The following is a 111,171-nucleotide window of genomic DNA, read 5'->3' as shown; positions in this document are numbered from 1 at the left end:
GCCCTCCGCAAAACTCTTGCTCGGTTCACCCGCCGTGCAGCTGGTGCGCTGGTCCCAATCTGCCTTTCCGGCGCTTCTGCCGGGGGGCGTGATCGACTCTCACCCCCTCATGAAACCCGTCAAACCTGACGTGAACGGAAAGGTTCAACATGACGGATAACATCCTCAAAATAGAAGGTCTGTGCAAAGACCGCGGCAAAACCCGCGTCCTGCACGACGTCTCGCTGACCGTTTCCCCGGGCGAGCGCGTGGCCCTTCTGGGCCACAATGGCGCGGGGAAATCCACTCTTATCAAGATCGTGCTGGGACTGACGCCCGCAAATGGCGGTCAGATTGCTGTCGCAGGCCACAAACCCGGAACCGGTGCGGCGCGCAGCGCAACGGCCTTTCTGCCAGAAGCCGTCAGCTTTCACCCGGCCTTGACGGGCCGCGAGCAGCTCAACCTCTTTGCCCGCCTCTCTGGCGAAAAGGCCGACATTCCCGGCCTGCTGGACCGCGTTGGCCTTGCCGACGCTCTGGACCGCCGCATCGGCACTTATTCCAAAGGCATGCGCCAACGCCTCGGCCTCGCGCAGGTACTGCTGGGCAAACCCAGGGTCGCGCTTCTCGACGAGCCCACCAGCGGCCTTGACCCGATTTCGCGGCAAGACCTCTACGCCATCATCGACGAACTGGCCGCCAGCGGCTGTGCCGTGCTGATCGCCAGCCACGCCCTGACCGAGGTCGAAGCCCGCACCGACCGCATCGCCATCATGCGCAAAGGTCATCTGGTCGCGAACAACACGCTCGAAGGTCTCAGCGCTCAGGCCGGTCTCAAGACCCGCCTGCGCATCCGTGCCACCCAGAACGCCGATGACATCGCCAGCCAGATTGGCGGCACCCGCATCAACGGCGCGTCCGTCGAAATCCTCTGCAGCGCTGATCAGAAAATGGCCGAGCTGCGTCGCATCACCGCGCTGGGCGAGGCCGTGGCCGACCTTGAGATCACCCCACCACGGTTGGATGATCTCTATCGCCACTACGCGAAGGAGGTGAAACAATGACCCGCTTTCTCGCCATCGCTCGCGCCGAAATGCGCATTCTCCAGCGCAATCGCTGGCTCTTTATGGCCACGCTCATCATGGTGCTTTTTGCGCTCGCCCTGACATTTGCAGGCAGCGCGCCCACCGGATCGCTGGGCGTTGACATGCTCACTGTCTCGGTTGCCTCGATGACCACGCTGTCGGTTTACCTCGCACCGCTGTTGGCTCTGATGATCTCGTTTGACGCCGTGGCCGGCGAGACCGACCGGGGCAGCCTGGGCCTGCTTTTGTCCTATCCGGCAGGCCGGGGCGAAATCCTTCTTGGAAAATTCGCGGCCCACCTTGCGGCATTGGCCTTTGCCATGCTGATCGGCTTTGGCTGTGCCGGGGCCGTGGCCGCATGGTTCGGCGGCGCAGGCCCCGAGAGCCTTGTTGCGCTCGCCCGCCTGATCGCCACCTCGATCCTGTTGGGGGCGGTCTTTCTGACCCTTGGCTACCTTGTCTCATCGCTTGCCCGCTCCACCACGGCTGCGGCGGGCATGAGCGCCGGTCTCTGGCTGATCTTTGTTGTGCTCTATGACCTTGGCCTTCTTGGCGCTGTTGTCGTGGATGCAGGCGGCACCTTTACCCGCCACGTGTTCCCATGGGTCATGGTGGCCAACCCGGCGGATGCCTTCCGTCTCTGGAACATCGCCGCCTCGGAAAGCGTTGCGCTCACCTCGGGCATGACCGGCGCTGCGCAAGCCCTGCCGGTGTGGGCCGCGCCCTTGTCGCTGGCGATCTGGCCGCTGATCGGCTTTGCCGCCGCCCGCATGGCCTTTCGGAGGGTCGAACCATGAGAGCCCTCCTGATCGCAGCCCTCGCGCTGGGTCTTGCCGCCTGCAAGGAAGAGGTGGCCGAGGCCCCACCCGCGCCTGTGGACCTGACCGAAGAGGCGCTCAGCTACTTCTGCCAGATGAACATCGCGGACCATGGCGGCCCCAAAGGTCAGATCCATCTCCAGGGCATGCCCACTCCGATCTTTTTTGCCCAGGTGCGCGACATGGTGGCCTATCTCAAAAGCCCCGAGCGTGATGCCGAAATCACCGCCATCTACGTGAGTGACATGGGCGCAGCCCAAAGCTGGGAAACGCCCGGCATCTCCAACTGGATTCTCGCCAATGACGCGCAATTTGTCGTCGGCGCTCCGGTGGCGGGCGGCATGGGCGCGCCCGAGATCGTGCCCTTTGCCGCGCCTTCAGACGCCGACAGCTTCATTGCGCAATACGGCGGGCAGGCCATGACATTGAATGACATTCCCGATGACGCCGCAATCGGTGCCGTCGATCTCGAATTGAAACTGGAGACACCTTCATGACCACTCTGACCCGGCGCCGTTTTCTCAGCATCTCTGCGGCCTGCGTTGCAACGCCCACGCTGGCGGCGTCCTTGCCCATGGCGACATGGCGTGGCCGGGCGATGGGGGCGGTCGTGTCGATGCAGCTGGCGGGTCTTGACGCCGAGGCCGCAGCGCCGGTCTTTGCCGCTGTCGAGGATGAGCTTCTTCGCCTCGAAAACATCTTCTCGCTCTACCGCACGGACTCACAGATCAGCCGTCTCAACCGTGATGGTCGCCTCACCGCGCCCGCCCCGGAATTGCTGCAGGTCCTGTCCCTTTCGGATCGTCTACACAATGCCAGCGCAGGCGCCTTTGATCCCACGGTGCAACCGCTCTGGATGGCCTTGGCCCAAGGCAAGGACAGCGCCGCCGTTGACGCCGCGCGTGGGCTGGTTGGCTGGGACGATGTTCACTTTGACACCGCTACGGTCCGCCTGCGTCATCCGGGGCAGGCGCTCACGCTCAATGGCATCGCCCAAGGCTACATCACCGACCGCATCGCGGCGCTGCTCAAGAGCCACGGGCTTCGGGATGTGCTGCTGGACATGGGCGAAATCGCCGCCCTTGGCAAACGTGACCATAGCACCGATTGGTCGGTTGGAGTTGCCGATACCGACGGCTCCGTCGTCAAACGTCTGCGCCTCAGGAACCGCGCCCTGGCCACATCGGCCCCGCTTGGCACGCCCATGACCGGAACCGGTCACATTCTGGGCCCCAAAGGGCAGGGGACAACACAAAACCTCGTCTCTGTTTCGGCCCCACAGGCTGCCATCGCCGATGGCCTCTCAACCGCACTTTGCCTGATGTCCCCCGAGGCAGGTCAGCAGCTGGTCGCAGGGTTCCCCGACGCAAGCATCGAGGTTCTCGCCTAAGAGATTCGCAGGCACCGCATTCACCCAAACCACTCACGGCTGAACCCGCACCCCAACCAATGGGGTGCGGGTTTTTGAATGTTATCAAATGCCTGTCCCGGATCTTCTGCACCTGCACGGCATGGCGTTGACAGGAGGGTCTTACCGTTCCTAATCTTGACTGGTCGATCAATCAGTTTCTTGGATTCCATGCCCAAACGCACCTCCTCCGCCCGGCAGGCTCCCGCCGAAAGCCGCTTTGACGCGATCCTTGACGCGGCCGAGCGGGTGTTCGCAGCCTCCGGCTATGATGGCGCGTCCATGCGGGAAATCTCGCTTCAGGCAGGCGTGGCGCAGGGGTTGATCCACTACCATTTCCAAAACAAGGCGCAGCTTTTCGAGAGCATGGTCAAACGCCGCTCCAGCCACATCAACGGAGCGCGCGCCGATAGCCTTGATGCGCTTTTTGCGGCTGAAACGCCCCCCGCGCTGGAAGACATCGTTGAGTCCCTCTTTCGCCCCCCGCTTGCGTTTGGCCGTGACGAGGGCACCGATACCGGACCCTATGCGCGCCTTCTTGCCTCGGTGGCAAACTCTGCTGATGAGCGCGACAAGGCACTTACCTCGAAATACTACGACCCCATTGCCCTCAAATACATCGACGCACTGCAACAGGTACAGCCCGGGCTCAGTCGTGCAGACGCGGTCTGGGCCTACATGTTCGCCATCGGGGTTGGGATCTCGATGATGGCGCAGACCGGGCGTACCAACCGCCTGTCTGACGGCGCATGTGATGATGGAAATACCGAGACAATGCTCGCGCGCATCGTCCCGTTTGTCTGTGGAGGAATACGGGCGCTGAAAGCGTGAGCGCCGATCAAGAAACCCTAGGGAGGAAAACAATGAAACATGTAGTAACCAAAGGCCTCATGGCCGCCGCCATCGCGGTCAGCGGCTTTGTCGCGGCACCGGTCAGGGCCGACGACATGACCGTCACCATCGTCGCCGGCCACCCGCCGGTCTTTCGCTGGGTGAAACACGCCAGCCAGACCTTTATCCCGGCGGTCAACGCTGCGCTCGAGGGCACCGGCCACAGCATCACCTGGTCCGAGCAATACGGCGGCTCGCTTGCCAAGGTCGGCGAAGAACTGGAAGCCGTGGAAGAGGGCCTGGCCGAGATCGGCCTTGTCTCATCGCTGTTTGACCCGGCCAAGCTCGCGCCGCAGAACGTCACCTATTTCACACCTTTCGTGATCTCGGATTCCACGGTTGTCAGCGAATGGATGGACAAGCTGCAAAGCTCCAACGCCGATATGAAAGCCGCCTGGGAGGCCAATGGGCTGGAATACCTCGGCGGCGCCATCGGCATTGACGACTACCTCTTGATGACCAACTTCCCGGTGAATTCCATCGCCGACCTCGAGGGCCGCAAGATCGGCGCGCCGGGACCGGCGGTGAACTGGCTCAAAGGCACCGGCGCGGTGGGTGTCTCGGGCAACCTCACCACCTATTACAACGAGATCAAGACCGGCGTGTATGACGGCGTGATCGTCTTTGCCAGCGCGGCACTGCCCGGCAAACTGCACGAAGTTGCCCCCTATATCACCAAGGTCGGCTTCGGCGCGCAATATGCCGGTGGCTTCGCCGCCAACAAGGATTGGTTCGACGGGCTCGACCCCGCCGTGCAACAGGCTCTGCGTGACGCAGCCGCGGCAGATCGCGTGGCCTACCACGCCGATCTGGATGCCTCCGTCGCCAAGTTCCTTGGGATCATGACCTCGCAAGGGGCCACCGTGACCGAGGTTGATGATGCCTTCCGTCAACAGTGGGCGTCGGGCATGGACAACGTCGCCAGGGTCTGGGCCGACAAGCTGGACGCCTCGGGCGTCAACGGCAGCGCTGTGCTCAAGGATTATATGGACACCATGCGCGCCGCCGGTGCGACCCCGGTCCGCAACTGGGATCAGGAATGATCTTCTCGGGGCGCGCTTCGGCATGAAACGCGCCCCGAGCTTCAAGGAAACACAAGAGCAGAGCCCATGGCGCATTCCCAAGACACCGGCCCAGCCCCGGCACTTCCCGGCTGGTTTCTGCTCTTGCAGCAGGGGGTCGACGGCATCACCGTCGCGCTGAACGTTGCAGGCACGATCCTGATCTTTCTGGTGATGCTGCTGGTGAACTTTGACGTCATTGGCCGCAACTTCTTTGCCAGTCCCATCTCCGGCGTGCCCGAAATGGTCTCAATGTCCATCGTTGCCATTGTCTTCCTGCAAATCGCCCAGGCCTTTCGCAAGGGCCGCCTGACCCGGACCGAGGCGGTTCTGGGCTTTGTCGAAAAACGCGCGCCCCGTCTGCGTCTGGTGATGGACATCATCTTTGCACTGGGTTCGGCCCTGCTGATCTGGCAACTCTACGCTGCCTCGCAACCGCTTTTCGTCAAGGCCTGGGTGCGCGGCACGTTCGAGGGCACCGTGGGCGATTTCACAGCACCTGTCTGGCCCGTGAAGCTCATCATCCTGATCGGCTGTATCGCGCTCCTCGTGCAACTTGTCATGTTCGCCGCCTCCGCTGCCTTGCGGCTTGTCGCAGGGCAGGGGGCACGCCCATGACCCCGTTCGAGATCGGCCTGACGTCCTTTGGCGTGATGATCCTCATGGTCTACATGGGCTTTTGGGTGCCTTTCGCGCTGATGCTGTCGTCCTTTGGTGGCGTCTGGCTCATCAAAGGCTCACCAATCCTTGCCGGGAAACTGCTCGCACTCGCCGCCAGCAAGACCATCTCAAGCTACTTCTTTGGTGTCGTGCCGCTGTTTGTGCTGATGGGGTACATCGTGTCCGTCTCTGGCATGGGGCGCGACGCGTTCGATGTCGCCAACCACCTGTTCCGACGGCTCAAAGGCGGCTTGGGCATCGGCACGGTCGGGGCCAATGCCATCTTTGCCGCAATCACCGGCATTTCGATTGCCTCCGCCGCCGTCTTCACCCGGATCGCCGTGCCCGAGATGATGCGCCACGGCTATTCGGCGCGGTTTTCCGTGGGGGTTGTGGCCGGCTCTTCTGTGCTGGGCATGCTGATCCCACCGTCACTTTTGCTGATCCTCTACGGCCTGCTGACCGAACAATCCGTCGGTGACCTCTTCATCGCCGGGGTGCTGCCCGGTCTGACCCTCGCGTTCCTCTTCGGCGGAGGCATCTGGCTCACGGCGCACCTCAACCCCGGCGCCTTGGGCTCGGCGCAGGATGCCGACGACATTCCCCCCCTCACGGGCCGTGAACTGGCGCAAAAGGGCCTGCCACTCGGGCTGTTGATCGGGCTTGTGCTTGGCGGCCTCTATGCCGGGTTCTTTACCCCCATCGAAGCGGGCGCCGTCGGCTGCCTGGGTGCCATCCTCATCGGTCTTGCCCGCCGCTCCCTGTCGCTCCGGGACTTCTGGGAGGTGCTGAACGACACCGGCCTCGTCACCGCCTCGATCTGCTTCCTGATCATCGCGGCGCAGATGTATTCGCGCATGTTGGCGCTCTCCGGTGTGCCCGCCGAATTCGGCAGCTTTGTCGCCACGGCGGACATCGGCTATTGGGGGGTGATCCTCGCCTATGTCGCGCTGGTCATCGTGATGGGCACCATCCTCGATTCCTCGTCGATCATGCTGATCCTCGTGCCGCTGATGCTGCCGGTGCTTGCCACCATGCAGGTCGACCTGATCTGGTTCGGCATCGTCACCATTATCGCTGTCGAGATCGGCCTGCTCACACCGCCCTTCGGCATTTCCGTCTTTGTCATCAAATCCGCGCTGGATGACCCCGAGATCACTCTCGGAGACATCTTCCGGGGTGCTGCCCCCTTTGCGCTCTTGATGCTTGTCCTACTCGGCCTTGTCCTGGCCTTCCCGCAACTCGCCACCGCGCTCATCTAGAATAAAGGAGCCCGCCCATGCCCCGCCGCTATGTCGATCTCTCGGTCCCACTGGAATCCGGCATCGTCAGCGATCCACCGATCATGCTGCCCCAGATCACCTATATGACCCACGAGCAGACCGCCGAACAGGTCATGTCCTTCTTTCCGGGCCTCCAGAAAGAGGACCTCCCCGGCGGCGAAGGCTGGGCCGTGGAGATGATGCAAATCGCCACCCACAACGGCACCCACCTGGACGCGCCCTATCACCACCATTCCACGATGAGCAACGGCGAACGCGCGATCACCATCGACGAGGTGCCGCTCGAGTGGTGCTTTAACCCCGGGGTCAAGCTGGATTTCCGCCACTTCGACGATGGCTATATCGTGACCCCCGGGGATGTCGAAGCGGAACTCAAACGCATCGGACATGACCTGCAACCGCTTGATATCGTTGTGGTCAACACATCCGCCGGTGAGCGGTATGGCGAGGCTGATTATCTTATCAAGGGCTGCGGCATGGGACGCGACGCCACCATGTACCTCTTAGAGCGCGGCGTGCGTGTGACCGGCACCGACGCCTGGAGCTGGGATGCCCCGTTTCCGCTCACTGCGCAGGCCTATGCCAAATCCGGCGATGCGTCGATCATCTGGGAGGGCCACCGTGCGTCCATGGAGATCGGCTATTGCCACATGGAGAAGCTGACCGCGCTGGAAACCCTGCCGGCCAGCGGCTTCGAGATTTCCTGCTTTCCCTACAAGATCAAGGGCGCCAGTGCCGGGTTCACCCGCGCCGTCGCCATATTCGAGGAGTAACCCCATGCGTCTTGGAACCGTTGAACATCAGGGCCGCGTCCGTGTTGTTGTCGCCAGCGATGATGGTCTGATCCCCATTGATGCCTTTGCCGACATGCTGGCCCTGATCGAGGCCGACCAACGCGGCCTGGACGAAACCTCCGCCGCCCTTCAGGCCCGCGCCGAGGTGCTGGCGATGGATCAGGTGACCTTTCTGCCACCCATCATGCCGGTGCAATACCGCGATTGTCTGGTGTTCGAAACGCACCTCAAGAACAGCTTTGCCGCGGCCGAGCGCATGACCGGCAGGACATATGAAATTCCACCCGTCTGGTACAACCAGCCGATCTATTACAAGGGCAACCGCATGTCCTTTGTCGGACACGAGGCGGATGTCCTCTGGCCAGATTACGCCAATTTCCTCGACATCGAACTCGAGCTGGCGATCGTCCTGGGCAAAAAGGGCAAGAACATCCGCGCCGAGGACGGGACGGACTATATCTTTGGCTATACCATTCTCAACGACGTGTCTGCCCGCGACGCCCAGATGGTGGAAATGGCTGGTCAGCTCGGCCCGGCCAAGGGCAAGGATTTCGACACCGGCAATATCCTCGGCCCCTTTATCCTCACCGCGGATGAGGTCGCGCATCCTGTCGCGCTCGACATGGAGGCACGCATCAACGGCGAACGCTGGGGCGGCGGCAATTCCGGCCAGATGCACCATGATTTTGGCGCCATTCTCGCCCATATCTCCGCCTCGGAAACACTTTATCCCGGCGAGGTGATCGGCTCGGGCACGGTGGGCACCGGCTGTGGGCTTGAGATCGGCAAACAACTGCAACCGGGCGACCGCTTTGAACTGGAGATCGAGAAAATCGGCATCCTTGCCAACCGCATCATCAAGGACACGGCATGAGCATGACCCCCGACCAGATGCCCCAGCGCGCCGTGGTGCAGTTCAACTGCACCGGTCAGGCGGTGGGCAAGATGCGCAATGAACTGGACGTGCGCATGGTGAAACCCTTCGAGGAACGTTTCACGCTGGCCAGCGACGAGGGCGCCTTTCATGGTGGTGACGCCACTGCACCGCCACCTCTCGCGCTGTTCGTGGGTGGGCTGACCGGCTGCATCATGACCCAGCTCCGGGCCTTTGCAAAACGTATGAAGGTCACGATCAGCGACCTGCAGGTCGATGTGCGCGTGCAATGGGACTGGGCCGCCAAGGACCGCGTCTACGAGACCGCGCCCAAGTCGTTTGAGATCGACATCCTGCTCGACAGCGACGATCCGCTCGAAGATCAGCTGCGCCTTGTCGAAGCGGCCAAAAAAGGCTGTTTCATCGAACAGACATTGGGCCAGCAGAACACCATCACCCACCGGCTAAAGCAGGGCGATACATGGGTGGCCGTCGACTGACCTTGCGCTTGGGGCGCATTGGCGGCACCCTTGGCCCATGAGCACCCCTGACACCAACCCGCGCTTTCGCCTGCGCCTTGTCTTTGGCCCCGAAGAATGGATGGGACCGGGCAAGGCCGAGCTTTTGGAGCATATCGAGACCACCGGCTCGATCTCGGCGGCTGGGCGCGAAATGGGCATGAGTTACAAACGTGCCTGGCAACTGGTCGACACCATGAATGCCATGTTCCGCGCGCCGCTTGTGCACAGCTCGCGGGGCGGGGCCAAGGGCGGAGGCGCGGTGCTGACCGACCTAGGCCAAGCGGTGCTTGCCGAGTACCGCGCGCTCGAAGACAAGGCCCGCGCAGCCGGAGCCGACAATATCGCGCGGCTTCAGGCCATGCTGGTCGATATTTCCGACGGGGAATAACGCTTGATTTCACCCAAAGCAAAGCGTTATATCCGGTGGGGTATTTCGACCAAAGGGCAGGGCATGATCCGCAGATGGGCCATCAAAACGGGCAGGGGCGCGGCGCTGGCGATCCTGATGCTTCTGCCTTCGGGGGGCTTTGCCGACACGCTCACCGTGTTCGCCGCCGCCAGCCTGAAAACCGCCCTCGACGCCATTGCTCCCGGCTTCACCGCCCAGACCGGCCATGACCTGCGCCTGTCGCTCGCCGGGTCCTCGACACTGGCCCGCCAGATCCAGCTCGGCGCACCTGCGGATGTGTTCATCTCGGCCAACCCCGGCTGGATGGATGCGCTGCAAAACGACGGCCTGCTGGCCCCCAACAGCCGCCGCGACCTCATCGGCAACCGCCTCGTGGTGATTGCCCCCGCCAACCGGGCCACGCCCCTCGACCTCATGCAACCGGACGTCTTTGCCGACCACCTCGAAAGCGGCCCCCTTGCCATGGCGCTGGTCACCGCCGTGCCCGCCGGTATCTACGGCAAAGAGGCGCTGCAAACCCTCGGCCACTGGCCACATATCGCTGCCAGCGTCGCCCAGACCGACAACGTCCGCGCCGCTCTCGCGCTGGTCTCGGTGGGCGAGGCGCCGCTTGGCATCGTCTATGCCTCTGACACAATCGCAGACCCTGACGTGGCCGTCGTTGCCGACATTCCACCCGAAACACACGCGCCGATCATCTACCCTGCTGCCGCCATCGCTGGCGGCAATGAACAGGCCGCTGCCGACCTGCTCAGCTACCTGCAAGCGCCGGACGCCCAGGCCATCTTTGCCGCGCAGGGTTTCCTGCCGCTTGGGAACTAACCGATGGACTGGCTCGGCCCCGAAGAATGGCAGGCAGTGGCGCTCTCGCTCAAGGTGGCGCTCTGGGCCACCCTCGCAGGCCTGCCGCTTGGCCTCTTTACCGCCTACGCACTGGCCCGGTGGGAGTTTCCCGGCAAGCAACTCGTCAACGGTCTCGTGCACCTGCCTCTGATCCTGCCGCCTGTGGTCACCGGTTATCTGCTCCTGATGACCTTTGGCACCCGCGCACCCGTGGGCGCCTTTCTGCAGGACATTGGCATCACCTTTGCCTTCCGCTGGACCGGGGCCGCGCTGGCCGCCGGTGTCATGGCCTTTCCGCTCATGGTGCGCGCCATGCGCCTGTCGATCGAGGCGGTTGACATAAAACTTGAACAGGCCGCCGCCACCCTCGGTGCCTCGCGCCTCTGGGTCTTTCTCACCGTGACCCTGCCGCTGATCCTGCCCGGCATCATCGCGGGCGGCATTCTCGCCTTTGCCAAGGCCATGGGCGAGTTCGGCGCGACGATCACCTTTGTCTCCAACATTCCCGGCCAGACCCAGACATTGCCCTCGGCGATCTACGCCTTCCTGCAGGTCCCCGGCGGCGAAAGCGCGGCGATGAAGCTGGTGCTGATCTCGGTTGCCGTCGCCATGACCGCGCTCCTGCTCTCCGAGATCTTCGCCCGCCGTCTCACCAAACGCATGGAGGGGCGCTGATGCTGTCTGTCGACCTCCACCATCCCATGCAGGGCTTTGACCTCGACGTCACCTTTGACGCGCCGCCGGGCCTCACCGTGCTGTTTGGCCGCTCCGGGTCGGGCAAGACCACGGTCATCAACGCGGTGGCGGGGCTGTTGCGTGCCAAACAGGCGCAGATCATCGTCAACGGCCAGACCCTCAGCGACACGGAAACAGGCCTCTGGCTGCCCCCGCATAAGCGCCGCCTTGGCTATGTCTTCCAAGAGGGCCGCCTGTTCCCGCACCTCACCGTGAAACAGAACCTGCGTTTCGGCCAGTGGTTTGCCCCCAAGGATGCCCCGCGCGAAGACATGGCCCGCGTGGTCGAAATGCTCGGCATCGGCCCCTTGCTGCACCGCCGTCCGGCGTCACTCTCGGGGGGCGAAAAACAACGGGCCGCTATCGGCCGTGCTCTGCTTGCCAGCCCCCGTCTGATCCTCGCTGATGAACCGCTTGCCGCGCTGGACGAGGCCCGCAAGGCCGAGATCCTGCCCTATTTCGAGCGCCTGCGCGACGAAACCGACATCCCCATCCTCTACGTCAGCCATTCCCCCGCCGAGGTCGCCCGCCTCGCGACCACACTGATCGCGCTCGACGGGGGCAGGGTGGCGCGACAGGGCCCCGCGGTCCAGGTGCTGGGGGATCCGATGTTCACCCCCGACGGCGTGCGTTCGGTCGGCGCGGTGATCGAGGCACAGGTTGCCCGCCACCACGACGACGGCCTCAGCGAACTCAGCGCAGGCGATGACAGGCTTTTCCTGCCGAACGTGGGATTGGCCTCGGGCACTCCTTTGCGGGTCCGCATCGCGGCGCAGGACGTGATGTTGTCGCTCGAAAAACCAAGCGGCATCTCTGCCCTCAACGTCCTCGCAGGCCGCATCGACCAGGTCCGCAGCGGCGAGGGTCCGGGGGCTATCGTGTCGCTGGACACCTCCGCAGGTCGCGTCCTTGCCCGCGTCACCCGCCGCTCGGTCGACGCCATGGGGCTGCAACCGGGCCTGACGGTCTATGCCGTGGTCAAAACCGTCTCGATCGCGCCGCAGGACGTGGGGGGATAGACGGCCTGTCGGGCGACGTGATTCATAAAGCCGGACCAAGCCGATGAGGTCTCGGGTATGGCCGCAGGTGCTGCCTCTGGCTCGGGTAAGATTGCAGTGACGCGAATGCCGGGGTCAGGAAGTTACCGCTTTCGGATCAGGTAGATATCCATGATCCAGCCGTGCCGCTCACGGGCCTCGGCGCGGGTCTCGACAATTCTGTCGCCCATATCCTCCAAGGGCCCTGCCATCAGTATCTGGTCGGGCATGCCGACATAGGCACCCCACCAGATGTCATAGCCCTCTCCCGGCAAACTCTGGAACGAGCATTCCCCGTCCAGCATCACCGCAACCGTGTCGACGCCCTCGGGCCAGCCATGCTCGCGCAGCCGCCGCCCGGTGGTGATCTGCACCGGTGCCCCGAGGGTATTGAGCGGGATCGCATGGGCCGCCGTCAGCATCTGCAACGACGTGATCCCCGGCACCACCCGCACGTCCACCGCGATGCCCTGCGCCTTGACCCGCTCGGCGATCCTGAGCGTGCTGTCATAAAGCGACGGATCACCCCAGACCATCAGCGCCACGTGGCCGTTCTCGGGGGCTTCTTCACGGATCAAACGCCCCCAGATCGCCCCCAGCGCGTCATGCCAGGTGTTCACCCCATCCAGATACTTCGGCGTCCCCGCATCCCGCACCGGATAGTCGAATTCGACAATCTTCGGAGTGGTCTTCAGCACATCCCGCGCGATCATCCGGCGCAGGTCGGCCAGCTCGGTCTTGTCATCCCCCTTGCGCGGCAACAGGATCACATCCGCAGCTTCAAGCACGCGGATCGCCTCGAGCGTCAGATGCTCGGGATTGCCAGAGCCGATACCAACAAGGGAAAGCCGGATCATGTTATCTCTCCGTGAAACGCTCAGGGTGCCTCGGCCAATTCGCCAAACAGGATGATGCCCGGCGCGGTGGTGATCTCTTTTGACAGCTGATCGGCAAGCGCTTCCATGGTCGTGCGTGTCAGCGTCTGGTCCGGATGGCTGACATTCTCGGCCAACAGCGCCGGGCAATCCCGCCGCAACCCCGTTTCAAACAACTTCTCCGCCAGCGCCGGAAAGGTTCTCTTGGGCATGAACAAAACCGTCGTAGCACCCGGATCAGCCAGCGATTGCAGGTGCAGATCGCCGGGCAGCGCGCCTGCCACATCATGCCCCGTCACAAACTGCACACGCCGCGCCATCAGCCTGCGGGTCAACGGAATCTGCGCCGCCGCCGCCGCCGCACTGGCCGAGGTCACACCGGGGATGATCTCGAAATCAATGCCCGCCGCGCGCAGCGCCGTGATCTCTTCTTCCAAGCGCCCAAAGATGCCGCTGTCGCCGGATTTCAACCGCACCACATGGCCGCCCTCCTGGGCATAGTCCACCAACAGGCGGCTCACATGGTCCTGCTTGGGCGACGGCCGACCGGCGCGTTTGCCCACGCCCACCAGATCGGCGTCCTTCTTGGCATGTTCCAAAATCGGCCCCGAGGACAGATCGTCAAACAGCACCGCATCGGCCTTTTTCAACCGGTCCACCGCCTTCAGCGTCAACAACTCCGGATCGCCCGGCCCGGAACTCACGAAACTGACAAAACCGCTCATGTGCTTGCCTCTGCGATCAGGTGAAAGAAGGTGCCGGTTGTGTTGCCCCGGCGCGATCCGGTTTCCGGAACCGGGTTGCCATCCGCGTCGCCGACATTGGCAAGAGGCGCGTCCGGCTCTTCCAGGATGGTGGTGTAGTGGAACTCATGACCCCGAAGCCGCGCGCGCGCCTCAAACCCCGGCATCGGCGCCAAAAGCGTCGCCTGCCGATAGCCCAGGTGGAATTTGCGTTTTTCATACGAGGTCACCAATCCCAAGAGACCGGCCATCTGGTGCTTGGTGCCATCCTTGTCGATCAGCACGTCGCCCAACGCCATGTACCCGCCGCACTCGCCATGCACGGGCCGGGTCTCGGCGTGTGTGCGCAGCCCCGCCAGATAGGTCGATGCCGCTGCCAATGTGCCCGCGTGCAACTCAGGGTATCCCCCCGGCAACCACACGAGGTCCGCATCCGCCGCCGGGGCCTCATCGGCCAGCGGAGAGAACGGCAGAATTTCCGCGCCCGCATTGCGCCAGCCGGTCAGAACATGCGGATAAGTAAAGGAAAACGCGGCATCCTGCGCCAGCGCGATACGCTGAGCAGGGGGCTTGGGCAGAGTGCCGGTCGCCGCCGGACCAGCCTTGGCCGCCGCCTTGATCGCCGCGAGATCAACATTGTCCCGCAAGAAGGTCGCGTAGCCCCAGATGGCCTCTTCCAGATCGGGGTGTTCCACCGCCTGAATAAGCCCCAGATGCCGCTCGGGCAGGGCCAGATCGCCGCGCCGGGGCAGGACGCCCAGCACCGTGATGCCAGCCTGATCCATGCCCAGCCGCGCCAGCCGCTCGTGCCGGGGCGAGGCACAGCGGTTCAGGATCACCCCCGCAAACGGCAGGTCGGGATTGTAAGAGCGGAACCCCAACGCCGTCGCCGCCGCCGATTGCGCCTGCCCGCCCACGTCGATCACCAGCACCACCGGCCAGCCCATTTTCAGGGCGGTTTCCGCCGAAGAGCCAAAGCCGCTTTCGCCCCGCGTGGCCACGCCATCAAACAGTCCCATTGACCCTTCGGCCACGATGATGTCCGCGCCTGCCGATTGCTCGGAAATGCCGCTGATCAGCCCCTCGCGCATCGCCCATGTGTCGATGTTGAACGAAGGCCGCCCTGCGGCCGCCCGGTGAAAGGCCGGATCGATGTAATCGGGGCCGGATTTGAAAGGCTGCACGTTCAGCCCATCCTCGGCCAGCGCCCGCAACAGGCCCAGCATGACCGTGGTCTTGCCGGTGCCGGACGAGGGCGCGGAAATCAGGATGCCAGGGGCTGCGGTCATGTCAACATCTCCATATTCGGGTCCAAGGCGTTTCGAAACGCCTTGCAAGCGGTTTCGAAACCGCTTGGCACCTGCCGATCAGTCATCGCCATGTCTCCAACTGGACCATGGGCTTTCGGCGGATTGCGGGCGATAGCGGCGGTCATATTCGCTTGCATAGAGGCTGCTTTCGTCGAACCCTTCGCCCGCCAGCGCAGGCCCGACGAGGATTAGCGCCGTGCGGGTGATATTCTCGGTCACATCCGTTTTCAGATGCGCCAGTGTGGTGCGAATGATCTGCTGATCCGGCCAGCTGGCGCGATAGACCACGGCCACAGGGCACTCTGCGCCATAGGCCGGGGTGAGGTCTGCGATTACGTTGTCCAGATTGCCGATCGACAGATGGATCGCCAGCGTCGCGCCGGTGGCCGCGAAATTCTTCAGCGTTTCGCCCTCGGGCATGGTCGAGGCCCGCCCCGGCGTGCGCGTCAACACCACCGATTGCGCCAGCCCCGGCAGGGTCAGCTCAGTCTCCAGCGCCGCTGCCGCCGCGGCAAAGCTCGGCACGCCGGGCGTCACGCTCACCGGGATGCCTTCGGCGCGCAGGCGCCTGATCTGTTCGCCCATGGCGGACCAGACCGACAGGTCCCCCGAATGCAGCCGCGCCACATCCTGTCCCGCCGCATGGGCCGCCTTGCATTCTGCCACGATCGCGTTGAGATCCAGAGGCGCGGTGTTGATCATCCGCGCGCCCTCTGGGCAGTGCGCCAGAATGCCTTCGGGCACCAGCGACCCGGCAAAAAGACACACCGGGCAGGACGCGATCAGGTCGCGCCCCCGCAGGGTAATCAGGTCGGCGGCACCCGGTCCGGCGCCGATGAAATGCACGGTCATACGTGTGTTCCGATAGCAATGGCACAGGTCGCCAGACGATCTGGCGACACTTGCCTGTGAGTGACAAGTTCGGCTTGTGGCCCAGCCGCCGCCAGAGCGCAAGCCTCGGCCACGCTGCCGGTGCCACGATGGGTCAGGCTGGGGCCGGATTGGGTGAAAGTATCCGTCGCCTGCATCATGTCCGCAGAGACTTCCAGCACCGGTAAGGACAACTCCTTGGCAAATCGCTGAAATGGACGGGCAAGCGCTTTGTCTGCGGGCGCGGCCAGCATTTCGATGTGATTCTGATCGGTCGCAGCGAGGGCCGCACGCAAAGACTCAACCGTGACCGCGCCGCGAAATCCGAACCCTGCGACGATCATCTCTGAACACTCCACTGCACAATGGGATAGGCCGCTTTCCAGCCCCGCTTGCGCCCCAGAGCGTTGGCCTGCGCCAGTTCGATGCGCATGAGATCGCCGCCCTTGGCCGCCTGCCAGTTGGCCAGCAGCACCTCGGCCTCCAGCGTCACCGCATTGGCCACCAGCCGTGCGCCCTTGGGCATGGCCGCCCAAACGCTCTGCAACATCTCTTCGCTGATGCCTCCGCCGATGAACACCGCATCTGGCGCATCCAGCCCTGCCAAGGCGTCCGGCGCGGCCCCGGTGACCACCTGCAACCGCTCCACGCCCAATCGCGCGGCGTTCTCGGCAATCCGGGCCGCGCGCTCAGGGTTGATTTCCACCGCTGTCGCCGCGCAAGTCGGATGCGCAAGGAGCCATTCGATGCCAATCGACCCCGAGCCCCCGCCAATATCCCATAGGTGTTCGCCGGGGCAAGGCGCCAGGGCCGACAACGTCAGCGCCCGCACAGGCCGTTTGGTGATCTGCCCGTCATTGTCAAACAGGGTGTCAGGTCGCCCCGAGGCCAACGGCAGCACCGCGCCATGCCCCGCAACCTCAAGCCCCACACAGACCGGATGCTGCACATCTTGCAACGCGTAACGCTCGGCCTGCACCCCGCGCACCCGCTCCCGTGGGCCGCCAAGCGCCTCCATCACGTGCAGCGTGGTTTCGCCAAAGCCTTCTGCAGTCAGCCAGGCGGCCAACTCGCCCACGGCGTCGCCGTCGCGCAGCGTCGCCAACAGGCGTTGCCCGGAAAACAAATGCGGCCGCAGCCGTGCCAAAGGTGCCGCGTGCAGGCCAAAGCACCGGGTCCGCTCCAACGGCCAGCCCAACACCGCCGCCGCCAGCGACATCGTCGACGGCGCAGGCAGCGCCCGCCACTCCCCCGGTTCCAGATGCCGTGCAATCACCGCGCCTGCGCCAAACCAGAACGGATCGCCCGAGGCCAGCATCACCACGCGATTGCCGCGATGGGACAACAGAACCGGAACCCCGTCCGCAAACGGCACCGGCCAGGTCACGGCCTCGGCGGTCAGACCCGGCAGCAACGCCAGATGCCGTGCCGCGCCCATGACGATTTCCGCCCGCGCCAGCGCGTCTTGGCTTGCAGGCGACAGCCCATCCGGTCCATCTTCGCCCAAACCGACAACGGTGAGCCACGGAGTTTCAGACATGGGTGCCAACCTCCTTGTTCTTGGCGGCACGACCGAAGCCAGCGCCCTTGCGCGGGCCCTCGCAGAACGCGAGGTTCAGGCCACGTTTTCCTACGCGGGCCGTGTCGATACCCCGCGCCCGCAACCGATCCCGCATCGGGTTGGCGGCTTTGGCGGTGTCGACGGGCTGGCCCGCTACTTTGCGGACCATAACATCAGCCATGTCATTGATGCCACACACCCCTTTGCCGCGCAGATGAGCTGGAATGCCTTTCATGCCTGCGCGCAGGGCGGTGTACCTCTTCTGGCCCTGACCCGCCCGCCCTGGGCGGCGCAATCTGGCGACCGCTGGCACCACGTGCCTGACATAAAGGGCGCGGTTGCCGCTCTGGATGGCCCGGCAGAGCGGATCATGCTCGCCCTTGGTCGATTGCATATGGAGGCTTTCGCCGCCCAACCCCAGCACCACTACATCCTGCGCCTCGTTGATGCGCCCAAAACGCCGCCCGCCTTGCCGCATCACACCGTGATCGTCGCGCGTGGGCCGTTCACCGTCGACGGGGACACAACGCTTTTCACCGAGCACGCCATCGACCGGGTGGTCTGCAAGAACGCCGGTGGCGCCGGGGCCGAGGCCAAGCTGCACGCCGCCCGCGCATTGCGCCTGCCGGTGGTGATGATCGACCGCCCCGAGCTGCCGGACCGGGACACCGTGGCCACGGTTGAGGGCGTGTTCGACTGGCTGTCCAAGTAACAGAGGGATGCGCCTGCCCGAGGGGGGTGCGAATGCACCCGCCTGGGGGGCGGGCGGGTGCATCCCGGATCGCAGGCGATCCGGCAGCATTTAGTCCACCACCGAGCGCGGCGTATAGACCAGCGGCGCGCCGTCGCGTTCGATGATCCGCGTCTTGGATGACCCCAGCAGAACCACCGTCCGCATGTCCGCCATATCCTCCTGCACCTCGTCCAGCGGCACGATCCGAATGCTCTGATCGGGCCGCGAGACATTGCGGGCAAAGATCATCGGACGGTTGTCGCCACAGGCCTCCTGAAGCGTTTTCAACGCCTTGCCGAACCCCTCGGGGCGCGATTTCGAGCGTGGATTGTAAAACGCCATGGCGAAATCCGCCTCGGCCGCCAGCCGCAGGCGCTTTTCGATCAGCGTCCAGGGCTTCATGTTGTCGCTCAGGTTGATGGCGCAGAAATCATGGCCCAGGGGCGCGCCACAGGCCGCCGCTGCCGCCAGCATCGCCGTGATCCCCGGCAACACGCGAATGTCCAGATTGCGCCATGCGCGCTCACCAAGCTCCACCGCTTCCAGCACCGCTGCGGCCATGGCAAAGACCCCGGGATCTCCTGATGAGACCACCACCACCCGCTTGCCCTCTGCGGCCATCTCCAGCGCATGACGCGAGCGGTCAATCTCCACGCGGTTGTCGCTGGGGTGCAGCGTCAGACCCGGGCGCTCGGCCACCCGCGCCACATAAGGAATGTAGCCGACAATATCCGTAGCCTCGGCCAGCGCATCCTGCACCTCGGGCGTCACCAGCGCGTCATCGCCCGGCCCGAGACCGGCTATGACCACCCATCCGCTCACGGGCGCCGTCCCTGACCATGCACCACGATGATCGAAAAATAGGGCGTGACCTTTTCCGTCATCTCCGACAGCTTCGTAACCGTCTGGTTGGGCATCGTGGCAAACTGCACGATCCAGGCGTCGTCATATTTCTCCGCCACCTTCAGCGCCCGCACCACCTTGTCGAAATTGCGCCCGATCTTCATCACCACCAGCGCGTCCGTGTCATCCATATGCCGCACGAGGTCTTTTTCTTCGAGCGTGCCCATCAGCACGGTCAGCACATCATCACCCCATGTGATCGGCGCGCCGGTCGCTGTCCAGGCTCCGCTCATGCCGGTGATCGCGGGCACCACCTCGACGTCAACCAAGTGGTTCAGCCGCGTGTAAAGATGCATGAACGAGCCATAGAAAAACGGATCGCCCTCGCACAGCACCACCACATCTTCGCCCGCTTCCGCCAGCGACCGCAGGTGCACCGAGACCTCGGCATAAAACGCCGACAAAAGCTGGTTGTACCGCGGATCGGTGACCGGGATTTCCGTCGTCACCGGGTATTCCATGGCGAATTCCACGGCGCCTTCGGGGATCAGCCCATCGACCATCTTGCGCGCCTGTCCGGTGCGGCCTTTCTTGCGAAAGAACGCCACGTGTTTGGCATTGGTCAGCAACCGGTGCGTCTTGACGCTCATCAGGTCCGGGTCGCCGGGGCCAAGGCCAAGCCCGTAAATTGTTCCAGTGCTCATGTCGGGCTTATTCCTTACGGCTTGCGATGGCGTTGATGGCGGCCACGGTCATGGCCGAACCACCCAGACGGCCCTCGACGATCATGCAGGGCACGGGCTGATCCGCCCACAGCGCGTCCTTGCTTTCGCGCGCGCCGACAAAACCCACCGGACAGCCGATGATCGCGGCAGGGCGCGGGCAGTCGGGGTCTTCCAGCATGTTCAGCAGGTGAAACAGCGCCGTCGGCGCATTGCCGATCGCCACGATCGCGCCGCCCAAGCGGTCGCGCCAGTGTTCCAGCGCCGCCGCCGAGCGGGTGTTGCCGATCTTGGCCGCCAGCTCATGGATACCGTCCGCGTGCAGGGTGCAGATCACCTCGTTGTCCGCAGGCAGGCGCGGGCGTGTCACGCCTTCGCTGACCATGCGCGCGTCGCAGAAAATCGGGGCCCCGTCTTCCATCGCCTTGCGCGCCGCGGCAACCATGCCGGGCGAGAACTTTACATGCTCTTCCAACCCAACCATGCCCGCCGCATGGATCATCCGCACCACCACCTGCTCTTCGTCGGTGTCAAAGGCCCAGAGGTCCGCCTCGCGGCGAATGGTGGCAAAGCTCTCGTCATAGATCGCCTGGCCGTTCTTTTCGTACTCATACGGCATCAATTCTCTCCGATGCGGTCTTTTAGGGTGTCGGGCGCGAGGCCGGTTAGCCGCGGTTCATCCCACGGCAGGCCATCGCGAACAAGATCGAAAGCACCACCCCGACCCACCAGGGTCGTGCGGCACCTGCGGGGGCGGGCGCAGCCCTTGGCGCAGCCCGAAACATGCAAAGGCCCGGTGATCACATGCGCCAACTCACGGGCAACGCTGCGCGTGTCGACGCTGGCCGCCTCGCAGAGCGGTGCACCGGGGCAGGCATCCACCCGCAACAAGGGGTCATCGGCGCGGGTGATGAAATCCGAGGTCTCGAACAGCTCTGCACCCTCCAGCAGGATCAGCCGCCAGGGCGTCACCCGCATCGCCTCTGCGCCCGTCGCGTCCATCAGCGCCGCCAGCCGTCGCGCGTCCATCTGGCCAAAGCCCACGCCATAGATCGCGCCGCCTTCAGTGGTGCCGGGCGTCAGCGCCGGGGCAGGGGCCGCGCGCAGGGTGCCCTGCCAGTCGGCGGGCAATTGCGTCTTCAGCATCAGTGGTGCCATGCGACGGGTATCGCCGCGCCGGGCCGCAAACCAATCCGCCATCTCAATCAGCGCGTCCACCGCCGCGTCCCGTGCAACGACACGACCCCGAGTCATGCCATCCGCCAGAACGATCAACTCACCGCTTGGCGTGCGCTCCAGCCGGAAATCGGCCGAGTTCTCGTGGAACATCGGCGCCACCCCGGTGTCGATGGCAAACCCCACCTTGGCAGGCATCTCCGGCAACTCGGCCAGCCGCTCGGTCAAGTCCTGCGCCAAGGCGTGTGTTTCATCCCCCGCCTGCCAGAACGGCGTGATCAGGATGTTGCGCCGCCCCTCCAGCACCGGGTCATCCGGCAACAGGTCCAGCCCGGCCAGTCTTTGCAGCAAGGCCTCGTGATCGTCTTCTCTGACGCCCCTGATCTGCAGATTTGCCCGGCTCGTCAGGTCAATCACGCCCGAGCCAAATTCCTGCGCCGCCGCGCACAGGCCCAGAACCTGCTCACGGGTCACCCGTGCCAGCATAGGGCGCACCCGCACCACCAACCCGTCGCCCGACATCATCGGGCGATAGGCGCCGGGGCACCATCCCTTGGCCTCGGGGCGGCTCATGACAAGCCCTCCAGTTCGGCCAAAATCGAGTTGCGCCGCGACTGCCACAGCCCCGCCCGGTGCAACGCCGCAAACCGCTCGCGCATCGCCGCCAGCGCCTGCGGGTTCTGGTGTTCCAGAAACGCCAGAACATCCTCATTGCCCAGCGTCGCGTCGTGATAGGCGTCAAACAGCTGCGGTGGCACAGCACCCGCCAGATGCGCGAATGAGGCCATGTGATCCAGCGTCGCGGCAATCTCGGCCCCGCCCCGGAACCCGTGCCGCATCATGCCCGCCAGCCAATCCGGGTTGGTTGCCCGCGCATGTACCACGCGGGCAATCTCTTCGGGCAGGGTGCGCGCGCGCGGGGTCTCGGGGTTGGTATTGTCCACGTGATAAAGGGCGGCCTCTTTGCCGCCGGTGATCTTCTGCGCGGCGGCAAATCCCGCCTCATGCGCGGCATAATCGCTGGCCAGCAACAGGTCGGTCTCGGGCATGTCCTGCAGGTGCACAAAACTGTCCGCCTCGGCCACGCGGCTGCGAATGCCATCCAGATCGCGGGTCGGGACATCACTGTCCAGCGCAAAAGACGACGCCGCCAGCCACGCGCGTCCGGCCTCTGCGCGCCCCTCCTGGTCATATTGCTCAAGACTGTGGCCCATACCCAGCCCGTAGCTGCCCGGCGCCGGCCCATAGACCCGCGGTGCCGTCACGCGGCCCGCGAAAGGGTTCCAATCCGCCGCCTCATCCCGCTCGGCCAATGCCTTCACCGCTTGCGTGAACAGCGACGACAGGGTCGGGAAGACATCGCGGAACAGCCCCGAGACCCGCAAGGTCACGTCGATCCGGGGCCGCTCCAGCATGGCAATCGGCAGGATCTCCACGCCCGACACCCGCTCGCTGCCCTCATCCCAGACAGGCTTTGCCCCCAAAAGATGCAGCGCCATGGCGAACTCTTCGCCCGCCGTGCGCATCGTGGCCGACCCCCAGAGGTCAACAATCAGGTTTTTGGGATAATCGCCCTCTTCCTGCAAATGCCGCCGCACCAGCTCCTCGGCCAGCCGCACCCCCTGGGCATAGGCCGCCCGTGTGGGAACCGAACGCGGGTCGGTGGTGAACAGGTTCCGCCCCGTTGGCAGCACATCCGTGCGCCCACGATAGGGCGACCCCGAGGGTCCCGCCGCAATCCGTTTGCCATCCAAAGCCCTGAGAAGCGCCTCGCGTTCAGAGGCCGCCGAAGGGCCCACGTCAAAGCTGCCCGCCGCCTCGGGCACACGCCCATAGACGTGCAGCCCATCGCCAAACTGGCTCTCCTTGATGTCACAGACAAAGGTATCAATGCGCGTGATCGTTTCGGCCAATGAGGTCGCGGCATCCAGCCCCAACTCTTCGCCCAATCCCAGCGCCTGCGCCTCGTCGCGAATGTCCGCCTGCAAGCGGTCCCGCCGTTTCGGGTCCAGCCCATCGGCGTTCGAGAACTCATCCAGCAGGCTCTCCAGCCGCGAGAACCGCTCGGGCGTGGCACTCAGTTTCAAAGGCGGAGGCACATGGCCCAGCGTCAGCGCGCCAATGCGCCGCTTTGCCTGTGCGGCCTCACCGGGGTCGTTGACGATGAACGGGTAGATCACCGGCAGGTCACCAATCAGCGCCTCGGGCCAGCATGTGTCCGACAAGGCCACCGATTTCCCCGGCAGCCACTCCAACGTGCCATGCGCCCCGACGTGGATCAGCGCATCCGCGCCATGCACCCGCCGCAGCCAGAGGTAAAACGCGACATAAGAATGGCGCGGTGTGCGGCTCAGGTCGTGGTATTCGTCATCCCGCATCTCCGGCGTGCCGCGCTCGGGTTGCAGGGCGACCAGCGCAGTGCCGCGTGTCGTGGCCGCAAAGTGGAACGCCCCATCGCGACAGGCCGGGTCATCCTCCGGGGCACCCCATGTTTCCACCAGATCATCCCGCAAGGCTTGGGGCAGGGAGGTCAGAGCGACAGAGTATTCTTTCACCCCCCAAGCAATGGTTTCAGCCAACAGCGCATCGCTTAAGCCCAAACCCTGATCCGCATCGCGGATCAGATCGCGCCCACCCTCAGGCAGTACGCGATCGTGAACCTCATACCCAGCCTCTGCCAAATCTCCCAGCATCGCCTCAACGCTTGCCAATGGGTCCAATCCCACCGCATGCGCCATGTTCCAGTCGCGCCCCGGATAGGTCGACAACACGAACACCGCCCGCTTGTCCGCCGCCGGTTTCGCGGCCAGCCGCACCCAGCCCTCAACCTGATCGGCAATCGCCCGCACCCGGCCTTCATGCGGCTGGTGCGCCATGCGCGCAAACTCCAGCGCCGCGTCCCGCGTGCCCGCTTCCTTGAACGAGGCGACGCCCGCAAAAAGCCGCCCATCCACTTCCGGTAGCACCACATGCATCGCCAGATCCGCAGGGGACAACCCGCGTTCCGCTCCGGCCCAGGCCTCTTCGGTCGAGGTCGCCAGCGCCACCTGAAACACCGGCGCGCCGGTGGCATCCAGCGGAGATACTCCGTCATTTCCCTTGCCCGAAAACGCCGTCGCATTCACAATCGCCGCCGGTTGCAACGCCTTCAGCTGCAACGCAATGACCGTCCGCGCACAGGGCGCCTTTAACGACGGCGCAAACAGGCCAATCACGTCAAACCCACGCCCCCGGAACTCGGCAAACAACGCCTCAATCGGTGCCGTATCCGCCGCCGTCAGATAGGCGCGGTAAAACGTCAGTGCCACCAGCGGCTTGCTCTCATCCCTTACCGCCCGCGCATCACAGACCCCGGTCTCAGGCGTCCACGCCCCCTGATCCGGCAGGGTCTTTTTCCCCGGCACAGGCCGCGCGTACAAGCCCGCCGCCAGCGCCAACTGCGCCAAGGCCGCCTGTGCCGCCACGGCCCCGCCCGTGTCACAAAGATGCGTCAGCCGATGCAAGGTTGACGCAGGCAGGGTCGACACCTCGTCCAGCCGCACATCAGGCCGCCCATCCGCAGGCAGCACCGCCAGCGCAATGCCCTTTTCGCGCGCCAAAACCTCGATCTGCTGAATGCCATAAGGCCAATAGGAAATCCCCCCGATCAACCGGATCAGGATCGCCTTGGCGCCTGCCAAGGTCTGCTCGACATAGGTGTCGACAGACAGGGGATGTTTCAGTGCCGAGATATTCGCCAGCCGCAAGGACGGCAAATCATCCCGCCCGCGATGCCAGCCCGCCGCAAAAGCCCCGAGGTCGGAATCCGAGAACGACAATACCACCAGATCCGCCGGGGATTGTCCCAGGTCGGTCGGGGTCTCGGTCTCTTCCAACCCGTGGCTTTCACGAAAGACGACATGCATGGGGCTTAATCGACCAGCGCGGCGCGGATTGCGTCCTCGTTTACGTCATCATGCTCGGCAATCACGACCATGCGGCCCTGACGGCCCTCTTCCGGCTTCCACGGGCGGTCAAACTGATGCCGCACGCGGGCCCCGACCGCCTGCACCAACAGGCGCATCGGCTTGCCCTTGACCGCGGCGTAGCCTTTGACGCGCAGGATGTTCTGCTCTTTCGCCAGCGCTTCGATCTTGGCGGCAAAGGCCACGGGATCATCCTGTTCCGGCACGTCGATCACAACGCTTTCAAAGTCGTCATGCTCGTGATCGTCATGGCCATCGTGATGGCTGGGACGGTTGTCCATGTCATCCTCTGCAGCCGCTTCCAGCCCCAAAATCACGCGGGGGTCCACAACCCCTTCGGCCACTTCGACCACGGGCAGCGCACGCGGCGCCTCGGCCAGAACCATCGCTTTCGCCTTGGCCACACCTTCGGGGCCTGCCAGATCGGGCTTGGTCAACAACACGATGTCCGCACAGGACACCTGATCCTCGAACACCTCGGACAGGGGCGTCTCGTGGTCCAGGCTGTCATCCGCCTCGCGCTGGGCATCCACCGCCGCCACGTTCGGGGCAAAGCGCCCATCCGCCACCGCCTCGGCGTCAGCCAGCGCAATCACACCGTCCACGGTGATCTTCGAGCGGATATCCGGCCAGTCAAACGCCTTCAACAGCGGCTTGGGCAGCGCCAGACCGCTCGTTTCAATCACGATATGCTCGGGCCGCGGGTCCAGCGCCATCAGCGCTTCGATCGTCGGAATAAAGTCATCCGCGACCGTGCAGCAGATGCAGCCGTTGGCCAGCTCCATGATGTTCTCTTCCGGGCAATCGGGGATCGCGCAGGACTTCAGGATCTCACCATCCACGCCCACATCGCCAAACTCGTTGACCACAACGGCCAGCCGTTTGCCTTGAGGGTTCTGCATCAGGTTGCGGATCAGCGTGGTTTTCCCCGAGCCAAGAAAGCCGGTGATGACAGTGACGGGAAGTTTTTCAAGGTTAGACATCCGGGGTCTCCATTGGCGGAATACGTGCAATACAGTTCTTGCGGAAATGGGTTGAGCGTTCGCGCCACGGCACCAGCCCGTCGGTGGTGGCGGCATACTTCGTGGCGCCCTCGGCAACCAGCGCGACATCGTCCGCGCCGGTGAAATTGCCATAGACATAGGTCCAGCGCGCGTCGCCGCCGCGCAGGGTGATCGAGCAGCCGTGATCGCAATTCGAGAAACACTCGACCGGCGTCAGCGTCACATGCGCCGGCAGGTCCGAGGCCTCAAGCGCCTCGAACAATTGCGTGCCGGGGCGGGGGCCTTCGACATCCGTCGGCTGGCCTGCGCGACAGGTCGTGCAGACCATCAGTTCAACAGGCGCGTTCGCGTTCGCCATGTCTCATCCCTTATCTCGGGGGACGGGGAAAAGCGGGAAGCCAACCGACAGCCCGACACCGAAACACCCCGTCCGGTTACGTCAACTCAACAGCTGGCAGGTCTCCCGGCTTGCGGATCTCGGCTTCTCAGCCCTTGGTCACCCTGCCTTCCCGATCAACGTCAGTGGCAGCGGGCGACCTCTCCGGTCACGGTCGCGGGGGCGGCTGCGCTTCGGGCTGTTGTCCAATCCCTTATCGCATTCCCTATTCACCCGTATTACTACAGGCACCAGCGCGCCCAACTGAGGCAGGCAGGTGCCCTTTGTCAAGCAGGAGAGACCCCTTTGACGACCGAGGTGAACAGTTCCGACCGGGTTTGGCCTAAAACCGGCCTCTGGGCTGCATCTTATCGTGTGATGTTCCCGCTGGCAGCCCTCTGGGCGGCGCTGTGCGTGGCCCTTTGGCAATGGCAGGCGAATCTCGATCTGCCCTTTGATCTGTCGCTCGGCTGGCACATTCACGAGATGACCTTTGGCTTTGCCGGGGCAGCACTGGCGGGCTACCTGCTGACCGCCTGCCCCAGCTGGACCGGCCGCGCCCCGCCCTCGGGCTGGCCGCTGCGCGTGCTCGCGGGGCTCTGGCTCACCACACGCCTTGGCCTCCTTGTCGACCTTTCCCCCCTCACTGCGGCGACATCGCTGGCTTTCTTCTGGGGCATCGCTGCGCTGCTGGCCTATGAGGCCCATAAGGGCGGCAAACACTGGCGCGCCGGGTTCCTCTTCTTTTGTCTCGCTGCCGGGCTCGGCTCAGCCCTCTGGATCACCGCGCTCCACACCGCCACACTGCCCGCTTGGGCGCCCTATCTGCCGGTCCTCGGCTTCGCGCTGCTCCTGATCGTGGTCGGAGGCCAGCTTGTCCCGGCCTTCCTCTCCCGCGCCGCAATCCGCCGCAATGAGATCCCGCGCGAGGAACCCCTCTGGCTTGCCCCCATCGCCCTCGGCGCGCTGCTGATGGCCGCCATGGGTCTCTTCGCGGCGCGCACGGATGTCGCCGCAGGTTTCCTGCGCCTTACCGCACTCTTGCTCATGGCCCGCATGGCCTTTTGGTCGCTGCGCAGCGCCTTTCACGACCCGCTGCTCGCCATCCTCACCCTCGGCTACCTCTGGCTGCCCCTTGGCCTCTATCTCTGGGGCGCATCGCTGAATGGCAGCGGCCCCCTCAGCGAACCCCAGGCCATCCACGCCCTGATCATGGGCGCCATGGGAGGTCTGATCCTCGCCGTCTCGGCCCGCTCTATCGCCAAACGTACCCCGGACGGTCTGCGCCCCCGCCGAGGCACCCTCATTGCCTTTGCCCTCATCTGGCTGGCCACCTGCGCGCGCATGTTCGACGCGCTGGACAGTGCGGCAGCCCTCTGGTGCACCGGCTGGACCCTCTACGCGCTGCTCTACCTGCCCGCTGTCACCCGCCCGGTGCCCCGCCCGGTCTTCAGCGGTGCGCGCAACACTTAAACGCCAAATCGCTTGCGGTCCGGTTCACGCCCGACCCGCCCCCCAGGGCGGGCGCGAACATGCCCCCATGCGTCGCCCATCGCCTTGCACCCAACCAATCCCTATGCTTCTGTGCCCCCTGAAACCGCGACCCTCATGAGGCCCCCATGTCCGAGACCGATCAGAACGCCCGCCACACCGAAAAGATGAAGAAAATCAAGGCCGCCCGCGACCGCCTCATGGCCACCAAGACCGAGGAAAAGGGCCTGATCATCGTCCACACCGGCCCCGGCAAAGGCAAATCCTCCTCCGGGTTCGGCATGATCATGCGCTGCATCGCCCATGGGCTTCCCGTCGCCGTCGTGCAATTCATCAAGGGAAACTGGGCCACCGGCGAACGCGCCTTCCTCGAAGAACACTTCCCCGACGAGGTCAAATTCCACGTCTCCGGCGAAGGCTTTACCTGGGAAACCCAGGACCGTGAACGCGACGTCGCCAAGGCCCAGGCAGGCTGGGAGCTCGCCAAACAGCTGATCCGCGACCCCGCCAACCGCTTTGTCATGCTCGACGAAATCAACATCGCCCTGCGCAACGATTACCTCAACATCGACGACGTGGTCGATTTCCTCCTGACCGAGAAACCCGACATGACCCATGTCCTGCTGACCGGCCGCAACGCCAAACCCGAACTGATCGAGGCCGCCGATCTGGTCACCGAAATGACCCTTCTGAAACACCCCTTCCGCGATGGCATCAAGGCGCAGAAGGGGGTGGAGTTTTGACACTCCGACCCAAGGAAATCAACCGGGCGACCAGCCCGGTCAGCGCCCGCCCCGCCCCCCAGGCGGGCGCTTTTGCATCGTTTGGACATATTAAACCGACGTCCGGGGGTTTCGGGATAAAGTGCCTGCTTTCCGGGTCACGCAGACCCCACCTCGGGGCGGGCGCTGACCTACGCGAAACTTTTGAAGGGGGCTCAAACACATGAAAAAACGCCTGCTCACCGAATTCGGCATGGGGTCGTCGCTGCGCCGTCAGGACTATACCCAAGCCGCCTGTCGCGCGGTCAAAGACGCGCTGTGGCACAACTCGATCAACCTCGCCGAACTCTTCGGCAAGGACAAATCCGATATGCTCATCACGGTCGAGGTCGGCGTCCAGCAACCCGACCAGATCGACACCGCCAAGGTCGCGGAAATATTTCCATACGGCCAGGTCACCGTCACCCCGGTCGCGGGTGGCCTCGACGTCCCGCGCCCCACCGGCAATCCCACCGTCATCGCCAATGTCGCCATCTCCGTGGCGCTCGATCTGGGGGACCCCTCATGAGCGATCAGCGTTTCATCATCGAGATGGGCATGGGCAATGATCAGTACGGGCAGGACTATACCAAGGCCGCCGCCCGCGCCATCGAAGACGCCATCCGCCATTCCTCGATCCCGATGTTCGATGCCCTCGGGCTGGACCACACCGACATGCGCGTGCAGGTCACCATCGGTGTGCAGGAACCGGACAAGGTCGACATCACCGCCCTCACCGCCAAACTCCCGCGCGGAACAGCCACCGTCACCGCCACCTTTGGTGGTCTCAACGTCACCAACCCCGATACCGGCAACGTGCTGGTCATCGCCTCGGCTGCGGTCGAGGCCTTTCTGCCGAAACAGGGTTAAATTCGGGTTAAAATCACGGGGTATCCAAGTTGTACAACTTGGAGAGTCGGGGTCAAAAATGTTGTACAACATGGTCATTTTACGGAACCTTAACCAATGACACGGGCTTTGATGATCCAGGGCACCGGCTCGAATGTCGGCAAGTCGATGCTGGTGGCGGGCCTCTGCCGTGCCGCCACCCGGCAGGGCCTTTCTGTCGCGCCGTTCAAGCCGCAGAACATGTCCAACAACGCCGCCGTCACCTCGGACGGGGGCGAGATCGGGCGGGCACAGGCGTTGCAGGCCTTGGCCTGTGGCAAACCCTTGATAACAGATATGAATCCGGTGTTGTTAAAGCCCGAAACCGATGTCGGCTCGCAGGTTGTGGTGCAGGGCAAACGCCTGACCACGGTCAGGGCGCGCGACTATGCGGCGTTGAAACCCACCCTGATGGAAAAGGTGTTGGAAAGCTTTAACCGTCTGAAATCAAACAATGATCTGGTGATTGTCGAGGGCGCAGGCAGCCCGGCCGAGGTCAACCTGCGTCCCGGTGACATCGCCAACATGGGGTTCGCGCAAGCCGCTGATATTCCAGTGATTTTGGCCGGCGACATCGACCGCGGCGGGGTGATTGCCCAGATCGTCGGCACCCAGGCTGTGATCTCTGCACAAGACGCCGCCCTGATCCGCGGTTTTCTGGTCAACAAATTCCGTGGCGATCCCAGCCTGTTTGACGATGGCTATGCGATGATTGAACAGCATACCGGCTGGCCGGGATTTGGTGTTTTACCATATTTTTCAGAGGCTTGGAAGCTTCCGGCCGAGGATGGTCTGGACATCGCGGACGGGCAGGGCGACGGCGATCTCAAGGTGGTCTGCCTCGGCCTTTCCCGCATCGCCAACTTTGATGACCTCGACCCCTTGGCACAGGAACCCGGTGTCAGCCTGACCATGCTGCGCGCCGGTCAGCCGATCCCCGGTGACACCGATCTCGTGATCATCCCCGGCAGCAAATCCACCCGTGGGGATCTCGCGTTCCTGCGTGAACAAGGGTGGGACATCGACCTCCAGGCGCATGTGCGTCGCGGTGGTCATGTGTTGGGAATTTGCGGGGGATATCAGATGCTTGGCCATCAAATTGATGACCCTGATGGCATCGAAGGCTCCGCCGGAACCACCCCCGGCCTCGGGCTTCTGGACGTCGAAACCCTGATGACACCGGACAAGCGTCTGACCGAGACACAGGCCGTGCACGCGGGGTCAAACACGCCTTTCCACGGCTATGAAATCCACATCGGGCGCACCACCGGCCCCGACCGCACGCGCCCTTTTGCCACCGTTTCAGGCCGTGAAGAGGGCGCCATCAGCGCGGATGGCCGCATCGCCGGCAGCTACCTGCACGGCATGTTCCGGGATGATGCCTTTCGGGCGGCGTGGCTCGCTGCGCTGGGGGCAAAGTCCTCGGGCAGCGGCTATGACGCCACGGTCCAGGCCACGCTGGATGCGCTTGCCGATCACATGGAAACCCACTTGGATATCAAGGGCTTGCTCGCCGTCGCCAAATGAAAACGGCCCCGCTTGCGGGGCCGCTTTGGTCGGTTTGATGGATGGGCTTACTCGGCCGCAACCTTCTCTTTTTCCTCGGTATTTCCCGCCATGTAGAGAAGCGCAAAGCCCATCACACCCGAGACAATCGAGCCCCCCAGAACACCCAGTTTCACCTGGTTCAGCAGCTCCGGATCCTTGAAGCTCAGCCCCCCGATGAACAGCGACATGGTAAAGCCGATCCCGGCCAGACAGGCGACTCCATAGATGTGCATCCAGTTCGCCCCATGCGGCAGCCGCGCGATGCCGGACTTGACCACAAGCCAGGTGATCCCAAAGACCCCGATCTGCTTACCCAGAACCAGACCCAGAACAATGCCCAGCGGCAGCGGGTTGGCCAAATAGGCAAGCGACAGACCTTCCAGCACCAGACCCGCATTGGCAAAGGCAAAAACCGGGACGATGAAAAAGTACACATAAGGCGTCAGCCCGTGTTCCAGCGAATGCAACGGTGATTTCCCCCACCGGTCATAGAGCGGGATGAAAAAGGCCACGACAACGCCCGCCAGGGTCGCATGCACGCCGGATTTCAGAACCAGCACCCACATCACAATCCCCAGCAAAACAAAGGGTGCAATGCGGTGGATCTTCATCCGGTTCAGCACGAACAGAATGGCCAGAGGCGCCAAGGCCATAAGCAGGAAATGCACCTTGAGATAGGGTGTATAAAACACTGCGATGATCAGGATGGCACCGATGTCGTCCAGGATCGCCAGCGTCAGCAGGAACACTTTCAAGGACGCAGGCGCCCGTGCCCCGATCAGGGCCAGAATACCCAAGGCAAAGGCAATGTCCGTCGCCGCCGGAATGGCCCACCCTTTGATGGTTTCAGGATTTCCCCAGTTCAGCGCCGCAAAGATGATCGCCGGCACGGCCATGCCCCCGACCGCAGCAGCGCCCGGCAAAATCACGTCTCGCGGATTCTTCAGTTTGCCTTCGAGAAACTCTCGTTTCAGTTCCAGACCAATCAGAAAGAAGAACACCGCCATAAGGCCGTCGTTGATCCACAAGAGCATCGGTTTCTCGATGCCGTTGCCATTCATGGTTATGGCGCCCTCGGTATCGAGGAGAAAGTTGTATCCCGTTGCCAGGGGTGAGTTGGCTACCAGCATGGCGGCCGCAGCGGCCATCATCAGCATGATACCCCCGGCGGCCTCGTGTTTAAAAAATCGGTCGATTGCGGCGATCAGCATTTCAATTCCTGAGTTGAATGGTCATGATGCATAAATGGGGCATAGCCCCACAGGCACAATACCAAAAACTGGGGAAATCGCATGTTATTTGACCATTTTGCTGTGTCAGCCCTGACTTTGGACCAAGCTATTGCTCATGTTGAGGAAAAACTGGGCGTGAAAATGGGGCCGGGCGGCCAGCACGGGCATTTTGCCACGCATAACCGTCTGATCGGACTCGAGGATGGGCTCTACCTCGAAGCCATTGCCGCCGATCCGTCGGTTCCGGCGCCGGGCTATCCGCGCTGGTTTGACCTCGACAGCTTTTCCGGGGCACCCCGGATCACCAACTGGATCTGCCGGGTCGAGGATCTCGAGGCGACGCTCTCAGAGGTGCCCAAGGGCGCTGGAATGCCCGTCTCTCTGACCCGCGGAGATCTGCGTTGGAAAATGGCGGTGCCCGAAACCGGCAAGCTGCCCTGTGACGGGGCCTTTCCGGCACTGATCCAATGGCAGACCGACAAGCTGCCGGGCCTGACCCTGCCTTCGGTGGGCCTGCGTCTGACCCGGTTCGAGATCGCCCACCCCGAGGCCACCTGGCTGCGTCAGACGCTGCCAATCCACGATGACCGGCTGGTTTTCGTGCCAGGAGACGCCGCGTTTCAGGCCACGTTCGACGGGCCTTCGGGTGTGCGGACCCTGCGATGAACATCCGTCCTGCCGTCGACGCGGACGCTTTGGCGATTGCCGCGATCTGGAACAGTGAGATTCGCCAAGGGGTGAGCACCTTTAACGCGGTCGAGAAAACGACAGCCGAGGTTCAGGCCCTGATCGCGGCCCGCGCCGGGGCATTCTTCGTGGCGGAAAACGATGGGCAACCCCTTGGGTTTGCGACCTATTCTCAGTTTCGCGGCGGTGTCGGCTATGCCCATAGCATGGAGCATACCGTCTACCTTGCCGCCGCTGCGCGCGGGCAGGGGGTGGGGCGCAAACTCATGGCGCATCTTGAAAAAGCCGCGCGCAACAAGGGTGTGCATGTCCTTGTGGCGGGCATCGGCGGCGAGAACACCGCGGCAATCGCCTTTCACGCAGCACTTGGGTACGCTGAGACCGGCCGTCTGCCGCAGGTCGGCCGCAAATTCGACCGTTGGATGGACCTTGTGCTGATGCAGAAAATTCTCTGATGTCGCACTGACATTCCCCGGCGAAGCCACTACATTCCCCCCCATGTCGATCTGGACCCGCATAACCGACGCGCTCTCGGCGCTGTCCAAAGGCGAAAGCCTGAGCCGTGTTTTCGAACAACTGCGCGCGCCGCCCGAACGCTCGGTCGCCTTTGCCATTGCCGTTGTGGCACTTGGCGCCAAGATGGCCAAGGCTGACGGGCTGGTCACGCGGGACGAGGTCACAGCCTTTCGCGAGGTGTTCCAGATCGCCCGCAAGGACGAGGCCGGGGCCGCGCGGGTGTTCAATCTCGCCCGACAGGACGTCGCGGGTTTCGAAGAATATGCCAGCCGTATCAAGGGGCTGTTCGGGGAAGAACACGAAAGCTACCTCGACCTGATGGAGGGGCTGTTCCATATCGCCATGGCCGATGGCGAATATCACGAGAACGAAGACGCCTTTCTCGCGCGGGTTGCCGAGATCTTCGGCATGAGCGAACGCGAATTCCGCGCCCTGCGTGCCCGCTTCGTGCCGGATGCCGATCACGATCCCTACACAATTCTCGGTGTGCCCCAAGACATGCCTCTTAGTGACATCCGCAAGGTCTGGCGCAATCTTGTGCGCGAAACCCACCCTGACCGCATGATCGCGCGCGGCGTGCCGGAAGAGGCCGTGAAACTGGCCGAGAAACGTCTGATCGACATCAACCGCGCCTGGGACGAGATCAACGGTTCCCCCGCCTGATGCGGATCGCCACCTATAACGTCGAGTGGTTTTCCAACCTGTTTGACAGCACCGATCGTCTGTTGATGGACGATGGCTGGTCCGGTCGTCAGGACGTCACCCGCGCCCAGCAGATCGAGGCGCTGGGCATCGTCTTTACCGCCATTGACGCCGACGCCGTGATGATCATCGAGGCCCCGGATGAGAACGGCCGTCATTCCTCGGTCATGGCGCTGGAAAACTTTGCCGCCGCCTTTGAGCTGCGTTGCAACCGGGCCCTGATCGGGTTTGGCAATGACACCCAACAGGAAATTGCGCTGCTCTATGACCCCGAAAAGCTGACAGCGCGCCATGATCCCCTGGGTCATGAGACCGGCAAGAAAGGGGCAGGGGACGCGCCCCGCTTTGACGGGGTGTTCCGCATCGATCTGGACGTGGACGCCACCGAGGACATGGTGCGGTTTTCCAAACCCCCGCTCGAAGTGGCGCTGACCACGGACCGGGGCAACGACATTCGCCTGATTGGCGCGCATCTGAAATCCAAGGCCCCCCATGGCGCGCGGGGCCGGGACGAGGTCATGCGCATGTCCATCGCCAACCGGCGCAAGCAACTGGCCCAGGCGATCTGGCTGCGCCAGAGGGTCGAACACCACCTGAAACGGGGGGATCCCCTGATCGTTTTGGGTGATCTCAACGACGGTCCGGGTCTGGATGAATACGAAGACCTGTTCGGGCGTTCCTCGGTCGAGATCATCATGGGCGAGGACGGCGCGCATTGCCTCTATGACCCCCACGCCCGCCAGGCCATGCGCTCGCGCTTTGGCGCGAAGGCCTCGACTTCGCGGTTCTATCTGGCTGAGAAAAAGAAATACCTGCAGGCGCTGCTGGACTATGTGATGATCTCGTCCGACCTGCGCGACAAATCCCCCAACTGGCGTATCTGGCATCCCTTTGATGATCCCGACTGCTACGCCGTGGCCGAATTGCGCGGCGCTCTGCTGGTGGCGTCGGACCACTTTCCCGTGGTGCTCGATATCGACGTCTGAACCTTTAAATCAAGGCCGGGACGCCCTATCTTCTGGGCATGAAACCTGTCACGCTTTTGCCCCGTCTCGCCCTCGTCGCCGCGCTTGCAGCCTCGCCTGTCATGGCCGAGGAAACACCCGAAGGCCGCTCGATGATGGAAGACGGCATCCTGCTGTTCCTGGAAGGTCTGCAAAAGCAGATGGAACCCACCATGGACGAGTTGCAGACCTGGGCGGATGAACTCGGCCCGGCGTTGCGCTCCTTTACCGAGGAAATGGGCCCTGCTCTGGCGGACCTGATGGAACAGGTCGAAGACTGGAGCGCCTATCACCCGCCCGAGGTTCTGCCCAACGGTGACATCATCATCCGCCGCAAACAGCCCGAAGAGGTCCCGCAAGGGGCCGATGAGGGCGCCACAGATATCTGACTATTTCAAAACCGTGACCGAGCCGGTGGCCTCCAGCGCATCGACCAGCGACTGAAACCGCGCCTCTGCCACCTCGCCATAAAGCGCCGCCGCCGAGGGGGGCAGGGTCAATTGCAACTCGCGCTTTTTCGGCCGCCAGACCAACTCGCCCATATCGGCCGAACTGTCCAACCACAGCATCGCCCCGAACCGCAGCGCCTTGCCCAGCACCTCGGCCTGTTTCAGCTGCTTTTCGTCCAAGAGGTCGAACATGTCCTCGAACCGCGTGCCTTCGCGCTTGTTGCGATAGCGGTGCAGCAACGCCAGCCCCAGGAACACCCGTTCCGAATGGCGCATACCGCCAAGGTTGGCGCGGGTCGCATTGTCGAAACACACCTCGGCGCGGTAATCCGGATGCGCGCGCCAGCTGACGTCATGCAACAGACAGGCGGCCTTGATCAGGCGGCGGCGTTCCTCGTCCGCCGATTTGAACAGCGGCTGGATGAACTGGTAAAGCGCCTTGCCGAACCCCGGCAAACGCGCGTCCTTGACCTCGGCAAAACGGCAGCTTTCGATCAACGGGTCGCGGCGCCGCAGCCGGTCCGGCATCTGCTCGTAAAGCATGCCCTCGCGAATACCGTAAGAGCTGACCGCGATGTCATGCGGTTTGAACCGGCGCACCACGCCTTTCAACACGTCAATGGCATAGGGCACCAGCGACATCCGGCTTGATGAGACGCCACAGCGCAGGCGCAGCTCTTCCAGATCGTTGTCCTTGATGTATTGCGCCGTGGCGTTGATCGCCTTGGCGCTCATGCGGTACTCGTGCAGCACGCGCAGCGGGTATCCGCGCCGCTCCATGTCGATCCGGGCAATCGCCCGCCACGAGCCGCCCACAAGGAACAACCGGTTTCTTTGGCTGCCCATCTCGTCTTTCAGCTGGTCCAGCACCGTGTTGATATAGGCGCGCCGCCCTTTCTTGCCGCCTTTGACATCCTTGAGCTTCAGTGGCCCCAAGGCCGAGGTGACGCGTTTGCCAACCGAGTCGCGGTCAATCTCGGCCAATTCCATCGACGACCCACCAATGTCGCACACCAGCCCATAAGAGCCGGGCCAGCCAAGCAAAACGCCCTGCGCCGACAGCCGCGCCTCTTCGGCGCCGTCGATGACGTGGATCTTCAACCCGGTCTCGCGCAGCACTTCCTCGCAGAAATCGGGGCCGTCGCTGGCCTCTCGCACCGCTGCTGTGGCGACCGCAGTCAGCTCTCCGTGGCATATCTGGCGCGCGACTTCCTGGAAACGGCGGATCGCTGACAGGGCGCGCTCGCGGCCCTCGGGGTTCAGCCGCCCGGTTTCCGACAGACCCGCCCCCAGCGCACACATGATCTTTTCGTTGTAGAAATAGGCCGGGCTGCGCGCGGCGCCGTCAAACACCACGAGCCGGACCGAGTTCGACCCGACATCAACCACGCCAACCCGAGAAAGCGCCCGCGCCGAAGGGTCGTCAAACAGCGGTCTGCCAAACGGCCCCCACTCCTGCGTGGTGTCGCTGCTTCCGTCCATTACGTCCCCCATGCCGGTACGCTGTCCAATCTGCGACAGGCCCGGCCCCGGGTCAATCTTCGGTGTGAGTCAGCTTTGGCACATCCGACGCTCCGGCCGAGCCTCGGCCAGACAGGGAAGGGTTCTCCATGAAGAACCTGTGGCAATTGAACGCAAACTCACCTTCCGGAACCTGGCAACGGTCAAAGGACCCATCGGGGTTCATCACCCAGCTTTGCGCCACATCTGCCAGATTCGCCGCCATGATCTGACTGACGATCTGCGCCTTGACGGTGGCATTGGTCACCTCGATCAGCGTTTCCACGCGACGGTTGAGGTTGCGCCCCATCCAGTCGGCCGAGCTGATATAGACACGTGCCTTTTTCGACGGCAGACCTGCGCCGTTGCCAAAACAGGCAATGCGTGAATGCTCAAGAAACCGCCCCACGATGGATTTCACGCGGATGTTTTCACTCAACCCCTTGATGCCGGGACGCAGGCCACAGATGCCGCGCACGACGAGGTGGATTTTAACTCCGGCCTGGCTCGCCTCGTAAAGTGCATCAATCACTTCCGGCTCGATGAGCGAGTTCATCTTGGCCCAGATCTGTGCGGGTTTGCCGGCCTTGGCGTGCTCCATCTCGTCGCGGATACGTTCGATCAGCGTGGATTTCAGCGAATGCGGCGAGATCGCGATGTTTTCCAGTTTTTCCGGGCGCACATAGCCAGAGAGATAGTTGAACACCTTGGTGGCGTCGCGGCCCAGTGCAGCGTCACAGGTAAAGAACGACAGATCGGTGTAAATCTTTGCCGTGATGGGGTGATAGTTGCCGGTGCCATAGTGGGTATAGGTCACCAGCCTGTCGCCCTCACGGCGCACCACGGTGGAAATCTTGGCGTGAGTCTTCCACTCGGTAAAGCCATAGACCACATGGGCGCCAGCGCGCTCCAGCCGCCGGGACTGGCGAATGTTGGCAGCCTCATCAAACCGCGCCTTCAACTCTACCAATGCCGTGACGGATTTGCCGTCTTCCGCCGCCTCGCACAGCGCTTCGACAATGGGCGACTTCTTTGAGGTCCGGTACAGCGTCTGCTTGATCGCCAGCACATTCGGATCCGCTGCGGCCTGTTTCAGAAACCGCACCACCATGTCAAAGGTTTCATACGGGTGGTGTAGCAGCATGTCCTTCTGCTTGATCGCGGCAAACATGTCGCCGTCATGGTCCTGTACCCGCTCAGGCACCCGCGGCGCAAAGGATGGCCACAACAGGTCCGCCCGCTCGTCCAGAACCAGTTCACTCAGGTCCGAAACACCGATCATGCCCTCGATCTCGACCATCTCATCGGGACCAACATGCAGTTCATCCATGATCGTCGACTTCAGGCTGCCCGGCGCATTCGCGGAAATCTTCAGCCGCACCACTTCACCGCGCCGCCGCCGCTTTAGCGCCACCTCGAACTCGCGCACGAGGTCTTCGGCCTCTTCCTCAACCTCCAGATCGCTGTCGCGCAACACCCGAAAGGTGCAATGCCCCTTGGCGCTATAGCCGGGAAACAGGCTGTCGAGATGCAGCAACAGCAGGCTTTCCAGCGGCAAAAAGCGCTGCAGGCCCTCGTCCGAAGGCAACCGCACAAAGCGGTCAATCTGTTGTGGAATAGGCAACAGAGCTTTCAGACCCTTCTTGGTCTTTTTGCGTTCCAGTTGCAGCGCCAGCGAATACCCTGTGTTGGGAATAAAGGGGAACGGATGCGCCGGGTCGATAGCCAGCGGCGACAACACCGGAAACACCTGGTTCAGGAACACGTCCGACAGGAATTCACGGTCACTTTCGTCAATTGCCGTGTGGTCCAGGATGATGATGCCTTCGGCTTCCATTTCCTTGCGCAACTCGCCGAAAATCCGTTGCTGCGCCATCATCAGGTTGCGCGCATCCTCGTTGATCAGCACCAGCTGCTCCGACGGCGTCAGCCCGTCCTGCGCCGGGTTTATATGCCCCTCGCGCTGCAACTCGCGCAGGCCCGCCACGCGCACCGTGTAGAACTCGTCCAGGTTGGTGGCCGAGATCGACAGGAACCGCAACCGTTCGAGCAGCGGCACACGCGGATTTTCGGATTCCTCCAGCACCCGCCAGTTGAACCCCAGCCAGCTCAGTTCGCGATTGTAAAACCGCCCCGGACCGCTCAGATCCACATCTGGCAGCTCAACGGGGTCGGGAAAATCAGATTTCAAAAAGTCAGCATGGGTCATGGACAAGCTCTGCCATTGGCGGGTAACGGAAACGTGAAAGAAACCGAAGTATCTGCCTGTTTTTGCAGAGAGTCCAGTGCCCGCCCGTCAGCCTTGGCCCGCCTCGATCACCCGCCTGGCCAGCGCCCGTGTAATGGGCCGCTTTTCACTGAGGGACAGCTGGTCCAGCGCCTCGACCAAGGCCTGTGCCGCCTCGAACGACCGGTCCATCTGGCGCACCAGATAGGGGATGGTGTCGGGGTGGGGGGTCAACTGACGGTCGTGGAACAGCTTGGCCAGAACCACCGTCAAAAGCGTGTCGTCAGGCTGTTCCAAGGCCGCCACGGTGGTGCCCTGCATACGGCTCATCAGGTCGGGCAGGGTCAGGCCCCAATGCTTTGGATCGCTCTCGCCGGTCAGCAGCAGGGTTTGGCCCTCGGCCAGCACGAGGTTGTGCAAATGGAACAGCGCGTTTTGTGCGTTTGGCCTGTCTGCGATCTCCGGCACATCCTCGACCGCCACCGGCCCCCGCGCAAGATCGGGAATGCCGTCTTCGCGCAGATCACGCGCCGCCACAATGCGCGCGCCACTCATCGCCGCCCAGACATGCACCAGATGAGTCTTGCCCGCGCCGGTTGGTCCCGACAAAACCAGCTTGCCGCCCGCCCAGTTTGGCCAGGCCTCGATCAGCCCCAGCGCCATGGCGTTGGCGGGGCTGACGAAAAAGTCATCCCGCCCCAGCGCTGTACGCACCGGCAGGGTCAGGTTCAGTTGCTCAGGCATCTCAGCTGTCTTGTGTCTCGTCGGTGTTGGCGGGCGACATACCTGCGCGCCCGGAATACAGTTTCGACCCGGTGTATTGCCCGATGAAGAACCGCGCAAGCACACCGATCGCGGCGGCCAGCGGCACCGCCACCAACATGCCGACAAAGCCAAACAACGCGCCAAAAACCGACAGCGCAAAGATCAGCCAGACCGGGTGCAGCCCCACCGAGGAGCCCACCAGCTTGGGCGTCAACACATTGCCCTCAATCACCTGGCCCACGACAAAGATGCCACCAACAAGCCCCAAAGACACCCAATCACCCCAGAACTGGAACACGCCCAGTCCGATGGCCAACGCCCCGCCGATCAAGGCCCCGACATAAGGGATGAAGGTCAGCGCCCCGGCGACAAAGCCAACCACCAGCCCGAATTGCAGCCCCACCAGCATCAGGGCAATCGCGTAATAGGCCCCGAGCATCATGCAGACTGATCCCATGCCGCGAATGAATGATGCCAGCGTGTTATCAATCTCTCCGGCCAACAGCCGGATTGTCGGCGCATAGTCCAGCGGCAACAGGTCGTTGATGACCTGAACCATCTTGTCCCAGTCCAGCAGCAGGTAAAAGGCCACCACCGGCACGATGACCATCAAGGCCACCACGTTGATCACCGAAATGGCCGAGCTCAGCACACCCTGCAACAGCTCGCCCCCATGTTCCTTTACCGCGGTTCCGATGGACTGCAACGAGCTTTGTACAACAGAACCCTCTTTCAGCAGGTCCGGAAATCGCGTGTTGATAAAGGTCAGCAAATCCGTGGCCAGTTGCGGTGCCGTTTCAACCAGCGCGATGGTTTGCTCGATCAACATTGGGACAACCGCCAGCAACAGGATCACCGCCGCCACCAGTGCAACCAGCGTGATCAGCACCGTGGCCATGACCCGGCTCAGCCCGATCTTTTCCAGCCGATCCGCCACCGGATCCAGGAAATAGGCAATCGCCCCCCCCAGCACAAAGGGCAGCATGATGTCGCCGAGGTACCACAGCGCCAGCACAAACACGCCCATGGCGATGCCCCAATAAGTGACCTGCTGTCGAACTGGTAACGCCATGTGAAAACCTCTTATTCAAACCACCCCTCATGGATTTATCAAATGGGCTGGCTTTTCAAGGGCCGACCGGCGTTTCTGTGCAGATTGCTGTGGCTGTTCCGCCCCGCCCGCCGCCTCCCGGGTCTCGACAAGCCGGGGTCATGACCCTAACCATAATAGTATGCCTTTGCGGTCAGATGAGTTTTCCGAGTGCCTCCATAGCCTGTCCCCGCAGGCCACTGTGCGGGCGATTTGCCAGATTGGGGCCGCCGAAACGGTCGAGGATGCCTGGCGCGAAGGCACCACCGCCCTGCAACAGTTCGGGTTCGAACGGGTCAACTACGGTTTTACACGCTACCGGGTGGGGGTTGGCATTGGCGACCCCGATGACGCGTTTTTCCTCAGCACCCATTCTCCCGAGGCCGTGCGTGCCTTTCATCAAAGCGGGGCCTACCTGCGCAGCGCCGATTTCCGTTGGGTGCGCGAGAACAGCGGCGCCTGCAGTTGGGGCTGGGCACACGCCGAACGCGCCGCCGGGCGTCTCAGCGCCAGCGAATGCAAGGTCATGGATCAGCTTGGCTCGGGGCGTCGGCGTGCGGGCTACACGGTCAGCTTCCCGGTCACCCAGCCCCGTTCCAAGGGCGCGATGGGCATGGCCGCGCAGCATGGCGTGTCTCAGGGGGACGTCGATGCGCATTGGGCGCAACATGGCGAAAGCCTCATGGCGATTGCCCAGACCCTGCATCTGAAACTCAGCCAGATGCCGCTCGACGTCAGCGGCGCGCGTCTCACCACACGCCAACGCGAAATCCTCGAGCTGTTGGCAGATGGCAAATCCCTGCGCGACATCTGCGAAATCACGGCCCTGTCACGCAGCGCGATTGAGAAACACCTGCGCCGGGCCCGCGAGGCTTTGGCCGTTGAAACCACGGCCCACGCGGTGGCCAAGGTCAGCTTTCTGAACCAGTTGTTCGTGCAGGGCTGATCGCCTCCGGGCGCGATCCGGCCACAAGCAACTGTGGTTTTCCACAGTTCCGTTTCCCGTAAAAAGGTGCCATACTTGGAGTGTTCCGTGAGTGGTTGCCCAACCGGCGTCCTTTCCGGTCTGGGCATATTTGGAACCTTGGGGTTGGGGCTGTTGTTCTGGCTTCGATCACATGTGCGCTGCCGCCTTCATCCCCATTTGGGCGGCAGCGCGACCTGCACCCGCGCAATTGATTGTGTTTCTAATCGCTGGACCCACCGGGTCGCATTGGGCAAATATCCATTGTGAACAGAGTTTGAGACAGGGGACACCCATGCCCGAGCCATTGAACATCGACGACATCGTTGCCCGCCTGCGCGCCGCTGCCAAAACGCCCGAGGCCCGCGCCAAAGTGCGCGCCATTGTCGAAGAGGTGGTGGCTGACCCCGACGCCGCCGCGCGCGCCTTTGGTGATCCGGGTGATGATGTGATTCTTTTTGAAGATGACACCGTATCCATCTGGTACTGCCATTTTCATCCCGGCATGTCCGTGCCTGCCCATGACCACCAGCTCTCAGGGTCGATCGGCGTGTTTCGGGGGCGCGAGCGCAACGATTTCTTCAACGCCGACCCCGCAGGCGGATTGCGCAAAAGCTCGGATGTGTTTCTTGGCCCCGGCGATGCGCTGTCCTTTGGGCCCAACGCGATCCACTCGGTCACCTGTGTGTCAGAGACACCCTGCAATGGTCTGCATGTCTATCTTGGGGCGCTGACCACCGTGGAGCGCACGCTCTTTGACATCGACAAGGGTGACGCCATGCCCTTTGACGATGAGAATTACGAAAAGCTCATGGCCGCGGATCGTTTCGGTCACGGCTAGCGGCGGAACAAGGCGTTTCGAAACGCCTTGGCAAGCGGTTTCGAAACCGCTTCCCCCCGTCCGGCTCAGAACACCACGTTCAGCATCACCAGTGACACCACCAGGAACAACACCGTCATGATGGTGCCGGAGCGGATGAAATCCTTTACCTTGTAGCCCGCAGGCCCCATCACCAGCGCATTCACCTGATGCGTCGGAATGATGAAACTGTTCGAGGTCGAGATCGCCACCGTCAGCGCAAAAATCGCCGGGTTGCCCCCCGCTGCCACCGCGATTGAGATCGCCAGCGGTACCAAGAGCACCGTTGCTCCCACATTGGACATGACCAGTGAAAACCCGGTCGCCAGAATGGCCACACCGGCCTGCAGGGCCCAAATGGGCCAGCCATCCAGCACGCCCAGCACCACCTGCGCAATCCACGCCGCCGTTCCGGTGTTCTGCACCGCCTGTCCAAGGGGTATGAGACAGGCCAACAGGAACACCGTGTTCCATCCCACCGCGCGATAAGCCTCGTCAATCGACAGGACCCGCGTCAGCAACATGCCCACCGCACCCGTTAGCAGACACAGGGACAGGCGCACATCGGAAAACAGGATCAGCGCCAGCGAGATCACAAAGAACAACAGCGCCCAGCCCACCTTTTGCGGCCGCAACTCTTCCTGCGGGAAATCCGAGGTGACCACGATCAGGTCCGAATTCTGCTTGAGCTTGGTCAACGCCTCCCAACGCGAATGCACCACCAGCATGTCACCTGCCTGAAACTCGACCAGCCCGATCTGGGTTGGCTCATGCTCGGGCGTCTGCACATGGCTTAGCGTTTCTTCGCCACGGTGGATCGCCAACAGCGAAACTCCAGTGGATTTGCGCAGCTGCAATTCGCGCGGGCATTTGCCGATCATGGCACTGTCCGGCGGGATCACCAGTTCGGCTATCCCGGCATTTGTCAGGGCAAACTCTTCCGAAAAAACCTCGAGCTGAGGCAGCACCCGCAATCCGTATTGTTCGGCAAACTCCTCGACGACGCGCCCCTTGCCAATGATCGCCAGCCGACAGGGCGCAGCAATTTCTGCGGTCAGGATCTGCAGCATCGACACCTTGCCGCGATAGCTGGTGGAAATGATGTAAAGGTGATGCTCGTGGTTGATGTCTGCGATGATCTGGCCCACCAGATCACTGTCTTCCGGCACTTCGACCTCAAACACATCGGCGCGAATACCATATACCCGCTTCAGATAATCCTTGGTGTCCTTGCCCGAGGTCGCATCCGACAGGCTCTGCGTGTCGGGCAGCACCCAACGCCCGAGCAGCAGGAAATACAGGATTCCGGTCGCGATCAGCACCACCCCGATGGGCGTGACCGAGAACAATCCGAACTCTTCCATCTGCATCTCGGGCGACAGGTTCGCATTGGCCGAGCGTACAAGGTCATTCAGCAGGATCAGCGGGGATGAGCCGACCATGGTCATCGTGCCGCCCAGAATGGCGCAGAACCCCATGGGCATCAAAAGCCGTGACAGCGGAATGCCCGAGCGCGCCGAAATCCGGCTCACCACCGGCATGAACAGGGCTGCGGCGCCGACGTTCTGCATGAAACTGGAAATCACCCCGACAGTGCCAGAGACGATGGGCAGGATACGCGCCTCGGTGCCGCCGCCCACCTTCAGGATCTTGGCGGCGACCTTGTTCATGATCCCGGTCTTGTCCAGCCCGGACCCCAGGATCATCACCGCGATGATCGAGATCACCGCGTTGGACGCAAAGCCCTCAAACAGCTGATTGACATCAGCCAGGTTGTCCAGCCCCGGCGCATAAGACAAGAGCCCGACAATCACCAGAACCAGGATCGCGGTCAGGTCGATCCGGATCAATTCTGACACAAACAAAAAGACCGTCAGGCCCAGCACGGCCAAAACGACGGCCATTTCATACGTAAAAGCGACGGGTTCCAATAGCTCACTTCCTCGTCTGGCCTGCGCGACACCCCTCGCACCCAACCGATAGGTCCAATCTGACACTATTGATGCGCTTCTGTCACTTGTTTTGCTGGATTCACGCCTGCACGCGCTTGTCAGGGCGCGCGGGCTGGCCTAAACCGCTGGACGATGAATTCATGGGCGCGGACCGACCCTGCGACCCGACTACCTTAGAAAGAGACCCGAGATGCGCCTCTCCCGCTATTTCCTGCCTGTCCTCAAAGAGACGCCCGCCGAGGCGCAGATCGTCAGCCACCGTTACATGCTGCGCGCTGGCATGATCAAACAGCAAAGCGCCGGGATCTATTCCTGGCTGCCGATGGGCTTCAAGGTGCTGCGCAAGATCGAGAACATCGTGCACGAAGAGCAGATGCGCGCCGGTCACATTCCGATCCAGATGCCAATCCTGCAGGGCGCCGACCTGTGGCGTGAATCCGGTCGTTACGACGATTACGGTCAGGAAATGCTGCGGATGCAGGACCGTCACGGCCGCGACATGCTCTATACGCCGACCGCCGAAGAGATGGTTACGGACATCTTCCGCAGCCACGTGTCGTCCTACAAGGACCTGCCGCTGACCCTCTATCAAATCCAGTGGAAGTTCCGCGACGAAATCCGTCCACGTTTTGGCGTGATGCGGGGTCGCGAATTCTACATGAAAGACGGCTACAACTTTGACCTCACCAAAGAAGACGCGCTGCACGCCTATAACCGTCACCTGGTAAGCTATCTGCGCACCTACGAGCGTATGGGCCTGCAGGCGATCCCGATGCGCGCCGATTCCGGCCCGATTGGTGGCGATGACACCCACGAATTCCTCGTGCTGGCGGATACCGGCGAGTCCGAAGTGTTCTATGACAGCGCCGTCACGGACCTGTCCTTTGGCGACCGCGAGATCGACTATGACAGTGTCGAGCAGTGTCAGGGCGTGCTGGAAGAGTTCACCTCGAAATACGCGCGCACCGATGAGACCCACGATGAGGCACTGTTCAACGAGGTGCCCGAGGAGCGCCGTCGCGTGGCGCGCGGTATCGAGGTGGGGCAGATCTTTTACTTTGGCACAAAGTACTCCGAAGCGCTGGGCGCCACGGTCCAAGGTCCGGACGGCAAGCCCGTGCCGGTGCACATGGGCTCGCACGGGATTGGTGTCTCGCGTCTGTTGGGCGCCATTATTGAGGCCAGCCATGACGACAAGGGCATTATCTGGCCCGAAGGTGTGACGCCGTTCCACTGCGGTATCGTAAACCTGAAACAGGGGGACGACGAGGCGGACGCCGCCTGTGATGCGCTGTACAAGTCGCTGACCGCGCTGGGCCTTGAGCCGCTCTATGACGACCGCAAAGAGCGGGCAGGGGCCAAGTTTGCCACCATGGACCTGATCGGTCTGCCCTGGCGCATCACCGTGGGGCCGCGGGGGCTGAAAAATGGCGTTGTGGAATTGACCTGTCGTCGCACGGGTGAGAGCGAAGAGATGCCGCCCGAACAGGCCTTGGCCAAGGTTGCGGAGATCTACAAAGGCCACATGGTGCGCGGGCTGTAAGCAAATTGTGCGCCCCAAGGGGCGCGCTGGATATCTCGGCCCCGGGTGGGGCCTCGGGATTTGCCTGCGGCGCGAGTATTTTTGGCAAGATGAAGAAGGGGCGTTTCGTGCCCCTTTTTTGTTGGGCACGAGGTGATAGGCTGGGGCAAAGTGAGGGTGAACATGTTTGCACGTGTGGTGGTATTGGCCGGAGGCCTGAGTGGCGCAGCCGGGTTGTCGCAATTCCCGGAGTTTTCCCAGCAATACCTGCAACGCCTGGCGGGGGCCGTGGATGAATTGGGCCGGGTTGTGGCTGAATTTGATGCGGATGCGGCCGAGGTGGGTCTGAGCCGTGAGGCAGCGCTTGTGGATCTTGCCAAGGGCGGCACCATGGGGGCGGCACGGGCCGATACCATGGTGGAGACAATCGGGCGCCATGACCGTCTTGCGGGCGATCTTGAGGCCATGCGCGAGGCCGGGCCGTTCACGCGGGCCTATAACGCGGGGCGCTTTACCGATGGCGAGATTGCCGAAGCCGCCTGGCAGGATTTCCGCCCCGCCATGCCGCTGACCTTTGAGGGGCTTGTGTTCTCCGGGGCCGGGTTGATCGCGGGGCTGGGGATCATGAGTCTCAGTGTTGCGCTGATCCGCTGGCCGTTTCGACGTCGGCTTGACCGCGAGTCGCGCGCTCTCTAGGTTGCCGCCAAGAACAAGCCGGAGCAGTCATGGCAGGCACACCCCCCCCTTTCGCACCCTTTGAGTGGATGATCGCGTGGCGCTATTTGCGTGCGCGCCGCGCCGAGGGCGGTGTCAGCGTCATGACCTGGATCAGCCTGATCGGCATTACGCTGGCGGTCTTTGCCCTGATTGCGACGCTGGCGGTGCGCTCGGGCTTTCGGGCCGAGTTTGTCGACACGATCCTGGGCGCAAATGCCCATGTGAGCGTGTATCAGTCGGGCGTTGTGGATGCATCCGGGCGCATTGACCGTTCCATCCACGACTATGAGGACATGGCCGCGCGTCTGCGTGCGGTTGAGGGCGTGACCCGCGCCGCGCCGCTGGTCAAAGGGCAGGTCATGGCCAACCTGCGCAACCGTAACTCTGGCGTTGAAGTCTATGGAATCGAACTGGAAAACCTGAAAGAGTTGCCGCGTATTGCTGACCCGGCGACCGGACGGGGCGACATCAATCGATTTGATCAGGGGATCGCGCTGGGCACCGGTGTGGCGCGCGAATTGGGGGTGATCGTCGGCGACAAGATCAAGCTGATTTCACCCAACGGCGTGAAAACTGCCTTTGGCACCAGCCCGCGTATCAATGCCTATGAGGTGGTCTATATCTTTTCAGCGGGCCGCTATGACATCGACCGCACCCGCGCCTATCTGCCCTTTGCCGAGGCTCAGAAATTCTTCAATCGTGACGGGGTGGCGGACGAAATTGAAGTGATGGTTGAAGAGCCTGAAGCGGTGGAGGATCTGGCCATTGCGCTGATCCGCGCCGGGGGTGAAAGAACGCTGCTCTGGACCTGGCGCGACGCCTCGGGCGGGTTTTTGCGTGCTCTTGAGGTTGAAGACAACGTGATGTTCATCATCCTGTCGATCCTCGTGCTGATCGCCGCCATGAATATCGTGTCCGGCCTCATAATGTTGGTAAAGAACAAGGGGCGCGACATCGGGATTTTGCGCACTGTCGGCCTGACAGAAGGGTCGGTGCTGCGAGTCTTTTTTATCTGCGGGGCCTTTACGGGGATTCTTGGAACCGTTTTTGGCGTGGTTCTGGGATGCCTGTTTGCGATCTATATCGATCCGGTGTTCGGATTCGTAAACTACATCATGGGCGGAGGCACCTGGGATCCGGCCATTCGCGGCATTTATCACCTGCCTGCACGGCTTGAGATGGCAGACGTGTTGAGCGCCGTCGGTTTGTCGCTGGGATTGTCCTTTGTCGTGACGATTTTCCCCGCGCGCCGCGCTGCGCGGCTCAATCCGGTGGAGGCTCTGCGCTATGAGTGATACCGTCTTGCGTCTTGAGGGGCTGGAAAAGAGCTATAACAAGGGCTTGCCAGGAGAAGTGAATGTCCTGCGCGGAGCTGACCTGACACTGCAGGCTGGTGAGGTTGTGGCGCTGGTCGCGCCGTCCGGTGCGGGCAAGTCGACCCTGTTGCATATTGCTGGGCTGCTTGATCAGCCCGACCGCGGCACCGTGGAAATTGCCGGGCAGAACTTTACCGGCAAGTCGGACCGCCGACGCACCATCGCACGCCGTCAGGATGTGGGTTTTGTCTATCAATTCCACCATTTGCTGCCCGAATTTAATGCGCTGGAAAACATCGTTTTGCCGCAGCTGGCCAACGGCAAAACGCACGCGCAGGCCGAGGGCCGCGCGCGTGATCTGCTTGGGCGGGTTGGGGTTGAAAACCGGGCAAGCCATCGCCCTGCGGCGCTGTCTGGTGGAGAACAACAGCGGGTGGCTTTCTGTCGTGCGCTGGCCAATCAACCGCGGCTTTTGCTGGCGGACGAGCCCACCGGCAATCTTGATCCGGGCACCTCGGATCAGGTCTTTGGCGCGCTGATGCAGCTGGTTAAGGAAACCGGCCTATCTGCCTTGATTGCCACGCATAATCTTGATCTCGCGGCGCGTATGGATCGGCAAATGCGGCTGGACAACGGCCTGATTGTTCCGGCCTAGGCCAGCTGGGTCAGCCACACACCGGCGGCCATGACCGCGATGCCACCTGCACGGGCCAGCGACAGCGGGCTGACCTGCGCACCAAATAGACCAAAGTGGTCAATGGCCGCGGCCGAGATCAACTGTCCCAGCAACACAAAGAACACCGCATTGCCGACGCCGAACTTCGGCGCAATCCAGGTGATGGTCAGGACGTAAAACGCCACCAGAACACCGCCTAGAAACAAATGCTTGGGAGAAGAGGTTAATCCCGCCAAGAGGTTGCTTTGACCCGACACCAACAGCACAAAAATTGCCGTAGTCAACGCCACGCAAAACAGAACAACACCCGCCGCGAGCGGTGACCCCAGCCGTTGCCCCAGCGCCGCGTTCAGCGCAGCGAGAACCGGGATGCCGATCCCGGCCAACAGCATCACACCGGCATATTGAAAAGTCTGGCTCATGTTGATCCCTCAGGGCACGTAAAAGGTGGCTGTCGCGGTGGCAACATCTTTGCCGGACGGTGACGCGGTCATGGTGGCGCGGGCAAAGATCAGCGCCTTGCCCGCCCGCACGATCTCGGCGCGGCAGCGGATCATCTCGCCCACGCCGGGGCGCAGGAACACGGTGTCGAGGTTGGTCGTCGCCACCGGGCGCGGCTCGCCCAGGTGGCCCATGGCCGCAAAAACCATCGCCGTGTCGGCCATCGCCGCCAGCGCCTGGCCCGATATGATGCCGCCCACACGCGCCAGGTCCGGCGTGATCGGCATGGTCAGCGTTGCGCCTGTCGCGTCGATGTCTGCAATGGTCAGGTCCAGTGCTTTGATCCAAGGGGCAAAGTTGTCGTCTAGCACCTGTTGCGCTTGGGTCGGGGTCAGGGTCATGCGCGGCCTCGTCTTTGGGGTGTCTTGCCCAACCATGGCCCGTGACGGCCCCCGTGTCACCACCCGACCGCAGTCTGCCCCGCAATGACGTGGTGTCGTGCCGCTCATGGGCGAAACGACGATTCCCTTTTGGCCGGGACAGCGTATGATCGGAATCAAAGATAATGCCCTCAGGTTGGCTACAATCAGGGCAGACGAGCAGGAGGGGATATGCGTCCGGGAGTGACTTTTATTGGGTTTGCCGCCGTTACGGTATTGATGGCCTGTGCGCAGAACGTTTCTGTCGGGCGCGCGGTCTATCATGAGCATTGTATCATGTGCCACGGCGAGGCTGGGCACGGTGATGGAGAGTTTGTCGACAAACTGCTGATCCCGCCGCCGGACCTGACCACGCTCACCCGTAACAATGGTGGCGACTTTCCCCGGTCGCGTGTCAGTGACGCCATCACAGGCGACAGGCGCGGCGACCACCTCAGCGGTGCCATGCCGGCATTTTCGGATGTGGCGGGCAGCGGCACGATTGCAGAGGCCAAACTTGGGGCTTTGTTAACCTATCTGGAGTCCCTTCAGGGATAAACCCGGACCCTAGCGCCGGTAGAGGAGGATGAGATGCGACGACTTGGTTCGAATTTGGGGGCGGCTTTGGGGCTGTCCCTCGCGGCGACCACGCTTTTGGCAGCGGACGCCGAAGAGGGCGCGGCGCTCTATCTGGAGCATTGCGCCGCCTGCCACGGGCTGGAGGTTGACGGCAACGGGCCGATGGCGGGCGTGATGACGATCAAACCCGCAGACCTCACGACGCTGGTCTCGGGCAATGAGGGTGTGTTTCCCTATGAGCGTGTGGTGAAACGCATCGACGGGCGCGACCCGCTGGTGGCCCATGGCAGCCCGATGCCGGTTTATGGTCACTTTTTCGAAGGGGGTGCCGGGGCGCTTAAAACCCAAAACGGGCAACCTATCCTGACCAGCCGGGCGATTGTGGACCTGGTGCGCTATCTTGAAACGGTGCAGCAATGAGGCTGGCACTGGCGCTTGTGGGGATGCTGGCGGTGCTCTGGGCCTGTACTTCGGCAGAAATGCCGGACCAGTTGGACGGGGAGCGGGTTTACGAGGCCAATTGCGAATCCTGTCATGGTCTGTCGGGCAAGGGCGACGGCGCGCTTGCCGCAACACAGAACCCGCCACCGACGGATCTGACCGGGCTTGCGGCGGCAAACGGCGGCGTTTTCCCGGTTTCGGCAGTGCTGAGCAAGATTGACGGCTATGCCGCGCACCCGGACGTGCAGGCGGTGATGCCCGCCTTTGGCGAGATGCTCGAGGGTGACACGGTGCCCGTGGAAACCGAAGACGGCACGCTCACCCCGACCCCGCGCAAGCTGGCGGCACTTCTGGCCTATCTGGAGACCCTGCAACCGTAGGTCGGACAAAATTGTCCGACCTACCAGGGGAGTGGATAGAGCCTGACGCATGGCGTTTGGGGCGGGGGCGGATGCCTCCGGCGGGAGTATTTTCGGCAATACGAAGAGCAGGGTCAGAGCGTAAAGGCGAGGATGCGGCTGATCTCGGTCAACCCGCGGCCGGACTGATCCATCCACGTGTTGAACGCGCCCTGAACGGCCCGCATCGCGGTTTTCGAGGTGGCGGGCCTGTCGATCACCCCTTCGGCGATCAGCCGTGCGGTGACATCGCGGCTGAGGATAAAGGCATCGCGCCCCGCAAAGCGCATCGCGTATTGTCCGCTCATGCCCCCCAGCCGCGCGCCATCCTTTTTCATCCGCTCCAGCAGGCCGATGTAGTCGGTTGAGGGCCAGCCCCCCAGCACCGCGCCCGCGCCGCCCTCATTGCGCAGGGATTGCAGGAAATGCGCGTTCTCAATCACCGTGCGGATCTTGGGGCCATTGCGCACGATGCCCTTGTCCGCCATCAGCCGATCCATGTCCTCATCATGCAGGAATGCACAGCGATCCACGTCAAAGCCATGAAAGGCGGCCTCGAACCCATCCCATTTGGTTTCAATGACTTTCCAGTTGAACCCGGCCTGAAAGATGCACTTTGTCATCACCGCCAGCCAGCGGTCCTCGGGCATCTCGGTCACCTTTGGGTCGGGCAGAGGGATCATGTCCTCCAGCGCCTCTTTGCCGCCCTTGCGCTCGGCGGCCATGGCGTAGAGTTCATCAAAAGATCTCATGTATATCTCCGGCGGTCATTCGGCTGGTTGAAAACCTTCGATCAGCTGGCGCAGGCCGATGGCGGCCCCGGCAAAGATCGCGAGGAAGGTCACAGGCGCCGAAAAGGCCAGCAGTGAAAACGCCGTCAGGCCCTGACCCACCGTGCAACCAATCGCGAGGATTGCGCCTGCGCCCATGATCATCGCGCCAAAGATCTGGCGGCGCAGCTCGCGCGGATCTTCGCAGGCCTCCCAGCGGAAATGCCCCTTGATGGTCGAGCCGATAAAGGCTCCGACCCAGACGCCCGCCACTGAGCCGACGGCAAAGGACAGCGGGCGGACCGAGCCGTTCATGGCATAAAGGATGGTCTCCCCAACCGGGGCTGAGAAGCTGTGCGAGACAAGCGGCAGGGCGTCAAAGCCGTTGGTGGCGACCCATTGGCTGCCCCACCAGCCGGAAATCACCGCCACGGCCACCATCAATGACCAGAAAATCGCGCTGATATCTTTCAGGAATGCGCGCGAGGCCAGGGCACCAATCATGATCGCCGCGCCGATGGCCATGCCGATCAGTACAGGCGAGAGGCCGGTAAAGGCGCCCAGTTGATGGGCAATGCCCGGCGGCACCGGTGCGGTCACATCCACTTGCGGGAACACCATGTTGCGCAATGGCGCCAGAGGGCCTGCCAGCACCACATAGGCCGACACGCCCATCACCAGCACGATCACGAAAGACCGCAGATCCCCGCCGCCCAGCCGCGCAATCGCGCCATAGCCGCAGTTGCCCGCCAGAGCCATGCCATAGCCGAACATCAAGCCCCCCACCACGGAGGCCAGCGGCATCCAGCGAATCGAGAAATAAAACGAGTTTTCCGCCTCGAGCGCGCCCATGCCAATCAGGCCAAAGGCCCCGAGGATCGAGGCGCCAATGGCCAGCACATACATGCGCATGCGCGTGGCCGACCCGCCATAGAGCAGGTCTTCGATGGCGCCCAATGTGCAAAAGCGGCCGACGCGCGCGGCCAGTCCCAGCAACAGGCCGCCAAGCGCGCCAAACAGCGCAACGGTGTTGCTGTCTCCAAGAGTTTCAAGCAGTGCCAACATGATCGGGGCCTTTCTCTCGCAGAAACGGTGCGACGGTCCTGATCCGGGGGGTGATGTCAGCTGTCGTCGTTACAGAACAGATCGTAGACCACTTCCAGCATACGGCGCGGACGGTGATCTGCCAAACGGTAATAGATGGTCTTGCCTTCGCGACGCGGGACAACCAGCCCCTCGAGCCGCAGGCGGGACAATTGTTGCGAAACCGCCGCCTGACGCGCCGAGATCAGCTCTTCGAGCTCGGTCACCGACTTTTCGCCGCTGACCAGGTGACACAGGATCATCAGCCGGCCTTCGTGGCTGATCGCCTTCAAGAAGTTTGACGCCGTGGTGGCATTGTCCACCATGCGGTCCATCTCGTCGTCACTTATGTCGTCCGTGAACACCGGAAGTGCCATGGTCTTTCCTTTTTTTGCATGCCCGTACCCTGTGCGGACATATCACGGCGGCATGCCGGTCTTGGCGCCGGTCAGCCGCATCCCCGATTACAGGCGCGTTGTTTCGCGTCACCTGATTTGACTGCGCCTTACATCAAACCAGTTCCATATGAAACCTTCGCAGGTTTCCTCAGGTTTTTTGCCATGACCGGGTGTCGCAACCCGGTCACGGTTTTACTTGGTCGCACCTTTGAACCCGGCGTGTTCCGCCAGGAGGTTTTCAATATGCCACCAAAAGAAATCTTCGCCCGGGTAGCCTTCGAGCCGGGCAATCTCTTGCCCGTCTTCGATCAGGATAAAGGTCGGCGTAAAGTTGACCGCGCGGGCATATGTCAGGTCAGCCGGTTTCTGGCGCAACTGTTCGCGCCGCAACGGCGCCAAGAGCCCTGCCTCGGTTTTTGGATAGATCGGCCCGATTTCGGCATTCCACTGTTTGCAGGTATAACAGCCCGGCTGCTCGACCATGACCAGCTCTACGGCCCAGACGGGCAGGGCGGTCGACAGCAGAACTGACGCAGCGGCAAGAAAATTACGCATGGACGGAACCCATTTCATTGACGAACCTATAACGCACAACATAATCTGAATATGTGCATAGATCAAGGAGAGCGACGTGCTCGAGATTTCCTTTGCAGGGGCGGCGCTGGCCGGACTGCTGTCATTCTTTACGCCCTGCATCCTGCCGATGGTACCTTTTTATCTGTGCTACATGGCCGGGATATCCATGTCCGAGCTGCAGGGCGACGGCGCCATTCAGCCGGGAGCACAGCGCAGGCTGGTGATCTCGGCGATCTTTTTCGCGCTGGGGGTCACCACCATCTTTGTGCTGCTTGGCATGGGGGCCACCGCGCTGGGGCAGGCCTTTGCCCAGTGGAAACAGCCGCTCTCCTATGTGGCGGCGGGCATCCTGGCCATCTTTGGCCTGCACTTTCTCGGAGTGATCCGCATCGGCCTGCTTTACCGCGAGGCCCGGATCGAGACCAAGTCCGAGCCCACCACCGTCATCGGCGCCTATGTCATGGGGCTGGCCTTTGGCTTTGGCTGGACGCCCTGCGTCGGTCCGGCGCTTGCGTCGATTCTCATGGTGGCCTCGGGCATGGGCGATCTGTGGCGCGGCGCGCTCCTGCTGATGGTCTATGGTCTGGCCATGACCGCGCCCTTCATCATCGCGGCGCTCTTTGCCCGGCCGTTCCTGCGCTGGATGCACCGCAACCGCAAATACCTGCCTTACGTCGAAAAAGTCATGGGAGGCATGCTGTTGCTCTTTGCCTTCCTCATTGCCACCAACACCGTCAACATCATTGCCGACTGGCTGATCCGCTATGTCCCCGGCATGACGGGGCTGGGCTAATCTGAATGCAACGGGAGGAAACGACATGAAGAAACTCGTGATGGCGCTGGCCGCGCTGGTGATGGCCGCACCGGTTGTTGCCGCTGAACTGGGCGACGACGGGCTGCACAAAACCCATTGGTTCCGGGACACCTTCAAGGACCTGCAGGAAGACTATGAAGAGGCGCGTGCAGAAGGCAAACGCGTGGTGCTCATCTTTGAACAGCGCGGTTGCATCTATTGCAAGGCGATGCACGAAGACGCCTTTCTCGATCCGCGCGTGATGAAGATGCTGGAAGAGGATTACTTTCCCATCCAACTGGACCTTTATGGTGCGAACGAGATGGTCGACACCGATGGCGAGGCGCTGGAAGAGCGCGCCGCAGCGCGTAAATGGGGGGTGATGTTCACGCCCACGATGGTCTTCTTGCCGCCCGTGATGGACCCCGAAAAATCCGCCATGCAGCAGGCCGTCGCGGTGTTGCCCGGCGCCTTCAAGGGCGGCACCACCAACGACATGCTGACCTGGGTTCTGGAAGAGCGCTACCTCGATCAATCCGAGGAAGATTTTCAGCGTTACCACGCCCGCATGATTCGTGAACGCGGCGACGGGGCAGGCCACTAAAACGTCCGCGTTTTATTGTTGCGCAGGTTTTCGCGCATTTATAACATGTGGAAAGCCTGCCTCTTTTCCCGAAAATACAGTCAATAATTCATTTCTATGAATTTGTTGTTGCGTTCAGCATATCCGGTCGACTACGGTACACCGAGCTTACCCAGCGAACACAGGTAGCCCGAGGGAGGAAACATGAAGCTTACAACTCTGACACTGGTGGCGACATTCGCGGCTGGCGCAGCCTTTGCCGGGGGCATGGTTGCTCCTGCGGATGTGGCGTTCACCGAAGATGGCGCGGTCGAGGCATCACTGTCCGGCGCCGCCGGCGACGCGGCGAACGGCGCCAAGATCATGACGACCAAGTCGCTTGGCAACTGCATTGCCTGCCACGAGGTCACCGCCCTGAGCGAAGCGCCGTTCCATGGCGAAGTTGGTCCCATGCTGGATGGCGTGGCCGACCGCTGGAACGAAGCCGAACTGCGCGGCATCCTGTCGGACGCCAAACGCACCTATGACGGCACCGTGATGCCCGCCTACTACAAGGTTGATGGCTTCACCCGCCCCGGCAAGGCTTATACCGGCAAGGCACCTGACGGCCCGCTGGATCCACTTTTGAGCGCGCAACAAATCGAAGACGTGGTCGCGTTCCTGATGACTCTGAAAGACGAGTGATCAGGGTCGAGACAAGAAATCCCAAGGAGATACAGATGGACTTCACGAGACGTGAAACTCTGGCACTCGGAGCAGGCGCGGCGCTTCTGACCGTTCTGCCTTTCCGCGTGCAGGCCGCGGCAGATGACGCCGTGGCAGAATTCACCGGTGGCGCTGATGTTGGCGAAGGCGGCATCGAGCTGACCGCACCCGAGATTGCCGAGAACGGCAACACCGTTCCGATCAGCGTCAGCGCACCCGGCGCCGCCGCGATCATCGTTCTGGCAACCGGCAACCCGACACCCGGCGTGGCGACCTTCAACTTTGGTCCCGGTGCCGCATCGCAAGCGGCCTCGACCCGTATTCGCCTGGCAGGCACCCAGGACGTTGTTGCCATCGCCAAAATGGCAGATGGCTCCTTCGTCAAGGCGTCCTCGACCATCAAGGTCACCATCGGCGGCTGCGGCGGCTAAGTACGGAGCAATCCCAGCGAAAGTGGTAACCGGTTTCGCGGTTCGGGATTGCGACCACTAAGATCTAGGAGAATACGAACATGGCATCTGGTGTAAAACCCCGCGTCAAGGTCCCGAAAACCGCTGCTGCTGGTGAGGCGATCACCATCAAGACCCTGATTTCACACAAAATGGAATCCGGTCAGCGCAAGGACAAAGAAGGCAACGTCATTCCGCGTTCGATCATCAACCGCTTCACCTGCGACTTCAACGGTGTGTCGGTGATCGACGTGACCATGGAGCCTGCCATCTCGACCAACCCCTACTTTGAATTTGACGCCACCGTGCCCGAGGCCGGCGAGTTCAAATTCACCTGGTACGACGATGATGGCGACGTCTATGACACAGCCAAGAAAGTCGCAATCGGCTGATCGGCCGATGCACCCACCAAAAGTACCTTGCCCTGTCGCGGGGCAAGGGGACACTCAGGGAGGAAACGCGATGAAATTCAAGGCAATGACAGCAATTGCCGCATTGGTCATCTCGGCGCCGTTCATGGCATCGGCTGACGCGGATGATGACGAGTTGGTCGTCAACGGCGAGATTACAATGGTCACCAAGACCGCCGCCCCGGCGCATTTGGCTGATGATGTGGACGAGATCATTTCGGGCTGGCACTTCCGCTCGGACGAGACCCAGATCATGCAGGCCGACGACTTTGACAACCCCGGTATGATCTTTGTCGAACAGGCAATGGATGACTGGAACACCGTCATGGGCACCAAGGACAAATCTTGCGCCTCGTGCCACGGCGACGTCGAAGAAAGCATGGCTGGCGTCCGCACGGTCTATCCGAAGTGGAACGATGCCAAGGAAACCGTCTACACCATGGAGATGCAGATCAATGACTGCCTCACCGATGGCATGGGCGCAGAGCCTTGGAAGAAATCCGGTGCCAAGATGGCCCGCATGGAAGCACTGATCTCGGTGCAATCCCGCGGCATGCCGATGAACGTCGCCATCGACGGTCCGGCCGAAGCCACCTGGGAAGCGGGCAAAGAGCTCTACTATACCCGCACTGGTCAACTGGATCTCAGCTGTGCGTCGTGCCACGAAGAAAACTATGGCAACCGCATCCGCTCGGACCATCTCAGCCAGGGCCAGACCAACGGCTTCCCGGTGTATCGCCTGAAAAACGCCAAGCTGACGACCGCTCATGGCCGCTTCAAGGGCTGCGTGCGCGACACCCGCGCCGAGACCTACAAGCCTGGTTCAGACGAGTTCATCGCGCTTGAGCTTTACGTCGCATCCCGCGGCAACGGCCTCTCGGTCGAAGCCCCCTCGGTGCGCAACTAAACACACCACCCGCTCCGGCGACATGTCGGAGCGGGTTTTCTCTATCAAGACAAATTCATAAACGTGAATTTGAAATACAGGATTAGAAAGGCACTTCGCCCATGATCTCTCGTCGCGATTTCCTCCAGGTCTCCATGGCGGCATCTGCCATGGTTGGGGCCTCCGGCTTCGGCAACTGGGCGCGTCTTGCTGCCCAACAGTCGCTGACCCAGGATGACCTGCTGCAATTCGACACCTACGGCAATGTCTCGCTGATCCACATCACCGACATTCACGCCCAGCTGAAACCGATCTTCTTCCGCGAACCCGAGATCAACCTTGGGGTCGGGGATGCCTTTGGCCAGGTGCCCCACATCACCGGCGCCGATTTCCGCAAGCTCTACGGCATCGCCGATGGCTCGCCCTCGGCCTATGCGCTGACCTACAATGACTTTACGTCGCTCGCGCAGACCTATGGCCGCGTCGGCGGCATGGATCGCGTCTCGACCGTGATCAACGCCATCCGCGCCGACCGCCCCGACGCGCTGCTGCTGGACGGCGGCGACACATGGCATGGCTCCTACACCTGCCACCAGACCCAGGGTCAGGACGTCGTGAACGTCATGAACGCGCTGAAACCCGATGCCATGACCTTCCACTGGGAGTTCACTCTGGGCTCGGATCGCGTCAACGAAATCGTCGAGGGCCTGCCCTTTGCCGCCCTCGGCCAGAACATCTTTGACGCCGAATGGGACGAACCCGCCGAGCTGTTCAAACCCTACAAGTTCTTCGAGCGTGGCGGCGTCAACATCGCCGTCATCGGTCAGGCGTTCCCGTATATGCCCATCGCCAACCCGCGCTGGATGTTCCCTGAATACTCGTTCGGTATCCGCGAAGAGAACATGCAGGCCATGGTCGATGAGGTGCGCGGCATGGGCGCGGAATGCGTTGTTGTCCTGTCGCACAATGGCTTTGACGTCGACAAAAAGATGGCAGGCCGCGTCACCGGCATCGACGTGATCCTCTCGGGTCACACCCACGACGCACTGCCCGAACCGGTTCTGGTCGGAGAAACCATTGTTGTTGCCTCTGGCTCGAACGGCAAGTTCGTCAGCCGCGTCGATCTCGACATCCGTGATGGCAGGATGATGGGCTTCCGCCACAAGCTGATCCCGATCTTCTCGGACGTCATCACCCCCGATCCCGTCATCACCCAGCTGATCGACGAACAGCGTGCGCCCTATCTGGACCAGCTGACCGAAGTGATCGGCAAATCCGACTCGCTCTTGTATCGCCGTGGCAACTTTAACGGCACATGGGATGACCTGATCTGCGAGGCCCTGATCCAGGAACGCGACGCCGACATCTCCATGTCACCCGGCGTGCGCTGGGGACCGTCGATCCTGCCCGGTCAGGACATCACCCGCGAAGACATCTGGAACGTGACCTCGATGTCTTACGGTCAGGCCTATCGCACGGAAATGACAGGGGAATTCATCCACGTCATCCTCGAAGACGTGGCCGACAACCTGTTCAACACCGACCCCTACTACCAGCAGGGCGGCGATATGGTGCGCATCGGTGGCATGGGTTACCGCATCGACATCTCCAAGCCGCAAGGGTCGCGCATCAGCGACATGACCCTGTTGAAAACCGGCGAACAGATCGACGCCTCCAAGACCTATCAGGTCGCGGGCTGGGCCTCGGTCAACGAAGGCACCGAAGGTCCGATGATCTGGGATGTCGTCGAAAGCCATATCCGCAAACAGGGCACCGTCTCGGTTGCCCCGCATGAAAACGTAAAGGTCTCGGGCGTCTGAAAAGACGTCCCCGCGACCCTTTGACCTGTTATTCCATTCAATCAAATTCACTAAAACGAATTTGATTATGTATTGAGGAGGCATAGCCAGATGACAATGAGCTTCAAGGGCAAACCCTCGCGTCGCGCGTTCCTGAAAGGGGCGGTCGCCGCCACGGGGAGCGTTGCCGGCGCAAGCATGGCCAGCGCGGCGGGTGATCCGCTGATCACACAAGTCCAGGACTGGGCCAGCAGCACCGGAGACGGGGTGGACGCAACGCCCTATGGCCTGCCGATCCAGTTCGAGACGGACGTGGTGCGCCGCAACGTGGAATGGCTGACCGCCGACACGATTTCGTCGATCAACTTTACCCCGATCCACGCGCTCGACGGCACCATCACCCCGCAGGGCTGTGCCTTTGAACGCCACCACTCGGGCGCGATCGAACTGTCGAAAGCCGACTATCGCCTGATGATCAACGGTCTCGTGGATACGCCTCTGGTGTTCTCTTATGAAGACCTCGAGCGTTTCCCGCGTGAAAACCACGTCTATTTCTGCGAATGCGCCGCCAACACCGGCATGGAATGGGCGGGCGCACAGCTGAACGGTGCGCAATTCACCCACGGCATGATCCACAACATGGAATATTCCGGCATTCCGCTGCGCGCGCTGTTGGAAGAGGCTGGTCTGGATGCGGCGGGCGACCTCAAGGACAAATGGGTCTATGTCGAAGGGGCGGACGCCTCGTCGAACGGTCGCTCGATCCCGATGGAAAAGGCCTTGGACGATGTGCTCGTCGCGTTCAAAGCCAATGGTGAGGCTTTGCGTAAAGAGCACGGGTATCCAGTGCGCCTCGTCGTCCCCGGTTGGGAAGGCAACATGTGGATCAAGTGGCTGCGTCGTATTGAGGTGACCACTCAGGCCATTGAAAGCCGCGAGGAAACCTCGAAATACACCGACACGCTCGAAAACGGCACCAGCCGCAAGTGGACCTGGGTCATGGACGCCAAATCGGTTGTCACCTCGCCCAGCCCGCAGTCGCCGATCAAGCACGGCAAGGGCCCGCTGGTCATCACCGGCCTGGCATGGTCCGGTCGCGGCGCCATCACCGGCGTTGACGTGTCGCTCGACGGTGGCAAGAACTGGCAAGAGGCCCGCCTTGGCGCGCCCGGCACCGACAAGGCTCTGTCGCGCTTCTACCTCGACATTGATTGGCAGGGCGAAGAGATGTTCCTGCAGTCGCGCGCCAAGGACTCCACCGGCTACGTGCAGCCCTCCAAGGCTGAACTGCGCGAGGTGCGCGGTCTCAACTCGATCTATCACAACAACTGCATCCAGACCTGGTGGGTCAAAGCAGACGGGGAGGCAGAAAATGTCGAAGTTTCTTAAACTTATCGCAGGCACCACGCTGGCCTCGACCCTGATCGCAGCCCCGGCCATGGCCGAGAAACTTGGCCTTGGCCGCGCCGCCACGCCGGATGAGATTGCCGCATGGGACCTTGACGTGGCCCCTGATGGCACCGGCCTGCCGGTCGGCTCGGGCGATGTGTTCACCGGCGAAGAGGTCTTTGCCGAACACTGCGCCAGCTGCCACGGTGACTTTGCCGAAGGTGTCGACAACTGGCCAAAACTCGCAGGGGGCGCGGACACGCTCGACCACGAGGATCCGCTGAAAACCGTCGGCTCCTACTGGCCGTATCTCTCGACCACATGGGACTACGTCAACCGCTCCATGCCGTTCGGCGCAGCGCAGACCATGTCGACCGATGACGTCTATGCCATCGTTGCCTACATTCTCTATTCCAACGACCTCGTGGACGATGAATTTGTCCTCTCGAACGAGAATTTTCTCGACGTTGAGATGCCCAATGCGGGCGGTTTCATCATTGATGACCGCGACACCGCCGAGGCGCATTTCTGGAAAGCCGAGCCCTGCATGACCAACTGCAAGGACAGCGTCGAGATCACCATGCGTGCAGCAGTTTTGGACGTGACCCCGGATGAGGGCGGTTCTGAAGAAGCCGCCGCCCCCGCCGAGGAGGCTGCTGCCGCACCTGCTCCCACCGAGACCGCCGACGCAGCGGCCCCGGTGGAGCAGGCTGCCATTGACCCCGAGCTGATGAAGCAGGGCGAAAAGGTCTTCAAAAAGTGCAAGGCCTGCCACCAGGTCGGAGACGGCGCCAAATCGAAAACCGGCCCGGCTCTGAACGGCATTGTTGGCGCCTCGGTTGGCGCAGTGGACGGGTTCAAATACTCCAAGCCCATGTTATCACTGGCTGAATCCGGCGCGACATGGACCGAAGATGAACTCGCCGCCTTTCTTGCCAAGCCCAAAAAATATCTCAAGGGCACCAAGATGTCCTTTGCGGGCCTGAAAAAAGAGGACGACATCATCGCCGTCACCGCCTATCTGAAAAGCTTTCAGGATTGATAGATGCGGATTGCTGTTGCGATCATGATACTCTGGGCGGTCCTGACGGGGGCCGCCTTTGCCGAAGAAACCGCCACGGCCATCGGGGATCCCGAGCGTGGTCAGAAGATGTTCAAGAAATGCAAATCCTGCCATCAGCTGGGCGAGGGCGCCAAGCACAAGGTTGGTCCGCATCTGAACGGCATCTTCTTCCGCCCCGCGGCGACATTCGATGACTTCAAGTACTCCAAAGGCATGTATGCCGCGCGCGAAGCGGGGCTGGTCTGGGATATCGATGGCCTCAGCCGCTTTATCGAAGACCCGCGCAAAACCGTGCCCGGCACCAAGATGAGCTTTCACGGGCTTGCCAAGGAAAAAGACCGCCATGACCTCTTGGCTTTCATGCGGATTTACTCGGACAACCCCCAGAATATCCCCGAGGCCGCCCCGACCGCCATCAAGGTCGAGGTCGAACTCTCGCCCGAAATCCTCGCCATCGTGGGCGACCCGGAGTACGGCGAATACCTCGCGACCGAATGCACCACCTGCCATCAGTCCAGCGGCGACTTTGACGGCATCCCGGGCATTGTCGGCTGGCCTCAGGACGAATTTGTCATCGCCATGCACGCCTACAAGCTCAAGAAACGTGACCACCCGGTGATGCAGATGATGGCCGGGCGACTGGCTGACGACGAAATCGCGGCGCTGGCCGCCTATTTCGGAGATTTGAATTAACCGCGCGAACTTTCAAGATCAGGGGAGGAATGATCTATGACATTGAACAGACGTACATTTATCAGAGCGGGGGCCGCCGTGGCGGCATCCTTGTCGGCACCAATGGTTCTCGGCGCGGGCAAGCCCCGTGTTGTCGTTGTTGGCGGCGGCGCAGGCGGTGCCACAGCCGCGCGCTACATCGCCAAGGGCGCCAAGGGTGCCATTGACGTCACCCTGGTGGAACCCAGCCGCACCTACTACACCTGCTTTTTCTCGAACCTCTATATCGGCGGCTTCCGCGATATCGGTTCGATTGCGCACAGCTACGGCAAACTGGCCTCGGACTATGGCATCAACGTGGTGCACGACTGGGCCATCGGCATCGACCGCGACGCGCACACCGTTTCGCTCGCCGGTGGGGACACGCTGGCCTATGACCGCCTGATCCTGTCGCCCGGCATTGATTTTGTCGATGGCGCGGTGCCCGGCTGGGACATCACCAGCCAGAACAAGATGCCCCACGCCTACAAGGCCGGCTCGCAAACTGAGCTCTTGAAGGCCCAGATCGAAGCCATGCCCGAGGGTGGCACATTCGCCATGGTCGCGCCGCCTAACCCCTATCGCTGCCCTCCGGGACCGTACGAGCGGGTGTCGATGGTGGCGCATCTTCTGAAACAGAAGAACCCGACCGCCAAGATCATCGTCGCCGACCCCAAGCCCAAGTTCTCGAAAATGGCGCTGTTCCAGGAAGGCTGGGCCAACCACTATGACGGCATGATCGACTGGATCGGCTCGGACTTTGGCGGCGACGCGGTCGAAGTCAACGCCGACGAGATGACCGTCAGCATCGATGGCGAGGTCACCAAGGTCGACGCCTGCAACGTGATCCCGGCGATGAAGGCGGGCAAGATCTGCGAAATGGCAGGCATCACCGAGGGCAACTGGGCGCCGGTCAACGGCCACACCATGCAGTCGCGCATCGACGAAAACATCCACGTGCTCGGCGACGCCACCAACCAGGGTGACATGCCGAAATCCGGGTTCTCGGCCAACTCTCAGGCCAAGGTTGCCGCCATGGCCGTACGTGGCGCGCTGACAGGGTCCAAGGTCTTCCCGGCCAAGTTCTCCAACACCTGCTGGTCGCTGATAAACACCGACGATGGCGTCAAGGTTGGCGCGACTTACGAGGCCACGGATGAAAAGATCGCCAAGGTTGACGGCTTCATCTCGCAAACCGGTGAAAGCGGCGAGCTGCGCAAACAGACCTACGAAGAGTCGGTCGGTTGGTACGCGGGCATCACCAGCGATATGTTCGGCTGATCCGGGGCGATACTCTCACTCCCGCATGGGCCGCCTTCGGGTGGCCCATTTTTTTCGGCAATCGTGAAGAAAGCGTTACCTCTCCAGTTTGTACAAAACCGAGAAACGCCCTAGAAAAAGTTGTACAACTTGGAGAGTCGCCCTGAAAAAAGGTGTACAACTTGGTCATTTTCCAAAAATGTAGTGATTGCGCGATGCGTCCCCGCAAGGGGCAAAGAGCCGCTCGATTGGCCCTCGCGGGCCGCCTCGCGACCATTTTGACGTCGCCGCTTTAACCCGGTCGCAGCCATATTTTCGCTACCTGCTCTTGCAGCCCCCCTAGGCCGATACTAAGACTCACTCATGGGCTTTGGCCTAAGCGATGGATGCGAACAACAGGCAGGCGGATATGAACGACCCAATCGACACATATATGAACACCCTCGTGCCCATGGTGGTCGAACAGACCAGCCGTGGCGAGCGCGCTTATGACATTTTCTCGCGCCTGCTGAAGGAGCGGATCATCTTCCTCAACGGCCCTGTACATGACGGCATGTCGTCGTTGATCGTGGCACAGCTACTACATCTTGAGGCCGAAAACCCCTCCAAGGAAATCTCGATGTACATCAACTCGCCCGGTGGCGTGGTGACGTCGGGCCTGTCGATCTATGACACGATGCAGTACATCAAGCCCAAGGTATCGACCCTCGTGATCGGTCAGGCCGCCTCGATGGGCTCGCTTCTGTTGACTGCCGGTGAGGCTGGCATGCGCTTCTCACTACCCAACAGCCGCGTCATGGTGCACCAACCCTCGGGCGGCTACCAGGGTCAGGCGACGGATATCATGATCCACGCCCAGGAAACCCAGAAACTCAAGGACCGCTTGAACGAAATCTACGTCAAGCACACCGGTCAAAAGATGAAGGCAGTGGTCGACGCCCTCGAGCGCGACAACTTCATGTCCCCCGAAGAAGCCAAGGACTGGGGCCTCATCGACGAGATCGTCGAGAGCCGCGCCAAAGGCGACGACGAAGAAAGCTAACAGGCATGTGCCCCGGCGTGATCGCGTTCGGGGCACTTTCCACATTGTACTCGGTCTGAGGCTGGCCTAAGCTGACCGAAACGCGACGGCGCAGACGCATATCGGAGGCCCGAGAGGACGGACATGGCAAGCAATTCCGGGGACAGTAAAAACACCCTCTACTGCAGTTTCTGCGGCAAGAGCCAGCACGAGGTCCGCAAGCTGATTGCAGGGCCCACGGTATTCATCTGCGATGAATGTGTTGAGCTTTGCATGGACATCATTCGTGAAGAGACCAAGGCCAGCGGGCTGAAAGCCTCTGAGGGTGTTCCGACGCCGTTGGAAATCTGCAATGTGCTCGACGATTACGTGATTGGTCAGGCGCTGGCCAAGCGGGTGCTCTCGGTGGCTGTGCACAACCACTACAAGCGTCTGAACCACGCGCAAAAGTCCGGCGATATCGAACTTTCCAAGTCGAACATCCTGCTGATCGGCCCAACGGGGTGCGGTAAAACCCTTTTGGCCCAGACACTTGCGCGTATTCTCGACGTGCCGTTCACCATGGCCGATGCCACCACGCTGACCGAGGCTGGCTATGTGGGGGAAGACGTCGAAAACATCATCCTCAAGCTGTTGCAGGCCTCGGAGTACAACGTCGAACGCGCGCAACGCGGCATCGTTTACATCGACGAAGTCGACAAGATCACCCGCAAATCCGAGAACCCCTCGATCACCCGCGATGTCTCGGGCGAGGGCGTGCAGCAGGCCTTGCTTAAGCTGATGGAAGGCACCGTGGCATCTGTTCCGCCCCAGGGTGGACGCAAACATCCGCAGCAGGAATTCCTGCAGGTGGACACCACGAACATCCTGTTCATCTGCGGCGGCGCCTTTGCCGGTCTCGACCGGATCATCGCGCAGCGTGGCAAGGGTTCGGCCATGGGCTTTGGTGCCGATGTGCGTGACAATGACGAACGCGGCGTGGGTGAGATTTTCCAGGATCTCGAACCCGAAGATCTGCTGAAATTCGGCCTGATCCCGGAATTTGTCGGCCGTCTGCCGGTGCTCGCGACACTCGAAGATCTCGACGAAGACGCGCTTGTAACCATCCTGACCGAACCGAAAAACGCGCTTGTAAAACAGTACCAGCGCCTGTTCGAACTGGAAGACACCGCGCTCACCTTTACCGACGACGCGCTCAGCGCCATCGCCAAACGTGCCATCGAGCGCAAGACCGGCGCACGTGGCCTGCGCTCGATCCTTGAAGAGATTCTGCTGGATACCATGTTCGACCTGCCGGGCATGGACAGCGTGACCGAAGTGGTTGTGAACGAAGAGGCCGTGACCTCGGACGCCAGCCCGCTGATGATCCACGCCGAGGCCGAGAAAGAGCCAGCCAACGCGGGCTAAGCGGAAATTTACCGGAATTCATGAGGGGCGGGCAATTTGTCCGCCCCTTTTCGTGTGTCGCGATACTGGACCTTTGCGTTTGAATGAGTCATACGGGACTTGAATTTGCGGAGGCATCCATGGGCATTCTGAGCACGATCAACAGCGCACTTTCCTGGTGGAATGGCGCCACCCTGAACACCAAGCTTTTCACCCGTCGCAAGGGCGTGAAAGTGGGCGAAGACGATCAGGGCAATGTTTTTTACCGGACCAAGGATGACAGCAAACGCTGGGTGATCTTCTCTGGTCAGGTTGAAGCCAGCCGCATCAGCCCCGATTGGCACGGATGGCTGCACCGCACCTATGACGATGCGCCGTCGGAAAAACCGCTGGCTCACAAGGCTTGGGAAAAGCCGCATCAGGAAAACCTCTCTGGCTCGGAAATGGCCTATGCGCCCGCAGGTTCGATTCGCAAGGCGGCGGCTCCGGCCACCCGCAGCGACTACGAAGCCTGGGTTCCGGAATAAGGCCGGGGCGCGCCCTTGTCGGCTGTTCGTACTGAAATCGCAGTTGGGGCCGCGGTGGTTGCCGTGGCCATCGGCTTTTTGGCCTATGCCAGCCGTGTCGCAGATTTTGGCGGCAGCTCTGCCGGCTATGAACTGACCGCATCGTTCCGCTCGATCGAAGGTGTGTCTGTCGGCACTGACGTGCGTCTGGCCGGGGTCAAGATCGGCACCATCACGGATATTTCCCTGAATCCCCAGACCTTTCGTGCCGACGCGGGCATGACCATTCTGGATGGCATCGAATTGCCGGATGACAGCGCCATCGTGATCTCTTCCGAGGGGCTTTTGGGTGGCAATTTTGTTGAGGTTCTGCCCGGCGGCTCACCCTTTAACCTCGAGCCGGGTGCCGAAATTGAGGACACGCAAAGTTCGGTCAGCCTCGTGGGGCTGCTGATGAAGTTTGTGACCGGCGGGGACGACGAATGATCCGCCACACAGCGCTTTGCGCCATGCTGCTCGCTGGACCCGCAATGGCGCAGCAAATCACCGTCGAAACACTGGATTCCGAAGCCGGTCCGCAGATCGTGATCGTGCCACAACAGCCCGAGGTCTTTACCCTGCAGCGCGACCTAGGCACCGTAACCTCCGAGGTTGCCGCCAGCGCCGTATCGGGGCAGGGCGCGCTTTTGCGCGGTCTCGACAGGCTCAACGGTGAGGTGGTCGATCTGGAGCTCGACAATGGCTACAGCGTGGCCTTTGGCGACCTGCGCGTCGATCTTGCCGAATGCCGCCACCCTGACGACAACGCCACGGGCGAGGCCTTTGCGTTTCTCACCATCTACGATGGCCTAGAAGCGGTTGATCCCTTGTTTCAGGGCTGGATGGTTGCATCATCCCCGGCGCTGAACGCGCTGGATCACGCGCGGTTCGACATCTGGGTGTTGCGCTGCAAGACCTCTGCGCCAGAAGACTCCGCCAGCGAGTGACCAAAGGTGACGTCGCCCATCCGGGCGCGATCCAGCAACAGGTGATACTCTTTCCGTGAGATTTCGATCGCCCCGAGCGAGGCCAGATGAGGCGTGATGAACTGCGTATCAAACAGGGTAAAGCCGCGCGCGCTCAGGTGCGCTATCAACCAGGCCAGCGCAATCTTTGATCCATTGGTGGCGCCGGAAAACATGCTCTCGCCAAAGAACGCCGTTCTCTGTGTGACGCCATAGACCCCGCCGATCAGATCGCCCTGGCGCCAGACCTCAATCGAATGGGCCTGTCCGCGCGCGTGTAATGCGCTGTAAAGGCGGCGAATTTCATCGTTTATCCAGGTGTCAGCACGGTCGGCGCATCCATCAACGACGCCTTCGAAATCCGTATCCAGTGTGACCTGGTAATCATCTCGCCGAAGGGCTTTGGCCAAGGACCGCGAGATATGGAACCCGTCCAGCGGGAACACCCCCCGGCGGTGCGGATCGACCCAGAAAATCTCTGGGTCGTCGCGATGTTCGGACATGGGGAAAATCCCCATCGCATAGGCCCGCATCAACAGGTCCGGTGTGATGTCACCTTCCCAGTCCTGCGTGCCATGTGGCATCAGCTTTCGGCCAGGTTCTCGTCCAGCCAGCGTTCCAGCCAGTGGATGTTGTAGTTGCCCGAGAGGACATCATCTTCGGCCAGCAGTGCGTGGAACAGAGGCACCGTGGTATCGATGCCATCCACGATCAACTCGCCCAAGGCCCGGTTCAGACGCGCCAGGGCTTCGGGCCGATCACGACCATGCACGATCAGCTTGCCAATCAGCGAGTCATAAAACGGTGGGATCGAATAGCCATCATACAGAGCCGAATCCATCCGCACGCCCAGCCCGCCGGGGGCGTGATACTGCGTGATCCTGCCGGGGCAGGGGGCAAAGTTGGGCAGGCGCTCGGCGTTGATGCGCACCTCGATGGCGTGACCGTTGATTTCCAAATCGTCCTGGGTGAACGACATCGGCAGGCCTTCGGCCACACGGATTTGTTCGCGCACCAGATCAACGCCAAAAATGGCCTCGGTCACCGGATGCTCCACCTGCAAACGCGTGTTCATCTCGATGAAATAGAACTCGCCGTTTTCATAGAGGAACTCGATGGTGCCCGCGCCAATATAGTTGATGTTCGCGCAGGCATCGGCACAGACCTTGCCGATATAGGCCCGTTCCTCGGATGAAATCGCGGGGCCGGGGGCCTCTTCGAACACCTTCTGGTGACGACGCTGCAGCGAACAGTCCCGTTCGCCCAGATGCACTGCGTTGCCCTTGCCATCACCAAAGACCTGAATCTCGATGTGGCGCGGTGTGGTGAGGTATTTCTCGATGTAGACTTCATCGTTGCCAAAGTTGGCTTTGCCCTCGGCGCGTGCGGTCTGAAAGGCAGATTTCATCTCGTCGGCGTTGTTGGCCACTTTCATGCCCTTGCCGCCGCCGCCTGCCGTGGCCTTGATGATGACCGGATAACCGAACTCTTCGCCGATCTTCAGCGCGTCTTCGACCGTGGCAACGCCGCCATCCGATCCGGGCACACACGGCACACCCAAGGCTTTCATCGTGTCCTTGGCGGTGATCTTGTCGCCCATGATGCGAATATGCTCGGCAGTCGGGCCAATAAAGGTCAGGTCGTGGTCTTCCACGATCTGCACGAAATTGGCGTTTTCCGACAGGAACCCATAGCCGGGGTGGATCGCCTGCGCGCCGGTGACCTCACAGGCGGCAATGATCGAGGCCATGTTCAGGTAGCTCTCGGTGCCCGAAGGCGGGCCGATACAGATGGCCTCGTCCGCCATGCGCACATGCATGGCATCGGCATCCGCGGTCGAATGCACTGCGACCGACTGGATCCCCATTTCGCGACACGCACGGATCACGCGCAGGGCGATTTCTCCGCGGTTGGCGATCAGGATTTTATCAAACATGTCAGCGCCTTATTCGATGATAACCAGGGGCGCACCATATTCCACTGTGTCGCCGTCACCCACCAGGATGCGCTTCACGGTGCCCGATTTTGGCGCCGGGATATGGTTCATGGTCTTCATGGCTTCGACGATCAGGATCGTATCGCCTTCGGCGACCTGTGCGCCAACGCTCACGAATGAGGGCGCGCCGGGCTCGGCCTGCAGATAGACGGTGCCCACCATGGGCGAGGTCACGGCGCCGGGATGGCTGGCCGGATCGTCGCTGGCGGCCTCAGCTGCGGCCGCAGGTGCTGCAGCGGCAACCGGGGCAGCAGCCACAGGTGCGGCGGCCGGGGCCACAACCGTGGCGACCTGTGTCTGGCGGCTCACGCGTACGTTCAGGCTGTCGTCCTTACCGTATTCGCGCATGACCTCCAGCTCGGTCAGATCGTTTTCACGCAGCAGTTCAGCCAGGGCCGAAATGAATTCGACGTCGTTGTCGTGATTGGTCTTGCTCATCTTTGTCTATCCCCTTCAGCGCTTCGCCGCGCTTCTTGTGAGTTTGTTTGTGTTCCCCTACGTCGCCTTATATGGCATCCCGCTGCCAGAGAAAAGCACAGTGACGTGTTCCGATATGTGGGGATTTTGCACCGAATTTCGAGGGGAAATCGACGCATCTGATTGCATTTTTCCTAAAGCGGCATCCCGGAGAGTTTCGCCACCAGCTCTGCCAGCTTGCGCGCCCCGAATTTGCGCAGCAGACGTGCCCGGTATTCTTCCACCGTGCGGTAACTCAGATCCAGCTGCAGGCCAATCTCTTTGCTGGTCAGGCCGCGACAGGTCAAAATCGCCACCTCGCGCTCGCGTTGGGTCAGCTCGACCACCGGGCGTTCTTCAGACAGATCGGCAAAGGTCCAGATCCCGCGCTGGAACGGGCTATCCGGCGTCAGAGACTGGCCCCGTGCCCGGCACCAGAACATCGTGCCATCGCGCCGTTGCATGATGCGCTCGTCATTGTAGCGCCCGGTCTCGCGCATCGCTGCCAATCCACGGGCACCGATGGTCTGAAAATCCTCTTCTGACAGATAAAACTCGCCCAAGGATACACCTTCGCACTTGCGGGGGTCTTCCAGAAACATCTTTCCGAATTCCACGTTGCAGCGGCGAATGATCCGGTTCTCGAGAATGGCGAGACCGATCGGAGCGTTTTCAAAGGCCAGGGCGTCCAGTTCCATGCCCAAACATGCGCATACCTGCGCCCAAAGGCCAAGGCCTGCGCGCCGTATTTCTACCAATTGCCCAATCGCAGCCCGCGCGGTTTACTCTCGGACGACGAGGGAGGACTGTCATGAATATCGCGAGCTGGCTTGAGAGGTCCGCCCGGATCACACCCGATGTTGGGGCGCTGTTTCTTGGCGCGGACTGCGTCGCCACTTATGGTGCGTTCCTTGACCGTGCCCTGCGCGTGGCTGGCTGGCTTGCAGCGCAGGGTGTGCAGCCGGGTGACCGTGTTGGCCTGTTCATGAAGAACCTGCCCGAGTACCTGATCGCCCAATACGGCGTCTGGGCGCTTGGCGGCGTTGTGGTCCCGATCAATGCCAAGCTGCATGGGCGCGAGGCCGCATGGATTCTCGACAATGCCGGGGCCTCATTGTGCTTTACCTCGGTCGGCCTGCACGAAGCTGTTTCAGAGGTCTCCGAAACCCCTTGCCTGAACGTCTCTTCGTCAGATTGGGCGGCTATTCTCGATACAGCCCCCACAAAGACCCTCACCCGCCGCACTCCGGACGACCTCGCCTGGTTGTTTTACACGTCGGGCACCACCGGTCGGCCCAAGGGCGTGAGGATCACTCACCGCATGTTGCAGGCCATGGCGCTCAGCTATTTTGCCGACGTGGACGAGGTCACATCCGAGGACACCGCGCTCTACGCTGCGCCGCTCAGCCATGGGGCGGGCATCTACAACCTCATGCACGTGCTCAAGGGCGCACGCCATGTCATGCCCCCCTCGGGCGGCTTTGACGAGGCGGAAATCTTTGACCTCGCCCGTCATCATGGGCGCGTCCACATGTTCTGCGCTCCGACCATGGTAAAGCGCATGACAGATGTGGCGAAAGCCACGGGCAAGACTGGCGAAGGCCTGCGCACCATCGTTTACGGAGGCGGACCGATGTATGTCGCCGACATCGTCGAAGCCGTGGATCACTTTGGCCCGATTTTCGTGCAGATTTACGGGCAGGGGGAATGCCCCATGTGCATTACCGCCCTCTCGCGTGCCGAAGTCTGTGATCGCAGCCACCCGAACTGGCAGGCACGTCTGGCTTCGGTGGGCCGCGCGCAATCTGTTGTCGAACTCGCCATTGGGGACGCGGCCGGTGTGCCGCTGCCGCCGGGTGAGGTTGGTGAAATCATGGCGCGCGGGGATGCGGTGATGCCGGGCTATTGGCAAAACACGCAAGCCACCGCCAAGACCATCGTCAACGGCTGGCTGATGACCGGAGACATGGGCACGCTGGACGCCGACGGCTACCTCACGCTCAAGGATCGCTCAAAGGACATGATCATCTCGGGCGGCACCAATATCTATCCCCGCGAGGTGGAAGAGGCCCTGCTGTTGCACCCGTCGGTGCGCGAAGTCTCGGTGGTTGGCCGCCCACACCCAGACTGGGGCGAGGACGTCGTCGCCTTTGTCGTGACGATCGGCGACATGGACACGAGCGCGCTGGATGCCCATTGTCTGGACCAGATCGCCCGCTTCAAACGGCCCAAGGCCTATTTCGCGATCTCGGAACTGCCCAAGAACAACTATGGCAAGGTCCTCAAGACCGAGCTGCGCAAAATGCTGGAGGAGATGTAAATGACCGACCTGACAGGAAAAACCGCGCTGGTGACTGGATCAGTACAGGGCATCGGCCTCGCCATTGCCGGGGAATTGGCCAAGGCCGGGGCGCGGATTGCCGTACATGGGATCGCAGGTGACGCCCAGATCGAAGAGGCCTGCCAGCACCTGCGCGACCTCGGCGCCCCACAGGCCGAGTTTTTTCGCGGCGACATGCGCTATCCCGACCAGATTGCCGATCTGATGAAGGCGGTCGAGACCTGGGGCGGGGCTGACATCCTCGTCAACAACGCGGGCATTCAGCACACGGCACCAATAGCCACCATGCCGACCGAAAAATGGGACGCCATCATGGCCATCAACCTCTCGGCGGCCTTTCACACCATGCAACACGCTATGCCTGTGATGGCCGAGAGGGGCTATGGTCGCGTGGTGAATATCTCTTCCGTGCACGGCCTGATCGCCAGCCCGGAAAAAGCACCCTATACGGCGGCCAAATTCGGTCTGGTTGGTCTCAGCAAGGTTGCCGCGTTGGAATACGCTGCTGTCGGAAATCGTGCTACCGGAGGCGTGACCGTGAACTGCATCTGCCCCGGCTGGACGGAAACCGCGATCATCGAACCGCAGATCGTGGCCCGTGCCGCGGCGCTTGGCGGGGTGGATCGGGACGCGGCCATTGCCGATTTGTTGTCCGAGAAACAACCCTCGCGCCGCACCAACACGCCCGAGGAAATTGGTGCGCTGACCCTGTGGCTTTGCAACCCGGTGGCGCATAACATCACCGGCACCGCGATCCCGATGGACGGTGGCTGGACCTCGCAATGACCGTACGGCGGGTTAACCTCTCGCGATGGCCGACACAAATACCGACGCAATACCGACGTTGTACCGACGCGATACAGATGTGCATTTCTGGCCGTTAACCTACAGAAACAAAAAGAAAATGCCCGCACAAACAGCGCGGGCATTCAATGTCTCGAAACATCATGAAGTCCGGTCAGTTAACCAGCGTTGCCTCGGTTGCGGCGCGGAACTCTTCCTCGCTCACGCCATCGGCCAGTTCCACCAGCTTCAGACCACCTTCGACCACGTCCATCACGCCGAGGTTGGTGATGATGCGGTCGACAACGCCCTTACCGGTCAGCGGCAGGGTGCATTCCTTCAACACCTTGGAAACACCGTGTTTATTGGCGTGATCCATCACGACAACCACGCGGCCCACACCGGCCACCAGGTCCATCGCGCCACCCATGCCTTTGACCAGCTTACCGGGGATCATCCAGTTGGCAAGGTCGCCGTTTTCGGCCACTTCCATCGCACCGAGGATGGCCATGGCGATCTTGCCGCCACGGATCATCGCGAAGGACTGCGCGCTGTCGAAATAGGCGGTCTGGGGCAGTTCGGTAATGGTCTGCTTACCTGCGTTGATCAGGTCGGGGTCTTCTTCACCTTCATAAGGGAAAGGGCCCATGCCCAGCATGCCGTTCTCGGATTGTAGTGTAACTTCAACACCTTCCGGGATGTAGTTTGACACCAGCGTCGGAATACCGATGCCCAGGTTCACATACCAGCCGTCCTGCAGTTCCTGTGCCGCGCGTGCGGCCATTTGGTTACGATCCCAAGCCATTACGACGCCTCCTTCTGACGAACGGTGCGCTGTTCGATGCGCTTTTCATGATCGCCCTGAATGATGCGATGCACATAAATACCGGGCAGGTGGATCCCATCCGGGTCCAGCGATCCGGTTGGGACGATCTCTTCCACTTCGGCGATGCAGATTTTACCGCAGGTCGCCGCAGGCGCGTTGAAATTGCGCGCGGTCTTGCGGAACACCAGGTTGCCGGTTGCGTCTGCCTTCCAGGCTTTGACGATGGCGATGTCGGCAAAGATGCCTTCTTCCATGATGTAGTCTTCCATGGCGCCATCGGGGCCGGTGGGGAATTGCTTCTCCAGCTTGCCCTCGGCAATCACGGTGCCCACGCCGGTCTTGGTAAAGAAACCGGGGATGCCCGCGCCACCGGCGCGCATACGCTCGGCCAGGGTGCCCTGCGGGTTGAATTCCAGCTCCAGTTCACCCGACAGGTACTGACGCATAAATTCAGCGTTTTCACCCACATAGGACGAAATCATCTTCTTGACCTGCTTGGTTTGCAGCAGGATACCGATGCCGAAATCGTCAACGCCTGCGTTGTTCGACGCAAAAGTCAGATCCTTGACGCCCGACTCTTTGATGGCGTTCAGCAACAGTTCGGGGATGCCGCACAGGCCAAACCCGCCAGCCGCAAAGAACATCCCGTCCTTCAACAGCCCGTCGAGCGCCTCGGTGGCATTCGCATAGACTTTATTCATGGAAATCTCCCTCAAATCCGGAATTGAGGCCGTTTTGACCCCGCGTCGTCGCGGAGTCAATGAGACTTGAGAGAGGCCGTATTACTACGGTCGCCCATACGTAGTTGGGGGTTTGTCAGATCAGCCGGACCTGTGTGCCGATGGGCGTGATCTCAAACAACTCGGCAATCATCTCGTTAAACAGCCCGATGCAGCCGCTGGAGCTGCGTCGCCCGATCTTGCGTGTGTCATGGGTGCCGTGGATCAGATAGGCAGGCCAGCTTAGGTACATGGCGTGTGTTCCCAATGGGTTATCGGGGCCGGGCGGCATATAGGTCAGGTCCGGATCGCGTTTCAGCATGTCCGCTGTCGGAGTCCAATCCGGCCCGACACGTTTGCGCATGACCTTGGTGTAGCCGCGCTTGGTCAGATCTTCGGACATCGGCACTGACGTCGGGAATAGCCGGTAGGTGCTGCCATCTCCGCTCCAGAAATGCAGCGCGCGTGATGCGGTATCCGCGACGATTGTAGCCTTGCCCAGATCGTCAAAGTGATCCTGCCAGTTCTGCGTGCGGAACCCCGAGATGTTGCGGGGCGCGGTTTCCACCGCTTCTGCCTCGGTTGCGGCCAACAGGCTTTGAGGGGCCAAGGCCAGGGCAGGGGCCGCAAGCAAAAGCCCACGGCGGGTAAATTTGGGGTTGGGCATGGTCTGATCCTGTCGCGCTCGATTTGACCAGTTATCTGGTGACGCAACGGGTGTTCCGCAAGTCACGTGCATGTGACTCGCGGAATTGTGAGGACGGCCAAGGCCGGGCGCTACTTGGCCGCTGACTTTTTGGGCGCGGCCTTTTTCTTTGCGGGCGCTTTGCGCTTGGTGCCCTTTTTCGAGGCCTTCTCTGCGATCAGCGCGACGGCCATCTCCATGGTGACGTCAGCGGGCTCCGTTCCCTTGGGCAGGGTGGCATTAACCTTTTCCCACTTAACATAGGGACCATAGCGGCCTTCCATGACATTCACGGGCCCGCCGCTTTCGGGATGCTCGCCCAGCTCCTTCAGCGGTTTTGCCGCGGCACTGCTGCCACGCCGCCCGGGATTGGCGCGTTTTTCGGCCAAGAGTTCGACGGCGCGGTTCATGCCGATCTCGAAGACATCGTTCGGGTCTTTGAGGTTTGCGTAAACCGGTTTTGCCTCGTCGGGCAATTGGTGCATGACATATGGACCGAACCGGCCGAAATTGGACGAGATCGCGCCACCTTCGGGGTGATCCCCGATCTGGCGCGGCAGGCTCAACAGGACAAGCGCCTTTTCAAGGTCCATGTCCTCTTTGTTCCACCCGCGTGGCAGTGACGCGCGCGGCGGTTTCTTGTTTTCCGGGGTCGGTTCACCACGTTGCACATAGGGACCAAAACGTCCGGCTTTCAGCCAGATCTCGTCACCGGCATCTTCACCCAGAACACGTTCATCACCATCCGCACCTTCACCAGCGATGGGGCGGGTATAGGTGCATTCCGGATAGTTGCCACAGCCCACGAAACCACCCGTGCGCGAGGATTTCAGGTGCAACTGTCCTTGTCCACATTTCGGGCAAACCCGCGGGTCTGATCCATCCTCTTTCGGAGGATAGAGTTGTGGGGCCAGGGCGTCGTCCAGGACATCCAGAACCTCGGAAATGCGCAACTCGGACGTTTCTGCAATCGCCGCCGAGAAGTCCTTCCAGAAGCGGCTCAGAACGTTCTTGTAATTGCGCTCGCCGGCCGAGACATCGTCCAGCTCTTCTTCAAGGTTCGCGGTGAACTCATAACCGACGTACTGACGGAAGAAGTTCAGAAGGAAGATCGTGACAATCCGCCCCTTATCCTCTGGGAACAAACGGTTTTTGTCTTTCCGCACATACTCACGATCCTGAATCGTGGTGATCACGCTGGCATAGGTCGACGGGCGTCCGATGCCCAGCTCTTCCATGCGCTTGACCAATGTTGCCTCGGTATAGCGCGGCGGGGGTTGAGTGAAATGTTGTTCGGGCGTCACGGTCCGTTTGTCGGCCTTTTCGCCCTGCATGATTTGCGGCAGACGCTTGTCGTCATCGTCGACAACATCATCGCGACCTTCTTCGTAGACCCGCAGGAAGCCGTCAAACAGTACCACCTGACCCGTGGCCCGCAAGACGACCTGCGAGTCATCGCTGGCAATGTCTACGGTCGTGCGCTCCAGGCGCGCGCCTTCCATCTGGCAGGCGATGGTGCGTTTCCAGATCAGGTCATATAGCTTGCGCTGATCGGCTTCGAGCCGCTGCAGGTCATCCGCCGTGCGCATCATGTCCGTTGGACGGATACATTCGTGGGCCTCTTGGGCGTTCTTTGCCTTGTTCTTGTAGATACGCGGCGATGCGGGGACATACTCTGCACCATAACGTTCTTTGATCGCGTCGCGCGTGGCGGACACTGCTTCGGGCGCCATGTCGATGCCATCGGTCCGCATATAGGTGATGTACCCGGCCTCGTACAGCCGCTGGGCCGTGCTCATACACTGGCGCGCGCCCATGCCAAATTTACGGCTGGCTTCCTGTTGAAGGGTTGAGGTCATGAAGGGGGCCGAAGGGTTGCGGCTGGCCGGTTTGGCCTCGACCGAGGCGATCTTCAGATCGCGGGATTGGATGGCCTGAACGGCCAACTCTGCTGCCGTGCTGTTTTCCAGCCCATATTTGTCGAGCTTTTCTCCGCCCAAAACCGTCAAGCGCGCTTCAAATTCCTGGCCTCGCGGAGTCGCGAGCAACGCCTTGACGCTCCAGTATTCCCGCGCCTTGAACGCCTCGATCTCCATCTCGCGTTCGACGATCAGTCGCAGGCAGACCGACTGAACGCGCCCCGCGGAGCGGGCACCGGGCAGCTTGCGCCACAGGACCGGTGACAAGTTAAATCCCACAAGATAATCGAGTGCCCGCCGCGCGAGGTAGGCGTCGACCAGAGGCTGGTCGATGTCGCGCGGGTTCTGCATCGCTTCGGTAACAGCGGACTTGGTGATCGCATTAAAGACCACGCGACTGACGGGCGTGTCTTTTTTGATGGCGCGACGTTTGCGCAGGGCCTCTTCAAGGTGCCAGCTGATGGCCTCACCTTCGCGATCGGGGTCGGTGGCGAGGATCAGGTTGTTGTCTTCTTTCAGGGCGTCGGCAATGGCTTTGACGTGCTTGCGAGAGTCGTTACCGACCTCCCAAGTCATGTCAAATTCGTTTGCGGTATCAACTGAGCCGTCCTTGGCAGGCAGGTCACGCACGTGACCATATGATGCCAGAACAGTATAGTTGGACCCCAAGTATTTGTTGATTGTTTTGGCTTTTGCCGGGGATTCGACAACGACTACTGGCATGAAATTTCCTCTCGACTCGGAGCGGTCGTTATGGCGGCGAAAAATGTGGGGTGGAAGGGGGGAATGTCAATGAGGCGTGATATTTGTTGTGACAATTTTGACGCGGCATGTAGGGTCAAGCTGTCTTTGAGGAGGTTTCAGATGCGCGTGATCGCAACGATTTTGATGATGATGGCTGGGGCTGTAAACGCTGCTGACTGGAGCGAGCCTGCCCGTGGAACCTATGATCGCAAAGCTATGATGGATGCGGTTCGTCCACACGCAGAGTGGCTGTTCGGCGACCCGGTGCAATTTGTTGTGCATGATCTGCGACGCGCTGGAAATATTGGCTTTGGAGCGCTGACGGCTCAACGCCCCGGGGGCAAGGCCATCGATATGCACAGGACGCCCGGGGCGCGCTTAGGAGAGATTGATCTGGAAATGGAAGGCCAGGAAGACTTTCTTGTTCTCTATCGGAAATCCGGCGACACCTGGGTGGCGGTTCATTGGTCCTATGGCGCAGGAGATGTCTGGTTCGCTTGGGAACCGCTTTGTGCTGAGTACCGACCCGTGATCGAAGAGTTTTGTCGCGGGCTTTGACCGGCGTTTCACGGTCAGACCCGTGACAACAGCCCCCCGGCCTGGCGCGTGATTCGCCCTTCTAGTTCAAGATCCATCAGAACCGGGGTCACCCGTTTGGCCGAGGATGCGAGATCCCGGATCAACTGGTCCTCTGCCAAAGGGGCCGGGCCAAGGTGGTTGAGAATCTGCATGTGCAGATCAGATGTTTCGCGCAATGTGCGCGGCGCTGGTGTTTCCGGGGCGGGCCCAAGCGGGAGTGTATCCTGCGCAGGCGCTGCCTGTGGTCGTATGGCCTCACCAATGGCTTCAATCACGTCGTTGGCTGAGCGAACAAGTGTCGCGCCATCCCGGATCAGCATGTTGCACCCCGAAGCGCGGGCATCAAAGGGATGTCCCGGCACCGCCAGAACCTCTCGACCCTGGTCAAGCGCATCGCGGGCTGTGATGAGACTGCCCGACCGGCCCGCCGCCTCAACCACGATGACCGCGCGGCTTAGGCCCGAAATAATCCGGTTGCGCACCGGGAAATGGCGCGCCTGCGGAACAGTGCCCATGGGGCATTCCGACAGGCGCAGGCCGTGAGTGGCCAACTGTTCGGCCAAGGGGGTATTCTCAGCCGGGTAAATCACGTCGACACCGCCTGCCTGAACGGCAATCGAGCCGGTCTTCAGGCTGGCCTGATGCGCTGCAGTGTCGATGCCTCGGGCCAATCCCGATACGACAACAAACCCCGCCTCGCCGAGATCTTTAGCCAGGGAGCGCGCCATGCGTTGGCCCAAAGACGAAGCGTTGCGCGCACCCACCATGGCAATCATCGGGCGATTGGCGAGCGTGGTATCGCCAATTGTCCACAAAAGCGGTGGTGCATCAGACAACTCGGAAAGCGGCGCGGGATACTCTGCTTGGCCCATCGCAATCAGACGGGCACCAGCCGCCGCGCCGGTTGCCAGTTCGCGGGCAATGCGCGCTGGGTCGCAGGGCTGATAGTTGGTTTCTCCGGCTTCAGCAGCAATCTCAGGCAAAGCTGCCAAAGCCGCCTCGGCGCTGCCAAATTCCTTTAACAATCGATGAAAGGTTGCGATGCCGACACGTCGGGAACGCAAAAGGCGGAGCCACGCAAACCGTTGTTCTTCCGTGGTGGGTGGGAGTTGGGGGTGAGTGGAAGAATTGTGGGTTCCGGTCATCCGTAGCTCCGCCTGCTTGCAGAATCAGGTTTAGCGCGCCCCTGGTTAACAGCGCGTAAACCAAGACAGGGAATCCAGAAAACTTAAGCCGCCGACCCACCTACTGTCAGCCCGTCCATCAGCACCGTCGGTTGCCCAACGCCAACCGGCACCCATTGTCCAGCCTTGCCGCAATTGCCCATACCGGGATCAAGCGCCATGTCGTTGCCCAGTCCGCGGATCTGTTTCATTGCCGTGGCCCCATCCCCGATCAGGGTGGCCCCGTTCACCGGCGCGCCGATCTTGCCATTCTCAACGCGATAAGCCTCGGTGCAGGAGAACACGAACTTGCCATTTGTGATGTCGACCTGACCGCCGCCAAAGCCAACTGCGTAGATCCCATCCTTCAGCGATGCCACCAGATCTATCGGATCGCTCTCGCCGCCCTGCATATAGGTGTTGGTCATGCGCGGCATTGGGGGATGGGCAAAGCTCTCACGTCGTCCGTTGCCGGTCGGATCAACACCCATCAGGCGCGCGTTCTGACGATCCTGCATATAGCCAACAAGGATGCCGTCTTCGATCAGGACGTTGCGCCTCGAAGGTGTGCCCTCGTCATCCACCGTGATCGATCCGCGCCGATCAGGAATTGTGCCATCATCGACAACGGTCACGCCGGGTGATGCCACACGCGATCCAATCAGACCGGAAAACTTTGAACTGCCTTTGCGGTTAAAGTCACCTTCCAGACCGTGTCCAACGGCCTCGTGCAAAAGGATACCGGGCCAGCCCGGGCCAAGCACAACCTGCATGGCACCAGCCGGGGCAGGGACGGCCTCAAGATTCACCAGCGCAATACGCAGTGCTTCGCGGGTCTTGGCCTGCCAGTCTGCGGGATCAATCAACCCATCCAGACCCAGCCGGCCGCCGCCCCCGGCACTGCCGCTTTCGCGACGGCCGTTTTGTTCCACGATGACCGAGACATTCACGCGCGTCATCGGGCGCACATCGCTGATCTGTTGCCCGTCGGGTCGCAGAATGACCACTTCCTGGTGCGAGGCCGCCAATGTGGCAGAGACCTGAACCACACGCGAATCCAGATCGCGGGCAAAGGCGTCGATCTCGCGTAATGTGTCGATCTTGACGGGCAGAGGGGCACCGGCAATCGGATCATCGTCAGTATATAGTTTGCGGTTGGTGGCAACGGGACCTGCAGCAAGCGTGCCGCCGCCTTCCCCCACGGCCAACCGGGCAGTTTCCACGGCGCGGGTCAGCGCGGCTTCGGAGATTTCCGACGAATGGGCATAGCCCGAAACCTCGCCACGCACGGCGCGCAGGCCGAATCCCTCGGACGCATCGTAAGACGCTGTCTTGAGCCGTCCGTCATCGAATACCAAAGCCTCGGATCGGCGCCGTTCCATGAACAATTCACCGTCATCCGCGCCCGCCGTAGCCGCGCGAAGTTGCCCAAGCGCAAATTCCGGGTCCAGAACCGTATCAAAAGGGCGGAATTTGATCTGCGTCATATGGATTTTCCTTTCGGAATTTGATCTAAGTCAAAAAAAGCGTCCGTTTGACGCGGGCTGACTTCTTTATTTGGCTGATAGAATATGGTTTCTAGCAGCGATACAACAGCGAGATTCCGCCCAGTGGGGCGGATTTTTGCAAGGACCGAGATAAAACAACACCGCAACCGATCAGGGTGAACTATGCGAATTCTAACGAAAATCCTGGGCTTGATGGCAGCAATCATGGCTCTCCCGGCAGTGGCGCAGGCTGCTGAGACCATTGGTAAGCCTGTTGACGGCCTGATGGGCTGGCAACCTGCCGCGACCGAACTGGCGCGTGACCTGCAGTCGCTCGACTACATGATTCTGGTGATCATCACCGTGATCGTACTGTTTGTGTGCGGTCTGGTGGGCTACATTATCCTGCGCTTCAACCGCCGCGCCAACCCCAACCCGGCGACTTTTACCCATAACACCCCGGTCGAGATCGCATGGACCATCGGTCCGATCCTGATTCTGGTGTTCATCGGGGCGTTCAGCTTGCCGGTCCTGTTCAAGCAGCAGGAAATCCCCGAAGCGGACATCACCATCAAGGTGACCGGCTACCAGTGGTACTGGGGCTATGAGTATGTCGATCACGAGTTCGAGTTTGAAAGCTTCCTGCTGGCCAAAGAAGAGCTGGAAGAAAACGGCTACAACTCGGATGAATACCTTCTGGCCACTGATACCAAGGTCGTTGTGCCCTCGGGCAAGACCATCGTGATGCAGGTGACCGCCGCGGACGTGATCCACTCGTGGACCATTCCTGCGTTCGGCGTGAAACAGGATGCGGTTCCCGGCCGTCTGGCTGAGCTGTGGTTCAACGTCGACGAAGGCAAAGAGGGCATCTATTTTGGTCAATGTTCCGAGCTTTGCGGCAAGGACCACGCCTATATGCCGATCACTGTCGAAGTTGTGACCCAGGCCGAATACGACGCGTGGCTGCAAGGTGCGATCGAGGAATATGCCGGCGACATGTCGACCCTCCCGACCGTGCAAACCGCGCAAGTCACCCAGTAAACTGATGTAGGGCGGGGAAATCCCCGCCTCACCAACAGGACAACCCATGAGCGACGCAAGCCTCAATACCAACCTACAGACCCAGGAAGCCGGTTTCGGCGACTATTTCGCGTTGCTGAAGCCGCGCGTCATGTCGTTGGTTGTCTTCACGGCGCTGGTCGGCCTTTTGGCAGCACCGGTTGATGTTCACCCGATGATCGCCTTTGCGTCGATCCTGTTCATCGCCGTTGGCGGTGGTGCTTCGGGTGCGCTGAACATGTGGTGGGACGCTGACATCGACGCGGTGATGAAGCGTACCCAGTCGCGCCCCATTCCTTCGGGCAAGGTTACCCGCGACGAGGCCTTTGCCATTGGCATGACCCTCTCGGTCTTTGCCTGCATCATGCTGGCGCTGGCGTCGAACATCTTTGCGGGCCTGCTTTTGGCCTTTACCATCTTCTTCTACGTGGTGATCTACACCATGTGGCTGAAGCGCTGGACGCCCCAGAACATCGTGATCGGCGGTGCGGCCGGGGCTTTCCCTCCGATGATCGGTTGGGCTGTCGCCACGGGCGGTGTGTCGGTCGAAAGTGTGTTGATGTTCACCCTGACATTCATGTGGACACCGCCGCACTTCTGGGCTCTGTGCCTGTTCATGAAGTCGGATTACAAGGATGCGGGCGTACCGATGCTGCACGTGACCCATGGGCGCAAATCGACACGCACCCATATCCTGGTTTATACGCTGCTTCTGGCCGTTGTGGCTGTTGGCATGGCCTTTACCGGTGTAGGTGGTCCGATCTACCTGACCGTGGCGCTGATCCTCAACGGGTTGTTCATTGCCGGTGCGATCTCGATCTGGCGCCGCGATGAAGAAGTTGCCGAGGCCGACAACTACAAGCGCGAAAAATCGTTCTTTGGCCTGTCTCTTCTCTATCTGTTCCTGCACTTTGGTGCGATCCTGGCCGAGGCGACTCTGGCTCCTTACGGATTGGGAGGCTGGTAAGTCATGGGTTTTCAGGTTGAACACGAACTGCACAAACGCCGTCTGGGCCGCAATGTCGGTCTTGCGGCGGTGCTGGTTGGATTTATCGTGATCGTCTTTGGACTGACGGTCGTCAAAGTCACACGCGGCGATTACGAGCCCGAAAACGCAGCGATTCAGAACTGATGGCGATGAACCAACAAAATAAAACCGTGCTTAAGCTGGTTGGCGTTGTTGTGACGATGGGCGCGCTGGCATGGGCGTCAGTGCCTTTTTACGACTGGTTCTGCCGTGTCACCGGTTTTGGCGGTGCGACAAGTGTTGCCGAGGCTGGCTCTGATGTGATCCTCGAAAAAACCATCAAGGTCCGGTTCGACGCCTCGAAAGAGCGCGACTTTCCATGGGAATTCAAACCCATGCAGCGCCAGATGGAAATTCGCATCGGTGAAACCGGGCTGGCGTTTTACGAGGCTTACAATCCCACTGACCGCCCGATTGCGGGGGCAGCCAGTTACAACGTGACCCCCTATGAGGCGGGTGGCTTTTTTACCAAGATCGACTGTTTCTGCTTTGAAGAGCAGGTTTTGCAGCCCGGCGAGCGTGTGACGATGCCGGTCTCATTCTACGTCGACCCCGAAATCGTGACGGATCGGGATGCAAAGTACGTTCACAGCATCACGCTCAGCTACACGTTCCATGAAATCGACCTGCCCGAAGAGACTGCCTCTTTGGTCGGGACAAACGAAACCGAAGTTAACTAAAAGCCTTCCAACGAGGGAAAGACCAAAAATGGCGCACGAAAAAAACCACGATTATCACATTCTGCCGCCGTCGCTTTGGCCGCTGCTGGGCGGGCTGGGCGCATTCATTATGCTGTTTGGCGCAGTTCTCTGGATTTCTCCGCAGGTTCAAAACAACACCCCGTGGATGTTCTTTATTGGCCTCGCAATGGTTCTCTACGTCATGTTCGGCTGGTGGTCGGAAGTTGTCGCCGAGGGCAATGGCGGCGTAGATCATACCCCCGTCGTGAAGATCGGCCTGCGCTATGGCGTTGTTCTGTTCATCATGTCCGAAGTGATGTTCTTCTCGGCATGGTTCTGGAGTTTCTTCAAACACGCCATCTACCCGATGGGCCCCGAAAGCCCTGCCATTGACGGCGTCTGGCCCCCGGTTGGTATCGAGACCTTTGATCCGTGGCACCTGCCGCTGATCAACACGCTGATCCTGTTGTGCTCGGGTATGGCCGCCACTTGGGCGCACCACGCGATTGCACATGAGAACAACCGCAACGACATGAAATGGGGTCTGATCCTGGCTGTTGTGCTTGGCGTTGTCTTTACTGTCTTCCAGTTCTACGAGTATCAACACGCCGCCTTTGGTTTCTCGGGCAACATCTATGGCGCCAACTTCTTCATGGCGACCGGCTTCCATGGCTTCCACGTGATCATTGGCACCATCTTCCTGCTGGTTTGCCTGATCCGTCTGCAAGCGGGACACTTCACGCCAGAGAGCCACGTCGGCTTTGAGGCGGCTGCCTGGTACTGGCACTTTGTTGACGTTGTCTGGTTGTTCCTCTTCGCAGCTGTCTACATCTGGGGCGGCTAAGCCTTTGCGGTTGAAACACCGCGGACAATACGCGTAAACCAAATCGCGGGTGGCAACGGCCTCCCGCGATTTTCCTTTTCTGGGTAGCCCCGTTGAACCGATTTATCCTTCCGCTGGTCTTTGGCATTGTTGGCACTGCGATCCTCGTGTCGCTGGGCAATTGGCAAGTGCGCCGCATGGCCGAGAAAGAGGCATTTCTGGCAGATATCGACGCGCGTATCGGGGATCAGCCCGTGGCCATTCCGAGCAAACCGGCCCCCGAGAGGGATCGAATGCTTGCGGCCAGTGTGACGGGCACCTTTACCGCAGACGAACTACACTTTCTTGTCAGCACCAAACAGCTGGGCGCCGGGTATCGCGTTGTCTCGGCGTTTGAGACCGATGATGGTCGTCGCATCATGGTGGATCGCGGCTTTGTTCCGATCCCGGACAAGGACGCGACGCGCTTCACAGGCCCCGCAACCGTCACCGGCAATCTTCACTGGCCTGACGAGCGTGACAGCTACACGCCGGAAAATGATGTTGACGGAAATATCTGGTTCGCCCGAGACGTTCCGGTGATGGCAAAGGCCCTGCGATCGGAACCAATCCTGCTGATTGCCCGCGACATGTCGGAAAAAGACACGGGCGTGACGCCGCTTCCGCTCGACAGCTCCGGTATTCCCAATGATCACTTGGAATATGTGGTCACTTGGTACGGTCTAGCGATTGTGTGGATGGCCATGACCCTGTATTACCTGCGCCGCACGCGCAAAACCAAAAAGGCCTGAGACTCGTGAAATACATCTCGACCCGTGGCACCGCCCCGGAGCTGACATTCGAAGACGCCATGTTGACGGGCCTCGCCCGCGACGGAGGACTTTACGTTCCCGAGACTGTTCCGACCATGTCCAAGGACGAGATCGCTGCGCTGGCGGGCCTGTCCTATGAAGAGACCGCGTTCCGTGTCATGCGCCCCTTTGTCGGAGACGCTTTCACCGATGAAGAGTTCCAAGGCATCATCGCGCGCGCCTATGCTGGGTTCCGCCACGACGCTCGTGCACCGTTGGTGCAGCTGGCGCCGAACCATTTCCTGATGGAGCTGTTTCACGGGCCGACACTGGCGTTCAAAGACTTTGCCATGCAGCTGATCGGCCAACTGTTCCAGTTTTCGCTGGCGCGCCGCAATGAACGCGTGACCATTGTTGGTGCGACCTCAGGCGATACAGGATCTGCCGCAATTGAAGCATTCCGGGGTCTCGACAATGTCGACGTCTTTATCCTGTTCCCGCATGGCCGCGTCTCGGACATCCAGCGCAAGCAAATGACGACGCCGGAGGATGCCAATGTGCACGCCCTCGCGCTGGACGGTGATTTCGACGACTGCCAGGCCAAGCTTAAGGACATGTTCAATGACTTTGAGTTTCGCGATGGCGTGAAACTTGCCGGAGTGAACTCGATCAACTGGGCGCGGGTGCTGGCGCAAGTGGTATACTACTTCTCGACCGCCGTGTCGCTCGGCGCGCCTGACCGCAAGATTTCGTTCACCGTGCCCACGGGCAACTTTGGCGACATCTTTGCCGGCTACATCGCCAAGAAAATGGGCCTGCCGATTGATCGTCTGGTGATCGCCACCAACCAGAATGACATCCTGCACCGCACGATGGAAACCTCCGCCTACACCAAAGAGGGTGTGACCCCGTCGATTTCTCCATCTATGGACATTCAGGTTTCGTCGAACTTTGAACGCGCGTTGTTTGACGCCTATGGCCGCGATGGCAATGCGGTCGCGCAATCCATGGATGACCTGAGAGACGGGTCCTTCACCATCAGCCAGGGGGCGATGGACGTGCTGCGCGAGAATTTTAATTCCGGCTGCGCCTCAGAAGACGAAACCATGGCGACGATCACAGGCGCCTACACCAAAACCGGAGAAGTGCTTTGCCCGCACTCGGCTGTTGGGGTAAAGGTCGCGAACGAACATTTGGGTGACTGCCCGATGATCACATTGGCCACCGCGCACCCTGCCAAGTTCCCCGATGCAGTGGAACAGGCAATGGGCGCTCGCCCCGGCCTGCCGCCACATATGGTGGACATGATGGATAAACCTGAGCGTGTCACGCGGGTGCCCAATGACCTTGAGCACCTGAAGGCCCTCATAAAAGAGCGGATCGCCGCACGTTGACAACACGAATTCACACGCTGCCCAACGGCTTTCGCATCGTGACCGAGCATATGCCCGGTCTCGAAAGTGCTTCGATTGGTATTTGGGTCAATGCAGGCGGGCGTCACGAACGCCAGCCGCAAAACGGCATTGCCCATTTCCTGGAACACATGGCTTTCAAGGGCACGGAAAAGCGCAACGCGTTGGAGATTGCCGAGGCAATCGAGGATGTGGGCGGGTACATCAACGCCTACACCAGCCGCGAAGTCACGGCCTACTATGCGCGCGTGCTCAAGGGAGACGTTGCGCTGGCACTGGACGTGATCGGCGACATCGTTTTGAACCCGATCTTCGATGCCAATGAGATTGAGATTGAGCGTGGCGTGATCCTTCAAGAGATTGGCCAGTCGCTGGATACACCGGATGATGTGATCTTTGACTGGCTTCAGGAACGTGCTTATCCCGATCAATCCATCGGACGTACTATTCTGGGGGCAGAAGATCGCGTGCGCGCCTTTGGTCGCGATGACCTCTCCCAGTTTGTCGCTGAGCACTATCGTCCTGAACGCATGGTGCTCGCCGCCGCTGGTGGCGTCGACCATGACGAGATCGTGCGCATTGCGGAAGACATGTTTGGCGAGATGTCTGGTGGCAAGGTGCTGGGCCTGGATGCGGCGCGGTTTCATGGCGGGGAATATCGCACGGAGAAATCGCTGGAGCAGGCGCATTTCGCCTTGGGGCTGGAAAGCCCTGATTACCGTGATCCGGCAATCTACACCGCACAGATTTACTCGACCGCACTGGGTGGAGGCATGTCATCGCGTCTGTTCCAGGAAGTGCGTGAGAAGCGTGGTCTCTGCTACACGATTTACGCCCAGACTGGGGCTTATGCCGATACTGGCATGACCACGATCTATGCAGGCACATCCGGCGATCAGATTGCTGATCTCGCCGAGATCACCATCGATGAGCTGAAGCGCGCTGCCGAGGATATGAACCCGCAGGAAATTGCCCGCGCCCGGACACAGATGAAGGCTGGCATGCTGATGGGGCTGGAAAGCCCGTCCAGCCGCGCTGAACGTCTGGCCCGTATGCTGGCGATCTGGGATCGCATTCCGGACCTTGCCGAGACGGTGGAACGCATCGATGCCGTGACAGATGAGGATGTGCGCAGGTTTGCCGAACATATGGCAGTCACCGCGCGCCCTGCACTGGCTCTATACGGACCAATCAGTGCTGCACCGGAGCTGGACAAGTTACAGGAGCGTCGCGCCGCCTGATGTTGCTCTCTCGTCGGAAGGTCCGGATTGAAACCGAGCGGCTGACACTCAGGCCGCCCATTCACTCGGATTTTCGCGACTGGTCAGGACTGCGGAGCGAAAACGCAGACTTTCTGATCCCATGGGAGCCCGCCTGGTCGGCTGATCACCTGACCCGGAAAAGTTTTACCAACCGAGTGTATTGGGCGCAGCGGTCGATCACGAACGGCCACGCGATGCCTCTGTTTCTGATCCGTCGTGGGGATGAGGCGTTGCTAGGGGCCATTACCCTCGACAACATTCGCCGCGGGCCTGCCCAATCTGGCACGCTGGGCTATTGGATCGCCGAAAGATACGCGCGCCAGGGGTACATGCGTGAAACGATCGAGGCTGTGGTCCACCATGCCTTTGTCCAGATGGACCTGAGCAGGATTGAAGCGGCCTGCTTGCCTGATAACGTTGCCTCTCGCAGGGTGCTGGAGAAAGCCGGGTTCAAGTATGAAGGCGTGGCCCAAAGCTATTTACAGATCGATGGTCGCTGGCGGACCCATGTGCTCTATGCGGCACTCAGGAATGACCGACGCGGGCGCACCATGGTTGGGCAGGCCTGAGGTCGATGCAGACCGAGTTCACCATTCCGACGCACGGGCAGGGGCTCTATGAATTCACCCATGATGTGACGGCTTGGGTTCGCGGCGCAGGGGCAGGGGATGGGCTGCTGACCCTTTTTGTGCGTCATACGTCCTGCAGTCTCCTGATACAGGAAAACGCTGATCCAGAGGTTCAGATTGACCTGCGCAACTTCTTTCATCGGCTGGTCCCGCCGACCACCGATCCGACCATGTCCTATTTGACACATACCTACGAAGGTCCTGACGACATGCCTGCCCATATCAAGGCGGCCTTATTGCCGGTCAGCCTGTCGATTCCGGTCACAGACGGGCGTCTGGCTCTTGGTACGTGGCAGGGAATTTACCTCTTTGAACACAGAAATGCGCCGCACACGAGGGGTGTAGCGGCGCATCTTTCTGCATGAATTCAGCGGCTGGTTCGGACCGCTTTAGGAAGTCTTGGAGGAAACTTCTTGACTCCTAGATGGGGCCTGCACCTGGGTTGCAACAGGGGGAAAACAAAAAAAGTTTCCCCGTGACATAATGAATCGCTCATCTAGCGGTTCAATTTGCCCCCTACCCAAACTGTTGAGGCCGTCCTATAGTGCCTGTGGATAAGTTGGGGCAACACCCAACTACCAGAGGCAGAGACGACTATAAGGGGAAGGCCAATGCGCTGCCCGTTTTGCGGAAATATCGACACTCAGGTCAAAGATTCACGCCCCGCCGAGGATCACGTTTCGATCCGGCGCCGCCGGTTCTGTCCGGCGTGTGGCGGACGGTTTACCACCTATGAACGCGTGCAGCTGCGCGACCTGGTGGTGGTGAAATCAAACGGACGTCGCGAAGATTTCGACCGTGACAAGCTGGAACGCTCAATTCGGATCTCCATGCAGAAGCGACCGGTTGACCCAGAGCGCATTGACCAGATGATATCGGGCATCGTGCGACGTCTGGAAAGCATGGGCGAGACGGATATTCCGTCCAAGACCATTGGTGAGATCGTGATGGAGGCATTGGCCCGCATCGACACCGTGGCCTATGTGCGTTTTGCCAGCGTTTACAAAAACTTCCAGGCTGCAGATGACTTTGACAAGTTTGTCTCGGAACTGCGGCCCGACGGGCAACAGGAAGAGTAACACTGTCTGATACGCGCTATATGGCGCTGGCCCTGACGCTTGGGCGTCGGGGGCAGGGGAATACGTGGCCCAACCCTGCGGTGGGCTGCGTGATCGTGCGTGACGGGCGCATTGTCGGTCGCGGTTGGACACAACCCGGCGGGAGACCGCACGCAGAAACCGAAGCCTTGGCACAAGCCGGCCAGGCCGCGCGAGGGGCGACGGCCTATGTCACGCTGGAACCCTGTGCCCATCATGGACATACGCCGCCTTGCGCTGACGCCTTGATTGCCGCGGGTATAGCCCGCGTTGTTGTTGCTGTCGAAGACAGCGACAGCCGGGTCTCGGGCAAGGGGCTAGAGATGCTACGTGCTGCGGGCATCCGGGTTGACGTGGGGGTTTTGCGTGACGAAGCGGCCCACGACTTGCAGGGGTTCTTTCTGAAGACCGATTTGGGGCGACCGTTTCTGACCCTCAAGCTTGCAGTTAGTCTGGATGGTCGGATCGCCACCGCGACCGGAGAAAGCCAATGGATCACCGGCCCGTCCTCGCGGCGTTTGGTGCATGCGATGCGGGCGCGGCATGACGCGGTTATGGTCGGGGGCGGTACGGCGCGTGTGGACGATCCGTCGCTCACGGTGCGCGATATGGGGGTATCGCGTCAGCCAGTGCGGGTTGTGGTTTCGCGACGGCTCGATCTGCCCTTGATGGGCATCCTCGCCAGAACTGCCCGTGACGTGCCGGTTTGGATCGCCCATGGGCGGGATGCGGATCCTATGTTGATCAACACATGGCAAGACCTTGGTGCGGTGATGTTGTCGTGTGATGTCGAAGGGGTCCATTTGTCACCCGCCTCGGTTCTGCAAGCCTTGGGTGCGCAAGGGTTGACCCGTGTTTTCTCCGAAGGTGGTGGCGCGCTTGCGGCCTCTTTCCTCGCTGCGGATCTGGTTGACGAGTTGATCACGTTCCACGCGGGTCTCACCTTGGGGGCCGAAGGCCACCCAGCCATTGGTGCCATGGGCATCGAACGTTTGGCTGATGCACCGCGATTTCGGTTGGTGGATCAGCAGCGCATCGGGCCCGACATGATGTCAGTCTGGCGGCGTTAATCTAGCGGGGACGCCAAAGCCAGCTTTGGCTTGCCAGCAGCCCCTGCAGTTTGGCCAAAGCGCGATTTGCCGCGCCGGGATGCGGTACTTCTCCGCTCGACAGACGGTCCAGGGCCACCTCGACTGGGCAGGGTAGGCCCATCTTGGGATCAAAGTAACGCGGATAGTCGATCAGAGCTGCGTGCACCAACCCTTCAATCGAAGGCTCGGCCGCCCGTCGAGCCGGGATGCGCCCTCGGTCCTCTGTCAGCCCCCAACCTGCGTAGAAAGGTGTGCCGAAGGTGACCACCCGTTTGCCGCGCAGCAGCGCTTCGAAACCGGTGCCCGAGGTCATGGTCCAGACTTCGTCAACATGCTCGAGCAGGACAGCCATGTCGACCTGCTCCAGGACAACATGTGCCAGGAGATGCGCGTCTTGCACTTGTCCAATGCGCAGGCCTGCCAGAACGTCCGGGTGGGGTTTGTAGATCACAACGGCGTCAGGGTTCTCCTGCACAGCGGCCTCTAGCAAGGCACGGTTGGTGCGGATGTTTTCTGTGCCACAGACAATCGAGGCATCATCTTCGACCTGACCGGGCACCAGAATACGCCGCCCTTTCGGCAACTCTGGCAGGTCTCCATCAAGATTGTACTTGCTGACCCGATGCTTGCGCAGAGACATCATGAGTTTTTCTGCGCGCAAGCTTTGATCCGGCCGCAAGTCTGCACGCTGAGAGATCAACCTTTCCAACCGACTTTCGCGGGTCGGATCGTAGTAGATCCCCAGGTCATCCAGCACCAGCGACAAGGGTGGCACAAGTTCTGCCCCCAATCCGCGCGATCGCAAGAAACCGTCCTCGCACCGCTGGCTGTGTTCGGGGCCGTCCTTCATGCCCCAAACCATATTGGGCCGATCCTTGTCGAGCTTGCCAAATCGCACTGGTCGCTCGGCACCAAAAAAACGCTGTAGCGGTTTGCGTTTCCACAGGCGCATACCATAAGCGTTCCACCCATTGCGGTCCTGACGCCAGGCGCGCGCCATGGCGTCAAGCGTGTCAATCACGCGTTCCGGAGTGGTCAGTTTGTCGAGAAAGGGGTCATACCAGGTAGGGTACAGGATCATTGCAGCCGCAAAGAGTTGTGATCGCGTCAGCTTGCGCTGGCGGCGGTCTACCGGGCGCTCGTCGGTTGTCAGCCCCCATCCCGCATAAAAAGGTTGGCCAAAGACACGAGGCTTATGGCCGGCAAAAATGGCCTCGAACCCCATCTGTGAGGACACTGTGTAAACCCCCACAGCACCTTCAAATAGGATCCAAGGGGAATGCGGTTCCGTGCATAGGGTAACCCTTGCTGTTTCGTCCGATGCATCAAAGTAACCTTGTCGATGACCTTGGGCCGTCTCGGGATGAGTTTTGATGAGAACCCTGCAGCCTGGATGTTCCTCCTGAGCCATCACCAGCATTTCGCGAAATTCGGCGTCGCCTGCGTTAGAGGCCGTGACCGATGCATCTCCGCGGGTTTGATCCACAACCAGGACATAGCCCGGTTCCGGTGGGGGCAGCTTTGGGTCATTGGCGGCATACTTTGAAAGATGCGCTTCCTTTAGGCGCGCGATGCACCCCCGCGCCCGCGCGAGCAGGGCACTGTCGTCCAGCGGATGCGTGGCGAGAAGGGTTTCGAGGTCTGACGGACGAGAGGGGTCGAAGTGTGGAGCTTTGGCATCGATAAAAAGACCCAAGGGCGGCTCGCCCGCTTCGCGTCCGGGGTGCAGGCTGCGCAGAAAGGCATCTTCGACGTAGACAACCCCAGCCCCGGTCAGGTCAGAGACGGCTTCGCCACGACCCGCGGTCGGGCTTTGTCCCCAGACGGCAATCAAATCATCCGGGCCGGGTTTGCCAACGGTGATGCGGTACCCGGCAAGTTGCAAAATGCGCTTGATGCGGGATTGCGTGAAAAAGCCGCCATTGAAGGCGAAAAGCCGCCGAAGATCTGTGTCTTCGGCGGCTTTAATGTCTTGGGACATTTGTGCCAAGTTATAGACCGCCCAGCCCGCCAATCGTGTCAGCCGAGGTGAGGGTTCCCGTGATTGCAGAAATGGTTTTGTCCCACGTGGTGATCGGCGCTTCGGTTACATAAAGTGTGTCACCGTCACGGACCACGAAATCGCGCGCCACGAACATGCCATTGGGTTGCGTCAGATCGAGCACATAGACCATGCGTTGCGCACCCTGAAGATCGTTGCGCCCCAAAACCTGGTTCGAGATATCATCCGCTTCGTTGCGGAAGATAAAGACCCCGGTCGGGTCGCCCTGGCTGGCGAGAATGCCGCCCACTTGGGCAATGGCCTCGAGGGCGGACATATCCTTGGTTTCAAAGTTCACACGGCTCTGGGTGCCTGTTGCGCCAAGTGCTGTAAAGGCGCGGGTGTCTTCCTCGACCAGAATGCGGTCACCGCCACGCAGCGCAATATCCAGTTGCGGGTGTTCGTACAGATCTTGCAGCCAGATTTTGCCGGTTGAATTGCCACGCAAAACCGTGACCTGTGCAATCTCCGGGGTGATGGTGACACCGCCTGCATTGGCAAGCATCGTTGAGAGTGTGCGCGTTGGCCGCTCAATCGGATAGACGCCCTGCGCCCCGACCGAACCCACCAGTGAAACGGTCGATCCGTCACCAGCGACGCGACGCACTTCGACCTGGGGGTCGGGGGTTTGTTCAGAGAGTTTTCCGACGATAATTCGACGGATCGATTCCGGAGTGTTGCCGGCGGCCCGGATGCGGCCCGCATAAGGCACAAAAATAAACCCGGCGCCGTCGACCTGAACCTCTTCCAGAACAGCGGCAACCTGGCCTTCTGGACCCAGCAGTGGTTTGTCAACGTTCTCCCAGATCGTCATGGATAGAATGTCACCCGGGCGAATGGTATCTGAGCCCAATACGCCTGCATTCTTGAAAGAATCGGTAAAGCCCAGAGCGGGAACGACGGCGGTTGCGCGGGTCACGCGGTCATTGACGGCCACCACATAGGCGTCACCTTCGCGCTGCACAGAGCCGGAATAGATTTCGGACTTGTTTGGACCAGCGCGCGGAATGAGATCGCAGGATGACACAATCGTCAACGCAGCCAGAACCGCGGCACACTTCGCCCAGCGTTTTTCTAAGGATTTCACTGCTCGGTCTCCTCGACCTGTTATTTTCTGCCTCAGGTTTTTTCTTTAAACTACCGGAATCCGGAATGAAAATCCAGCGCTATACCTTGTGGTTGTCACTTGATCAGACGCAACTGTTGCCTTGGAGCCGCTGTGCCGGAATGCAGTGCCTGATAAGGGTCTTCCTCGGACAGCATCATATCCACCACGTGTCGCATCAGCTGACGCCGACCGCGCGCCGAGTAAAACCCTCCGCCCACCTGGCTGGTTTCCAGCAGAAAGCGGCGATAGACCTTGTAGGCGCGGTTGTCCGGGCGGGTGGCACCGGCAAAGAAATTGGAGAGCGGCTGTGTGCTCACAAACTCGGGTTGATCATAGACCGCCTTGCCGAAAATCTTGAGCGGGATGCCACGCCACAGCACCTGCTGAGCCGCGGTTGAGTTTACGGTGACAGCGCTGCGGGCTTCGTTGAGAAGTTGGGCCAGTTTACCGCCGCGAACATAGTGCACACGGTCCGACAAATCATGCTCGCGGGCGAGGCGCGCGATTTCACGGCGCACGGGAACGCGACCATCCTCGAGAGGGTGGGCTTTGAAGACAAGGTGATGGTGTGCCGGGGCACCACGGGCGAATTCCGTAATCACCAGTTCCAGGAATTCGGTCATGGAAGAAAACGGCGAATGCTCCTGAAACGAGCTGTCATGTTCCAGTTGCAGCAGCGCCAGATGATAGGGAAAGCCGCCATAGCGAATACGCAACGTGGCGGCGCGGCGCTCAACCGCCAGCGCAGGCATCAACAGAAGCCTTTGAAGGTACAGCTGAAATTCACGCGTCACGGGCAAGTCCCGGTGCGGTTTGAAATTGCGGAACTGCTGGTTCAGAAACATGATGAACCAGTGATAGGCAAAACCGTAGAACACATGATGGCGCATGTCGCCCCAATGGGCAGGCGGCATGGGCGTGTCCATGTCGGTGCCCTCTAGCGCTTTTTCCATGTCGGGGATGGTCATGTTCATCAGGCGGGAATGACCGTTGGATCCGCCCCGTTCATAGGTCACCCAGAACGGGCGCAGATATCCCTCTTCAAAGACATGGACCCGGATACCCGCGAGTTTGGCACGTTCCACAGCCTGCGCATGGATTGGACGCACATCGCCATATAGGACGATGTCAGTGATGCCTTTTTCAGCGCAGATATTGTCAAATCGGTCGGGCCAATCTGCCGGGTCGTCCTGAAACGGAAGAAAGCTTTTGCGGTCGGACCAGAAAAACGCATCACCAGCGTTGAACCCCACGCGCCAGACAGTGGCACCGGAACGGCGCAGCATCTTAGCCAGGCCGCTAAAGAACGGTCCGTGCGGTCCTTGCAGGAACAGAAAGACTCTGTCTTTGCCACTCGATTTTGCCATCTCAACCTGTCTATATCGCAAGTTCTTAGTGAGACGTTACTCAAATCATTTGACGAAAGTAAGGCGACTTGCGCGCACAGGCGTGGCGGGGTAGGTCTCGGGAGTGGCGGCATTTGGCGGGGGGAAAGCCCATGTTTACAGGCATCATCACCGATATCGGAACCATCCGTGAGTTGGAGAAACGAGGCGATCTGAGAGCCCGGATCGAGACCGGCTATGACACCGCCGGGATTGATATGGGCGCGTCCATCGCGAGTGACGGTGTGTGTCTTACGGTGATCGAGCTGGGGGACCATTGGTACGACGTTGAGATCAGTGCCGAGACCGTGTCCAAGACCAACCTAGGCGGCTGGCAGGTCGGCAAGCGGGTCAACCTTGAACGTGCGCTGAAAGTTGGTGACGAGTTGGGCGGCCATATCGTGTCGGGACACGTCGATGGGGTGGCAGATATTGTGGCTATGCAGGACGAAGGCGATTCAACGCGCGTCACCCTGCGCGCGCCGGAAGCTCTGGCAAAGTTCATTGCCCCCAAGGGGTCCGTGGCGCTGAATGGCACGTCGTTGACGGTCAACGAAGTCGATGGCTGCGAGTTTGGGATCAACTTCATTCCCCACACCAAAGAGATGACAACCTGGGGCGACGCCAAGGTTGGCGATCAGGTGAATCTGGAAATCGACACGCTGGCGCGCTATGTCGCGCGGCTGGCCGAGATGTCGAATTAACCTGTCAAAAGTGCGCCAAAACCTGCGTCTGTATCACGTCGGTTCAACGTCGGTATTATGTCGGTGTTTTGAACCGACACGCACTGTTGCGCGCTATTAACATGGCTTAAAGCGCGGTTAACCATCGGTTGCAGATTTTCTAGAAAATCTGCTGTGTGGAAAATCTTCTAGAAGATTTTCTCTGCCCGGCTACCACACGTCGCCGATGGTAAATCCGGTTTGAAACGGATCGTTTGGGTCAAGCGTCCAGTTTGTCGTGCCATAGATCCACCCCTGGCCCGACAACGTCGGCACAATCGCGGGGTAGGGGCCGACTTTGGTCTCTTCAACAATGCGTCCGGTAAAGGTGGTGCCCATGGGCCCCGCGTTGACAAAGTCCTGTCCGACATCAAGCTCCCCGCGTGCGTGCAGCACGGCCATCTTGGCGCATGTGCCCGTGCCGCAGGGCGAGCGGTCAAAGATGCCGCTGGCCGCTTGGGGATTGTCGGGGTCGAATGGCCCGGTAGAAAGGGTTATGACACCGCGCCCGTCCGTGGCGGGGTCAACAGGTGCCCCCCAAAGGTTTGTGATTGTAGGTCCGGTGATGTCGGGATTGTCCGGATGGGACACCGGCAACTGCTCGGCAGTGGCGTGGCGGATGGCCTCGGAGACGCGGACAATCTCGCGGCCATTGTCCGGGGCAAGAGAGATCCCCAAGTCATCCGCATTGGCCAGAACAAAGAACATGCCACCCCAGGCCACATCGACCTGCACCGTGCCGAGGCCTGCAACCTCGACCGGTGCATCCAGATGAAGCGCAAAAGCCGGGACGTTGCGAAAGGTGACGCGCGTGACTTTGCCGTCATGACACTCGGCACGCACCCGGATCAGACCTGCGGGGCTTTCCAGGGTCAGTTCGGTGATGGGTTCCACCATGGGCAGGATGCCGGTTTCCAAAAGAACGGTGGTCACGCAAATCGTGTTTGATCCGCTCATCGGCGGATATTCGGTTTGCTCCATGATGATAAAGCCCGCATCAGCCGCGGGGTGACTGGGCGGGACCAGGGCGTTGCAGCACAGCGCCGGATAGCCACGCGGCTCTTGCAACATCAGGGTCCGGATATCGTCATGGCGGGCCTGAAGATCCTGCATTTTCTCAAAGACCGTGGCCCCGTCGAGCCGGGGCATGCCGCCAGTGATAACGCGGCCCGGTTCGCCTTCTGCATGAGCTTCTACAGCAGTGAGCATTCGTGACAGTCGCATGGTGTGTCTTTCCTGAGTGCCGGGCGAGCCTAGATCGCCCGTGCGGTTCGGGGAAGACAGAAATTGACCTGCAGGTTTTGAATGCGGGCACACGCGTCACGTACGGAGGTGCTGGTCCCCGCGCAATCGCCCAAAGAGCCGCCCGTCAGTGACCGCAAAGCCGAGTGCGATAATGGCAAAACCGACCCAGGCCTCGGGTTTCATCTGTTCGTTCAGGAACATCACACCCAGGCCAATCGCAAAGGGCGGAATCAGCAGCGTCACCAAAAGAAGGTTGGCCGCACCGGCCCGCGCCAGAATGGCGAAGTAAAGCACATAGGCCAGTGATGTGGACAGAGCCGCCACGGCCAGAAGGGCGGACCAGGTGCCAAACGCCAGATCAAGACGTGGCGGGCCATCAACCATCAGAACAATTGGGATCATCAAAAGCGTGCTGCCCATCACCATGCCAAGTGCGTTCATCAGTGGCGGCTGACCGGCGAGGCCAACCCGCCCCCAAACCCCGGCAAAGGCATAGGACAGGGCTGCGCCCAGGATCGCGAGTTGCGCCAGGTTTCCAAGATCAAATCTGCGCAGGGCGTCTGGCCCCATGATAAAGGCCACACCGGCAAGGCCGAGGCCCGCGCCGATGATTTTGCGCGCCGTCAGGGGCTCGTCCTTCAGCAATAGCCCGGTCACCACCGCACCAAACATCGCAGTGGTGCCATTGAGGATCGACGCCAGCCCCGAGTTGATCTGGGTTTGACCCCAGAAGATCAGTGAAAACGGAATGGCATTGTTGAGCGCCCCCATGACCAGATACGCGCCCCAGATACGTGGCGCACGGGGGATGGGGATGCGTTTCAGCCAGACGATCAGGCCGAGGATCGGAGTCGCCCAGAACACCCTGTGGAGCGTGATCGTGAAGGGAGGAACTTCGCGCAGGGCGATTTCGGCAAAGAAAAACGAGCTGCCCCAGACGGCGGCCAGCGCGATCAGCATGACCGTGGCTTTGACATCCATGGATGGCGTTGGAGGTTTGGGCATTCGAAGGGGCTCCGGGTTGAATGGGTCAAGAACGTTATGATCGAGAGCGTGCGCCGCACGCGACCCGGTTCTTGCGGAAAGTGAGGCGCGTGGCATTGTCAGATTTGCGTGGGCCCTCGGGTCAGGGTCGTGTGTGGCCCCAAAAGACAGAGAACGTCGCGTCATGCCGCAAGGGACGGGTGACGCGCGAGGACCGGACTGGCTAACATGGCCGGATACTTACGGCTTTGGAGAGGTTCATGCAGTTTTCATCCTTTGATCCACAGCTGGAGGCCACGCTGCGCGACAGGCTGGGCCGGTTTGCTCCGGTGAAAGTGACACGGCCCGGTCTGCGACAGGCCGCCGTGGCGCTGGTGGTGATGCCATCGCCCAAGGACAACGTGCCCAGCGTGCTGCTGACCCTGCGCCCGGCCACGATGAACCGGCATGCCGGTCAGTACGCTTTGCCCGGAGGTCGGTTGGACGATGGCGAGACCGAGCTGCAGGCAGCCCTGCGCGAGGTGCGCGAAGAGGTGGGTCTGGACCTGGGAGAGGCGGATGTTCTGGGGCGACTGGATGATTTTGAAACCCGTTCGGGGTTTCGGATTGCGCCTTTTGTGATCCGGGGCGGGACCGCGCAGGATGTTCGACCGGACCCGGGCGAGGTGCAGGAGGTGTTTTTTGTGCCCTTTGACGAGTTGAACAGTCCCGACATTCCCGAAATGCGCGCGGCGCGCACAGGCGAGGCCCCCGTCTTTTCAGCCTATCTCCCAACGTTGGGCCACAACATTTTCGCGCCGACTGCCGCCATGCTCTACCAGTTCCGCGAGATTGCGCTGCGGGGGCGAGAAACGCGGGTTGCGGATTTTGAACAGCCCAGCTTCACCTGGTCCTAAGGATTTTCGCCCGTCCTGTCGCCTAAGCTGCGTTTTGGGACGCATGCCCCTCTGGTCTTCGCGGGCCTCATGGTCTATCCCGACCGCAACCTATTTGGCGAGAGTATCCGCATGTCTTTTGAAAAACCCGGCCCCGTTGAGCAATCCCTGAGTGGCGCGATCAGCCCGATCGAAGAAATTATCGAAGAGGCACGCCAGGGGCGTATCTATATTCTGGTCGATCACGAGGATCGCGAGAACGAAGGCGACTTTATCATTCCGGCTGAATTTGCCGATGCAGCGGCCGTGAACTTCATGGCCACCTATGGGCGCGGGCTGATCTGTCTGCCGATGACAGCCGAGCGGATTGACAACCTTGGTCTGCCGATGATGGCAGTGAACAACTCCTCACGTCACGAGACCGCCTTTACGGTGTCGATCGAGGCGCGCGAGGGCGTGTCGACCGGAATTTCCGCAGGCGACCGGGCGCTGACCATCGCCACGGCAATCAACGAGCAGAACACCATGGCGAGCATTGCGACGCCGGGCCATGTCTTCCCCTTGCGGGCCAAGCGCGGTGGCGTGCTGGTACGTGCGGGCCATACCGAAGCCTCGGTGGATATTTCGCGGCTGGCGGGGTTGCACCCGAGTGCGGTGATCTGCGAGATCATGAACGAAGACGGCACCATGGCGCGTCTGCCGGAACTGGTAGAGGTGGCGCAGAAGCATGGGCTGAAAATCGGCACGATCAGCGACCTGATCGCCTATCGCTCGCGCAATGACAACCTTGTGGTGGAAACCTCGCGGGAAACCGTGCAATCCGAGTTTGGCGGCGATTGGGAGATGCGTATCTTTACCGACCAGATCCATGGTGTTGAGCATGTTGTTCTGGTCAAAGGCGACATCACCACACCGGAGCCGGTTCTGGTACGGACCCACGCGTTGCACGAAGCCGGAGATGTACTGGGGTTGGGGCCAAAACCGGCGGATGAACTGCCCAGTGCCATGAAGAAAATCGCCGAAGCGGGGCGGGGCGTTGTCTGCCTGTTCCGCGAGCCGCGTCACAGCCTTTACGCCAATGAAGACGAAGGCCCGCGTACGATCAAACACACTGGTCTTGGCGCGCAGATGTTGTCGAACATGGGGCTTCGCGAGCTGATCCTGCTGACCGACAGCCCCGACACTGTTTATCTGGGCATCGATGCTTATGGTCTCAGCATCGTTGGCACCCAACCTATCCTGTCCGAGGAGTAACCCATGGCTGGCGCAGAAAAACACTATATCATGCCACGTCCCGACTTTGACAAACCGGTCAAGCTGGGGATCGTGATCTCACCCTATTACAAGGACATCGCCGACAACATGCTGGCCGGTGCCAAGGCCGAGATCGAAGCGGTGGGCGGCTCGTATGAGGTGATCGAAGTGCCTGGCGCGCTGGAAATTCCGACGGCCATTGGTATCGCCGAGCGTCTGAGCAATTTTGACGGCTACGTCGCTTTGGGCTGTGTGATCCGAGGTGAGACAACCCACTATGAAACCGTGTGCAACGACTCGAGCCGGGCGATCCAGTTGCTGGGCCTGCAGGGCCTTTGCATCGGGAATGGTATCCTGACGGTCGAGAACCGCACACAGGCCGAAGTGCGCGCTGATCCGGCGGATCAGAACAAAGGTGGCGGCGCAGCAGCAGCGGCCTTGCATCTTATCGCGCTCACCCGTAAATGGGGCGCCCAGCGCAAGGGTGTGGGATTCGTTCCCGACGCCAAGGAATACAAAGTCGCTGGCGAACTCAAGGACAACCCAACCGCATGAGCACCTCAGGCAACCAGAAACGACTGATGAAATCCGCCGCCCGGCTATATGCCGTTCAGGCGCTCTATCAGATGGAGCAATCCGGCCAGACCGTCGATCAGGTCCGGGTGGAGTTTCTGGAGCACCGCTTTGGCGAGCAGTTCGACGACTATGAGATGGTAGAAGGTCACACCGGGCTGTTTACGCGGACACTGGAAGACGCCGTGAACCATCAGGCGCTGATCGACCAGATGACCGATCGCGGGCTGGTCGCCAAATGGCCGATCGCGCGCATCGACCCGACATTGCGTGCGCTGTTCCGCGCTGCCGGCGCAGAGCTGACGCAATCCGATACGCCCCCCAAAGTGGTGATCAGCGAATACGTCGGCGTTGCCACCGCGTTTTTCCCCGAGGGGCGCGAGTCCAAGTTCGTGAACGCCGTCTTGGATCACATGGCGCGCGAGGCAAAGCCGGAAGCGTTTTGATCTCTGCCCCTTGCTGAACGCGGGCGCAGGCACTAGGTAAGCGCTTGGCGGGTTCTGCCCTTCTCGTGATACGGTTGCATTCCGGTGGCCTTAAATACTTCCGAGGGAGCTGGCTCTGTTCTGGTCCTGGCCTGATTACCTGGCGCCCACCTGTGCAAACAGGTCCTCGGGAATGAGATAACCCCACGGCTGCGTTTGCGGGCCCGCCACTTTTCATTACTATGTTGCTTGTCCATGTGCGTGCGCAATCACCCGATCAATGCGCGTCACCGCCTGGTTTCAATGAGGATGCCGCAACATGATTGCCTATGTCACTGTTGGTGCTGACGACATCGCCCGCGCGGAGCGGTTTTATTCAGCGTTCCTGCCAGCGCTTGGATACACGCTTGAAACGTACCAAGGGGACCTGAGTTACATTCCCCCCAAGGTTTCTGGTCAGATAGGCGTTTCACCGGATTTCTACGTCAAGAAACCCTTTGACGGTGGGTCAGCCTCGGCGGGCAACGGCACCATGGTAGCGTTTGAAGCGCAGAGCCAAAAACAGGTGCGTGACCTGCATGCGGCGGCGCTGGCAGCAGGAGGATGTGACGAGGGGCAGCCGGGGTTTCGTGAGAGCTATGGCCCGCAGTTCTACGTCGCCTACCTGCGCGACCCACAGGGCAACAAGATTGCCTTGTTTACCAGTGATCCAAACGAACCGGGGCGCGAGGGCTAGCCGAGCGGCCAGTGGACCTCCCCAGAGGTTGTAACAGTGACCGGTGTAGGTCGGACAAATTTGTCCGACCTACGGGCCGTCGTTTGGTGTCAGGCCGGTTTGCGCAAAACCAGCGTGTAACACATCGGCAGCCCGATATCTGCATGTTCCACGTTCCACCACATGTTCGAAATGTGCTCGGGCCGCTCTTGGAAGTGCTCAAGGGACAGGCCCGATTTGACGCCTGCCATGAGGATATCCGACATCTTGTGGCTGAACGAGGCGTTGGGTGTGGCGTCATAGCTCTCGCCGCCATAGTAATCCAGGCCGCTGTCATCAACATAGGCGTCGGTGCGGAAGTAGGAGAGCTCGAACGCGACCGGCGATCCCGCTGCACCGGGTTCCATCATCACGAGAACCGGGTGGTGTTCGTAGATGAATATGGCGCCACCGGGTCGGAGCAATTGTTCAATCGAAGCAAAAAATCCGTCGATATCAGGCATCCACCCCAACACGCCGATCGTGATGGTGACAAGGTCAAAGCTATGGTGGTACCGTTTGGGGATATCATAGGCATCGCAGCACACAAACTCGACCTCCTGACCCGCGGCCTGCGCCAGGTCGTTGGCCTGATCAATAAACCCCTGCGCGCCGTCAAAGCCCACACAGCGCGCAGCACCCATGGACTTTACCGACAATAACTCGCGTCCGTTGTTGCAGCAGACCTGGGCGATGTCCTTACCGGTGACACCCAGGTCTTGCAGGATCCCGGTTTCAATAGGGTCAAGAACCGAAAAGCCCGGGCGGCTGAAGGCCTCGCGCAAGTGGGCTTGGTTATGGCGGGCGTGGATGGGGGCGGCCTCTTGCCAGGCGACCAGGTTTTTTTGGGTAATGTCTTTGGTGGATGGAACTTGGGTCATAACGGGATGTGCCTGAACAAATGGGTTTCAGAAACCTTGCAGGCAATCTTGCCGGGGTGTCAAAACAGTTTCTCTTGACGTGATACTAAAGGGTATCATATAGATTCGATACCATAAGGTATCACATGGAGATCACATGCCTGACCACCTGCAACCCGCCTTTCGTGCTTTGGCCGATCCCACGCGCCGCGACATCCTGCGGATGCTGGGGGATAGGCCCATGACCATTGCCGAAGTCTCGGATCAGTTCGACATGACCCGCGCGGCGGTCAAGAAACATCTGGTGATGTTATCGGATGGCGGCCTGATCTCGGTTGAGGCACGGGGGAGAGAGCGGGTCAATTCGCTGAAACCGGAGGCCTTGAAGCCGGTGATGGATTGGCTTGGCTGGTTCGATCAGTTCTGGGATGTGCGCCTTGATGCCTTGAAAGCTGCCATAGAGGAAGGAAACGACAATGAACAAGCCACTGAACAACAGGGACCTCACGATGACTGACACAACCATTCGAAAATCCGTGTTTCTGGGGGTGGACAAAGCCCGTGTCTGGGACTTCCTGACAAAGCGCGAGCACTTGAATATCTGGTTCCACCCGCCGCAGGAGGATCTTGCAGAGGGCAAGGATTACCTTCTCACCAGTCAAAAGGACGGTGACCGCATGTGCTGGGGCAAGGTGCTTGAAGCGCGGCCGCATGACTATATGAAGTGGGATTTCACTGTGGGGCCGCTAAACGGCACGATGACCACGGTGGAATGGCAACTCGAGGCGGCCCCCGGAGGTACCCGCCTGACCTTGATCCATAGCGGTCTGCCAGAAAGCGGCGAAGGCTATGGCCTGGTCATGGCACTGGACAAGGGGTGGCACGGCTTCTTGCTCAATCTTCACGGGTTGGACTGAGAGCCGGGGTGCTCCCGCCCGTCTTCATGTCCTGCTGACGCAGGCCACTCATCCCGTTGGGCATAGCGCGGGCGCGGCGAAGCCGCGCCCGCGCCCCCCCGCCCGCCGCAGGCGGCAAGGCCGAAGGCCGCGCAGTTTTGCCTTGCATGCGCTTCAGCCTTGCCTAGGCTCGGCCCGACCAGAAGGACCGAGCATTATGTTTTCCCGAGATAAATTGAGCTATGATCCCGTCGCATTACCGGATCGACTGGATTACGAAGATCCCCGGATGCTGGCCGAGGCACAGGCGTTTTTTGACCAGATGGCCAGGCGCCACACGGTGCGTGACTTTTCGAGGCGACCAGTGCCTCGGGAGGTGATCGAGACCTCAATTCGTACCGCAGGGCGCGCGCCGTCAGGGGCCAACCATCAGCCGTGGCATTTCGTGGCCATTTCCGATCCGGCCATGAAATCCCGCATCCGCGCCGAGGCGGAAGAGGAAGAGCGCCGGTTTTATGCAGGTGGGGCCGGGGATGAGTGGATCAAGGCATTGGAACCGATTGGCACCAATGCCGAGAAGCCGCATCTTGAGCAGGCCCCCTGGCTGATCGTGGTCTTTGCCCAGAGGTATGGCGAATTTGCGGATGGCACGCGCTACAAGAATTATTATGTTCCGGAAAGTGTCGGGATTGCCTCGGGGTTTCTGATTGCGGCGTTGCATCATGCCGGGTTGTCAATGCTGACCCATACACCCAATCCGATGAAGTTCCTGAACGGTGCGCTGGGGCGACCAGTGTCGGAAAAACCGATCATGATCCTTGCCGTGGGCCACGCCGCAGAAGATGCCGAGGTGCCGTCGGTGGCAATGATGAAGAAACCTCTGGACGAGATTCTGACCGTGGTTGGTGACTAACGGCGGGGCTTAGCCTCGGCCTGTATTGGAATTAGCCTGGCGGGTGTCACGGGCAGATGCTCTTTCTTGCCGCCCCCCGGTGTATCGTCTTGGCGCATCCGCATGATGGTGATGGAAAATTGCACCCCGGCAAAGACGATGCCATTGAACATGAACAGCATGACCACAGCAACAAAACCCCCCGAGGTGGCGTTCACCAGATGCCACAGGTTGGCGACGTTGAACCACAAGAGCAACCCGACAAAGATGGCGGAGAGACCGAAACCTGCGAGAACCTGAAGGATGTATAGTCGGACGAGTTTGGGCATGATGGCCTCCTTGCCTTTCAGTTATATTCCGTCTGTCGAATGTGGCAAGGGGCAGGGCATCACAATCTGGTGTCGCAGGCCAAACCGGGCTTGTTGAATTCATCTCATCTGAGCGTGCAGAGATTTCAAACCCCTGTGGACTTGCCAGGGGCCGGGCGTGTCTCTACCCCTTGAAGACAAGCGCCAAACTGAAAGGAATTGCCATGACCACGCTGGACCAGGCCAAGAGCACTGCCCGAGACACGGTTGCCACGCGCATGGGTGACCTGTCGCAGTGGACCCGCACCATCTGGGACTATGGCGAGACCGCATGGCGTGAGTACAAGAGCTGCGCCTTTTACGTGGACCTCTTGCGCCGCGAAGGCTTTGAGGTCGAGGAAGGTTCCGGCGGGATGCCAACGGCCTTTTGCGCCACATGGTCGAACGGCGAGGGGCCGACCATCGGGGGGTATGCAGAGTATGACGGGATCCCGGGCAATTGCCAGGCGGCAGAGCCAAAACAGGGGCCGCGTCCGGGTCTGGGACCGCATGCCGGCGGCCACACGGACCCGCATTCGGCGCTGGGCATGGGGGCCTTGGGCGGGTTCCTCGCGACCAAGGCGGCGATGGAAAAGCATGACATCAAGGGCACGCTCAAGTTCTTTGGCGAACCGGCGGAAAAGGTGCGCGGGTCCAAGCCGATCCATGCCGCGGCTGGGTACTATGATGACCTTGACGCAGCGCTGTCGTTCCACCCGTTCTACATGGCGCCCTTGTGCAACACGGTCCGTTGGGACACCCATTGCGGGGTTGGCTATGGGGTGATTTACGAGTTCACCTGTGACACGCCCGAGACATGGATGGCGGGAGGAGATGGCTCTCCTATTCCGGCGAGCCATGCGGCGGCACGGGCACCGGGGGCGACGGATGCGTTGATGATGATGTACAACGCCGCCAAGGCCCTGCGCGAGCATGTGATGGCACCGGGCCAAAGCTGGTCGATGAATGAGACCATAATCAGTCACGGGCAGGCGACAGCGGACAATATCCCGGCGCAAATTGCGCAAATTCAATACTTTATCCGGATTTCCGAGGTGGAGGACGCGGAACATGTGATCCGGGGGCTGGATCATTTTGCCGAAAACGCTGCGCGCATGAACCACTGCTCGTGGCGGCGCCATTGGGTTGCAAAATCGCGCCCCGGTCTGGCCAACCACGCGATCTCGGCGGCCACCTACGCCAACCTTGAAACCGTGGGCGCGCCGGTTTGGGGGGAGGAGGCCAAAACATTTGCCCGGGCGATCCAGACCGAGCTGGGGCTGGAGCCGATGGCTGAGCCGTTCCTGCCGATGATCTCGGAATTGAAAGACCCTGAAGCCGCCGAAGCCGAGATGCGGCATATCCTGCCGCCGAGCCAACGACACTTTACCTCGGATGACTATACCGAGTTCTGCTGGCACGCCCCGACCGTACGGCTCTATATTGGCCGGCCGGCGCTGACCGCGCCTTCGGGGTTTGCTTATCCGGCCTGGGCGATGAACGCGATGGGCGGGCACTCGGCCTGCATTGATCCGATGGTTGAGGTGGCCGCGCAAGTTCTGGCCATGACGGCGCTGGATGTCCTGATGGACGCGGAACTGCTGGCCATGGCACAGGCAGAGTTCAGGGACCGTACCGGTGGTGGGGTCGGGGGCGACAAATGGATTGCGCCGCTGTGCGATCACGAACCGCCGATCCATTTCCGCTGGCCGGAATATGTCACCACGGCGCGGGGCGAGGATTGGGTGATCCCGACGGTGCCGCGGCAGGGTGATTAACAAGGTCTGAACCAGCGGAGCGTTCGTCACCACGGTGAGGTTTGCGACTCGGCCTGGAATCCCTAGGGTTAATGGCCAAAACCCACGTCTGTATCCTGTCGGTATCACGTCGGTATTGCGTCGGTGTTCTTGCGGCCATCCAGACAGGTTAACGCGGCGTGCGGTGTAGGTCGGACAAAATTGTCCGACCTACGCGAGGTCACTTCTTAATCGAGGATCGGGGCACCGCCTGCTTCGGTCGCCTTGGCGACAAACTCTTCGATCCGGCCTGCGCGTGTTTCGGACCCCTTGGGCGGCGTGTACTCGGCGAGAACCTGTTGCCAGATTTCGGTGGCACGGGCCTCTGCCGTCACCGCGCCATTCATCTCCCATGTGCCAAAGTTGTTCAGGTCCGCCACGAGAGGCTTGTAAAACGCCTCTTCATAGCGGGCCATGGTTTGATCCGTGGCAAAGAAGTGCCCACCGGGATCAACCTGGGCCAGCGCGTCCCACCCCAGTGCGTCGGCGCTGCCCTCGGGGCGGGTGCAGAGCTGGGCGATGATTTGCAGGGCTTCGACATCGTTGATGAACTTTTCAAACCCAAAGCTGATGCCACCCTCGAGCCAGCCTGCGGCATGAAACACCATTGTGGCATTGGCCATCAGGTTGCCCCAGAGCGCCTGATGTGTCTCGCCTGCGCCCTGCATGTCAGGAGCGTTGGAGGCCGCACCCGCCGCCCCGCGCCACGGCAGGCCGACGTGGCGACAAAGCTGCCCGGTGCCGATGCTCATCTGGATCTGCGCGGGCGTGCCAAAGGCAGGGGCGCCGGATTTCATGTCGACGTTCGAGCCAAAGCCACCGATCACCGCAGGCGCACCGGGGCGGGCCAGCTGGGTCAGGACCAGCGCGCCGAGAGCCTCGGCATGTTGCAGGATCAGGGCACCGGCCACCGTGACCGGCGCCATGGCACCAGCGAGGCAAAAGGGGGTGATCACGCTGAGCTGACCATGGCGGGCAAAATCGATCAGGGCCTGCGCCATCGGGCGGTCGAGCAGGCGGGGCGAGTTGGTGTTGACCACGGTGGAACACCAGGCGCTTTGGCGGAACGCCTCATCGGTCAGACCCAGTGCCAGCCGGATCATCTCGAAGCTTTCCGTGACCTGTTGCCGTCCGCGTCCCATGACAAAAAGTGGCTTGTCCGAGAGTGCCAGCTGCGCGCGCATGGTGGCGTAATGGCGCAGGTGCACAGGCACGTCCTGCGCCTCGCAAGAGGGGCCGACCTTGTGGATGACATCAAAGCTCTGGCACAGGCGAATAGCGTCCTCGAGGGCTGCAATAGTGCCTGGGCGGCGACCGTTCACGCGGTCGGTGATATTGGGACAGCCGCCGCCGGGGCCAAAGATCAGCGCGCCCTCTTCAACCGGGTAGCCGCGCGCGGAATTCGGGGCCTCCATTCGGAACGAAGCGGGGGCAGAGGCAATGGCCGCCTCGACCATATCGCGGCCAATGTGGACCATGTCATCCACAACCCGCGCACCGCCCCTGGCGTAAAGATCGCGGGCCTCGTCCAGCAGGACTTTGAGCCCCAGCTCTTCCAGAACACGCAGCGCCATCTCATGCATGTCGGCAATGCGATCGGCGCTGAACACGTCTTGCGGCTGAAACGGGTGGCGCAGGGCGCGCCATTCGGGTTTGGATTGCACGGGGCTGGGCTGGGCGCGCGTGGCGCGGCGGCGAACCATGAGGTCTCCTTATTAGGTGTTTGCCCTAGGGTATGGCAGGCCCGTACCAAGGCTGTCCTGTTTGCGACACGGGCAGGGCTTGATTTTTGTTCACGGATTGTTCACATTTGCCACATGACCGAATTGCTCCAACCCGGACAGCTGCTTGCGCGCGGTGTCAGCCGACATCTGCGCAGCCATGGTTTTGTTTCCATTGAGGAATTTGTGCCCGAGCGCGGGTTGCGGGTTGATGTTATGGCATTGGGGCCAAAGGGTGAGTTGTGGATTGTCGAATGCAAATCCAGCCGTGCGGATTTTCAAAGCGACAGCAAGTGGCAAGGGTATCTGGCGTGGTGCGACCGCTATTTCTGGGCGGTGGACACAGAATTTCCGACCGACCTGTTGCCCGAGGAAACCGGCCTGATCATGGCCGATGCCTATGACGCAGAGATCATCCGCATGGCGCCAGAGGACAAGCTGGCCCCGGCGCGGCGCAAGAAGATGATCCAGAAATTTGCCACCGATGCGGCCCGCCGTCTGCACCGCTACCGCGACCCGGGTGTTGCGGGTCTTATCTCATCCGAGAGTGAGGACACTGACAATGATGGTTAAGTTTTACTACCCCGATGGCGACTGGTGTTATCGGGCGATCCAGACCGTGCACGCGGTGTTCCACAATGACGAGGGCAAATTGATAGCCCGAGCCGAGCGCGGAGATCGCAGCGGTTATTACGAGTTTGAGATCAAGGCTTTTGAGCTGAAAGGGCCGGGTGAAATCCTGACCTGAGCGCCAGTTATTTCGCCACCTTGCGCGCAGCGTTGGCAGCTGCGCGGATTTCTTCGGCGATTTCTTCGGCTTCTTCGGGGTCAAAGTCCATTGGGATCTCGGTGCCGCCAGCTTCGATAAAAATGCGCACGAAACCCTGGTCGGTGGGTCCGATCTGCAGGTTGGCTTCGACGTCGCTTTCAGTATTGATGCCCATGGCGGTTCTCCTGTGGATCATCTTCGGGTAGCGTGAATGCAGCCCTTTGGCAAGACGGAGACAAGGATGAGTGGTGAGGTCAGGTTGCGCGCGTTTGAGGCGCAGGACGTGGATTGGCTGGTCGAGCGCCATGCGACGCTTTATGCGCGGGACGAAGGCTTTGACGATACGTTTGGACCGCTGGTGCGCAGCATTCTGGATGACTTTGTCGCAGAGCACGATTCGTCCTGCGAGCATGGTTGGCTGGCGGAACGTGACGGAGAGCGGC

At 61.1% G+C, this 111,171-nt stretch carries 124 protein-coding genes and 1 riboswitch (2 of these 125 cut by a window edge); of the genes, 80 read left to right on the top strand and 44 right to left on the bottom strand.

Translation table 11 applies throughout. From position 1 onward, the window contains the following. The 16 genes from EK369_RS11165 to modC form a co-directional block, all read left to right on the top strand. Nucleotides 1–160: the final stretch of a nitrous oxide reductase family maturation protein NosD gene (locus EK369_RS11165; RefSeq protein WP_127114321.1), read on the top strand. Its footprint begins 1,097 nt before the window's first position; only the last 160 of its 1,257 coding nucleotides appear in the window; the start codon falls outside the window, past its left edge; it ends in the stop codon at nt 158–160. After that, entirely contained in the window at nt 150–1,043 is an 894-nt protein-coding gene (locus EK369_RS11160) for an ABC transporter ATP-binding protein (RefSeq protein WP_127114320.1), read from the top strand. The genes EK369_RS11165 and EK369_RS11160 overlap by 11 nt, the downstream gene beginning before the upstream one ends. After that, nucleotides 1,040–1,861, top strand: a complete 822-nt coding sequence (locus tag EK369_RS11155) for an ABC transporter permease (RefSeq protein ID WP_127114319.1) — start codon at nt 1,040–1,042, stop codon at nt 1,859–1,861. The genes EK369_RS11160 and EK369_RS11155 overlap by 4 nt, the downstream gene beginning before the upstream one ends. Further along, nucleotides 1,858–2,379, top strand: a complete 522-nt coding sequence (locus EK369_RS11150; RefSeq protein ID WP_127114318.1) for a nitrous oxide reductase accessory protein NosL — start codon at nt 1,858–1,860, stop codon at nt 2,377–2,379. Before EK369_RS11155 ends, EK369_RS11150 begins: the two co-directional genes overlap by 4 nt. Further along, nucleotides 2,376–3,272, top strand: a complete 897-nt coding sequence (locus tag EK369_RS11145) for an FAD:protein FMN transferase (RefSeq protein ID WP_127114317.1) — start codon at nt 2,376–2,378, stop codon at nt 3,270–3,272. Before EK369_RS11150 ends, EK369_RS11145 begins: the two co-directional genes overlap by 4 nt. Before the next feature lie 189 nt (nt 3,273–3,461). Then, nucleotides 3,462–4,121 (top strand): TetR/AcrR family transcriptional regulator, encoded by a 660-nt coding sequence (locus tag EK369_RS11140; protein ID WP_127114316.1) that lies wholly within the window; start codon nt 3,462–3,464, stop codon nt 4,119–4,121. A gap of 32 nt (nt 4,122–4,153) precedes the next feature. After that, nucleotides 4,154–5,224 (top strand): C4-dicarboxylate TRAP transporter substrate-binding protein, encoded by a 1,071-nt coding sequence (locus EK369_RS11135; protein WP_206198074.1) that lies wholly within the window; start codon nt 4,154–4,156, stop codon nt 5,222–5,224. Between the two features lie 66 nt (nt 5,225–5,290). Next, nucleotides 5,291–5,860 carry a TRAP transporter small permease subunit gene (locus EK369_RS11130; protein WP_127114315.1) on the top strand — a complete coding sequence of 190 codons (570 nt, stop codon included), beginning with the start codon at nt 5,291–5,293 and terminating at the stop codon, nt 5,858–5,860. Further along, nucleotides 5,857–7,164 (top strand): TRAP transporter large permease, encoded by a 1,308-nt coding sequence (locus EK369_RS11125; RefSeq protein WP_127114314.1) that lies wholly within the window; start codon nt 5,857–5,859, stop codon nt 7,162–7,164. Before EK369_RS11130 ends, EK369_RS11125 begins: the two co-directional genes overlap by 4 nt. A gap of 17 nt (nt 7,165–7,181) precedes the next feature. Continuing rightward, nucleotides 7,182–7,958: a cyclase family protein gene (locus EK369_RS11120; protein WP_127114313.1), complete on the top strand. Its 777-nt coding sequence runs from the start codon at nt 7,182–7,184 to the stop codon at nt 7,956–7,958. A gap of 4 nt (nt 7,959–7,962) precedes the next feature. Continuing rightward, a complete protein-coding gene (locus EK369_RS11115; RefSeq protein WP_127114312.1) occupies nt 7,963–8,853 on the top strand; it encodes a fumarylacetoacetate hydrolase family protein in 891 nt (296 codons plus the stop codon). Next, nucleotides 8,850–9,353, top strand: coding sequence for an OsmC family protein (locus EK369_RS11110; RefSeq protein WP_127114311.1), 504 nt, complete (start codon nt 8,850–8,852; stop codon nt 9,351–9,353). The genes EK369_RS11115 and EK369_RS11110 overlap by 4 nt, the downstream gene beginning before the upstream one ends. Before the next feature lie 37 nt (nt 9,354–9,390). Beyond that, entirely contained in the window at nt 9,391–9,762 is a 372-nt protein-coding gene (locus EK369_RS11105) for a winged helix-turn-helix domain-containing protein (protein WP_127114310.1), read from the top strand. Between the two features lie 63 nt (nt 9,763–9,825). Continuing rightward, on the top strand, nt 9,826–10,605 hold the full coding sequence (gene modA / locus EK369_RS11100; protein WP_127114309.1) for a molybdate ABC transporter substrate-binding protein: 780 nt from the start codon (nt 9,826–9,828) through the stop codon (nt 10,603–10,605). 3 nt (nt 10,606–10,608) lie between these two features. Continuing rightward, on the top strand, nt 10,609–11,301 hold the full coding sequence (gene modB / locus EK369_RS11095) for a molybdate ABC transporter permease subunit (RefSeq protein ID WP_127114308.1): 693 nt from the start codon (nt 10,609–10,611) through the stop codon (nt 11,299–11,301). Then, nucleotides 11,301–12,380: a molybdenum ABC transporter ATP-binding protein gene (gene modC / locus EK369_RS11090; protein ID WP_127114307.1), complete on the top strand. Its 1,080-nt coding sequence runs from the start codon at nt 11,301–11,303 to the stop codon at nt 12,378–12,380. The genes modB and modC overlap by 1 nt, the downstream gene beginning before the upstream one ends. A 122-nt stretch (nt 12,381–12,502) precedes the next feature. Here modC and cobF read toward each other — a convergent pair whose 3' ends face one another. The 6 genes from cobF to cbiE all read right to left on the bottom strand — a co-directional run bounded on the left by cobF (nt 12,503) and on the right by cbiE (nt 17,736). Continuing rightward, entirely contained in the window at nt 12,503–13,255 is a 753-nt protein-coding gene (cobF, locus tag EK369_RS11085; RefSeq protein WP_127114306.1) for a precorrin-6A synthase (deacetylating), read from the bottom strand. A 20-nt stretch (nt 13,256–13,275) separates the two neighbouring features. Then, nucleotides 13,276–13,998 (bottom strand): uroporphyrinogen-III C-methyltransferase, encoded by a 723-nt coding sequence (cobA, locus tag EK369_RS11080; RefSeq protein WP_127114305.1) that lies wholly within the window; start codon nt 13,996–13,998, stop codon nt 13,276–13,278. Continuing rightward, nucleotides 13,995–15,305 carry a cobyrinic acid a,c-diamide synthase CobB gene (locus EK369_RS11075; RefSeq protein WP_127114304.1) on the bottom strand — a complete coding sequence of 437 codons (1,311 nt, stop codon included), beginning with the start codon at nt 15,303–15,305 and terminating at the stop codon, nt 13,995–13,997. Before EK369_RS11075 ends, cobA begins: the two co-directional genes overlap by 4 nt. Nucleotides 15,306–15,383: 78 nt before the next feature. Continuing rightward, complete coding sequence (cobM, locus tag EK369_RS11070) at nt 15,384–16,178, bottom strand: precorrin-4 C(11)-methyltransferase (RefSeq protein ID WP_127114303.1); 795 nt, start codon at nt 16,176–16,178, stop codon at nt 15,384–15,386. Continuing rightward, on the bottom strand, nt 16,175–16,540 hold the full coding sequence (locus EK369_RS11065; protein WP_127114302.1) for a cobalamin biosynthesis protein: 366 nt from the start codon (nt 16,538–16,540) through the stop codon (nt 16,175–16,177). Before EK369_RS11065 ends, cobM begins: the two co-directional genes overlap by 4 nt. Next, a complete protein-coding gene (gene cbiE, locus EK369_RS11060; protein WP_206198073.1) occupies nt 16,537–17,736 on the bottom strand; it encodes a precorrin-6y C5,15-methyltransferase (decarboxylating) subunit CbiE in 1,200 nt (399 codons plus the stop codon). Before cbiE ends, EK369_RS11065 begins: the two co-directional genes overlap by 4 nt. On the opposite strand from cbiE, the gene EK369_RS11055 reads away from it, so the two are divergent. Next, complete coding sequence (locus EK369_RS11055; RefSeq protein WP_127114300.1) at nt 17,735–18,469, top strand: cobalt-precorrin-6A reductase; 735 nt, start codon at nt 17,735–17,737, stop codon at nt 18,467–18,469. The genes cbiE and EK369_RS11055 overlap by 2 nt on opposite strands. A gap of 90 nt (nt 18,470–18,559) precedes the next feature. On the opposite strand, the gene cobJ is transcribed toward EK369_RS11055, so the two are convergent. From cobJ to EK369_RS11020, 7 genes are read right to left on the bottom strand one after another with little or no spacing between them, the layout of a single operon-like run. Continuing rightward, nucleotides 18,560–19,312, bottom strand: a complete 753-nt coding sequence (cobJ, locus tag EK369_RS11050; RefSeq protein ID WP_127114299.1) for a precorrin-3B C(17)-methyltransferase — start codon at nt 19,310–19,312, stop codon at nt 18,560–18,562. Continuing rightward, a complete protein-coding gene (gene cobI / locus EK369_RS11045; protein WP_127114298.1) occupies nt 19,309–20,037 on the bottom strand; it encodes a precorrin-2 C(20)-methyltransferase in 729 nt (242 codons plus the stop codon). The genes cobJ and cobI overlap by 4 nt, the downstream gene beginning before the upstream one ends. A 7-nt stretch (nt 20,038–20,044) precedes the next feature. After that, nucleotides 20,045–20,674 carry a precorrin-8X methylmutase gene (locus EK369_RS11040; RefSeq protein ID WP_127114297.1) on the bottom strand — a complete coding sequence of 210 codons (630 nt, stop codon included), beginning with the start codon at nt 20,672–20,674 and terminating at the stop codon, nt 20,045–20,047. Continuing rightward, nucleotides 20,674–21,804 (bottom strand): ferredoxin-like domain-containing protein, encoded by a 1,131-nt coding sequence (locus EK369_RS11035; RefSeq protein WP_127114296.1) that lies wholly within the window; start codon nt 21,802–21,804, stop codon nt 20,674–20,676. The genes EK369_RS11040 and EK369_RS11035 overlap by 1 nt, the downstream gene beginning before the upstream one ends. Further along, nucleotides 21,801–25,136, bottom strand: a complete 3,336-nt coding sequence (cobN, locus tag EK369_RS11030; protein WP_127114295.1) for a cobaltochelatase subunit CobN — start codon at nt 25,134–25,136, stop codon at nt 21,801–21,803. Before cobN ends, EK369_RS11035 begins: the two co-directional genes overlap by 4 nt. Before the next feature lie 5 nt (nt 25,137–25,141). Next, nucleotides 25,142–26,179: a cobalamin biosynthesis protein CobW gene (cobW, locus tag EK369_RS11025; protein WP_127114294.1), complete on the bottom strand. Its 1,038-nt coding sequence runs from the start codon at nt 26,177–26,179 to the stop codon at nt 25,142–25,144. Then, nucleotides 26,172–26,558, bottom strand: a complete 387-nt coding sequence (locus EK369_RS11020; protein WP_127114293.1) for a DUF1636 family protein — start codon at nt 26,556–26,558, stop codon at nt 26,172–26,174. Before EK369_RS11020 ends, cobW begins: the two co-directional genes overlap by 8 nt. Nucleotides 26,559–26,636: 78 nt before the next feature. Further along, a riboswitch (cobalamin riboswitch) is annotated at nt 26,637–26,847 on the bottom strand. 35 nt (nt 26,848–26,882) lie between these two features. Between EK369_RS11020 and EK369_RS11015 the strand changes: the two genes are divergently transcribed. From EK369_RS11015 to EK369_RS10995, 5 genes are all read left to right on the top strand, one after another. Next, nucleotides 26,883–28,049, top strand: a complete 1,167-nt coding sequence (locus EK369_RS11015) for an NnrS family protein (RefSeq protein ID WP_127114292.1) — start codon at nt 26,883–26,885, stop codon at nt 28,047–28,049. A 146-nt stretch (nt 28,050–28,195) separates the two neighbouring features. Beyond that, nucleotides 28,196–28,810, top strand: a complete 615-nt coding sequence (gene cobO / locus EK369_RS11010) for a cob(I)yrinic acid a,c-diamide adenosyltransferase (protein WP_127114291.1) — start codon at nt 28,196–28,198, stop codon at nt 28,808–28,810. Nucleotides 28,811–29,012: 202 nt separating this feature from the next. Further along, the gene (locus EK369_RS11005; RefSeq protein WP_127114290.1) at nt 29,013–29,357 is read left to right on the top strand and encodes a Lin0512 family protein; all 345 of its coding nucleotides are present in this window, start codon (nt 29,013–29,015) and stop codon (nt 29,355–29,357) included. Then, entirely contained in the window at nt 29,354–29,698 is a 345-nt protein-coding gene (locus EK369_RS11000) for a Lin0512 family protein (RefSeq protein ID WP_127114289.1), read from the top strand. Before EK369_RS11005 ends, EK369_RS11000 begins: the two co-directional genes overlap by 4 nt. A gap of 96 nt (nt 29,699–29,794) precedes the next feature. Further along, nucleotides 29,795–31,243: a cobyric acid synthase gene (locus EK369_RS10995; protein WP_127114288.1), complete on the top strand. Its 1,449-nt coding sequence runs from the start codon at nt 29,795–29,797 to the stop codon at nt 31,241–31,243. Nucleotides 31,244–31,290: 47 nt separating this feature from the next. Here the strand turns inward: EK369_RS10995 and nhaA are convergent, their stop codons facing one another. Further along, complete coding sequence (nhaA, locus tag EK369_RS10990; protein ID WP_127114287.1) at nt 31,291–32,475, bottom strand: Na+/H+ antiporter NhaA; 1,185 nt, start codon at nt 32,473–32,475, stop codon at nt 31,291–31,293. An 81-nt stretch (nt 32,476–32,556) separates the two neighbouring features. On the opposite strand from nhaA, the gene EK369_RS10985 reads away from it, so the two are divergent. The 5 genes from EK369_RS10985 to EK369_RS10965 are packed head-to-tail and all read left to right on the top strand — an operon-like array spanning nt 32,557 to nt 35,794. Further along, entirely contained in the window at nt 32,557–33,162 is a 606-nt protein-coding gene (locus EK369_RS10985; protein WP_127114286.1) for a VOC family protein, read from the top strand. Continuing rightward, nucleotides 33,159–33,638 carry a GNAT family N-acetyltransferase gene (locus tag EK369_RS10980; protein ID WP_235871403.1) on the top strand — a complete coding sequence of 160 codons (480 nt, stop codon included), beginning with the start codon at nt 33,159–33,161 and terminating at the stop codon, nt 33,636–33,638. Before EK369_RS10985 ends, EK369_RS10980 begins: the two co-directional genes overlap by 4 nt. Nucleotides 33,639–33,681: 43 nt before the next feature. Beyond that, nucleotides 33,682–34,362 (top strand): molecular chaperone DjiA, encoded by a 681-nt coding sequence (locus EK369_RS10975; protein ID WP_127114285.1) that lies wholly within the window; start codon nt 33,682–33,684, stop codon nt 34,360–34,362. Further along, nucleotides 34,362–35,387 (top strand): endonuclease/exonuclease/phosphatase family protein, encoded by a 1,026-nt coding sequence (locus EK369_RS10970; RefSeq protein WP_127114284.1) that lies wholly within the window; start codon nt 34,362–34,364, stop codon nt 35,385–35,387. Before EK369_RS10975 ends, EK369_RS10970 begins: the two co-directional genes overlap by 1 nt. A gap of 38 nt (nt 35,388–35,425) precedes the next feature. Next, a complete protein-coding gene (locus EK369_RS10965; RefSeq protein ID WP_127114283.1) occupies nt 35,426–35,794 on the top strand; it encodes a hypothetical protein in 369 nt (122 codons plus the stop codon). Here EK369_RS10965 and EK369_RS10960 read toward each other — a convergent pair whose 3' ends face one another. The 4 genes from EK369_RS10960 to EK369_RS10945 form a co-directional block, all read right to left on the bottom strand. Then, nucleotides 35,795–37,336: a Ppx/GppA family phosphatase gene (locus EK369_RS10960; protein ID WP_127114282.1), complete on the bottom strand. Its 1,542-nt coding sequence runs from the start codon at nt 37,334–37,336 to the stop codon at nt 35,795–35,797. It abuts the gene before it with no gap. Nucleotides 37,337–37,388: 52 nt separating this feature from the next. Next, nucleotides 37,389–39,563: an RNA degradosome polyphosphate kinase gene (locus EK369_RS10955; protein WP_127114281.1), complete on the bottom strand. Its 2,175-nt coding sequence runs from the start codon at nt 39,561–39,563 to the stop codon at nt 37,389–37,391. 87 nt (nt 39,564–39,650) lie between these two features. Further along, nucleotides 39,651–40,325, bottom strand: coding sequence for a P-loop NTPase family protein (locus EK369_RS10950; RefSeq protein WP_127114280.1), 675 nt, complete (start codon nt 40,323–40,325; stop codon nt 39,651–39,653). Between the two features lies 1 nt (nt 40,326). After that, on the bottom strand, nt 40,327–41,418 hold the full coding sequence (locus EK369_RS10945) for an AI-2E family transporter (RefSeq protein ID WP_127114279.1): 1,092 nt from the start codon (nt 41,416–41,418) through the stop codon (nt 40,327–40,329). Between the two features lie 160 nt (nt 41,419–41,578). Between EK369_RS10945 and EK369_RS10940 the strand changes: the two genes are divergently transcribed. After that, the gene (locus tag EK369_RS10940) at nt 41,579–42,382 is read left to right on the top strand and encodes a helix-turn-helix transcriptional regulator (RefSeq protein WP_127114278.1); all 804 of its coding nucleotides are present in this window, start codon (nt 41,579–41,581) and stop codon (nt 42,380–42,382) included. Between the two features lie 313 nt (nt 42,383–42,695). Further along, a complete protein-coding gene (locus EK369_RS10935; protein ID WP_127114277.1) occupies nt 42,696–43,241 on the top strand; it encodes a hypothetical protein in 546 nt (181 codons plus the stop codon). Nucleotides 43,242–43,306: 65 nt separating this feature from the next. On the opposite strand, the gene EK369_RS10930 is transcribed toward EK369_RS10935, so the two are convergent. Continuing rightward, the gene (locus EK369_RS10930; protein WP_127114276.1) at nt 43,307–45,163 is read right to left on the bottom strand and encodes an SLC13 family permease; all 1,857 of its coding nucleotides are present in this window, start codon (nt 45,161–45,163) and stop codon (nt 43,307–43,309) included. Between the two features lie 238 nt (nt 45,164–45,401). Between EK369_RS10930 and proS the strand changes: the two genes are divergently transcribed. The 4 genes from proS to EK369_RS10910 all read left to right on the top strand — a co-directional run bounded on the left by proS (nt 45,402) and on the right by EK369_RS10910 (nt 49,421). Beyond that, entirely contained in the window at nt 45,402–46,754 is a 1,353-nt protein-coding gene (gene proS / locus EK369_RS10925; protein WP_127114275.1) for a proline--tRNA ligase, read from the top strand. Between the two features lie 162 nt (nt 46,755–46,916). Beyond that, nucleotides 46,917–47,429 (top strand): DUF2937 family protein, encoded by a 513-nt coding sequence (locus EK369_RS10920; protein WP_127114274.1) that lies wholly within the window; start codon nt 46,917–46,919, stop codon nt 47,427–47,429. A gap of 29 nt (nt 47,430–47,458) precedes the next feature. Continuing rightward, complete coding sequence (locus EK369_RS10915; protein ID WP_127114273.1) at nt 47,459–48,745, top strand: lipoprotein-releasing ABC transporter permease subunit; 1,287 nt, start codon at nt 47,459–47,461, stop codon at nt 48,743–48,745. Beyond that, complete coding sequence (locus tag EK369_RS10910) at nt 48,738–49,421, top strand: ABC transporter ATP-binding protein (RefSeq protein ID WP_127114272.1); 684 nt, start codon at nt 48,738–48,740, stop codon at nt 49,419–49,421. The genes EK369_RS10915 and EK369_RS10910 overlap by 8 nt, the downstream gene beginning before the upstream one ends. Here the strand turns inward: EK369_RS10910 and EK369_RS10905 are convergent. Then, on the bottom strand, nt 49,418–49,864 hold the full coding sequence (locus EK369_RS10905) for a DMT family transporter (RefSeq protein ID WP_127114271.1): 447 nt from the start codon (nt 49,862–49,864) through the stop codon (nt 49,418–49,420). The two genes, EK369_RS10910 and EK369_RS10905, sit on opposite strands and share 4 nt — an antisense overlap. 9 nt (nt 49,865–49,873) lie before the next feature. Beyond that, nucleotides 49,874–50,284, bottom strand: a complete 411-nt coding sequence (locus tag EK369_RS10900; protein WP_127114270.1) for a PaaI family thioesterase — start codon at nt 50,282–50,284, stop codon at nt 49,874–49,876. Nucleotides 50,285–50,494: 210 nt separating this feature from the next. Here EK369_RS10900 and EK369_RS10895 point away from each other — a divergent pair, with 210 nt between their 5' ends. Genes EK369_RS10895 through EK369_RS10885 form a run of 3 tightly spaced genes read left to right on the top strand, consistent with a single transcriptional unit; the run spans nt 50,495 to nt 51,702 of the window. Further along, the gene (locus tag EK369_RS10895; RefSeq protein WP_127114269.1) at nt 50,495–50,860 is read left to right on the top strand and encodes a c-type cytochrome; all 366 of its coding nucleotides are present in this window, start codon (nt 50,495–50,497) and stop codon (nt 50,858–50,860) included. 33 nt (nt 50,861–50,893) lie between these two features. Next, nucleotides 50,894–51,301, top strand: a complete 408-nt coding sequence (locus EK369_RS10890; RefSeq protein ID WP_127114268.1) for a c-type cytochrome — start codon at nt 50,894–50,896, stop codon at nt 51,299–51,301. Next, nucleotides 51,298–51,702: a cytochrome c gene (locus EK369_RS10885; RefSeq protein WP_235871402.1), complete on the top strand. Its 405-nt coding sequence runs from the start codon at nt 51,298–51,300 to the stop codon at nt 51,700–51,702. Before EK369_RS10890 ends, EK369_RS10885 begins: the two co-directional genes overlap by 4 nt. 113 nt (nt 51,703–51,815) lie before the next feature. Here the strand turns inward: EK369_RS10885 and EK369_RS10880 are convergent, their stop codons facing one another. The 4 genes from EK369_RS10880 to EK369_RS10865 form a co-directional block, all read right to left on the bottom strand. Beyond that, nucleotides 51,816–52,472 (bottom strand): DNA-3-methyladenine glycosylase I, encoded by a 657-nt coding sequence (locus tag EK369_RS10880; protein WP_127114267.1) that lies wholly within the window; start codon nt 52,470–52,472, stop codon nt 51,816–51,818. Between the two features lie 15 nt (nt 52,473–52,487). After that, nucleotides 52,488–53,546, bottom strand: a complete 1,059-nt coding sequence (locus EK369_RS10875; RefSeq protein ID WP_127114489.1) for a YeeE/YedE family protein — start codon at nt 53,544–53,546, stop codon at nt 52,488–52,490. Nucleotides 53,547–53,611: 65 nt separating this feature from the next. Continuing rightward, the gene (locus tag EK369_RS10870; RefSeq protein WP_127114266.1) at nt 53,612–53,950 is read right to left on the bottom strand and encodes an ArsR/SmtB family transcription factor; all 339 of its coding nucleotides are present in this window, start codon (nt 53,948–53,950) and stop codon (nt 53,612–53,614) included. Nucleotides 53,951–54,163: 213 nt separating this feature from the next. Continuing rightward, the gene (locus EK369_RS10865; RefSeq protein ID WP_127114265.1) at nt 54,164–54,526 is read right to left on the bottom strand and encodes a thioredoxin fold domain-containing protein; all 363 of its coding nucleotides are present in this window, start codon (nt 54,524–54,526) and stop codon (nt 54,164–54,166) included. A 76-nt stretch (nt 54,527–54,602) separates the two neighbouring features. Between EK369_RS10865 and EK369_RS10860 the strand changes: the two genes are divergently transcribed. From EK369_RS10860 to EK369_RS10785, 16 genes are all read left to right on the top strand, one after another. Then, complete coding sequence (locus tag EK369_RS10860; RefSeq protein WP_127114264.1) at nt 54,603–55,340, top strand: cytochrome c biogenesis CcdA family protein; 738 nt, start codon at nt 54,603–54,605, stop codon at nt 55,338–55,340. Between the two features lie 25 nt (nt 55,341–55,365). Further along, nucleotides 55,366–55,944, top strand: coding sequence for a thioredoxin family protein (locus EK369_RS10855; protein ID WP_127114263.1), 579 nt, complete (start codon nt 55,366–55,368; stop codon nt 55,942–55,944). Between the two features lie 183 nt (nt 55,945–56,127). Next, nucleotides 56,128–56,607, top strand: coding sequence for a sulfur oxidation c-type cytochrome SoxX (gene soxX / locus EK369_RS10850; protein ID WP_127114262.1), 480 nt, complete (start codon nt 56,128–56,130; stop codon nt 56,605–56,607). A gap of 35 nt (nt 56,608–56,642) precedes the next feature. Then, entirely contained in the window at nt 56,643–57,059 is a 417-nt protein-coding gene (gene soxY / locus EK369_RS10845; RefSeq protein ID WP_127114261.1) for a thiosulfate oxidation carrier protein SoxY, read from the top strand. Between the two features lie 80 nt (nt 57,060–57,139). Continuing rightward, nucleotides 57,140–57,469 (top strand): thiosulfate oxidation carrier complex protein SoxZ, encoded by a 330-nt coding sequence (soxZ, locus tag EK369_RS10840; RefSeq protein WP_127114260.1) that lies wholly within the window; start codon nt 57,140–57,142, stop codon nt 57,467–57,469. A gap of 70 nt (nt 57,470–57,539) precedes the next feature. Continuing rightward, the gene (gene soxA / locus EK369_RS10835) at nt 57,540–58,394 is read left to right on the top strand and encodes a sulfur oxidation c-type cytochrome SoxA (RefSeq protein WP_127114259.1); all 855 of its coding nucleotides are present in this window, start codon (nt 57,540–57,542) and stop codon (nt 58,392–58,394) included. A 101-nt stretch (nt 58,395–58,495) separates the two neighbouring features. Continuing rightward, nucleotides 58,496–60,193, top strand: coding sequence for a thiosulfohydrolase SoxB (gene soxB, locus EK369_RS10830; RefSeq protein WP_127114258.1), 1,698 nt, complete (start codon nt 58,496–58,498; stop codon nt 60,191–60,193). Nucleotides 60,194–60,283: 90 nt separating this feature from the next. Further along, nucleotides 60,284–61,561, top strand: a complete 1,278-nt coding sequence (soxC, locus tag EK369_RS10825) for a sulfite dehydrogenase (protein ID WP_438672162.1) — start codon at nt 60,284–60,286, stop codon at nt 61,559–61,561. After that, nucleotides 61,545–62,603 carry a c-type cytochrome gene (locus EK369_RS10820; RefSeq protein WP_127114257.1) on the top strand — a complete coding sequence of 353 codons (1,059 nt, stop codon included), beginning with the start codon at nt 61,545–61,547 and terminating at the stop codon, nt 62,601–62,603. The genes soxC and EK369_RS10820 overlap by 17 nt, the downstream gene beginning before the upstream one ends. Before the next feature lie 3 nt (nt 62,604–62,606). After that, the gene (locus EK369_RS10815) at nt 62,607–63,317 is read left to right on the top strand and encodes a c-type cytochrome (RefSeq protein WP_127114256.1); all 711 of its coding nucleotides are present in this window, start codon (nt 62,607–62,609) and stop codon (nt 63,315–63,317) included. 36 nt (nt 63,318–63,353) lie between these two features. Then, on the top strand, nt 63,354–64,616 hold the full coding sequence (locus tag EK369_RS10810; RefSeq protein ID WP_127114255.1) for an NAD(P)/FAD-dependent oxidoreductase: 1,263 nt from the start codon (nt 63,354–63,356) through the stop codon (nt 64,614–64,616). Between the two features lie 388 nt (nt 64,617–65,004). Continuing rightward, on the top strand, nt 65,005–65,637 hold the full coding sequence (locus EK369_RS10805) for an ATP-dependent Clp protease proteolytic subunit (protein ID WP_127114254.1): 633 nt from the start codon (nt 65,005–65,007) through the stop codon (nt 65,635–65,637). 123 nt (nt 65,638–65,760) lie between these two features. Beyond that, nucleotides 65,761–67,023: an ATP-dependent Clp protease ATP-binding subunit ClpX gene (gene clpX, locus EK369_RS10800; protein ID WP_127114253.1), complete on the top strand. Its 1,263-nt coding sequence runs from the start codon at nt 65,761–65,763 to the stop codon at nt 67,021–67,023. Between the two features lie 119 nt (nt 67,024–67,142). Next, nucleotides 67,143–67,529, top strand: coding sequence for an NADH:ubiquinone oxidoreductase subunit NDUFA12 (locus EK369_RS10795; RefSeq protein WP_127114252.1), 387 nt, complete (start codon nt 67,143–67,145; stop codon nt 67,527–67,529). Nucleotides 67,530–67,544: 15 nt separating this feature from the next. Continuing rightward, on the top strand, nt 67,545–67,994 hold the full coding sequence (gene mlaD, locus EK369_RS10790) for an outer membrane lipid asymmetry maintenance protein MlaD (RefSeq protein WP_127114251.1): 450 nt from the start codon (nt 67,545–67,547) through the stop codon (nt 67,992–67,994). After that, on the top strand, nt 67,991–68,494 hold the full coding sequence (locus tag EK369_RS10785) for a DUF2155 domain-containing protein (RefSeq protein ID WP_235871401.1): 504 nt from the start codon (nt 67,991–67,993) through the stop codon (nt 68,492–68,494). Before mlaD ends, EK369_RS10785 begins: the two co-directional genes overlap by 4 nt. Here EK369_RS10785 and aat read toward each other — a convergent pair. The 4 genes from aat to EK369_RS10765 all read right to left on the bottom strand — a co-directional run bounded on the left by aat (nt 68,425) and on the right by EK369_RS10765 (nt 71,656). Continuing rightward, nucleotides 68,425–69,096, bottom strand: coding sequence for a leucyl/phenylalanyl-tRNA--protein transferase (gene aat / locus EK369_RS10780; protein WP_127114250.1), 672 nt, complete (start codon nt 69,094–69,096; stop codon nt 68,425–68,427). The two genes, EK369_RS10785 and aat, sit on opposite strands and share 70 nt — an antisense overlap. Continuing rightward, the gene (gene accC, locus EK369_RS10775) at nt 69,096–70,448 is read right to left on the bottom strand and encodes an acetyl-CoA carboxylase biotin carboxylase subunit (protein ID WP_127114249.1); all 1,353 of its coding nucleotides are present in this window, start codon (nt 70,446–70,448) and stop codon (nt 69,096–69,098) included. The genes aat and accC overlap by 1 nt, the downstream gene beginning before the upstream one ends. A gap of 9 nt (nt 70,449–70,457) precedes the next feature. After that, on the bottom strand, nt 70,458–70,946 hold the full coding sequence (gene accB / locus EK369_RS10770) for an acetyl-CoA carboxylase biotin carboxyl carrier protein (RefSeq protein WP_127114248.1): 489 nt from the start codon (nt 70,944–70,946) through the stop codon (nt 70,458–70,460). 173 nt (nt 70,947–71,119) lie between these two features. After that, nucleotides 71,120–71,656: a LuxR C-terminal-related transcriptional regulator gene (locus tag EK369_RS10765; RefSeq protein ID WP_127114486.1), complete on the bottom strand. Its 537-nt coding sequence runs from the start codon at nt 71,654–71,656 to the stop codon at nt 71,120–71,122. A 119-nt stretch (nt 71,657–71,775) separates the two neighbouring features. Between EK369_RS10765 and EK369_RS10760 the strand changes: the two genes are divergently transcribed. Further along, the gene (locus EK369_RS10760) at nt 71,776–73,284 is read left to right on the top strand and encodes a class I adenylate-forming enzyme family protein (protein WP_127114247.1); all 1,509 of its coding nucleotides are present in this window, start codon (nt 71,776–71,778) and stop codon (nt 73,282–73,284) included. Next, nucleotides 73,285–74,091 (top strand): 3-hydroxybutyrate dehydrogenase, encoded by an 807-nt coding sequence (locus EK369_RS10755; protein ID WP_127114246.1) that lies wholly within the window; start codon nt 73,285–73,287, stop codon nt 74,089–74,091. It begins immediately after the preceding gene. Nucleotides 74,092–74,263: 172 nt separating this feature from the next. On the opposite strand, the gene EK369_RS10750 is transcribed toward EK369_RS10755, so the two are convergent. From EK369_RS10750 to topA, 4 genes are all read right to left on the bottom strand, one after another. Then, on the bottom strand, nt 74,264–74,893 hold the full coding sequence (locus EK369_RS10750) for a CoA transferase subunit B (RefSeq protein WP_127114245.1): 630 nt from the start codon (nt 74,891–74,893) through the stop codon (nt 74,264–74,266). Next, nucleotides 74,893–75,615: a CoA transferase subunit A gene (locus EK369_RS10745; RefSeq protein ID WP_127114244.1), complete on the bottom strand. Its 723-nt coding sequence runs from the start codon at nt 75,613–75,615 to the stop codon at nt 74,893–74,895. Before EK369_RS10745 ends, EK369_RS10750 begins: the two co-directional genes overlap by 1 nt. A gap of 115 nt (nt 75,616–75,730) precedes the next feature. Next, a complete protein-coding gene (locus EK369_RS10740; RefSeq protein WP_127114243.1) occupies nt 75,731–76,300 on the bottom strand; it encodes a L,D-transpeptidase in 570 nt (189 codons plus the stop codon). Between the two features lie 110 nt (nt 76,301–76,410). Beyond that, nucleotides 76,411–78,960: a type I DNA topoisomerase gene (topA, locus tag EK369_RS10735; RefSeq protein ID WP_127114242.1), complete on the bottom strand. Its 2,550-nt coding sequence runs from the start codon at nt 78,958–78,960 to the stop codon at nt 76,411–76,413. Nucleotides 78,961–79,101: 141 nt separating this feature from the next. On the opposite strand from topA, the gene EK369_RS10730 reads away from it, so the two are divergent. Then, nucleotides 79,102–79,539, top strand: coding sequence for a hypothetical protein (locus EK369_RS10730; RefSeq protein WP_127114241.1), 438 nt, complete (start codon nt 79,102–79,104; stop codon nt 79,537–79,539). Nucleotides 79,540–79,553: 14 nt separating this feature from the next. Here the strand turns inward: EK369_RS10730 and dprA are convergent, their stop codons facing one another. Both dprA and tldD read right to left on the bottom strand, forming a co-directional pair. Next, on the bottom strand, nt 79,554–80,705 hold the full coding sequence (gene dprA, locus EK369_RS10725) for a DNA-processing protein DprA (protein ID WP_127114240.1): 1,152 nt from the start codon (nt 80,703–80,705) through the stop codon (nt 79,554–79,556). Nucleotides 80,706–80,788: 83 nt separating this feature from the next. Next, entirely contained in the window at nt 80,789–82,210 is a 1,422-nt protein-coding gene (gene tldD, locus EK369_RS10720) for a metalloprotease TldD (protein WP_127114239.1), read from the bottom strand. A gap of 183 nt (nt 82,211–82,393) precedes the next feature. On the opposite strand from tldD, the gene coxB reads away from it, so the two are divergent. The 12 genes from coxB (at nt 82,394) to ribD (ending at nt 92,060) form a co-directional block, all read left to right on the top strand. Beyond that, on the top strand, nt 82,394–83,251 hold the full coding sequence (gene coxB, locus EK369_RS10715; RefSeq protein ID WP_127114238.1) for a cytochrome c oxidase subunit II: 858 nt from the start codon (nt 82,394–82,396) through the stop codon (nt 83,249–83,251). Between the two features lie 46 nt (nt 83,252–83,297). Then, nucleotides 83,298–84,236, top strand: a complete 939-nt coding sequence (gene cyoE / locus EK369_RS10710) for a heme o synthase (RefSeq protein WP_127114237.1) — start codon at nt 83,298–83,300, stop codon at nt 84,234–84,236. Nucleotides 84,237–84,239: 3 nt separating this feature from the next. Then, nucleotides 84,240–84,401, top strand: coding sequence for a cytochrome c oxidase system small membrane protein (locus EK369_RS21780; protein ID WP_164726965.1), 162 nt, complete (start codon nt 84,240–84,242; stop codon nt 84,399–84,401). Beyond that, nucleotides 84,401–84,976: a cytochrome c oxidase assembly protein gene (locus tag EK369_RS10705; protein WP_127114236.1), complete on the top strand. Its 576-nt coding sequence runs from the start codon at nt 84,401–84,403 to the stop codon at nt 84,974–84,976. Before EK369_RS21780 ends, EK369_RS10705 begins: the two co-directional genes overlap by 1 nt. Before the next feature lie 28 nt (nt 84,977–85,004). Next, on the top strand, nt 85,005–85,820 hold the full coding sequence (locus tag EK369_RS10700) for a cytochrome c oxidase subunit 3 (protein ID WP_127114235.1): 816 nt from the start codon (nt 85,005–85,007) through the stop codon (nt 85,818–85,820). Between the two features lie 92 nt (nt 85,821–85,912). After that, the gene (locus EK369_RS10695; protein WP_127114234.1) at nt 85,913–86,590 is read left to right on the top strand and encodes an SURF1 family protein; all 678 of its coding nucleotides are present in this window, start codon (nt 85,913–85,915) and stop codon (nt 86,588–86,590) included. A 5-nt stretch (nt 86,591–86,595) separates the two neighbouring features. Then, the gene (gene thrC, locus EK369_RS10690) at nt 86,596–87,984 is read left to right on the top strand and encodes a threonine synthase (RefSeq protein ID WP_127114233.1); all 1,389 of its coding nucleotides are present in this window, start codon (nt 86,596–86,598) and stop codon (nt 87,982–87,984) included. Continuing rightward, nucleotides 87,981–89,243, top strand: a complete 1,263-nt coding sequence (locus EK369_RS10685) for a M16 family metallopeptidase (protein WP_127114232.1) — start codon at nt 87,981–87,983, stop codon at nt 89,241–89,243. The genes thrC and EK369_RS10685 overlap by 4 nt, the downstream gene beginning before the upstream one ends. Then, nucleotides 89,243–89,833 carry a GNAT family N-acetyltransferase gene (locus EK369_RS10680; RefSeq protein WP_127114231.1) on the top strand — a complete coding sequence of 197 codons (591 nt, stop codon included), beginning with the start codon at nt 89,243–89,245 and terminating at the stop codon, nt 89,831–89,833. Before EK369_RS10685 ends, EK369_RS10680 begins: the two co-directional genes overlap by 1 nt. Nucleotides 89,834–89,838: 5 nt before the next feature. After that, complete coding sequence (locus EK369_RS10675; protein WP_127114230.1) at nt 89,839–90,258, top strand: secondary thiamine-phosphate synthase enzyme YjbQ; 420 nt, start codon at nt 89,839–89,841, stop codon at nt 90,256–90,258. Nucleotides 90,259–90,504: 246 nt separating this feature from the next. After that, nucleotides 90,505–90,972: a transcriptional regulator NrdR gene (gene nrdR, locus EK369_RS10670; protein ID WP_127114229.1), complete on the top strand. Its 468-nt coding sequence runs from the start codon at nt 90,505–90,507 to the stop codon at nt 90,970–90,972. Between the two features lie 20 nt (nt 90,973–90,992). Beyond that, nucleotides 90,993–92,060: a bifunctional diaminohydroxyphosphoribosylaminopyrimidine deaminase/5-amino-6-(5-phosphoribosylamino)uracil reductase RibD gene (ribD, locus tag EK369_RS10665; protein WP_127114228.1), complete on the top strand. Its 1,068-nt coding sequence runs from the start codon at nt 90,993–90,995 to the stop codon at nt 92,058–92,060. Nucleotide 92,061: 1 nt separating this feature from the next. On the opposite strand, the gene EK369_RS10660 is transcribed toward ribD, so the two are convergent. The 3 genes from EK369_RS10660 to EK369_RS10650 all read right to left on the bottom strand — a co-directional run bounded on the left by EK369_RS10660 (nt 92,062) and on the right by EK369_RS10650 (nt 96,597). Beyond that, on the bottom strand, nt 92,062–94,062 hold the full coding sequence (locus EK369_RS10660; RefSeq protein WP_127114227.1) for a capsule polysaccharide biogenesis protein: 2,001 nt from the start codon (nt 94,060–94,062) through the stop codon (nt 92,062–92,064). A gap of 10 nt (nt 94,063–94,072) precedes the next feature. Continuing rightward, the gene (locus EK369_RS10655; RefSeq protein WP_235871400.1) at nt 94,073–95,209 is read right to left on the bottom strand and encodes a polysaccharide biosynthesis/export family protein; all 1,137 of its coding nucleotides are present in this window, start codon (nt 95,207–95,209) and stop codon (nt 94,073–94,075) included. A gap of 95 nt (nt 95,210–95,304) precedes the next feature. Next, nucleotides 95,305–96,597, bottom strand: coding sequence for a capsule polysaccharide biogenesis protein (locus tag EK369_RS10650; protein WP_127114226.1), 1,293 nt, complete (start codon nt 96,595–96,597; stop codon nt 95,305–95,307). Nucleotides 96,598–96,728: 131 nt separating this feature from the next. Between EK369_RS10650 and EK369_RS10645 the strand changes: the two genes are divergently transcribed. Beyond that, nucleotides 96,729–97,319 (top strand): riboflavin synthase, encoded by a 591-nt coding sequence (locus tag EK369_RS10645; RefSeq protein ID WP_127114225.1) that lies wholly within the window; start codon nt 96,729–96,731, stop codon nt 97,317–97,319. Nucleotides 97,320–97,508: 189 nt separating this feature from the next. Here EK369_RS10645 and EK369_RS10640 read toward each other — a convergent pair whose 3' ends face one another. Together EK369_RS10640 and EK369_RS10635 are read right to left on the bottom strand one after the other, a co-directional pair. Beyond that, nucleotides 97,509–98,561 (bottom strand): proline racemase family protein, encoded by a 1,053-nt coding sequence (locus tag EK369_RS10640; protein WP_127114224.1) that lies wholly within the window; start codon nt 98,559–98,561, stop codon nt 97,509–97,511. Nucleotides 98,562–98,657: 96 nt separating this feature from the next. After that, nucleotides 98,658–99,587 (bottom strand): DMT family transporter, encoded by a 930-nt coding sequence (locus EK369_RS10635; RefSeq protein WP_235871399.1) that lies wholly within the window; start codon nt 99,585–99,587, stop codon nt 98,658–98,660. A 239-nt stretch (nt 99,588–99,826) separates the two neighbouring features. On the opposite strand from EK369_RS10635, the gene EK369_RS10630 reads away from it, so the two are divergent. The 5 genes from EK369_RS10630 to EK369_RS10610 all read left to right on the top strand — a co-directional run bounded on the left by EK369_RS10630 (nt 99,827) and on the right by EK369_RS10610 (nt 103,429). Beyond that, nucleotides 99,827–100,462, top strand: coding sequence for an NUDIX hydrolase (locus EK369_RS10630; RefSeq protein WP_127114223.1), 636 nt, complete (start codon nt 99,827–99,829; stop codon nt 100,460–100,462). 111 nt (nt 100,463–100,573) lie between these two features. Continuing rightward, nucleotides 100,574–101,695, top strand: a complete 1,122-nt coding sequence (gene ribB / locus EK369_RS10625) for a 3,4-dihydroxy-2-butanone-4-phosphate synthase (RefSeq protein ID WP_127114483.1) — start codon at nt 100,574–100,576, stop codon at nt 101,693–101,695. Between the two features lie 3 nt (nt 101,696–101,698). Then, nucleotides 101,699–102,250: a 6,7-dimethyl-8-ribityllumazine synthase gene (locus EK369_RS10620; protein ID WP_127114222.1), complete on the top strand. Its 552-nt coding sequence runs from the start codon at nt 101,699–101,701 to the stop codon at nt 102,248–102,250. Then, entirely contained in the window at nt 102,247–102,714 is a 468-nt protein-coding gene (gene nusB / locus EK369_RS10615; RefSeq protein ID WP_127114221.1) for a transcription antitermination factor NusB, read from the top strand. The genes EK369_RS10620 and nusB overlap by 4 nt, the downstream gene beginning before the upstream one ends. A 298-nt stretch (nt 102,715–103,012) precedes the next feature. Continuing rightward, nucleotides 103,013–103,429: a VOC family protein gene (locus EK369_RS10610; protein ID WP_127114220.1), complete on the top strand. Its 417-nt coding sequence runs from the start codon at nt 103,013–103,015 to the stop codon at nt 103,427–103,429. Nucleotides 103,430–103,518: 89 nt separating this feature from the next. On the opposite strand, the gene EK369_RS10605 is transcribed toward EK369_RS10610, so the two are convergent. Continuing rightward, a complete protein-coding gene (locus EK369_RS10605; protein WP_127114219.1) occupies nt 103,519–104,328 on the bottom strand; it encodes a class I SAM-dependent methyltransferase in 810 nt (269 codons plus the stop codon). A 136-nt stretch (nt 104,329–104,464) separates the two neighbouring features. Here EK369_RS10605 and EK369_RS10600 point away from each other — a divergent pair, with 136 nt between their 5' ends. The 3 genes from EK369_RS10600 to EK369_RS10590 all read left to right on the top strand — a co-directional run bounded on the left by EK369_RS10600 (nt 104,465) and on the right by EK369_RS10590 (nt 106,116). Next, nucleotides 104,465–104,824 carry an ArsR/SmtB family transcription factor gene (locus tag EK369_RS10600; protein ID WP_127114218.1) on the top strand — a complete coding sequence of 120 codons (360 nt, stop codon included), beginning with the start codon at nt 104,465–104,467 and terminating at the stop codon, nt 104,822–104,824. After that, nucleotides 104,817–105,224 (top strand): SRPBCC family protein, encoded by a 408-nt coding sequence (locus tag EK369_RS10595; protein WP_164726964.1) that lies wholly within the window; start codon nt 104,817–104,819, stop codon nt 105,222–105,224. The genes EK369_RS10600 and EK369_RS10595 overlap by 8 nt, the downstream gene beginning before the upstream one ends. A gap of 196 nt (nt 105,225–105,420) precedes the next feature. After that, nucleotides 105,421–106,116, top strand: coding sequence for a nitroreductase family protein (locus EK369_RS10590; RefSeq protein WP_127114216.1), 696 nt, complete (start codon nt 105,421–105,423; stop codon nt 106,114–106,116). Here the strand turns inward: EK369_RS10590 and EK369_RS10585 are convergent. After that, entirely contained in the window at nt 106,113–106,424 is a 312-nt protein-coding gene (locus EK369_RS10585) for a hypothetical protein (RefSeq protein WP_127114215.1), read from the bottom strand. The two genes, EK369_RS10590 and EK369_RS10585, sit on opposite strands and share 4 nt — an antisense overlap. 203 nt (nt 106,425–106,627) lie before the next feature. Here EK369_RS10585 and EK369_RS10580 point away from each other — a divergent pair, with 203 nt between their 5' ends. After that, on the top strand, nt 106,628–108,220 hold the full coding sequence (locus tag EK369_RS10580; RefSeq protein WP_206198072.1) for a zinc-binding metallopeptidase family protein: 1,593 nt from the start codon (nt 106,628–106,630) through the stop codon (nt 108,218–108,220). 206 nt (nt 108,221–108,426) lie between these two features. Here the strand turns inward: EK369_RS10580 and EK369_RS10575 are convergent, their stop codons facing one another. After that, complete coding sequence (locus EK369_RS10575) at nt 108,427–109,941, bottom strand: trimethylamine methyltransferase family protein (RefSeq protein ID WP_127114214.1); 1,515 nt, start codon at nt 109,939–109,941, stop codon at nt 108,427–108,429. A 114-nt stretch (nt 109,942–110,055) separates the two neighbouring features. Between EK369_RS10575 and EK369_RS10570 the strand changes: the two genes are divergently transcribed. Continuing rightward, nucleotides 110,056–110,532 carry an MmcB family DNA repair protein gene (locus EK369_RS10570; protein ID WP_127114213.1) on the top strand — a complete coding sequence of 159 codons (477 nt, stop codon included), beginning with the start codon at nt 110,056–110,058 and terminating at the stop codon, nt 110,530–110,532. Next, a complete protein-coding gene (locus EK369_RS10565; protein ID WP_127114212.1) occupies nt 110,522–110,707 on the top strand; it encodes a hypothetical protein in 186 nt (61 codons plus the stop codon). The genes EK369_RS10570 and EK369_RS10565 overlap by 11 nt, the downstream gene beginning before the upstream one ends. Nucleotides 110,708–110,714: 7 nt before the next feature. Here the strand turns inward: EK369_RS10565 and EK369_RS10560 are convergent, their stop codons facing one another. Then, nucleotides 110,715–110,903 carry a DUF6324 family protein gene (locus EK369_RS10560; protein WP_127114211.1) on the bottom strand — a complete coding sequence of 63 codons (189 nt, stop codon included), beginning with the start codon at nt 110,901–110,903 and terminating at the stop codon, nt 110,715–110,717. Between the two features lie 66 nt (nt 110,904–110,969). Here EK369_RS10560 and EK369_RS10555 point away from each other — a divergent pair, with 66 nt between their 5' ends. Further along, on the top strand, nt 110,970–111,171 hold the beginning of the coding sequence (locus EK369_RS10555; RefSeq protein WP_127114210.1) for a GNAT family N-acetyltransferase. The gene runs 284 nt beyond the window's last position; only the first 202 of its 486 coding nucleotides appear in the window; its start codon is at nt 110,970–110,972; its stop codon lies off the right edge, out of view.

Origin of the sequence: Shimia sediminis (assembly GCF_003990645.1) — a bacterium.
Lineage (GTDB): Bacteria > Pseudomonadota > Alphaproteobacteria > Rhodobacterales > Rhodobacteraceae > Shimia > Shimia sediminis.
The sequence above is the reverse complement of the archived record's forward strand: the minus strand, read 5'-3'. Positions and strand labels throughout refer to the sequence as shown.

Coding starts and splice junctions, on each gene's coding strand:
- EK369_RS10645 (WP_127114225.1), top strand. CDS start 96,729: ATGTTTACAGGCATCATCACCGATATCGGAACCATCCGTGAGTTGGAG.
- nusB (WP_127114221.1), top strand. CDS start 102,247: ATGAGCACCTCAGGCAACCAGAAACGACTGATGAAATCCGCCGCCCGG.
- EK369_RS11055 (WP_127114300.1), top strand. CDS start 17,735: ATGGGTGCCAACCTCCTTGTTCTTGGCGGCACGACCGAAGCCAGCGCC.
- EK369_RS10980 (WP_235871403.1), top strand. CDS start 33,159: ATGAACATCCGTCCTGCCGTCGACGCGGACGCTTTGGCGATTGCCGCG.
- ribB (WP_127114483.1), top strand. CDS start 100,574: ATGTCTTTTGAAAAACCCGGCCCCGTTGAGCAATCCCTGAGTGGCGCG.
- EK369_RS10865 (WP_127114265.1), bottom strand. CDS start 54,526: ATGCGTAATTTTCTTGCCGCTGCGTCAGTTCTGCTGTCGACCGCCCTG.
- EK369_RS10585 (WP_127114215.1), bottom strand. CDS start 106,424: ATGCCCAAACTCGTCCGACTATACATCCTTCAGGTTCTCGCAGGTTTC.
- EK369_RS11140 (WP_127114316.1), top strand. CDS start 3,462: ATGCCCAAACGCACCTCCTCCGCCCGGCAGGCTCCCGCCGAAAGCCGC.
- EK369_RS11115 (WP_127114312.1), top strand. CDS start 7,963: ATGCGTCTTGGAACCGTTGAACATCAGGGCCGCGTCCGTGTTGTTGTC.
- nrdR (WP_127114229.1), top strand. CDS start 90,505: ATGCGCTGCCCGTTTTGCGGAAATATCGACACTCAGGTCAAAGATTCA.
- aat (WP_127114250.1), bottom strand. CDS start 69,096: ATGCCACATGGCACGCAGGACTGGGAAGGTGACATCACACCGGACCTG.
- EK369_RS10565 (WP_127114212.1), top strand. CDS start 110,522: ATGATGGTTAAGTTTTACTACCCCGATGGCGACTGGTGTTATCGGGCG.
- cobA (WP_127114305.1), bottom strand. CDS start 13,998: ATGAGCGGTTTTGTCAGTTTCGTGAGTTCCGGGCCGGGCGATCCGGAG.
- EK369_RS10605 (WP_127114219.1), bottom strand. CDS start 104,328: ATGACCCAAGTTCCATCCACCAAAGACATTACCCAAAAAAACCTGGTC.
- EK369_RS10580 (WP_206198072.1), top strand. CDS start 106,628: ATGACCACGCTGGACCAGGCCAAGAGCACTGCCCGAGACACGGTTGCC.
- EK369_RS10945 (WP_127114279.1), bottom strand. CDS start 41,418: ATGGCGTTACCAGTTCGACAGCAGGTCACTTATTGGGGCATCGCCATG.
- cobW (WP_127114294.1), bottom strand. CDS start 26,179: ATGTCTAACCTTGAAAAACTTCCCGTCACTGTCATCACCGGCTTTCTT.
- EK369_RS10955 (WP_127114281.1), bottom strand. CDS start 39,563: ATGACCCATGCTGACTTTTTGAAATCTGATTTTCCCGACCCCGTTGAG.
- EK369_RS10610 (WP_127114220.1), top strand. CDS start 103,013: ATGATTGCCTATGTCACTGTTGGTGCTGACGACATCGCCCGCGCGGAG.
- EK369_RS10595 (WP_164726964.1), top strand. CDS start 104,817: ATGACTGACACAACCATTCGAAAATCCGTGTTTCTGGGGGTGGACAAA.
- EK369_RS10760 (WP_127114247.1), top strand. CDS start 71,776: ATGAATATCGCGAGCTGGCTTGAGAGGTCCGCCCGGATCACACCCGAT.
- EK369_RS10950 (WP_127114280.1), bottom strand. CDS start 40,325: ATGCCTGAGCAACTGAACCTGACCCTGCCGGTGCGTACAGCGCTGGGG.
- EK369_RS11065 (WP_127114302.1), bottom strand. CDS start 16,540: ATGATCGTCGCAGGGTTCGGATTTCGCGGCGCGGTCACGGTTGAGTCT.
- EK369_RS10930 (WP_127114276.1), bottom strand. CDS start 45,163: ATGGCCGTCGTTTTGGCCGTGCTGGGCCTGACGGTCTTTTTGTTTGTG.
- EK369_RS10910 (WP_127114272.1), top strand. CDS start 48,738: ATGAGTGATACCGTCTTGCGTCTTGAGGGGCTGGAAAAGAGCTATAAC.
- clpX (WP_127114253.1), top strand. CDS start 65,761: ATGGCAAGCAATTCCGGGGACAGTAAAAACACCCTCTACTGCAGTTTC.
- modB (WP_127114308.1), top strand. CDS start 10,609: ATGGACTGGCTCGGCCCCGAAGAATGGCAGGCAGTGGCGCTCTCGCTC.
- EK369_RS10785 (WP_235871401.1), top strand. CDS start 67,991: ATGATCCGCCACACAGCGCTTTGCGCCATGCTGCTCGCTGGACCCGCA.
- soxZ (WP_127114260.1), top strand. CDS start 57,140: ATGGCATCTGGTGTAAAACCCCGCGTCAAGGTCCCGAAAACCGCTGCT.
- EK369_RS11040 (WP_127114297.1), bottom strand. CDS start 20,674: ATGCCGTATGAGTACGAAAAGAACGGCCAGGCGATCTATGACGAGAGC.
- EK369_RS10740 (WP_127114243.1), bottom strand. CDS start 76,300: ATGCCCAACCCCAAATTTACCCGCCGTGGGCTTTTGCTTGCGGCCCCT.
- EK369_RS10870 (WP_127114266.1), bottom strand. CDS start 53,950: ATGGCACTTCCGGTGTTCACGGACGACATAAGTGACGACGAGATGGAC.
- cobN (WP_127114295.1), bottom strand. CDS start 25,136: ATGCATGTCGTCTTTCGTGAAAGCCACGGGTTGGAAGAGACCGAGACC.
- EK369_RS10815 (WP_127114256.1), top strand. CDS start 62,607: ATGCGGATTGCTGTTGCGATCATGATACTCTGGGCGGTCCTGACGGGG.
- cobI (WP_127114298.1), bottom strand. CDS start 20,037: ATGAGCACTGGAACAATTTACGGGCTTGGCCTTGGCCCCGGCGACCCG.
- EK369_RS10705 (WP_127114236.1), top strand. CDS start 84,401: ATGGCGATGAACCAACAAAATAAAACCGTGCTTAAGCTGGTTGGCGTT.
- EK369_RS10560 (WP_127114211.1), bottom strand. CDS start 110,903: ATGGGCATCAATACTGAAAGCGACGTCGAAGCCAACCTGCAGATCGGA.
- EK369_RS11120 (WP_127114313.1), top strand. CDS start 7,182: ATGCCCCGCCGCTATGTCGATCTCTCGGTCCCACTGGAATCCGGCATC.
- cobM (WP_127114303.1), bottom strand. CDS start 16,178: ATGACCGTGCATTTCATCGGCGCCGGACCGGGTGCCGCCGACCTGATT.
- soxA (WP_127114259.1), top strand. CDS start 57,540: ATGAAATTCAAGGCAATGACAGCAATTGCCGCATTGGTCATCTCGGCG.
- EK369_RS10885 (WP_235871402.1), top strand. CDS start 51,298: ATGAGGCTGGCACTGGCGCTTGTGGGGATGCTGGCGGTGCTCTGGGCC.
- EK369_RS10975 (WP_127114285.1), top strand. CDS start 33,682: ATGTCGATCTGGACCCGCATAACCGACGCGCTCTCGGCGCTGTCCAAA.
- EK369_RS10810 (WP_127114255.1), top strand. CDS start 63,354: ATGACATTGAACAGACGTACATTTATCAGAGCGGGGGCCGCCGTGGCG.
- EK369_RS10750 (WP_127114245.1), bottom strand. CDS start 74,893: ATGGCTTGGGATCGTAACCAAATGGCCGCACGCGCGGCACAGGAACTG.
- EK369_RS10600 (WP_127114218.1), top strand. CDS start 104,465: ATGCCTGACCACCTGCAACCCGCCTTTCGTGCTTTGGCCGATCCCACG.
- EK369_RS10900 (WP_127114270.1), bottom strand. CDS start 50,284: ATGACCCTGACCCCGACCCAAGCGCAACAGGTGCTAGACGACAACTTT.
- EK369_RS10620 (WP_127114222.1), top strand. CDS start 101,699: ATGGCTGGCGCAGAAAAACACTATATCATGCCACGTCCCGACTTTGAC.
- EK369_RS10965 (WP_127114283.1), top strand. CDS start 35,426: ATGAAACCTGTCACGCTTTTGCCCCGTCTCGCCCTCGTCGCCGCGCTT.
- modC (WP_127114307.1), top strand. CDS start 11,301: ATGCTGTCTGTCGACCTCCACCATCCCATGCAGGGCTTTGACCTCGAC.
- EK369_RS11155 (WP_127114319.1), top strand. CDS start 1,040: ATGACCCGCTTTCTCGCCATCGCTCGCGCCGAAATGCGCATTCTCCAG.
- cyoE (WP_127114237.1), top strand. CDS start 83,298: ATGAGCGACGCAAGCCTCAATACCAACCTACAGACCCAGGAAGCCGGT.
- EK369_RS21780 (WP_164726965.1), top strand. CDS start 84,240: ATGGGTTTTCAGGTTGAACACGAACTGCACAAACGCCGTCTGGGCCGC.
- EK369_RS10795 (WP_127114252.1), top strand. CDS start 67,143: ATGGGCATTCTGAGCACGATCAACAGCGCACTTTCCTGGTGGAATGGC.
- coxB (WP_127114238.1), top strand. CDS start 82,394: ATGCGAATTCTAACGAAAATCCTGGGCTTGATGGCAGCAATCATGGCT.
- EK369_RS11020 (WP_127114293.1), bottom strand. CDS start 26,558: ATGGCGAACGCGAACGCGCCTGTTGAACTGATGGTCTGCACGACCTGT.
- EK369_RS10820 (WP_127114257.1), top strand. CDS start 61,545: ATGTCGAAGTTTCTTAAACTTATCGCAGGCACCACGCTGGCCTCGACC.
- cbiE (WP_206198073.1), bottom strand. CDS start 17,736: ATGTCTGAAACTCCGTGGCTCACCGTTGTCGGTTTGGGCGAAGATGGA.
- EK369_RS10915 (WP_127114273.1), top strand. CDS start 47,459: ATGGCAGGCACACCCCCCCCTTTCGCACCCTTTGAGTGGATGATCGCG.
- EK369_RS10650 (WP_127114226.1), bottom strand. CDS start 96,597: ATGGCAAAATCGAGTGGCAAAGACAGAGTCTTTCTGTTCCTGCAAGGA.
- EK369_RS11130 (WP_127114315.1), top strand. CDS start 5,291: ATGGCGCATTCCCAAGACACCGGCCCAGCCCCGGCACTTCCCGGCTGG.
- soxY (WP_127114261.1), top strand. CDS start 56,643: ATGGACTTCACGAGACGTGAAACTCTGGCACTCGGAGCAGGCGCGGCG.
- EK369_RS10855 (WP_127114263.1), top strand. CDS start 55,366: ATGAAGAAACTCGTGATGGCGCTGGCCGCGCTGGTGATGGCCGCACCG.
- modA (WP_127114309.1), top strand. CDS start 9,826: ATGATCCGCAGATGGGCCATCAAAACGGGCAGGGGCGCGGCGCTGGCG.
- soxX (WP_127114262.1), top strand. CDS start 56,128: ATGAAGCTTACAACTCTGACACTGGTGGCGACATTCGCGGCTGGCGCA.
- EK369_RS10995 (WP_127114288.1), top strand. CDS start 29,795: ATGACACGGGCTTTGATGATCCAGGGCACCGGCTCGAATGTCGGCAAG.
- cobO (WP_127114291.1), top strand. CDS start 28,196: ATGTCCGAGACCGATCAGAACGCCCGCCACACCGAAAAGATGAAGAAA.
- EK369_RS11035 (WP_127114296.1), bottom strand. CDS start 21,804: ATGAGCCGCCCCGAGGCCAAGGGATGGTGCCCCGGCGCCTATCGCCCG.
- EK369_RS10575 (WP_127114214.1), bottom strand. CDS start 109,941: ATGGTTCGCCGCCGCGCCACGCGCGCCCAGCCCAGCCCCGTGCAATCC.
- EK369_RS10985 (WP_127114286.1), top strand. CDS start 32,557: ATGTTATTTGACCATTTTGCTGTGTCAGCCCTGACTTTGGACCAAGCT.
- EK369_RS10640 (WP_127114224.1), bottom strand. CDS start 98,561: ATGCGACTGTCACGAATGCTCACTGCTGTAGAAGCTCATGCAGAAGGC.
- soxC (WP_438672162.1), top strand. CDS start 60,284: ATGACAATGAGCTTCAAGGGCAAACCCTCGCGTCGCGCGTTCCTGAAA.
- EK369_RS10880 (WP_127114267.1), bottom strand. CDS start 52,472: ATGAGATCTTTTGATGAACTCTACGCCATGGCCGCCGAGCGCAAGGGC.
- EK369_RS11000 (WP_127114289.1), top strand. CDS start 29,354: ATGAGCGATCAGCGTTTCATCATCGAGATGGGCATGGGCAATGATCAG.
- EK369_RS10920 (WP_127114274.1), top strand. CDS start 46,917: ATGTTTGCACGTGTGGTGGTATTGGCCGGAGGCCTGAGTGGCGCAGCC.
- EK369_RS10940 (WP_127114278.1), top strand. CDS start 41,579: ATGCCTTTGCGGTCAGATGAGTTTTCCGAGTGCCTCCATAGCCTGTCC.
- EK369_RS10635 (WP_235871399.1), bottom strand. CDS start 99,587: ATGCCCAAACCTCCAACGCCATCCATGGATGTCAAAGCCACGGTCATG.
- EK369_RS10590 (WP_127114216.1), top strand. CDS start 105,421: ATGTTTTCCCGAGATAAATTGAGCTATGATCCCGTCGCATTACCGGAT.
- tldD (WP_127114239.1), bottom strand. CDS start 82,210: ATGACGCAGATCAAATTCCGCCCTTTTGATACGGTTCTGGACCCGGAA.
- ribD (WP_127114228.1), top strand. CDS start 90,993: ATGGCGCTGGCCCTGACGCTTGGGCGTCGGGGGCAGGGGAATACGTGG.
- EK369_RS10660 (WP_127114227.1), bottom strand. CDS start 94,062: ATGTCCCAAGACATTAAAGCCGCCGAAGACACAGATCTTCGGCGGCTT.
- topA (WP_127114242.1), bottom strand. CDS start 78,960: ATGCCAGTAGTCGTTGTCGAATCCCCGGCAAAAGCCAAAACAATCAAC.
- EK369_RS10755 (WP_127114246.1), top strand. CDS start 73,285: ATGACCGACCTGACAGGAAAAACCGCGCTGGTGACTGGATCAGTACAG.
- EK369_RS11135 (WP_206198074.1), top strand. CDS start 4,154: ATGAAACATGTAGTAACCAAAGGCCTCATGGCCGCCGCCATCGCGGTC.
- EK369_RS11125 (WP_127114314.1), top strand. CDS start 5,857: ATGACCCCGTTCGAGATCGGCCTGACGTCCTTTGGCGTGATGATCCTC.
- nhaA (WP_127114287.1), bottom strand. CDS start 32,475: ATGCTGATCGCCGCAATCGACCGATTTTTTAAACACGAGGCCGCCGGG.
- EK369_RS10700 (WP_127114235.1), top strand. CDS start 85,005: ATGGCGCACGAAAAAAACCACGATTATCACATTCTGCCGCCGTCGCTT.
- EK369_RS11145 (WP_127114317.1), top strand. CDS start 2,376: ATGACCACTCTGACCCGGCGCCGTTTTCTCAGCATCTCTGCGGCCTGC.
- EK369_RS10935 (WP_127114277.1), top strand. CDS start 42,696: ATGCCCGAGCCATTGAACATCGACGACATCGTTGCCCGCCTGCGCGCC.
- EK369_RS11075 (WP_127114304.1), bottom strand. CDS start 15,305: ATGACCGCAGCCCCTGGCATCCTGATTTCCGCGCCCTCGTCCGGCACC.
- EK369_RS11110 (WP_127114311.1), top strand. CDS start 8,850: ATGAGCATGACCCCCGACCAGATGCCCCAGCGCGCCGTGGTGCAGTTC.
- EK369_RS10960 (WP_127114282.1), bottom strand. CDS start 37,336: ATGGACGGAAGCAGCGACACCACGCAGGAGTGGGGGCCGTTTGGCAGA.
- EK369_RS10745 (WP_127114244.1), bottom strand. CDS start 75,615: ATGAATAAAGTCTATGCGAATGCCACCGAGGCGCTCGACGGGCTGTTG.
- EK369_RS11005 (WP_127114290.1), top strand. CDS start 29,013: ATGAAAAAACGCCTGCTCACCGAATTCGGCATGGGGTCGTCGCTGCGC.
- EK369_RS10680 (WP_127114231.1), top strand. CDS start 89,243: ATGTTGCTCTCTCGTCGGAAGGTCCGGATTGAAACCGAGCGGCTGACA.
- EK369_RS10675 (WP_127114230.1), top strand. CDS start 89,839: ATGCAGACCGAGTTCACCATTCCGACGCACGGGCAGGGGCTCTATGAA.
- EK369_RS11160 (WP_127114320.1), top strand. CDS start 150: ATGACGGATAACATCCTCAAAATAGAAGGTCTGTGCAAAGACCGCGGC.
- EK369_RS10570 (WP_127114213.1), top strand. CDS start 110,056: ATGACCGAATTGCTCCAACCCGGACAGCTGCTTGCGCGCGGTGTCAGC.
- EK369_RS10905 (WP_127114271.1), bottom strand. CDS start 49,864: ATGAGCCAGACTTTTCAATATGCCGGTGTGATGCTGTTGGCCGGGATC.
- EK369_RS10630 (WP_127114223.1), top strand. CDS start 99,827: ATGCAGTTTTCATCCTTTGATCCACAGCTGGAGGCCACGCTGCGCGAC.
- accC (WP_127114249.1), bottom strand. CDS start 70,448: ATGTTTGATAAAATCCTGATCGCCAACCGCGGAGAAATCGCCCTGCGC.
- EK369_RS10895 (WP_127114269.1), top strand. CDS start 50,495: ATGCGTCCGGGAGTGACTTTTATTGGGTTTGCCGCCGTTACGGTATTG.
- EK369_RS10970 (WP_127114284.1), top strand. CDS start 34,362: ATGCGGATCGCCACCTATAACGTCGAGTGGTTTTCCAACCTGTTTGAC.
- EK369_RS10805 (WP_127114254.1), top strand. CDS start 65,005: ATGAACGACCCAATCGACACATATATGAACACCCTCGTGCCCATGGTG.
- dprA (WP_127114240.1), bottom strand. CDS start 80,705: ATGACCGGAACCCACAATTCTTCCACTCACCCCCAACTCCCACCCACC.
- proS (WP_127114275.1), top strand. CDS start 45,402: ATGCGCCTCTCCCGCTATTTCCTGCCTGTCCTCAAAGAGACGCCCGCC.
- soxB (WP_127114258.1), top strand. CDS start 58,496: ATGATCTCTCGTCGCGATTTCCTCCAGGTCTCCATGGCGGCATCTGCC.
- EK369_RS11150 (WP_127114318.1), top strand. CDS start 1,858: ATGAGAGCCCTCCTGATCGCAGCCCTCGCGCTGGGTCTTGCCGCCTGC.
- cobF (WP_127114306.1), bottom strand. CDS start 13,255: ATGATCCGGCTTTCCCTTGTTGGTATCGGCTCTGGCAATCCCGAGCAT.
- EK369_RS10730 (WP_127114241.1), top strand. CDS start 79,102: ATGCGCGTGATCGCAACGATTTTGATGATGATGGCTGGGGCTGTAAAC.
- EK369_RS11105 (WP_127114310.1), top strand. CDS start 9,391: ATGAGCACCCCTGACACCAACCCGCGCTTTCGCCTGCGCCTTGTCTTT.
- accB (WP_127114248.1), bottom strand. CDS start 70,946: ATGAGCAAGACCAATCACGACAACGACGTCGAATTCATTTCGGCCCTG.
- EK369_RS10890 (WP_127114268.1), top strand. CDS start 50,894: ATGCGACGACTTGGTTCGAATTTGGGGGCGGCTTTGGGGCTGTCCCTC.